The organism is Rhodococcus sp. PAMC28707, assembly GCF_004795915.1.
Taxonomy (GTDB): Bacteria; Actinomycetota; Actinomycetes; order Mycobacteriales; family Mycobacteriaceae; genus Rhodococcoides.
This window is the reverse complement of sequence record NZ_CP039253.1, coordinates 921,886-1,037,228: the sequence shown is the minus strand read 5'-3', so window position 1 is coordinate 1,037,228 and position 115,343 is coordinate 921,886. Positions and strand designations below refer to the sequence as shown.

General features: G+C 61.8%; 60 protein-coding genes (2 of these 60 only partly in view). 44 read left to right on the top strand and 16 right to left on the bottom strand.

From position 1 onward, the window contains the following. The 4 genes in view from E5720_RS04555 to E5720_RS04540 are tightly spaced (each overlapping or abutting the next) and all read left to right on the top strand, a layout consistent with a single transcriptional unit that may run on beyond the window. Nucleotides 1–963 carry the 3' portion of a biotin carboxylase N-terminal domain-containing protein gene (locus E5720_RS04555; protein ID WP_136169646.1) on the top strand. It extends 1,050 nt beyond the left edge of the window, so the window shows 963 of its 2,013 coding nt (coding positions 1,051–2,013); the start codon falls outside the window, past its left edge; its stop codon occupies nucleotides 961–963. Beyond that, nucleotides 960–2,126 carry an acyl-CoA dehydrogenase family protein gene (locus E5720_RS04550; RefSeq protein ID WP_136169645.1) on the top strand — a complete coding sequence of 389 codons (1,167 nt, stop codon included), beginning with the start codon at nucleotides 960–962 and terminating at the stop codon, nucleotides 2,124–2,126. Before E5720_RS04555 ends, E5720_RS04550 begins: the two co-directional genes overlap by 4 nt. Next, nucleotides 2,123–2,611, top strand: coding sequence for a MaoC family dehydratase (locus tag E5720_RS04545; RefSeq protein ID WP_088944926.1), 489 nt, complete (start codon nucleotides 2,123–2,125; stop codon nucleotides 2,609–2,611). The genes E5720_RS04550 and E5720_RS04545 overlap by 4 nt, the downstream gene beginning before the upstream one ends. Next, nucleotides 2,608–3,423: a CoA ester lyase gene (locus E5720_RS04540; protein ID WP_136169644.1), complete on the top strand. Its 816-nt coding sequence runs from the start codon at nucleotides 2,608–2,610 to the stop codon at nucleotides 3,421–3,423. The genes E5720_RS04545 and E5720_RS04540 overlap by 4 nt, the downstream gene beginning before the upstream one ends. Before the next feature lie 87 nt (nucleotides 3,424–3,510). Here E5720_RS04540 and E5720_RS21580 read toward each other — a convergent pair whose 3' ends face one another. From E5720_RS21580 to speB, 5 genes are all read right to left on the bottom strand, one after another. Continuing rightward, nucleotides 3,511–3,666 carry a DUF6131 family protein gene (locus tag E5720_RS21580; RefSeq protein ID WP_168708278.1) on the bottom strand — a complete coding sequence of 52 codons (156 nt, stop codon included), beginning with the start codon at nucleotides 3,664–3,666 and terminating at the stop codon, nucleotides 3,511–3,513. A 334-nt stretch (nucleotides 3,667–4,000) separates the two neighbouring features. Beyond that, nucleotides 4,001–4,549 (bottom strand): DNA starvation/stationary phase protection protein, encoded by a 549-nt coding sequence (locus E5720_RS04535; protein WP_136169643.1) that lies wholly within the window; start codon nucleotides 4,547–4,549, stop codon nucleotides 4,001–4,003. A 113-nt stretch (nucleotides 4,550–4,662) separates the two neighbouring features. Then, on the bottom strand, nucleotides 4,663–5,628 hold the full coding sequence (locus tag E5720_RS04530) for a TerC family protein (RefSeq protein ID WP_136169642.1): 966 nt from the start codon (nucleotides 5,626–5,628) through the stop codon (nucleotides 4,663–4,665). A gap of 193 nt (nucleotides 5,629–5,821) precedes the next feature. Next, on the bottom strand, nucleotides 5,822–7,018 hold the full coding sequence (locus E5720_RS04525) for a helix-turn-helix domain-containing protein (protein WP_136169641.1): 1,197 nt from the start codon (nucleotides 7,016–7,018) through the stop codon (nucleotides 5,822–5,824). 29 nt (nucleotides 7,019–7,047) lie between these two features. Then, nucleotides 7,048–7,998 carry an agmatinase gene (gene speB, locus E5720_RS04520; RefSeq protein WP_136169640.1) on the bottom strand — a complete coding sequence of 317 codons (951 nt, stop codon included), beginning with the start codon at nucleotides 7,996–7,998 and terminating at the stop codon, nucleotides 7,048–7,050. A gap of 156 nt (nucleotides 7,999–8,154) precedes the next feature. On the opposite strand from speB, the gene E5720_RS04515 reads away from it, so the two are divergent. Next, nucleotides 8,155–8,967, top strand: a complete 813-nt coding sequence (locus E5720_RS04515; protein ID WP_136169639.1) for a carbon-nitrogen hydrolase family protein — start codon at nucleotides 8,155–8,157, stop codon at nucleotides 8,965–8,967. Continuing rightward, entirely contained in the window at nucleotides 8,964–10,655 is a 1,692-nt protein-coding gene (locus E5720_RS04510; RefSeq protein ID WP_136169638.1) for an NAD(P)/FAD-dependent oxidoreductase, read from the top strand. Before E5720_RS04515 ends, E5720_RS04510 begins: the two co-directional genes overlap by 4 nt. Nucleotides 10,656–10,672: 17 nt before the next feature. Here the strand turns inward: E5720_RS04510 and E5720_RS04505 are convergent, their stop codons facing one another. Both E5720_RS04505 and E5720_RS04500 read right to left on the bottom strand, forming a co-directional pair. Continuing rightward, nucleotides 10,673–11,152, bottom strand: coding sequence for an Lrp/AsnC family transcriptional regulator (locus E5720_RS04505; protein ID WP_136169637.1), 480 nt, complete (start codon nucleotides 11,150–11,152; stop codon nucleotides 10,673–10,675). A 48-nt stretch (nucleotides 11,153–11,200) separates the two neighbouring features. Next, nucleotides 11,201–12,361 carry an FAD-binding oxidoreductase gene (locus E5720_RS04500; protein ID WP_136169636.1) on the bottom strand — a complete coding sequence of 387 codons (1,161 nt, stop codon included), beginning with the start codon at nucleotides 12,359–12,361 and terminating at the stop codon, nucleotides 11,201–11,203. A gap of 84 nt (nucleotides 12,362–12,445) precedes the next feature. On the opposite strand from E5720_RS04500, the gene E5720_RS04495 reads away from it, so the two are divergent. Next, on the top strand, nucleotides 12,446–13,225 hold the full coding sequence (locus E5720_RS04495; RefSeq protein WP_136169635.1) for a tyrosine-protein phosphatase: 780 nt from the start codon (nucleotides 12,446–12,448) through the stop codon (nucleotides 13,223–13,225). Nucleotides 13,226–13,306: 81 nt separating this feature from the next. Beyond that, nucleotides 13,307–13,852: a peroxiredoxin gene (locus E5720_RS04490; protein WP_136169634.1), complete on the top strand. Its 546-nt coding sequence runs from the start codon at nucleotides 13,307–13,309 to the stop codon at nucleotides 13,850–13,852. Here the strand turns inward: E5720_RS04490 and E5720_RS21575 are convergent. After that, nucleotides 13,835–13,972 carry a hypothetical protein gene (locus tag E5720_RS21575; RefSeq protein ID WP_168708277.1) on the bottom strand — a complete coding sequence of 46 codons (138 nt, stop codon included), beginning with the start codon at nucleotides 13,970–13,972 and terminating at the stop codon, nucleotides 13,835–13,837. The genes E5720_RS04490 and E5720_RS21575 overlap by 18 nt on opposite strands. A 116-nt stretch (nucleotides 13,973–14,088) precedes the next feature. Between E5720_RS21575 and E5720_RS04485 the strand changes: the two genes are divergently transcribed. Next, a complete protein-coding gene (locus E5720_RS04485) occupies nucleotides 14,089–15,213 on the top strand; it encodes a class I SAM-dependent methyltransferase (protein ID WP_136169633.1) in 1,125 nt (374 codons plus the stop codon). Between the two features lie 4 nt (nucleotides 15,214–15,217). Here the strand turns inward: E5720_RS04485 and E5720_RS04480 are convergent, their stop codons facing one another. Then, complete coding sequence (locus tag E5720_RS04480) at nucleotides 15,218–15,640, bottom strand: hypothetical protein (RefSeq protein WP_186628957.1); 423 nt, start codon at nucleotides 15,638–15,640, stop codon at nucleotides 15,218–15,220. Nucleotides 15,641–15,828: 188 nt separating this feature from the next. Here E5720_RS04480 and E5720_RS04475 point away from each other — a divergent pair, with 188 nt between their 5' ends. Further along, a complete protein-coding gene (locus tag E5720_RS04475) occupies nucleotides 15,829–16,677 on the top strand; it encodes a Bax inhibitor-1/YccA family protein (RefSeq protein ID WP_136169631.1) in 849 nt (282 codons plus the stop codon). Nucleotides 16,678–16,753: 76 nt separating this feature from the next. On the opposite strand, the gene E5720_RS04470 is transcribed toward E5720_RS04475, so the two are convergent. Further along, nucleotides 16,754–17,974 carry an acetyl-CoA C-acetyltransferase gene (locus E5720_RS04470; protein WP_136169630.1) on the bottom strand — a complete coding sequence of 407 codons (1,221 nt, stop codon included), beginning with the start codon at nucleotides 17,972–17,974 and terminating at the stop codon, nucleotides 16,754–16,756. 69 nt (nucleotides 17,975–18,043) lie between these two features. Beyond that, entirely contained in the window at nucleotides 18,044–19,006 is a 963-nt protein-coding gene (locus E5720_RS04465; RefSeq protein ID WP_136169629.1) for an SGNH/GDSL hydrolase family protein, read from the bottom strand. A gap of 108 nt (nucleotides 19,007–19,114) precedes the next feature. On the opposite strand from E5720_RS04465, the gene E5720_RS04460 reads away from it, so the two are divergent. After that, nucleotides 19,115–20,500: a cystathionine beta-synthase gene (locus tag E5720_RS04460; protein WP_136169628.1), complete on the top strand. Its 1,386-nt coding sequence runs from the start codon at nucleotides 19,115–19,117 to the stop codon at nucleotides 20,498–20,500. A 59-nt stretch (nucleotides 20,501–20,559) separates the two neighbouring features. Here the strand turns inward: E5720_RS04460 and E5720_RS04455 are convergent, their stop codons facing one another. Further along, a complete protein-coding gene (locus E5720_RS04455) occupies nucleotides 20,560–21,747 on the bottom strand; it encodes an acyl-CoA dehydrogenase family protein (protein ID WP_247596164.1) in 1,188 nt (395 codons plus the stop codon). A 122-nt stretch (nucleotides 21,748–21,869) separates the two neighbouring features. On the opposite strand from E5720_RS04455, the gene E5720_RS04450 reads away from it, so the two are divergent. The 3 genes from E5720_RS04450 (at nucleotide 21,870) to E5720_RS04440 (ending at nucleotide 24,535) form a co-directional block, all read left to right on the top strand. Then, nucleotides 21,870–23,075: a cystathionine gamma-synthase gene (locus tag E5720_RS04450; protein ID WP_136169626.1), complete on the top strand. Its 1,206-nt coding sequence runs from the start codon at nucleotides 21,870–21,872 to the stop codon at nucleotides 23,073–23,075. Between the two features lie 8 nt (nucleotides 23,076–23,083). Beyond that, nucleotides 23,084–23,854 (top strand): aspartate/glutamate racemase family protein, encoded by a 771-nt coding sequence (locus E5720_RS04445; RefSeq protein WP_136169625.1) that lies wholly within the window; start codon nucleotides 23,084–23,086, stop codon nucleotides 23,852–23,854. A 357-nt stretch (nucleotides 23,855–24,211) separates the two neighbouring features. Continuing rightward, the gene (locus E5720_RS04440; protein ID WP_136169624.1) at nucleotides 24,212–24,535 is read left to right on the top strand and encodes a PASTA domain-containing protein; all 324 of its coding nucleotides are present in this window, start codon (nucleotides 24,212–24,214) and stop codon (nucleotides 24,533–24,535) included. Here the strand turns inward: E5720_RS04440 and E5720_RS04435 are convergent. Continuing rightward, the gene (locus E5720_RS04435) at nucleotides 24,514–25,569 is read right to left on the bottom strand and encodes a ferredoxin--NADP reductase (RefSeq protein ID WP_136169623.1); all 1,056 of its coding nucleotides are present in this window, start codon (nucleotides 25,567–25,569) and stop codon (nucleotides 24,514–24,516) included. The genes E5720_RS04440 and E5720_RS04435 overlap by 22 nt on opposite strands. Nucleotides 25,570–25,822: 253 nt before the next feature. On the opposite strand from E5720_RS04435, the gene mdo reads away from it, so the two are divergent. From mdo to E5720_RS04405, 6 genes are all read left to right on the top strand, one after another. After that, nucleotides 25,823–27,094: an NDMA-dependent methanol dehydrogenase gene (gene mdo, locus E5720_RS04430; protein ID WP_084348011.1), complete on the top strand. Its 1,272-nt coding sequence runs from the start codon at nucleotides 25,823–25,825 to the stop codon at nucleotides 27,092–27,094. Between the two features lie 108 nt (nucleotides 27,095–27,202). Then, a complete protein-coding gene (locus tag E5720_RS04425; protein ID WP_136169622.1) occupies nucleotides 27,203–28,270 on the top strand; it encodes a MoxR family ATPase in 1,068 nt (355 codons plus the stop codon). Next, nucleotides 28,267–29,784, top strand: a complete 1,518-nt coding sequence (locus tag E5720_RS04420; RefSeq protein ID WP_136169621.1) for a VWA domain-containing protein — start codon at nucleotides 28,267–28,269, stop codon at nucleotides 29,782–29,784. The genes E5720_RS04425 and E5720_RS04420 overlap by 4 nt, the downstream gene beginning before the upstream one ends. A 148-nt stretch (nucleotides 29,785–29,932) precedes the next feature. Beyond that, nucleotides 29,933–31,150, top strand: coding sequence for an iron-containing alcohol dehydrogenase (locus tag E5720_RS04415; RefSeq protein WP_136169620.1), 1,218 nt, complete (start codon nucleotides 29,933–29,935; stop codon nucleotides 31,148–31,150). Continuing rightward, complete coding sequence (locus tag E5720_RS04410) at nucleotides 31,147–32,493, top strand: histidine kinase (protein ID WP_136169619.1); 1,347 nt, start codon at nucleotides 31,147–31,149, stop codon at nucleotides 32,491–32,493. The genes E5720_RS04415 and E5720_RS04410 overlap by 4 nt, the downstream gene beginning before the upstream one ends. After that, complete coding sequence (locus E5720_RS04405) at nucleotides 32,490–33,140, top strand: response regulator transcription factor (RefSeq protein WP_136169618.1); 651 nt, start codon at nucleotides 32,490–32,492, stop codon at nucleotides 33,138–33,140. Before E5720_RS04410 ends, E5720_RS04405 begins: the two co-directional genes overlap by 4 nt. A 22-nt stretch (nucleotides 33,141–33,162) precedes the next feature. Here the strand turns inward: E5720_RS04405 and mftM are convergent, their stop codons facing one another. Next, nucleotides 33,163–33,999: a mycofactocin oligosaccharide methyltransferase MftM gene (mftM, locus tag E5720_RS04400; protein ID WP_136169617.1), complete on the bottom strand. Its 837-nt coding sequence runs from the start codon at nucleotides 33,997–33,999 to the stop codon at nucleotides 33,163–33,165. Continuing rightward, the gene (mftR, locus tag E5720_RS04395) at nucleotides 33,996–34,634 is read right to left on the bottom strand and encodes a mycofactocin system transcriptional regulator (protein WP_136169616.1); all 639 of its coding nucleotides are present in this window, start codon (nucleotides 34,632–34,634) and stop codon (nucleotides 33,996–33,998) included. Before mftR ends, mftM begins: the two co-directional genes overlap by 4 nt. 111 nt (nucleotides 34,635–34,745) lie before the next feature. Here mftR and mftA point away from each other — a divergent pair, with 111 nt between their 5' ends. The 6 genes from mftA to E5720_RS04365 all read left to right on the top strand — a co-directional run bounded on the left by mftA (nucleotide 34,746) and on the right by E5720_RS04365 (nucleotide 41,518). Next, a complete protein-coding gene (mftA, locus tag E5720_RS04390; RefSeq protein ID WP_084348019.1) occupies nucleotides 34,746–34,859 on the top strand; it encodes a mycofactocin precursor MftA in 114 nt (37 codons plus the stop codon). 1 nt (nucleotide 34,860) lies between these two features. Then, a complete protein-coding gene (gene mftB / locus E5720_RS04385; protein ID WP_084348020.1) occupies nucleotides 34,861–35,163 on the top strand; it encodes a mycofactocin biosynthesis chaperone MftB in 303 nt (100 codons plus the stop codon). 100 nt (nucleotides 35,164–35,263) lie between these two features. Then, nucleotides 35,264–36,514: a mycofactocin radical SAM maturase gene (mftC, locus tag E5720_RS04380; RefSeq protein ID WP_136169615.1), complete on the top strand. Its 1,251-nt coding sequence runs from the start codon at nucleotides 35,264–35,266 to the stop codon at nucleotides 36,512–36,514. Nucleotides 36,515–36,526: 12 nt separating this feature from the next. Then, nucleotides 36,527–37,705 (top strand): pre-mycofactocin synthase MftD, encoded by a 1,179-nt coding sequence (gene mftD / locus E5720_RS04375; RefSeq protein WP_136169614.1) that lies wholly within the window; start codon nucleotides 36,527–36,529, stop codon nucleotides 37,703–37,705. 61 nt (nucleotides 37,706–37,766) lie between these two features. Continuing rightward, the gene (locus tag E5720_RS04370) at nucleotides 37,767–39,572 is read left to right on the top strand and encodes a mycofactocin system FadH/OYE family oxidoreductase 1 (protein ID WP_247596288.1); all 1,806 of its coding nucleotides are present in this window, start codon (nucleotides 37,767–37,769) and stop codon (nucleotides 39,570–39,572) included. Beyond that, the gene (locus tag E5720_RS04365) at nucleotides 39,569–41,518 is read left to right on the top strand and encodes a mycofactocin system FadH/OYE family oxidoreductase 2 (RefSeq protein ID WP_136169612.1); all 1,950 of its coding nucleotides are present in this window, start codon (nucleotides 39,569–39,571) and stop codon (nucleotides 41,516–41,518) included. Before E5720_RS04370 ends, E5720_RS04365 begins: the two co-directional genes overlap by 4 nt. 31 nt (nucleotides 41,519–41,549) lie before the next feature. On the opposite strand, the gene E5720_RS04360 is transcribed toward E5720_RS04365, so the two are convergent. Then, entirely contained in the window at nucleotides 41,550–41,720 is a 171-nt protein-coding gene (locus E5720_RS04360; protein WP_247596163.1) for a pyridoxamine 5'-phosphate oxidase family protein, read from the bottom strand. 3 nt (nucleotides 41,721–41,723) lie between these two features. Between E5720_RS04360 and mftE the strand changes: the two genes are divergently transcribed. The 18 genes from mftE to E5720_RS04270 all read left to right on the top strand — a co-directional run. Continuing rightward, the gene (gene mftE, locus E5720_RS04355; RefSeq protein ID WP_136169611.1) at nucleotides 41,724–42,428 is read left to right on the top strand and encodes a mycofactocin biosynthesis peptidyl-dipeptidase MftE; all 705 of its coding nucleotides are present in this window, start codon (nucleotides 41,724–41,726) and stop codon (nucleotides 42,426–42,428) included. 103 nt (nucleotides 42,429–42,531) lie between these two features. Then, entirely contained in the window at nucleotides 42,532–43,929 is a 1,398-nt protein-coding gene (mftF, locus tag E5720_RS04350; RefSeq protein WP_210730017.1) for a mycofactocin biosynthesis glycosyltransferase MftF, read from the top strand. After that, a complete protein-coding gene (gene mftG / locus E5720_RS04345) occupies nucleotides 43,926–45,395 on the top strand; it encodes a mycofactocin system GMC family oxidoreductase MftG (RefSeq protein ID WP_247596162.1) in 1,470 nt (489 codons plus the stop codon). Before mftF ends, mftG begins: the two co-directional genes overlap by 4 nt. A gap of 128 nt (nucleotides 45,396–45,523) precedes the next feature. Next, nucleotides 45,524–46,819 carry a helix-turn-helix domain-containing protein gene (locus E5720_RS04340; RefSeq protein WP_136169608.1) on the top strand — a complete coding sequence of 432 codons (1,296 nt, stop codon included), beginning with the start codon at nucleotides 45,524–45,526 and terminating at the stop codon, nucleotides 46,817–46,819. Between the two features lie 118 nt (nucleotides 46,820–46,937). Beyond that, nucleotides 46,938–48,461, top strand: coding sequence for an aldehyde dehydrogenase (adh, locus tag E5720_RS04335; protein ID WP_136169607.1), 1,524 nt, complete (start codon nucleotides 46,938–46,940; stop codon nucleotides 48,459–48,461). Further along, the gene (locus E5720_RS04330) at nucleotides 48,461–49,012 is read left to right on the top strand and encodes a DUF779 domain-containing protein (RefSeq protein ID WP_247596161.1); all 552 of its coding nucleotides are present in this window, start codon (nucleotides 48,461–48,463) and stop codon (nucleotides 49,010–49,012) included. Before adh ends, E5720_RS04330 begins: the two co-directional genes overlap by 1 nt. Before the next feature lie 38 nt (nucleotides 49,013–49,050). Further along, nucleotides 49,051–50,022 carry a cation diffusion facilitator family transporter gene (locus E5720_RS04325; protein ID WP_136169606.1) on the top strand — a complete coding sequence of 324 codons (972 nt, stop codon included), beginning with the start codon at nucleotides 49,051–49,053 and terminating at the stop codon, nucleotides 50,020–50,022. 115 nt (nucleotides 50,023–50,137) lie between these two features. Further along, the gene (eat, locus tag E5720_RS04320; protein WP_136169605.1) at nucleotides 50,138–51,577 is read left to right on the top strand and encodes an ethanolamine permease; all 1,440 of its coding nucleotides are present in this window, start codon (nucleotides 50,138–50,140) and stop codon (nucleotides 51,575–51,577) included. Further along, nucleotides 51,574–52,986 (top strand): ethanolamine ammonia-lyase subunit EutB, encoded by a 1,413-nt coding sequence (locus E5720_RS04315; protein ID WP_136169604.1) that lies wholly within the window; start codon nucleotides 51,574–51,576, stop codon nucleotides 52,984–52,986. The genes eat and E5720_RS04315 overlap by 4 nt, the downstream gene beginning before the upstream one ends. Further along, entirely contained in the window at nucleotides 52,983–53,750 is a 768-nt protein-coding gene (gene eutC, locus E5720_RS04310) for an ethanolamine ammonia-lyase subunit EutC (RefSeq protein ID WP_136169603.1), read from the top strand. Before E5720_RS04315 ends, eutC begins: the two co-directional genes overlap by 4 nt. 53 nt (nucleotides 53,751–53,803) lie before the next feature. Next, nucleotides 53,804–55,441 (top strand): AMP-binding protein, encoded by a 1,638-nt coding sequence (locus tag E5720_RS04305; RefSeq protein ID WP_136169602.1) that lies wholly within the window; start codon nucleotides 53,804–53,806, stop codon nucleotides 55,439–55,441. 41 nt (nucleotides 55,442–55,482) lie between these two features. After that, on the top strand, nucleotides 55,483–57,423 hold the full coding sequence (locus tag E5720_RS04300; RefSeq protein ID WP_136169601.1) for an acetoacetate--CoA ligase: 1,941 nt from the start codon (nucleotides 55,483–55,485) through the stop codon (nucleotides 57,421–57,423). 73 nt (nucleotides 57,424–57,496) lie between these two features. Then, nucleotides 57,497–58,954: an amidohydrolase family protein gene (locus E5720_RS04295; RefSeq protein WP_136169600.1), complete on the top strand. Its 1,458-nt coding sequence runs from the start codon at nucleotides 57,497–57,499 to the stop codon at nucleotides 58,952–58,954. Continuing rightward, entirely contained in the window at nucleotides 58,951–59,565 is a 615-nt protein-coding gene (locus E5720_RS04290; RefSeq protein WP_136169599.1) for a TetR/AcrR family transcriptional regulator, read from the top strand. Before E5720_RS04295 ends, E5720_RS04290 begins: the two co-directional genes overlap by 4 nt. A 380-nt stretch (nucleotides 59,566–59,945) precedes the next feature. Next, the gene (locus E5720_RS04285) at nucleotides 59,946–80,798 is read left to right on the top strand and encodes a non-ribosomal peptide synthase/polyketide synthase (protein WP_136169598.1); all 20,853 of its coding nucleotides are present in this window, start codon (nucleotides 59,946–59,948) and stop codon (nucleotides 80,796–80,798) included. Nucleotides 80,799–80,922: 124 nt separating this feature from the next. Then, nucleotides 80,923–102,822 carry a non-ribosomal peptide synthase/polyketide synthase gene (locus tag E5720_RS04280; RefSeq protein WP_136169597.1) on the top strand — a complete coding sequence of 7,300 codons (21,900 nt, stop codon included), beginning with the start codon at nucleotides 80,923–80,925 and terminating at the stop codon, nucleotides 102,820–102,822. A gap of 310 nt (nucleotides 102,823–103,132) precedes the next feature. Further along, the gene (locus E5720_RS04275; protein WP_136169596.1) at nucleotides 103,133–110,503 is read left to right on the top strand and encodes a non-ribosomal peptide synthetase; all 7,371 of its coding nucleotides are present in this window, start codon (nucleotides 103,133–103,135) and stop codon (nucleotides 110,501–110,503) included. A gap of 435 nt (nucleotides 110,504–110,938) precedes the next feature. Next, on the top strand, nucleotides 110,939–115,343 hold the 5' portion of the coding sequence (locus tag E5720_RS04270) for a non-ribosomal peptide synthetase (RefSeq protein WP_247596160.1). It continues 1,511 nt past the right edge of the window; the window shows 4,405 of its 5,916 coding nt (coding positions 1–4,405); the start codon lies at nucleotides 110,939–110,941; the stop codon falls past the right edge of the window.

Below are 115,343 nucleotides of genomic sequence, written 5' to 3'. Positions count from 1 at the left end.
CGAGGATTCCTGCCCACCGGAGGGACAGTCCTCTCGCTTCGGGAACCCTCACCCACTCCAGCAGTTCGCGTCGACTCGGGCCTGTCCGTCGGGTCCGTCGTCGGCAGTGACTACGACCCGATGTTGGCCAAGGTGATCGCGCACGGTCCTGATCGAGCTTCGGCGCTCGCTACCCTCGATCGCTCGCTTGCCGACACCGCCGCTTTGGGGATTGTCACCAATATCGCATTCCTTCGCTTCCTGTTGGCGGACAGCGATGTCGTCGAGGGAAGGCTCGATACCGGATTGCTCGATCGCAGGTTGGAGGACTACGAGGCAGAGCCTGCTCCGGACGAGATTCTCATGGTTGCGGGCGTCCATCTGTGGTCGTCACTGTGGACGTCGTCGAACCCTGCCCAACCATGGTCGGTCCCGAGCGGTTGGCGAATCGGTGGCCGAGCCCAGCCAGTAACCTATCGACTGTCATCGGGGACGCGGACCGTGCATGTGCATGTGAGCGGCACCTTGTCGGAGGCATGGGTCGCGGTCGACGACGGTGAATCGCAGCCGATGTCGTTCGCTCCTGCCGAGGACGGCGACGTGGCCATGCTGCGCGGCGGAGTGCGATCACGCTTTCGGCTTGCCGACGACGACGCGACTGTCTGGGTGTCATCACCGGCCGGTACGTGGGCCATCACATCCGTCGAAGAGACCAGTGTCCGTGGTGAAGACAGCCACTCCGGAGATGCCGACATGACCAGTCCGATGCCGGGAACCGTCATTGCCGTAGGTGTATCGAGCGGTGACACCGTGGAGGCAGGCTCGGTGATCGTCGTCGTCGAGGCAATGAAAATGGAACATGCAATGACAACACCGATCGGTGGAACGGTGGAACTTCTTGTCGTAGTTGGGGAGCAGGTTCGTGTCGATCAACTTCTCGCCCGCGTGACCCCGAGAACCGAAGTGGAAGAAGGAAAGTCATGACCGATCACCTTGCTACCGGAAACCTTCCCGACGAGTATCAGCAGCTGATCGCGAGTGTCGCCGACTTCGCCACGTCGGTGGTGGCGCCGGTATCGGCCAAACACGATGCCGAGCACTCGTTTCCGTACGAGGTCGTTGCCGGCATGGCCGAGATGGGCTTGTTCGGCCTGCCGTTCCCGGAGGAATACGGCGGAATGGGGGGCGACTACTTTGCGCTCTGTCTTGCCCTCGAAGAGCTGGGGAAGGTGGATCAAAGTGTTGCCATCACGCTCGAGGCTGGAGTCTCCCTCGGCGCGATGCCGGTCTACCGCTTCGGTAACGACGAGCAGAAGCAGGAGTGGTTGCCCAAATTGACGAGCGGAAGCTCGCTCGCGGCCTTCGGGTTGACCGAACCCGGGGCAGGCAGCGACGCAGGGGGGACACGTACCACCGCGAAACTCGTCGGCGGCGAATGGATCATCAACGGCAGCAAACAGTTCATCACCAACTCGGGCACCGACATCACCGAACTGGTCACCGTCACCGCAGTGACCGGGGCCGACGAGGTGACCGGACGGAAGCAGATCTCATCGATCCTGGTTCCGACGTCTACGCCAGGGTTCGTGGCCGAGAAGGCGTACGACAAAGTCGGCTGGAACGCATCCGACACACATCCGTTGTCCTTCAACGACGTCCGGGTTCCGTACGAAAATCTATTGGGCCAACAGGGCCGCGGATACGCCAACTTTCTGCACATTCTCGACGAGGGACGCATCGCCATCGCCGCCCTGTCGGTAGGCGTTGCGCAAGGGTGTGTGGACGAAAGTGTCAAGTACTCCAAGGAACGAGAAGCTTTCGGTGGACCGATCGGACGAAATCAGGCCATCGCCTTCAAGATTGCTCGGATGGAAGTGCGAGCACACACAGCCCGTACAGCGTATTACGACGCGGCGGCGCTGATGTTGTCGGGAAAGCCTTTCAAGAAGCAGGCCTCGATCGCGAAATTGATTGCCTCAGAAGCAGCAATGGACAATGCGCGCGACGCTACGCAGATTCACGGGGGATACGGGTTCATGAACGAATACACTGTTGCCCGGCACTATCGTGACAGTAAGATTCTCGAGATCGGTGAAGGGACCACCGAAGTGCAGCTGATGCTGATCGCACGGGGGCTCGGACTATGACTACGGACAAGCGCGTCCGTCAGCGCGGGCTGTGGTTCGAGGAGATGGAGCTCGGCACCGTCTACGAACACCGGCCCGGCCGAACGGTCACCGAGGCCGACAACACCTTCTTCACCGCGCAGACGATGAATACCCAGGCGTTGCATCTCGACGCCGCCTTCAGCGAGGGCACAGCGTTCGGCGCACGACTGGTCAACTCGATGTTCACTCTCTCGACAGTCGTCGGCCTGTCGGTAGCGCAGCTGACGCAGGGCACGATCGTGGCCAACCTCGGTTTTTCCGAGGTGACGTTCCCGAAGCCGATGTTTCACGGGGACACGCTGTATGCGGAGACGCTCATCGTCGACAAGCGCGAATCGAAATCTCGCCCCGGAGAGGGCATCGTCACCTTCGCTCACACCGGACGCAACCAACACGGCGACGTCGTGGCGACGGCGGTCCGCAAGACTCTAGTCCGGCTCCGGCCCGCGGAGGACGCGTCGTGACGTGGGTGCCGCCGGGGCCTGGATGGTTGTTCTGTCCGGCGGATCGACCGGAACGTTACGAAAAGGCTGCGCAGAGGGCCGACGTCGTAATTCTCGATCTGGAGGACGCTGTAGCTGCCGGCGACAAGCCGAAAGCCAGGCAATCGTTGCTGTCCACCCCTCTCGACCCGGGGTTCACCGTCGTCCGAGTCAACGCGCACGGCACTGCCGATTTCGACCTTGATATGGCAGCACTCGCCCAGACGTCGTATCGCAGGGTAATGCTGCCCAAATGTGAAAGTTCTGCTCAGATCGATGCGGCCGCGCCGTACGAGGTGATTGCACTCGTCGAATCACCGCTCGGTGCCGTCGCTGTGTTCCACAGCCTCGGCGCAGGTAATTCGATCGGGGTGATGTGGGGTGCCGAGGACCTGATCGCAGCACTGGGCGGTAGGTCGAGCCGATTCCCTGACGGTACGTACCGCGATGTGGCACAGCATGTTCGGTCGACGACATTGCTTGCAGCCAAAGCGCGTGGTGTGTTCGCCCTCGATTCGGTGGTGCTCGATATCGGTGACATCGCTACCTTGACGGCCGAGTCGGAGGATGCCGTGGCCGTCGGATTCGACGGGAAGGTTGCTATTCATCCGTCGCAGTTACCGATAATTCGAGAGGCCTTTGCGCCTACTCAGGCAGAGATCGATTGGGCTGACCGGGTGGTTGCGGTTGCTGCCGATGAGCGCGGAGTATTTCGCTTCGAAGGGCAGATGGTCGATGCGCCGGTGTTGCGCCAGGCCGAGCAGATACGTCGTAGTCGAGGGTTGGTTCGCTGACGCGGACTCGAAGAGCTTTGTGAAAACGAACGAGGCCCCGCGCTGGTGCACGGGGCCTCGTCTGAGTGCAAGGGCACTACCTGGCGATCAATACCAGGTTTTGCGGCCGCCGATAGCGCGCCCGGTTGCACCGAGAATGGTGAGGACGGCACCGACGACGATCAGGATGATGCCGATCGTGGTGAGGATGCTGATCGACGTGAAAAAGCCGATGAGCGCGAGGATGATTCCCAGGACGATCACTGTTGTTCCTTCTTTCGAATTGGATTCTGCGTGCGGCATCAGATGATTGCGTTGATCGCCAACCACCTGAGAACTTACCCTGATGTCTCTTGGATCTACAGTGGCGGTAGATCTTTCGAACTTCTCACAAAGTCGAATTCAAGCCGACACCGCTCGGGCCCACGACGACATAGCCTTCTGGGTGTCATTGTTATGACACATGAAAGATGCCCGCGCAAGCGGTTCGCCACTGGCTGGACGAAAGACACGACGCTCCTCAGTGGAGCGTCGGGCAACTGATGTTACCCCGGATTATTCCGTCTCAAACTCGATCGGTGATTCAAAATGAATTCACTCAGCCCGCGTCTGCGGCAGCTTGCTTCTCGCTCGATGCGCCGCTTGTGGAAAGCTGTCCACCGGAGTTCTCCAGGTGCGCGCGAACAAACCAGTGGAAGAGTTCGAGTTGACCGCTTTGCCCGATCAGCAGGTCCTCGGTGACTGGATCTACCTTGCCGATCTCTTCGATTGCCTTGCGCGTGTCGGTGATGACACCGGTGTACACGAGGTCGAGTGCGCCGAGGTGTTCGATGGCTGTGGCCCGCCCGATCGAGTAGTCGTCCCATGAGCGCTGCTCGACGATGGTGCCCGGGGTGCCCTTCGCCGAGGATCCCAGTGTCGCAATGCGCTCGGCGACGTCATCGGCGAATCCGCGTACGGTTTCCACCTGCGGATCGAGCATCTCGTGGACGGAGATGAAGTTGGGACCCACGACATTCCAGTGAATGTGCTTGAGGGTCAGGTGCAGGTCGTTGTACGCATTCAGTCGATCCTGAAGCAATGCCGCGACGCGCGCTCCCTCGTCGGTGCTCATGCCGGGAACTGTGTATGAGTTCGATGTGGTCATGACGAACAACTACCCAGGACGAACCGGAGTGAAACACAGCTCCGAGAAGGTGGATCCGAAAACAAGGGGGTATCCGACCGGACCGGTCGGATACCCCCTTTGCCTTGCCCGTGTTACTTCTCGCCGGAAGCCATGTCGGAAGGCTCCTCCTTTGCCGGGCGCACGAAGCTGAGGATGATCGAGCCTGCCAACACCGCGATGATGACGGCGAGGCTGACCAGCGATGGAATCTCGGGGATCGAGGTGCTGATGACCTTGTGGCTGGCCTGCAAGATCAACTTGACCCCGATGAAACCGAGGATGATCGCCAAGCCCTTGGACAGGTAGTGGAACTTGTCCAAAAGGCCGGAGAGCAGGAAGTACAACGCGCGCAGTCCGAGAATCGCGAACGCATTCGACGAGTAGATGATGAACGGATCGTCGCTGACGGCAAGAACTGCAGGGACGCTGTCTACGGCAAAAACGAGGTCGGCAGCTTCGATGGCAACCACGACGGCCAACAACGGAGTGGCAATGCGCTTTCCTGCCTCCTTGACGAAGAACTTCGTCCCTGAGTACTCGTCTTGAACCGGGATGACCTTGCGCAACAGGCGAACCGCAAGCGAAGTGCTCGGATCATACGAATCGTCCTCTTCCTTCATCAGCTTCCACGCGCTGTAGAGCAGGATGGCTGCGAAGACGAACAAAACGACGGTGAACTTGCTGACGATTGCTACACCTGCGGCGAGGAAGATGCCGCGGAATACCAATGCGCCGATCACGCCGAAGAACAGAACGCGGTGCTGGTATTCCTTCGGAACTTTGAAGTAGCCGAAGATCAATGCGAATACGAAGAGGTTGTCCACGGACAAGCTTTTCTCGAGGAGCCAGGCCGTTGTGTATTCCACGCCTGCCGTCGTACCGAGAGTGGCGAAGACGACTCCGCCGAAGACGAGTGCGACACCGACCCACAATGCACTCCACCATGCAGCTTCCTTGAAGCCGATGACGTGTGCACCGCGATGCGCAAGCAAATCGATTGCGAGCAGGGTGAGCACGACCGCGGCAAACGCCGCCCATGCCCAGAGGGGAACGTTCATCGGCGGTAGTCCTTACTGGTGAATTGAGATAGCTTCTGGGTCAGGGATGCCATGGAATGGGCTCCTTGTCGCTTCGATTTCCTCTGCGGCAACTCTGTTTACCGCGACTACTCAAGTGTGCCTGTCATGAAAGCGGCATGCACCGTGCGATCGCGGACATGTTTGTCCAGTTCTTATTGCCGCAATCCGGCAACTAAGACTGTGAGGCGGTGCTGGTCGGCCAATCCAATAACTTCGCTCCGAATACCGCTGTCTGCAGTGCGAATCTCTCGCTCGGGTGGTTCACATCGTGGCCGGTCAGCTCGGCAACACGAGCTAGTCGGTAAGTGACCGCACGAACCGAGAGGTGCATCGACCTCGCCGTCATCGCGGAGTTACCCCCGGATTCGAAGTAGGCGAACAACGTGCGCAGAAGTGGTACGGCGCCGCCGCGCGCAGCCAGCAGGGGTGTCAGTACCGTCTCGACGAGATCGGTGATCGCGGGTCGGTCATCGAGCAACACTCGATACACCAGCAGGTCTCGCGCATCCAACACCGGTGTGTCGAGCCCGAGTTTGCCCGCCAGGTCGAGCGCGTCGAGTGCCTCGCGGTAGGAGGACGCCACCCCGGCAGCGCTCTGACCAGGACGTCCCACTCCCAAACGTTGAGTCCACCCATCGGTGCCGTGAACTTGGCCGACCGTGCTTCGGACACGTTCGGTCACCAGTTTCACCGCATGATGGTCGGGCGCCGCGAACACGACGACGAGACGGCCTTCCTTGCTGGCGACCAAGGTCTCGGTGTCACCTTTGCTCCCGGCGATCGCGCGCTCGACGTCGGTGATCATCGAAGCATCGTCGGTGAACGGGGACATCGCCTCTACGACCACGACAGCGTGTGGTCCGGTCAAGTCCAGTCCGAACGACTCCGCGCGACCCAGCACTCCTGAGATATCGGCGCTGCCCGAGAGCAGATCGTCGACGAACTCGCGTCGAGCGGACACCTCGGCACGCACCAACGCTCTACGAGCGAGCTGATACGCCTCCGCAAGCTCTGCCACCGCATCGTCGACGGCATGCAACATCACTTCACCGGCGGTCACGACGGCGCTGGGGTTCCCGGCGGCGTCCACCACTGCGGGGAGCTCGCGCCACAGGCGCCAGGCCGAGGACAAGTACAGGTCGAGCAACGCCCGTAGTGCGACGCCTTCCTTGGCGGCAGTATCACCATGAACCCGCAATGTGCGCAGCTGTCGACGTGTCAATGGACGTCCAACAGCGACGGCGTCGGTGAGTACCTCGAGGAAATTTCCGAGAAGTTCGGTGGACAAGCCACCCGCGTCGGCTGCGGCGAGGTCGGCAACCTGCTGGTACTTGCCGTCCGGGTCAGGTGCGTCCGATCGGGTGGGCATCGGTCTCATCGTATGCGCCTGGGGTGGCACTATCGATTCAGTGCCAGAACGGACAACAGTTCGTAGGCGACGTGTGCTGCGGCTATACCGGTGATCTCGGCGTGGTCGTAGGCAGGGGCGACCTCCACGATGTCTGCACCCACCACGTTCAGTCCTACGAGTCCACGCAACGTGTTCAATAGTTCTCGCGAGGTCATGCCCCCGGCCTCCGGGGTACCAGTTCCCGGTGCATGAGCCGGATCGAGAACGTCGATGTCCACCGAGACGTACACCGGACCGCCGTCGAGTCGCTGCCGCATCCGCTCGACGATGCTCGCGACCCCGTCGACCTCGTAGTCATCCGACCGGATCACCTGGAATCCGAGAACACGGTCGTCTTCGAGGTCTTGCTCGGCGTAGAGCGGTCCGCGGATGCCGATGTGCTGGGAGCGTTCGAGGTCGATGAGCCCCTCCTCGCTCGCGCGGCGAAACGGAGTGCCGTGGGTGTACGGGGCGCCGAAGTAGGTGTCCCACGTATCGAGGTGAGCATCGAAATGGAGCACGGCAACCATTCCGTGGTCGCGCGCGAGCGAACGCAGGATCGGGAGAGCGATCGTGTGATCGCCGCCGAGAGTCAGCACCGAAGAGCCGTCGGCGCGTAGATCGGTCACCGCCGACTCCACCGAATTCAGTGCCTCGGTGATATCGAACGGGTTGATGCCGATATCCCCGAAATCGGCGACCTGTTGTTCGGCGAACGGTGAGACTTTCAAGGCTGGGTTGTACGGCCGAAGCAATTTCGAGGCAGCGCGAATGTGACCGGGCCCGAAGCGCGCCCCCGGTCGATAGCTGACGCCCGAATCGAACGGAACCCCGAGAATTGTGACGTCGGCTCGAGAGACTTCGTCGAGCCGCGGTAGTCGCGCGAAAGTCGTCGGCTCGGCGAACCGCGGGACCTCTCTCGCATCGACCGGTCCGATCGGTGGCGTTTCGCTGCTCATAGGAAGCGCTTTCTGATAGTTCTTCAGTTACGTCCAGCGTCGTTGGTCGAATATTTGTCGATAGCGCTATGTTGCCCGGCCGTGCCTCGTTGGCGCACGATTATCGAACAAGCGCGCCTGCCCGCCGGACGCGAAACCTGCGGAAAGGACCAGCCGATGACTACCGAGGTACGAGTGTCGCTGTTTCAAGGCCCCGAACTGGCAGGCGACGTAGAGGCCAACCTCGCTGCCATATCGCGCGCGGCGATTGCCGCTGCGGACGCAGGAGCGTCGATGCTCGTCACTCCCGAGATGTCGACGACTGGCTACGACGTCGGACGTCTCGTAGAAGAACGTGCAGAGGCGGCAGACGGGCCGATCTTCGACGCCGTCGTCGAGATTGCCCGAAGCTCCGGTCTCGTTGTGGTGTACGGGTTTCCGGAACGAAGCGAGGAAGGAATCTACGATTCGGTACAGGTAGTGGGTAGCGACGGGGCCATCGTGTCTCGATATCGCAAGACGCATCTGTTCGGTGAGCTCGATCGTGGGCACTTCGTTCCAGGCGACGAACTGGTCGTGCAGTTTCACTTCGGCGGGCTGACCTGCGGACTTCTGACCTGTTACGACGTGGAATTCCCCGAAGCCGTTCGTGCGCACGCCGATGCAGGAACCGAATGGTTGATCGTCCCTACTGGGCTGATGCACCCGTTCGACATGGTTGCCACACACGTCGTGCCTACTCGGGCCTATGAAAGTCAGCTGTTCGTCACTTACGTGAATCGGTGCGGAATCGAGGGCGATCTGCAGTACTGCGGTCTCACCTGTGCCATAGCGCCCGACGGATCCGAACTCGGCCGTGCCGGCCGCGGGGAGGCGCTTCTCACGGTCGATATCGATCCCGGTGTACGTGCCACGTCGAGGGAGATCAATACCCACCTGGGCGACCGAAGACACGATCTTTACCCCCAGGATGGGATGAGTGGCAGATGACCACCCCCGTCAGCCCGGACAGCACCGTCGAGGACGAACACGAGTTACCGCTGACCATGTTCGGTCCGGACTTTCCGTTTGCATACGACGATTATCTGGCTCACCCGAACGGACTCGGCTCGGTGCCTGAATCGGCATATGGAACCGAGGTAGCAGTGATCGGCGGCGGCCTCGCGGGCATGGTCACCGCGTACGAGCTGATGAGAATCGGCCTGAAACCGATTGTCTACGAGTCGGATCAGATCGGCGGTCGCATGCGGTCGGTGAAGTTCGACGACCACCATGGAGTGGTGGCCGAGATGGGCGCGATGCGATTTCCTCCTTCGTCGACTGCGCTGTTCCACTATCTGGATGCAATGGGTCTGCACACCGAGCCGTTCCCCAATCCGCTTGCCGAGGTCACCCCGAGCACCGTGATCGACCTCAAGGGTGTCAGCTACTACGCGCGCAGTCTCGAAGACCTGCCCTCGGTGTTCGGCGAGGTTGCCCGAGCCTGGCAGCGCACTCTGGAGCAGTATGCCGAACTGATTCCCCTCCAGCGGGCGATCCGAGCGCGGGACACACACGAGATCAAGCGGCTGTGGAACGAGATCGTAGTGCGGTTGGACGATCAGACATTCTATGGGTTTCTGGCCGAGTCCGAGCACTTCGGATCATTTCGTCTGCGAGAACTGTTCGGGCAGGTCGGTTTCGGCACCGGCGGATGGGACACCGACTACCCCAACTCCATCCTGGAAATCCTTCGGGTCGTGGTGACCGCAGCGGACGACCACCATCGCGGCATCATCGGTGGCGCTCAACAATTACCCCAACGACTGTGGACAAGCGCGGCGCCCGCACCACACTCGGCGCACTGGCCGGTGGGCACCACGGTCGCGTCGCTGAACGAAGGGACGCCGAGTCCGCGCGTCACCGAGCTACGACGCGTCGCCGGTGGAACGGTGGTGCACGACAGTGAAGGGGGAGCCCGCACCTTCCCAGCGACAGTGGTGACTGCCCAGTCGTGGATGTTGCTCAGTAACATCGAATGTGACGACGATCTGCTTCCCATCGACCATTGGACGGCTGTCGAGCGGACGCATTACATGGGCTCGACCAAGGTGTTCGTGCTCGTGGACCGCCCGTTCTGGAAGGACAAGGACCCGCTCACCGGCCGCGACATCGTCAGTATGACGCTGACGGATCGGATGAGTCGGGGGACGTATCTGCTCGATCAGGGGGAGGGTAATCCGGGACTGATCTGCCTCTCGTACACCTGGTCGGACGATTCCCTGAAGTTGCTGGCGCTGGACCCGGTCGAGCGGATGAACATCATGCTTCGTTCGCTGGAGGGCATCTATCCGGGCGTGGACTTCCGAGGTCACATCATCGGCGATCCCGTCACTTTGTCGTGGGAGACCGAGCGGGACTTCATGGGAGCCTTCAAAGCGAACCTGCCCGGCCACTATCGATATCAGGAGCGATTGTTCTCGCATTTCCTGCAAGACGATTTCGACGAGCGGCATCGTGGGATCTTCTTGGCCGGAGACGACATTTCGTGGACCGCGGGGTGGGCCGAAGGTGCGATCCAGACTGCACTCAATGCGATGTGGGGAGTGGTGCATCATCTCGGCGGTGGAACAGCGAAAACAAACCCTGGCCCGGGAGATGTGTTCGGTGATATTGGGCCACTTCGGTTGGGGGACTGAAGAATAGGAAGAAGTGGTCAGCTGCGCGGCGTGGCGGCGGCGCGATTCAGTAGAGGCCGGGTCCGATACGGAATCAGTTCGCTCATGGCGATGGACATGTTGGTGCGTTCCACTCCCGGAATCTTCAATATCAGTCCGGCGACTCGGTACAGATCATCGGCATCGACCGCGGCTATTCGAATGTGCATGTCCGACGCGCCCGACAGACCGAATACCTCGAGTACCTCCTCGATGGTGCGGAGATGATCAGTGACCTCGGCGAGTTTGTGCTGGTCGACGCGGGTGGTCACGAAAGCCTGCAGTGCGTACCCGAGACTTCTCGGACGCACCCGATGATCGATGGAGGTGAGGGCGTCCTTCTCGTCCCAGCGGGTCAACCGAGCTTGCACGGTGTTCCGCGAGATTCCTAGATCTCCCGCGAGTTCTACGCCTGTGGCCCGTGGGCGATCGCACAAAGCGAGCAACAAACGGGCATCCGTTCTGTCCAGATCGGTCATGCAGTCCACGATATGCGGAGTCCACGACGTGCGCGCCGAAAGGGGCGCTCAGGCATCTGGTATGGCAGCGAAGTCGCGACCAGGGGCGAGATCAGCGGCGGCCAGACCGCGATCGACGACGTCGGACGGCAGATCCGTTCCTCTGATCAGTGCAGCTCCGACACGAGAAAGTGCCGAAGACGTCTGGATGCCGTAACCGCCTTGACCCGCACACCAGAAGAAACCGTCGACCTGCGGGTCGAATCCGACTACCGGCGTCCGATCCGCGACGAAGCTGCGAAGACCAGCCCAGGACGATCGCACGTGGCGGGCGGTCAGAGTCGTGGTCTCGTGTATGGCGTCGAGGGCGCGGGCGATTTCGAGTTCGTCCGGCCGTGCATCGCCGGGTTCCACCGGTGTTTCGTCGGCGGGCGAGCAGAGCAGCTGAGCACCCTCGGGCTTGAGATAGAAGGATTCGTCGATGTCGCTGAGCGTGGGGAGCGCGTTCGTATCCATCTCCTCCGGGGCACCGATCATGAAGATCGTTCGACGTAGTGGCCGTAGTCCCGATGGCTGCGCTCCGGCAAGGGTGGCGACCGAATCTGCCCAGGCTCCAGCAGCATTCACGACGATCTCGGCCCGACGCACTGTCCCGTCGCGCGAAGTCACGTGCCAGATCCCTTCGCGGCGTTGCAGGTTCACGACGCCGCTGTCGGTCTCGACATGGCCACCGCGCTTGCGCAGGCCGCGGACGAAACCCTGGTGCAGGGCATGCACGTCGATCTCCATCGAACCAGGCTCGTGAAGTGCGAGATCGACGTGATCAGCCCGTAGCGGTGGGAACAGATCGTGGGCGTCACGAGAAGAAACGAGTTGCGCGTTCGGTGTCAGCGATCGGACTTGTTCGAACATGGACTCGAGGGCCGCACCGCGCCCGCGTGCAGCGAACTGCAGTAACGGACGAGGAGAAAGCAGTTCACTTTCGAAATGCATCGGCGGCTCGAGGAGGAAAGCTCTGCTCGCGCTCGTCAACGCTCGAATCGTCTTGTTGCCGTAGGTTTCGAGGAACAATGCGGCCGAACGTCCAGTGGTATGGAATGCGAGCGTCGACTCCTGTTCGAGTAGACACACCGTACGGTCCGACGCGAGTTCACAGCCGATCGATCCGCCGCCGATACCGCCCCCGATGATGATTACGTCGTAGGTCCGGACCTCGGAGTTCGATGCCATACCTGCTGACGCTACCGCCCGACCGAGTTCCACGCCCGGACTGACCGAATGTGACCGGTCCGAGGTATTGGTTAGGGTCGTGGAATGCGAGAAGCGAGTACGAACGATCAGTTTCAGCTGTCGGGCGCATGGAACTTTCGGGACGTCGGAGGGGCACGGACAGCAGATGGCCTCGAGGTGCGTCGCGGATTGCTCTACCGATCATCGGAACTGACTCGGCTCGACGCTCGTGGACACGAAGAGCTGACCCGGCTCGACGTGAAGCAGGTCTTCGACCTGCGGGGTGAGACGGAGATCGAGAGAAGCGGAACCGACCGCGTTCCAGACAGCGTTCGTGTCCACAACGTTCCCTACGACAACCACAAGGGCGAAAGAGCCCCACATGAGTCGAGAATCACTGCGAGCGAGGATGCCCAACTCGACTACATGATGCGTGCCTATACCTCCTATGCGTCGCTCGAGGGCGCGCGGATTGCCATACGGAGGGTGGTCACGGCGCTGGGAACCGGCGAAGGACCGGTGCTGGTGCATTGCGCCGCAGGCAAGGATCGGGCCGGTTGGACTATTGCGACGGTGCTGCGCGCTGCCGGTGTGGAAGACGCGCACATCCTCGCCGACTATCTACGCAGCAATGCCGCTGTCGATTCCTTACGTGCTCACATGCAGGCGAGAGTGGCAGCTCGCGAAGGCAGTGCACCGATCGAATTGTCCGATGCTCTTCTCGGGGTGACAGAGCGGTACTACAGGCACGGGCTGGAGGCCGTCGAGCAAGTACACGGATCGTTCGATGGATATCTCGACGCGATCGGAATCGACGGAGACGACCTCCTCAGACTCCGATCGACGTTGCTCGTCGGAGCTTGAAGTGCAGTTTCAACCACCCTCGAATTGAATTTCGTACTGCTTCTCGACCGGTCCGCCGGGAGGTCACGTAGCCTCGTTGACATGCGTACTGGCGATATCGCGCCGGATTTTCGACTCCCAGACCATCTGGGCAACGTCCGGAGCTTGAGTAAACTGCTGGTAGACGGCCCGGTGGTGCTTTTTTTCTACCCTGCTGCGACCAGTCCCGTATGTACCGCAGAAGCATGTCATTTCAGAGACCTCGGTGGTGCATTCGAGTCGTTCAGCGCTCAGCGAGTCGGAATCAGCACCGACACCACCGGTAAGCAGTCACACTTTGCGCTGCAACGCTCGTTCGACTATCCGATGCTCGCCGATACCGACGGCGCGGTGGCGGAGCAATTCGGGGTGCGTCGCGGAGGGCCACTCGCAAGGCTGAGACGAAGGAAGGACATCGGTCGGGGAAGGTCACACTCGGCGCGCTCTTCGATGAACTCAACGCGATTTTCGATGATCCGTCAGTTGCTGTCGGTCAAGCGGACAACATTTGTGATCGACACGAATCAGGTGGTCAGGCTGGTGGTCAGGAGCGAACGCTCACATGTCCACGCTGACAAGGCCTTGGACTATCTACGCTATTTGTCCTGACGGGGTCTCGCCGCTGAACAGCGTGGTGTAGACAGCAGGCTTCTTGTTTTCGGCAGGTGCATCATCCGACGCGTCTTCCACGTGGCTGAACAGCGCTTCGATCTTTTTCGGTTGTTCCATTCGACGAGCATGCTCCCGATCCGCCGAAAATGCCATTCGGGCGCGCTGATGACATGTCGAAATTATTGACGTTCAACGTGTTTGGATATGCATTCCGGGGGTGAAACACTGGTCGGATGCACGAATTGGAATCCGTCCTCGCCGGCCTACGGCGATTTCCCGACACCGAAGCACCCAACCTCTTTGCCGTAGATCCCACAGATCGCCTGTTGCTCGACTCGGTACCTGCTGCGCTGCAGGTGGGCCCCGGCGTGCAGATTGCGGTTGTCGGTGACCGCTACGGCGCTCTGACTCTCGGCGCCGCTGTGCAGTTCGGCGCCACCGGAATTCGAGTACATCAGGACTCCTCGACCAGCGAGGCAGCCTTGGCACGTAATGCCGCAGCGGTAGGACTGTCGGAGGTGTACGGCAACTTCTCGCTGGGTGGGGACCTCCTGCAGGCTGCTGATGTCGTCCTGTTGCAACTGCCCCGCAGTATCGCCGAGCTGACCGAGGTGATCGAAGTCATCGCTGCATACGCGCCGAACGACGTGCTGGTCCTTGCCGGTGGTCGCGACAAGCACATGTTCCCGGCGATGAACGACATCCTGCGCAAGAATTTCGAGACGTTCAGCGCGGGGCGGGGCAGGCAGAAGTCGCGGGTGTTGTCCGCGGCGACACCGATCCGTTCGGCGTTGCGTACGTACCCGGTCACGCAGACGTTGGAAGATATCGGCCTGACGGTGGTTGCCCACGGTGCTGTGTTCGCTGGGTCCACGCTCGACATCGGAACACGTTTCCTGCTCGAGCACGAGAGAAAAATGAAGCGTGATGCGCAAGTTGTCGTCGATCTCGGTTGTGGCACAGGAATTGTCGCGTGCATGCTCGCGCGTGAGCGCGAGGGAGTTCGCGTGCTGGCCACCGATCGCTCGACGGCGGCCGTCGATTCCGCCCGCGCGACGGCCGAGGCGAACGGTCTTGCCGTGGAGGTCCTTCGGGACGACGCCATGGCAACGCTGGAAGACGATTCGGTGGACCTCATCGTATGCAACCCGCCCTTTCACGAGGGCGCGGCGGTGCACACCGGTGGGGCCGAGAAGCTCTTCGCCGCAGCCGGTCGGGTTCTGCGGCCCGGCGGTGAGTTGTGGACCGTATACAACTGGCACTTGAACTATCGGGCTGCGCTCGCGAAGGCTGTCGGGCCGACCGAAGTGAGGGGTAAGAACAAGAAGTTCACTGTCACTCGGTCGACCGTCGCCTGACCGGCTAGGTGACGGGGCCGCCGTCTTCGGGGGTCCCGTCGATCTGACCGCGATTACGCCCGCGATCCTCGATCAAGGTTCCTTCGACGATCTCGGCCTGTCGCTGACCGTCCGCGTAGTCGATATCGGGATCCTCGTCGGATTCGAGGATCACATGGTCGACCAGTTCCTCGGTCAACTCTGCGTCGGGAGTCTCGGCAACCGAACGTGCCTCGGATTCCAGCGCGATGTCCGGTTCTTCTTCGCTCAGCTTCTCCTCCAAGCTCTCACCCTCGAGAGCTTCTTCGGCGGTGGTCCCGAACTTGTCTGCCTCACTCCAGTGGTCCGGTGCGTCCACGACCGTGTCGCCGTCGTCGTTGCGCAGTTCGTCCGAGTCCAAGCTTTCGCTCTGATCGAGGGTCTGTCCGGGTCCGTCTTCGATGCTCATGCACTCCATACTGCACGGCTGAATTTTCTGCTTGTGTGAGCGACCCACCGTGCGGGCCGGTAAAGTCCGAATTGTCCGAACGTATCGGGTCCGACTGGGAACTTTTGTCCGGATGTGGAACGTTCTTCATATAAGTGCCCGGGGACTTCCTCGCGGTCTGCTCGATACGACGAAGGGAAAGAGACACGGTGCGCACCTCCAGCAACCCGGTGTTCCGCAACCTGCCCAAGCAGGAGGGCGGCGGATACGCCACTTTCGGCACTGCGACGGCTGGTGCCTCGCAGGCCACACAGCAGTTCGGGCAGCAGGGTACGCAGCCTGAGCCGTATCGGACGGGTCCCACCACACGGGCGATGACGATCGACGATGTCGTCACCAAGACGGGCATCACGCTCGGTGTGCTGTCGATCACCGCGATCATCTCGTACCTGCTCGTCGACAGCAACACCGACCTGGCCGCACCGTTCGTCATCGGTGGCGGACTCGTCGGTCTCGGCCTCGTGTTGTTCGCGACGTTCGGCCGCAAAATGGACAACAAGGCCATCGTGCTGGCCTACGCGGTAGCCGAGGGTTTCTTCCTTGGTGCGTTGTCCTTCATGTTCACGAGTATCGAATTCGGGGGTGTGGGCGGTAGCACCCTCATCGCCCAGGCGGTCCTCGGGACGTTCGGCGTCTTCTTCGGCATGCTGGTGGTCTACAAGACCGGCGCTATCCGGGTCACCCCGCGATTGACGCGGATGATCGTCGGCGCTCTCATCGGCGTCGTAGTGCTGGCGTTGGGCAACCTGGTGGCAAGCTTCTTCACCGCAGGCGGACTGGGTCTGCGCGACGGTGGCACTGTTGCCATCATCTTCAGCCTCGTCTGCATCGGTATTGCGGCCTTCAGCTTCCTGCTCGATTTCGATCAGGCCGACCAGTTGATCCGCGCGCAGGCTCCTGAGAAGGCAGCCTGGGGCGTAGCTCTCGGACTGACCATCACCTTGGTCTGGCTCTACGTCGAAATCTTGCGTCTGCTGAGCTACTTCAACAGCGACTAGTACCGACGAGAACGGCCCCGCACTCCGATGGAGTGCGGGGCCGTTCTCATGTCAGGGGCAAGCAGAGACGTCCCGATCAGCTGAGGCGTTCCAGAACCATTGCCATGCCCATGCCGCCGCCGACACACATGGTCTCGACGCCGAATGTCTTGTCCTGGGTCTTCAGGTTGTTCAGCAGTGTTGTGGTGATACGAGCACCGGTCATCCCGAAGGGGTGTCCGATGGCGATAGCGCCACCGGAGATGTTGAGCTTGTCGTGATCGATGCCGAGATCACGAGCAGATCCGAGAACCTGGACCGCGAACGCCTCGTTGATCTCGAAGAGGTCGATGTCCGAGATCGACATTCCGGCGATCGAGAGCGCCTTGCGGGTGGCTTCGATCGGGCCGAGACCCATGATCTCGGGCGAGGTACCGGTGACACCCGTGGAGACGATGCGCGCGAGCGGCGTCAGACCGAGTGCCTTTGCCTTCGTATCACTCATGATCACCAGTGCGGCCGCACCATCATTGAGCGGGCAAGCATTGCCTGCGGTTATGGTTCCATTCGGACGGAAGACCGGCTTGAGCTGACTGATCTTCTCGTAGGTCGTCCCTGCACGCGGGCCGTCGTCCGTCGAGACGACGGTGCCGTCCGGCAGCGTGACCGGGGTGATTTCACGCTCGAAGAATCCGCTGGCAATGGCTTCTTCGGCACGATTCTGGCTTCGCACGCCCCAGTGATCCTGGTCCTCGCGGCTGATGCCGGTGACGAGGGCAACGTTCTCGGCGGTCTGCCCCATCGCGATGTACGCGTCGGGAAGGTTGCCGTTCTCGCGGGGATCGGTCCAGCTGTCTGCGCCCTCTTCCTGCGCCTTCTTGGTCCGTGCCTCGGCATCGGCGAAGAGCGGGTTGTGGCTCTGCGGAAGCGAATCGGAGTTGCCGTGAACGAAGCTCGAAACACTCTCGACGCCTGCAGAGATGAAGACATCTCCTTCGCCGGCCTTGATCGCGTGCATGGCCATGCGAGTGGTCTGCAGCGAAGAAGAACAATAGCGGGTGATGGTCGTACCGGGCAGCGAGTCGTAACCGAGAAGAACAGCGACGATCCGCGCGAGGTTGTTGCCCTGCATTCCGCCGGGAAGGCCACAGCCGAGGAGTAGGTCATCGATGTCGGTCGGGTCGAGCTCGGGAACCTTGGCGAGTGCTGCGGCCACCATCTGCACGGTCAAGTCATCGGAACGAATGTCCTTGAGCGATCCCTTCATCGCGCGGCCGATAGGTGAACGAGCGGTACTGACGATTACTGCCTCTGGCATGAAATCTCCTTTGTTGGCTGCTGACTGCGGGAATTGCGCAAGCAGGCATTGGATGCTTCGAACATATCGCTAGCCGTTCTGTGCCTCTATTTCGGCACCTCGACGGCGCAGAAACCTTTCGATCGACGCGGTTGCCCGAGGCCCGAACCTGCGAGACTCCACTGCCGCGGATACATCGGGCAGCTGGGGTAGTGGCCCGCCGCGCCATTCGCCGAGCGCGGCCGCCAGGACAGGAAGCAACTGACGTGCCGCAAGTTCGTAACCCGCCGCCGACGGATGGAACCGATCGGCCGAGAACATGGTCTCCGGCGCCGCAAGGAACTCTGGTGCGAGTAAATCCGCCAAGGCAACCGGGTGACCGCCGGCGGACAAGGTAGCCGCTGACTGTGCGCGTGCGAGTCGGAGGCCCCAGTTCCGCACGACGGTGCGCAGCGGTTGCGGAATGGCTGTGACCACTCCGAGGTCGGGGCACGTTCCGACCACCACCACAGTTCCCTGCGCAGTCAGGCGACCCACCGCGTCACCGAGTCGTGTGGCCGAGGCGCTGATCGAGAATTTCTTGGTGACATCGTTGGCGCCGATGAGAATGACAACGGCGTCGGGCGCAGGACCGGCAACGAACATCGCGTCGACCTGACCTTCGAGACCTTTCGATGTTGCACCCGCAAGTGCTTTGGTACTCAGCCTTATTCGCTTGTCCGTCTCCTCGGCCAGTCCGCGCGCCACGAGGACACCGGGAACCTCCTCCGCGACGACGCACCCGACGCCTGCAGCAGTGGAGTCACCGAAGACCATCAGGTGGATATCGGCCGAAATTCCGGGCCGCCAGCGCTGCGGGGTCGGTGATCCCGCGGTGTAGACGCCGTCGGCTTCGGGAGGTTTGGTCACGGTCCTCCCGATGACTCCTCGCGCGGAACTCGCCTGGGACATCAGGGCTTTGTACGCAGCCCAGGAGGCAGTGCCGGCGGAGGAGCCTGCCAATACGGTTGCGGCACCTGCTTTGGCGGCCGTTTGCCATCGATTCACCGGCACTCGAGGTCCTTTTCTTTCTGCGCCATGCCGTCCATCGTATGCAACGAACCACACGTGCCTCGGCGGTACCGAGAAGCCGCCCGCGGTGGCGTCTGGGAAGATGTAGGAATGCGCATTGCTCAGCACGTCACCGAACTCATCGGCAACACTCCGTTGGTCAAGCTGTCCTCCGTTGTCGGCGACAACGCAGGGACGGTCGCTGCCAAGATCGAATACCTCAACCCCGGTGGCTCGTCCAAGGACCGCATCGCGATCAAGATGATCGACGCCGCCGAAGCTGCAGGAGAGCTGAAGCCCGGTGGGACGATCGTCGAGCCCACCTCCGGTAACACCGGGGTCGGGTTGGCTCTGGTAGCTCAGCAGCGGGGTTACAAGTGTGTCTTCGTCTGCCCCGACAAGGTCGGGGAGGACAAGCGCAACGTGCTTCGTGCGTACGGCGCCGAGGTCGTGGTCTGCCCGACTGCCGTCGCACCGGAGGATCCGAACAGCTACTACAGCGTTTCCGACCGTCTCGTGCGGGAAATCGACGGAGCCTGGAAGCCGAATCAGTACGCCAACCCAGCAGGCCCTCAGAGCCATTACGAGACCACCGGCCCCGAGATCTGGGCCGATACAGACGGCAAGATCACCCACTTCGTTGCGGGAGTCGGTACCGGCGGCACCATCTCCGGAACAGGTAAGTACCTCAAGGAGATGTCCGGCGGCAAGGTCAAGGTCGTTGGCGTCGACCCTGAAGGGTCGGTCTACTCAGGCGGTACCGGCCGTCCGTACCTCGTCGAGGGCGTCGGCGAGGACTTCTGGCCGACCGCGTACGACCCGTCGATCCCCGACGAAATCATCGCGGTATCGGATGCGGACTCGTTCGACATGACACGACGTTTGGCCCGGGAAGAAGGACTGCTGGTCGGCGGATCCTGCGGCATGGCAGCGGTAGCTGCGATCAAGGTTGCCGAGCGTGAAGGCCCCGATGCGCTCGTCGTCGTGCTCTTACCCGACGGTGGCCGCGGTTACCTGGCGAAGATCTTCAACGACGACTGGATGTCCTCGTACGGATTTCTGCGCTCACGTCTCGACGGTAATACCGATGAACCGTCGGTCGGCGACGTCCTGCGGGGCAAATCCGGTGCGCTACCGGCGCTGGTGCACACGCATCCGTCCGAGACGGTCCGCGACGCCATCGAAATTCTCCGTGAATACGGCGTCTCGCAGATGCCCGTCGTCGGCGCCGAGCCGCCCGTCATGGCAGGAGAGGTTGCAGGAAGCGTCACCGAACGTGATCTGCTCAGTGCAGTCTTCGAAGGACGCGCGGCACTCGCCGATCCCGTGGCCAAGCATATGAGCGAGCCGTTCCCGCTCATCGGAGCAGGCGAGCACGTATCCGACGCGACGAAGGCGCTGGGGGAGACCGATGCCCTCATGGTCGTCGAAGAAGGCAAGCCGGTCGGCGTCATCACCCGCCACGATCTTCTCGGATTCCTCAGCAAGGGCGCATAGCCCCACGTGAGTGGAATTTCCCGCCTCGGGCGCAAATTCCACTCACGTGCCCCGAGCGCCTATCGGACCGCGCTCGACCCGGTCAGCGCTTGGCCCACCACCAACTGATGTACCTCGGACGTGCCCTCGTAGGTGAGGACGGACTCGAGGTTGTTGGCGTGCCGTAGCACCGGGTACTCCAGCGTGATTCCGTTGGCGCCCAGAATTGTTCGACATTCACGGGCGATCTTGATCGCCTCCCGCACATTGTTGAGTTTGCCGACCGATACTTGCTCACCGCGCAGTTCGCCCTTGTCCTTCAGGCGCCCGAGGTGGAGTGCGAGGAGTTGACCCTTGCCGAGCTCGAGGGCCATGTTCGCAAGCTTTGCCTGGGTCAGCTGGTAGGCGGCCAGGGGCTTGTCGAACACCTCTCGGGTCTGGGCATACTCGATCGCCGATTCCATGCAATCGCGGGCCGCTCCCATGGCACCGAAAATGATGCCGAAGCGTGCCTCGTTGAGGCACCCGAGCGGGCCGCTGAGCCCGCGGGCCTCGGGGAGCATCGCGTCGTGGGGAAGCCTGACGTCCTCGAGCACGAGTTCACCGGTGATGGACGCGCGAAGCGACAATTTGTTCTTCACGGTATTCGCGGTGAAGCCCGGAGTGTCCGTCGGTACGACGAAGCCGCGAATTTTGTCATCGGTCTGTGCCCAGACGACTGCGACATCGGCGATCGGGCCGTTGGTGATCCACATCTTGCTGCCGTTGAGGATCCAGTCGCTACCGTCCTTTTTCGCTCTGGTCCTCATGCCGCTGGGGTTCGAGCCGAAGTCCGCCTCGGTCAACCCGAAGCATCCGATGCTCGACCCCTCGGCCATCGACGGGAGCCACTGCTGCTTCTGCTCCTCGGAGCCGAACTTCCAGATCGCGAACATCGCCAGCGAACCTTGCACAGAGACGAGGCTGCGAATCCCGGAGTCCATTGCTTCGAGTTCCATACAGGCCAATCCGTATGCCGTCGCTGAGGTTCCAGCGCAGCCGTAACCCTCCAAGTGCATACCGAGCAGGCCGAGTGAGCCCAGTTCCTTCGCAAGCTCGCGAGCGGGGACAGTGCCCGCCTCGTACCATTGCGCCAAGTGCGGGCGGACGCGCTCGTTGCCCAACTTGCGGACCGTCTCGCGAATCTGACGTTCTTCGGAGTCCAAGAGAGAATCGAGCGCGAACAATTCTTCGACGCTCTGCGAGCTGTGGGGTGTCGAGTCGGCCACGGTGTGCCTCGTTTCTTCCGGCGGTGTTCTCCGCTGGCGTGGATGAGTGTTGCCGCCGAAAATTTCGTGCGGCTGAGTCTCCCGCAGGCTACCCATTTCCTGCACCTATTAGTCTGGAAGCCATGAGTGAGCAGCGCAGCAAGGCAGACAGCACGTCCGGGAGTGGAGCCAGCGGAACGACCCAGGGTGATAAGCAGGGGTTTTCCACCAAGGCGGTGCACGCGGGGTACGAGCCCGATCCGTTGACCGGTGCGGTCAACGTGCCGATCTATGCCAGCTCGACGTTCGCTCAGGACGGCGTCGGCGGCATGCGCAGTGGGTTCGAGTACGCCCGCACCGGAAACCCAACGCGTCGGCCGCTCGAAGCCAACCTTGCCGCGATCGAATCCGGCACCTACGGCCGAGCCTTCTCCTCGGGCATGGCGGCCACGGATTGCCTCCTTCGTGCGGCCCTGCGACCCGGCGACCACCTCGTCATTCCGAATGACGCTTACGGCGGCACCTTCCGCCTGATCGACAAGGTTTTCACCCAGTGGGGTATCGAGTACTCCGTCGCGGCAGTGTCCGATGTCGATGCCGTTCGTCAGGCGATTCGGCCGAATACCAAGCTGGTGTGGGTCGAGACACCTACCAACCCGCTGCTCAACATCGGCGACATCGAGGCACTCGCGGAGGTCGCTCACGGCTCGAACGCGAAGTTGGTCGTGGACAATACTTTCGCCTCGCCCTACTTGCAGCAGCCACTTTCACTCGGTGCAGACGTCGTGCTGCATTCGACGACGAAATACATCGGCGGACACTCCGACGTCGTCGGCGGGGCACTGATCACCGATGACGAAGAGCTCGACGCGGCCTTCGCGTTTCTGCAGAACGGGGCCGGTGGAGTTCCAGGACCGTTCGACGCATTTTTGACTCTGCGCGGCATCAAGACGCTCGCGTTGCGAATGGAGCGTCACAGCGACAATGCCGAAAAGCTCGTCGAGATGCTGAACAGTCATCCGGCGATCTCACAGGTCATCTACCCCGGATTGCCGGAACACCCTTCGCATCAGGTCGCGGCAAAGCAGATGCGACGCTTCGGCGGCATGATTTCGGTGCTGCTCGGCGGCGGTCAGCAGGCAGCGCTCGACTTCTGTGCTCGCACCGAGATCTTCACCCTCGCGGAGTCCCTCGGTGGTGTGGAATCACTCATCGAACACCCCGGAGCGATGACTCATGCGTCGACGGCAGGGTCGCTGCTCGAGGTTCCCGACAATCTCGTTCGCTTGTCGGTAGGTATCGAAGACGCCGCTGATCTGATCGGCGATCTCGAGCAGGCACTGGGCTGACACACCCAGTGATGGTCGGATTGATCGACTCGGGGCTCGGCTTGCTGCCGACGGCTGCACGCTTGAGAGAGCTGCGTCCCGATCTCGATCTGATTCTGCTGATGGATCCCGACGGGGCCCCATGGGGCCCGAAACCTGATGGGTGGGTGATCGATCGCGTGGTGAATGCTGCCGATCGCGCTGTGTCATCGGGAGCCGAGGTGATCGTGTTGCCGTGCAACACCGCGAGTGTGACGGCCTTGGCGCATGTCCGTCGCCACCTCGGTGACGCGATTCCGGTGATCGGCACTGTCCCAGCGATCAAGCCCGCTGCGGCAGCAAGTGATCGGATCGCGGTCTGGGCAACGGCTGCAACGACGGCCAGTGCGTATCAAGCGCGCTTGATCGAGGAGTTCGCGACGGGTCGGTCCGTCACTTCGGTCGCGTGCCACGGTCTCGCGGATTCCATCGACCGGGGCGACGCGGCGGCGATCTCGGCGGCGATCCGAATTGCGGTCGCTGCCACGCCGGCAGATGTCGATGCCGTCGTTCTCGGTTGTACTCACTATCCGTTGGTGTCGAACGAGATCACTTCTCTGTTGCCGGACAACGTGCGCCTGTTCGACAGCGCAGAGGCCGTTGCGCGGCAGACGCTTCGGCGGAGCGACTCTACGGGTCGCTTGTCAACCGGGTCGAGTCAGCTGACGGTCTTCCTCAGCGATCGGCGAGGAGAGCTGCCGGTCAGTGCGCTTGCGCACCGCGAAGGCCGACTGTTGAGCAACCAGTCGATCTGCAAGTGATCGCATGACAGATCGGTAGGACTCTGTACGCGCTTGCGGTAGCGGGTGTGGAGACAAGGCGCAATATCATTAGTTGAAGCAACGTATTACCGTCGAAAGGGAAGAATGGACCCACGTGGTCGACGTCGACCACGTGCATTGCCATTACCTCTCGCGGCCGGATGCCGCGTCCACTGCCGGTCGGTGTCGCATTCTGGTTAGTCGGACTGATCTACCTTGTCGCGATGGCGTCGTCGGCCGCAGTCCGATCGACGGGTCCTGACAACTCACCGCAACTTCCCAGCTTCGTCGAGGCAGATAGCCAGGATTCGAGATCAACCTTGTGGGGTAATCGCTTTCGCCTCACAAGGAGTCCAGATGCGTCACTCTATAAGGAAAGTCATTGCAGTCGTCGTAGCGGCAGGAGCCTTGTCGGTCGGGGGTGCATCGCTGGCGGCTGCGGCAACGACACCCGTGACAGTGCCCGACGTCACCGGGGACACCGCTCCCACCGCAGTCGAGGTGCTGGAGGCTGCCGGCTTCACCAACGTCATCGTCTCCGGTCCGTTCGCACACGACCCGGACACCACGGTCACGCGAACCTCGGTGTCTGCTTATTCGGCAGCGTCGGCGTCACAACCGATCACGGTGTTCGCTGAGCCCTGGAGATTGTCCGCTGGTCAGAACTCGATCTTCAGGTGATCGCTGACCGGGTGAGCTTGGCAGCCGAGGATCATGCCCTCGGCTATGTCTTCGTCGTCGAGGACTTCGCAGTTGTCCATCGTCACTTCGCCGGCGGAGAGGGTGCATGCGCAGGATCCGCATTCGCCCTCTCTGCAGGAGTACGGGACGTCTAGTCCGCCAGCCAACATCACGTCCACGAGTGTCTGTTTCCGCGGCCACGAGAGTGTGTGGGTTTCGCCATCGAGTTCGACCTCGACGGTGGCAGCCGAAGCAGTGTCGTCGTCGGTCAGTTCGATCTCGGGGGCATCGGTGAACGGGTCCCCGGCAAGGGACAGGAACACCTCGCTGTGCACGTTATCGCGAGGGAATCCGCCCGAGGAGAGTGCCTTGTGCACCGCATCCATGAAGGGCGCGGGTCCACACATAAACGCGCGGTACTCGCGGAACGGTGCGGCGAATGTTGCGAGTTGATCGACCGTCGGAAGGCCCTGCAGTGATTCGAGCCAGTGCAAGACGACGAGTCGGCGGGGATATTCGGTTGCGAGAGCACGAAGTTCTTCGGCAAAGATGACCGAGTCCCCATCACGATTAGCGTAGAAGAGAAATACCTTCCCGGTGCCCTCTCCCAGCGCGGACTTCAAAATCGAGATCACCGGCGTGATTCCCGATCCTGCGCCGAACAGCAGGAAGTTCTCGTCCAGATCTGCCGGGGTGAACCGTCCCGACGGCGGAAGCACCTCGATGGTATCGCCGGTCTTCACGTTGTCGCATACCCAGTTGGATCCGTAACCGTCGGACGTGCGCTTGATCGTCACCTTGGGACGGGCGTCGCGGTGGGGTGAGCTTGCCAAGGAGTAGCACCGAGCGACCGAGCCGGTCCGGTCGCTCGGAATACGCAGGGTGAGGAACTGCCCGGGCTTGTAGGTGAATTTGTCCTTGGCGTCTTCGGGGATATCGAAGACGATCGACCGCGCATCGGCTGATTCTTCGATTACATCCGCCACCGTGAGCAGTACGGATCTGGAGCCGTGGGGCACGTCGACTGTCGTCATTCGGTGGTGTCCTTTCGATCAATTGTAACGTGTTCTAGTTTAGCCATCTCGTCTCCTTTCTGTCGATTTTCCCCTCTCTCCTGATCGGCCGTGCAGCACCCCTACCTATCCGATCGGATAGTTCACCTTCGGCGAAGGCAGGGTTCGCGTCGGTAGCTGTTCACAGAGTGCCTCCGGGCCGACAGAGTTGCCATCAGTGAGACGTCGATCACAGCCGGCATCCACGCAATCCAAACACACCGAGGAGACACCGATGGCAATCGAGCTCAACCAGATCTGGGAGTTTCCGATCAAGGAGTTCCACCCTCTGCCCCGCGCCAAGCTAGGAGTCGGTGCCCACGACATGCTCGGTGTCGAGGCCAAAGAACTCGGATTCAAGCGCGCATTGCTCGTCACCACCGGGCTTCGCGGATCCGGCATCATCGAGGAACTGATCGGCAAGATCGAATACCAGGGCGTCGAGGTTGTTCTCTACGACAAGATCGAGAGCAACCCCAAGGACTACAACGTCATGGACGGTGCCGCTCTGTACCAGAAGGAAAAGTGCGACAGCGTCATCTCGGTAGGTGGCGGCTCGAGCCACGACGCAGCCAAAGGTATCCGCGTCGTCGTCGCTCATGACGGCCGAAACATCAACGAGTTCGAGGGATTCTCCAAGTCCACCAACAAGCAGAACCCGCCGCATATCGCCGTATCCACCACGGCCGGAACCGGTTCGGAGACTTCCTGGGCCTACGTGATCACCGATACCTCCAACATGGACAAGCCGCACAAGTGGCTTGCCTTCGACGAGGCATCGACTCCGACTCTGGCACTCGATGATCCGCTCCTGTACTACACCTGCCCGCAACAGTGGACGGCATTCTGCGGATTCGACGTCCTCGCCCACGGCGCCGAGCCGTACGTGTCGCGTCTGGACTTCGCGCCCTCACTGGGCAATGCCATCTACTCGATCGGCCTGGTGTCCAAGCATCTTCGCGAGGCCGTGTACGACCCGGGCAATCTGAAAGCTCGTGAGGGCATGATGAACGCCCAGTACATTGCGACTCAGGCGTTCAACTCCGGCGGCCTGGGCGTTATTCACTCCATCTCGCATGCCATCAGCGCCTTCTACGACAGTGCGCATGGACTGAACAACGCCATCGCCCTGCCGCGGGTGTGGGAGTACAACCTGCCCTCTCGCTACAAGCGCTACGCCGAGATTGCCGTAGCGATGGGCGTCGACACCAAGAACATGACCACCGTTCAGGCCGCCGATGCCGCTGTCGAGGCCGCGATTCGACTCGCCAAGGATGTCGGTATCCCTGACAACTTCGGCTCCATCCGATCGGCAACCTACGGCAAGAACCGGATGAACACCGGCAAATACGCAGGCAAGGGCGACGTGATCAAGGGCGACGAGAAGTCGGTACTCAAGATCTCCGAGCACGTCCAGGACGATTGGTGCACACCGGGCAATCCTCGGGAAGTCACCGTCGAGTCCATGCTCCCGGTCATCTCACACGCCATCAACGAGTCCTACTAGTCGGCAGTCACCGACGTGCTTTCGGCCTGGTCGGGTGCACCCTCGTGCACCCGACCACGCCGGCAGGAACGCGGTCGTTCGGGCCACACACCTACGAAAAGGACACCAATGACAAGGTTGTCGACAGTGCACAACGACGAGGGGCCCAACGACGAGGGGCACAACGACGAGGGGACCGTGCGATTCGTCGACGCGACGGACCTGCAACGAGCATTGGGCGAACAGAACTATATTGCCGATGACGATCTCGCCACCGTAGTTCATCTGGCGACCGCCTTGGATCGTCCATTGCTGCTGGAAGGCCCAGCGGGCGTGGGGAAGACAGAATTGGCGAAGTCGCTCGCGGCGGCCAGTGGGCGCAAGCTCGTACGGCTTCAGTGCTACGAGGGCCTCGATGACAACCGAGCCCTGTACGAATGGGATTATGCCAAGCAGCTCCTGCACGTGCAGATGCTGCGGGAGCATATCGGCGCGCTGACCGAACACATCGCCGACATCGACGAAGCATCTAAGTTGCTGGCAGCCAGAGACTTCGGTCTGTATTCCGAGGCCTTCCTCGCCGTTCGTCCGTTGCTCGAGTCCGTGCTGTCCGAGGAACCGGTGGTACTTCTTGTCGACGAGGTCGACCGCACCGAAGAATCCATGGAAGCGCTACTGCTCGAAGTTCTGGCCGAAAAACAGGTCACCATTCCCGAAGTAGGCACATTCACCGCCCGTAGTGACCCATGGGTCATATTGACCTCCAACGATACTCGCGAACTTTCCTCTGCACTCAAGCGTCGCTGCTTGCACTTTCATCTCGACTACCCGACGCCGCAGCGAGAGCGGGAGATCGTGACGGCCCGCGCTCCCGAAGTGCCGGTGAAGGTTGCCGCCGACGTCGTGGCATTGGCAGCCGAGCTGCGCGAACTCCCGTTGCGGAAGAGCCCCTCCATCTCCGAGGTGATCGACGCAGCTCGGATAGCAGCCGTTCTGGGTCATACCGAAGAAACCAAGAAGTACCTGCTTGCCGCTCTCGTCAAATATTCCTCCGATATGAAACTGGCGCTTGCAGGGGCTGTGCCGGACAAGCTCACGGTTGCCGAAAGCTCACTCGGAGCACCGATGAATACCACCGCCTCCGCATTCCGTGGCCATGGTGGCCGCGAAAAGGGCGGCATCGGGATACGAAAATGACTGGTGCACCGACATTTTCACCGTCGATCGTGTTGGATGTGCTGTCGGCGGTGTTCGGACGTACGTTGCGAGTCAACGGAGTCGCCTCCTCTCCGGCCGAAGTGATCGAAGTTCGACGCGTTCTCGGTCTGATCGGAGCCCGCGACCTCACGGTTCTTCGTGCGGCTCTTCGCGCTACGTGCGCAAAGTATGCGCACGAGCAGGATGGTTTCGATCGGGCGTTCGATTCTCTGTTCCTCGTTGCCGGAGAATCCGCGATGGAGTCTGTCCGGCAAGCGTTGGGTGCGCAGGTGGCCGGCGGCTTGCCGAGTGATCTCGACGTCGGCGCGGATCAGGAAGCGGCGAAGTACGCGGAGTACAACGAGCGAGCAGTGGAGATCGGTGATCTCCTCGATGCCCCGGAAGCGGACAAGGGGTTCAATCCGCACAAGGACGATGACGACATCAGCCTGTCCTCCGAGGATCACGACCTTTCCGTCGACACCGACGGTGACATGGGCAGAAGGGGTGTGACGTACACCGTCGACCTCGAACGCTCTGGATCGACTGCCGCGGGGGAGTTGGCGTCGAGTACCAGCGGTGCCGTGGCGGGGACGCTCAGCTGGGACGATCCGGCGAGCATTCTGGCGTGGTTCGATGCCTACGACCCGCGCAGTGTCTACGGCGACGGTACCGATTCGGGGCCGTTGTCGGCAGCGCAACTCGACCGAATCACCGATGCTGTCGAAGCATTCGTAGCTGCGCTCGCCGAGCTGACCGGAACCCTGTCCACACCGGACCCGTCGGACGCCGCTGATCGTGCCACCGAGCGTCACGCCGAGATCGATCGGGCAAGCCACGAGGTGCTGCGCCGGATGCGAGGCAAGCCACGTCCGAGGCCGCGGGAACATTCGCGTGGGCCCCTCGATATGCGCCGTACGGTTCGAGCGAGTCTGGGGACCGATGGCATCCCGTTTCACTTGGTGACCAGAACACCGGTAGCGGACAAGGTCCGGCTGTTGGTTTTGGCAGATGTGTCGCTATCGGTCCGGCCGATCACAGCGTTCACGCTGCGGCTCGCGCAAGCCATGCACAGGAGGGCCCACCGGTGCACAGTGATGGGCTTCGTCGATTCGCCGGTAGATGTGACAACCACACTGCTGGGTAGCACCGGCGATGGTGCATTGGCAGCAGTGTTGGCCGACGAGCGTCTCGATCTCGAAGCGAGCAGTGATTACGGGAAGACCTTCGCGAATCTACTCGACGCGTACGGCGATGTTCTGAACAAGCGCACCGCTGTCATCATTGTTGGAGACGGCCGGTGCAACGGCCGACCACCGGGGATCGACGAACTCGAGAAGATCCGTTCGAAGGTGCACCGGTTGGCGTGGATCACTCCGGAATCACGACGCTACTGGGATCAAGCCTCTTGCTCGATGGGAGAGTACGAGCGGATCTGCGATCACGTGGTCGTCGCCCGTGACGGTCAGCAGCTGACTGCTCAGGCTGCAGAGTTGGGACATGCGCTCTCCTGACCGACGAAACCCCGTCACCTACCCGATCGGGCAGGTCACGACCCCTCCTCGCGACCGTGGGGATGATGCTCTTCGACTCGTATGGTTGTAACGTGCATCACATACGATCCGAACACGGCTACGACAGGCATTGCAGAGGCGAGTACCGATGATCGAAGCGGCAGCGACAGGCCAGGCGCTGCACGATCTGCATTCACATCGCAGTTCGGTGGAAACACCCAGAGTCCTCAAGTTTCATGCGCCCGAGATCGTGTTCGGTCAGGATTCGTTGGGTGAAGTTGCACATTCGGCGCGGCGCTTGGGTGCAAGGCGACCGATGGTGGTCACCGACGCCGGGCTCATCGAGACAGGCTGGGTTTCCCAGCTGATCCAATTACTCGAAGACCAGGGCCTCGAACCGACTACCTGGAGCGCTCTGACGCCGAATCCCAAGGACGTCGAGATCGAAGCAGGACACGCCTCGTATCAGGAGTCCGAATGTGACGTCCTGGTGGCCATCGGGGGTGGTTCGGTCATGGATGCGGCCAAAGGAATTGCAGTTCTCGCGGGCAACGGTGGATCGATACTCGACTACGAGGGAGTGGATCGAGCTACCCGCCCGATCCCGCCGCTCGTGATGGTCCCCACGACGTCGGGTACCGGGGCCGACGTCTCGCAGTTCTGTATCGTCACCGATACCGCACGGTCGAGAAAGATCACCATCCTCGGCCGTGCATTGGTTCCGGACATCACCGTCATCGATCCTCGTCTGTTGACCACGATGCCTGAATGGCTCAACGCAGCAACAGGTTTGGATGCGTTGACGCACGGAATCGAGGCTTTCGTCTCGCTCGGTCACAATCAACTCACTGATCATCACGCGCTGCGGGCGGTCACCATGGTCACCTCGCATCTCGCTCGCACGATGGACGTTCCGTCGGACATCGTGGCCCGTACGTCGATGGCACAGGCGAGTCTCGAAGCGGGACTGGCGTTCACCAATGCCATCCTCGGAGCGACACATGCGATGAGTCACCAAGTCGGTGGGCTACTGGACCTCCCGCACGGGGTCATCAATGGAGTCCTTCTCCCACACGTCATCAGGTTCAACGCCGAGGCGGATCCCCTTCCATATGTGGCGATCGCAACAAGCCTCGGACTGGACGAGGCCCGCGGTCCTGCGGAGGAGGCCGCCTTGGCGGTAGCAGCGCGAGTCGAGCGATTGGCGCGGCAAGTCGGAGTTCCCAAAGGCCTCGGCGACATCGGGGTGAGCGAGCACGATATCGACGTGCTCGCAACCAACGCCCTACGCGATGCATGTATGTCGACCAACCCGCGCCCGGCCACCCATCATGAGATGGCTGAACTGTTCAGGGCAGCGCTGTGACGGCACCGCAGCCCGATCTCTCGCTACTGACGGGCCTGAGGTCAGGCAAGAACACGTTCTATCCGCAGTATCGTGGTGCGGCAGAGCGACTGGAGCGGGTGGTCCACGCACTGGAACTGATCTCTCGCGCGCTCGTGCGCACTGTCGACGGCCCGGAAACTCTCATCTGTGCCGTCGCCGAGGCCGCCAGGGCACATCTGAGCGCGCAATGGGTTGTCTTCGCACTCGCCGACGGAGCGTTGGGCGACGCCGGCCCGCGGCGACTCGTTCTCGGCCCTGACGCCACCCCGTTTCTCGTCGACAACGTGGCAGGCCCACCGCTGCCCGAGGACGTCGTAGAGTGCCTGGAGTCGATCAGGCTCGCGACGATCGGCGACGGGCGTGACCCCGTCATCGCGGCCCATCACGCATTCGTCCCCATCGCGCTCGACGGTGGCGTCGTCGGCGCTTTTGCCGCATGGACACCCGACAACCGCGTACTCGACGCGACCGACTCGGCCGTATTGAGCATTCTGGCGAGTCAAACTGCTGTTGCCCTGCAGAACTCGGCGCTGTACCAGAGCCGAAGAGTCCTCCTCGAGCGCGCCGAGAGTGCCTACGCCGAAGCGCACCGGACAGCAGCCGATCTGGCGATCCGCAACGCCGAACTCGAAGCGACGCAACGCGAACTGGGCGCAGCTCATCGCCATCAGGTTCTCGATGACGAGCGTCATCGTATTGCCCGAGAACTACATGACAGTGTGACGCAGGCAGTTCTGTCGGCCGGGATGCAAATCGAATTGTGCCGCAACGATATTCCAGCTGACGAGCGTAGAGAGCGACTCGATCTGGCGAAGGAGTTGACCCGACGTGCCGTCGAGCAACTGCGGTCGGCGATCTATGCGCTCAACCACGCGCAGGACGCCGATCGCACCTCGCTGCCGGAGATGCTCGAACAACTCTCGATCGTGCGCATGCCGGACGAACTGCGGGTCTCGTTGCGGATAGAAGGTACCCCCCTCGAACTCAGTAGCGAGTGCGAGCACGGACTACTGCGCATCGCGGGAGAGGCGTTGTTCAACACAGCCGTCCACGCTGGTGCGACGCGGGCGACGCTGCGTTTGGCCTACCATGAAGATCATGTGCAACTGTCCGTCGCAGATGACGGACACGGCGATCCCGCGCATCTGCGTCTGATGCTTCGGATGGCGGAGAACAACGACGTCGACGGCAGACACCGCGGCCTGGCAAACATGGCAGCGAGGGCGCGTGAGCACGGTGGAGCACTCGAAATCCGTAGGGCCCGAATCGGCGGTGTGCGCGTATCTGCGCGTATTCCGTACGAGAGAGTGAGCAACCCGTGACCGTACATACCGACGTCGTTCGTATCGTGCTGGTCGACGATCACGCGATTCTGCGCGACGGCCTCAGGTCCGTATTGGAACGTGAACCGGATCTGACCATCGTCGGGGAAGCGTCGTCGAGGAGTGAAGGTCTGGCGGTGGTGGATCAGGTCGATCCGGACATCGTGCTGATGGACCTCAAACTGTCGGCGAGTTCGGACTACGAGGGCCTCGCGCTGTGTGCGCAGCTGTCGGGCGCCCACCCCGGCATCGGTCTCCTGGTGTTGACCACCTTCCTCGACGACCGACTGGTCGTGGAGGCAGTGCACGCCGGCGCACGAGGATACGTTGTCAAAGATGTCGACACGACCGAGCTCGTTCGTGCCATCCGCGCGGTGTCACGAGGTGAGAGTGCGTTCGATTCCCGGAGTGCGTCTGCAGTCGTTCGATCTCTCAACGGGCAAGGCTCGAGCGTCGGGAGGCTGACCGATCGTGAACTCGAGGTTCTGCGTCTGCTGGCAACTGGACTGTCCAACAACAGTATCGGCACCAAGCTGTTCATCTCGGCGACGACGGTCAAATTTCACGTCAGCAACCTGATGCGCAAACTCGGTGTCAGCCGTCGAGCCGAGGCGGTCTATGCCGCGAGCAAGCAAGGGCTGATCTGAGGTTTCGGTGCGGTGCTTCGGCTCATACCGGAAGCAAAACGGGTGCTTTGTTCAGAACCAGCCACCCGCCGTGGAATTCGGCAACGTCGAAGTCGGTATCGGTAGATCGTCCCAGTTCGATCAAGGCTGCCGCGTCGAAGGTACGGACGTGGCCATGGCAGGCGGTGGCCTCGTCTTCGAAAGGTACAGCGATGACCACTCTCGTCCGTGCGATGCGTAAGGCCTCTTCGATGATCCGTGTGCCGGTATCTGCGTCCACGTGCTCGAGGAGGTGCAAGGCCGTCACCGTGTCGACGCTGTTGTCCGCGAGTGGGACATCGGCTGCGTCACTGATCAGTGTCTCGATGGTTACGCCGAGGTGCGGCGCGACTGTGTCGAGTAGGCGCATGGTGCCGGCCGACAGATCGGTCGCCGTCACGGTATGTCCGCTCAATGCAAGGCGGAGTGGAAAGAATCCGAAACACGAACCCAGATCCAGAACCGAACCGATCACCAAGGATTCTGCGCGCTCGTGAATGGATGCGAAATCCGCAACTCCCGACAGCAATTCGTCGAGCGAATTTCGATAATACGTGGTCCACGCTTCGACGGGATCGGCAACTGTCGATCGAACGAGGCCGACCATCACCAGCTCGAACTCCCGCTGAGACAGTTCGGCGTCGACTGCATGTGCGGTAATCTCCCGCACGAGCCTTTCGCCGATGTCCTTCGAGCTCAGACCGTGGCGGACATCCACTGCGTGGCCGTGGCGCGTCACACCGATGTGGCCGGGGGCTGCCTGCGGAGTGAACGCGACGGTCGTATTTTCGTGCGTCCACGAACCGGGAACACTGGGCGCGAGGGCGTCTAGTTCGGTCATGTCGATTCTTTCGCGTAAGTGCTCGAAGGCGTCGGAGTGCTGGGAATACCGGAATACAGCGTTCTGGTGCCGTCGGACAGAAGCTCGGCGAGGTCGAGTGATTCATCGGTGAGCCACTGCTCGTATGCAGACATTGCCACACCGAGAACCAGCCAGCCGACCGTTCGGGGAAAGTGATCGTTTGCGTCCGAATCCGTTCGTGCCGCCACGTATTCGGTGATGACGCCCCGCCAGCCCTCGTACATGAGCATCGAGTAACCCTGGAGTGCAGGATTTCGCAGAATCAACTCCATGCGTTGGCGATGGACCGCACGTTCGTCCTCGGGGAAAGTGTTGAAATGTAGAAGCGCAGAGCGGATCCCGTCGGCCAGCAAGATGTCGTGAGGAAGTGCCGCAAGAAGGCTGCGAAGTGCACCGAGTTGTTCGTCGAAGTCCCCCCACGGAACGGCGTTCTTGGATGGGAAATATCGAAAGAACGTGCGGCGCGCGATGCCGGCGGCTTCGGCGATCTCGTCCACGCTGGTCTCGTCGAATCCGTTCCGAGCGAAGAGCTCGATGCCGAGGTCGCTGATCTCACCCCTCGTTGTGGATGGGCGTCGACCTACCCGGCTGGACAGTTTCGTACGGCTTTCCACTTTTTCTCTCCGATTGGTGTCATTCTGCACTCGATGCCATTATTGTAGTGAGTCAAGTCATGTCCAGCACCGGATGTGGCGGATCAACATGTTCTCACCTGGAGGTACGCGATGTCCCAGAACTCGAAGACCGACGTTGTCAACGCTGCAGTGATCGAGACCGACCTCGTCGAAGAATCCCTCGTCGAAGAGGTTTCCATCGACGGTATGTGCGGCGTCTACTGACATGTCCGCACCCGTGAAGTCGTCCCAGGAAGCTGCACTGGACCTGGATGCTCGATGGGCTCTTCACCCGCAGGTGGCGCTGCGTCCCGAGTCGTTCGGGGCGCTGCTCTACCACTTCGGGACACGTAAACTCTCGTTTCTCAAGAACCGGACGATCGTGACGATCATCGAATCGCTACCCGATCATTCTGACCTGCGGTCCGCAATCACGGCTGCAGGAATCGCAGAGTCGGCGGTACCCCAGTACACGCGGGCCCTCGCGACACTGGTCGGTTCGCACATGATCGTCCGCATCGACGCCTGATCACACACCCTCGCCGGAGAACTCTCACCATCGAGCTCGGGCACCACGGAAGCAGCCCCTTCCATCGTCTCGCCACACCCATACCGAAGAGGACAACCCGATGACCTCCATGCTTGAAAGGCCTGCGCCACCGCCTGCGGTCGGCAAACTGGTCGATCAGTTCGAACTCGGACTCGACGCACCCATCTGTCTGACGTGGGAACTGACCTACGCCTGCAACCTGTCTTGCGTTCACTGCCTGTCCTCATCCGGCCGGCGTGACCCCAACGAGCTCTCGACCGAGCAGTGCAAGTCGATCATCGACGAGTTGCAGAAGATGCAGGTCTTCTACGTCAACATCGGTGGCGGTGAGCCGACGGTTCGAAGCGATTTCTGGGAACTCGTGGACTACGCGACGGCCCATCAGGTCGGCGTGAAGTTCTCCACCAACGGCGTCAAGATCGACAAGAAGGTCGCTGCCCGCCTGGCCGCATCCGACTACGTCGACGTGCAGATTTCCATCGACGGTGCCACTGCAGAGGTCAACGATGCAGTTCGCGGACCCGGATCCTTCGACATGGCGATCCGCGCCCTCGAGAACCTGCAGGAGGCGGGGTTCAAGGACGCGAAGATCTCTGTAGTCGTCACCCGCCATAACGTGTCGCAGCTCGACACCTTCAAGGCGCTGGCGGACAAATACGGTGCGACACTTCGCATCACGCGCCTACGCCCGTCGGGCCGTGGCGCCGATGTGTGGGACGACCTGCATCCCACGGCCGGCCAGCAGCGAGAGCTGTACGACTGGCTGGTCGCGAACGGCGAGGGCGTATTGACCGGAGACTCGTTCTTTCACCTCTCGGCTTTCGGTGACGCGCTACCAGGCTTGAACCTGTGCGGTGCTGGGCGAGTGGTGTGCTTGATCGATCCGATCGGCGACGTCTATGCCTGCCCGTTCGCTATCCACGAGAACTTCCTCGCCGGAAACATCGTCCGCGATGCGCGTCCCGCGACAGCGACATCTGCGGCTATGGGCGGTTTCCAAACTGTCTGGCAGACGTCCGAATTGTTCCAGGAACTGCGGTCCCCGCAAACCTCCGGCGCATGTACCAAGTGCGCACATTTCGATTCGTGCCGCGGTGGCTGCATGGCAGCAAAGTTCTTCACCGGCCTCCCCATGGACGGCCCTGACCCCGAATGCGTGATCGGCAACGGCGAGATGGCGTTGGCGGCGGCGGGGGAGATCCCCAAGTCCAGCGTCGACCACTCCCGTACCGGGCAGCGTAAGACACCGAGAGCGTCGGTTCCGCTCACATTGATGATGCGTCCACCGGCCAAGATCTGCGACGAGAATCCTCTCGCAGGAATGGAATAGGAACATATAGCTATGGCCAAGAGTGAGTGGTTCGAGACCGTTGCCGAGGCGCAGCGGCGGGCCAAGAAACGTCTTCCGAAATCCGTGTACGCCGCGCTGGTGGCGGGCTCGGAGCGGGGCATCACCGTCGACGACAACACGGCGGCATTCGGTGAGCTCGGCTTCGCGCCGCATGTTGCCGGATTGTCGGACAAACGTGATCTGTCGACAACGGTGATGGGACAACCACTCTCGTTTCCGGTCATGATCTCGCCGACGGGTGTGCAGGCCGTGCACCCGGAAGGCGAGGTCGCTGTGGCCCGTGCCGCAGCTGCTCGCGGAATCCCGGTCGGGTTGTCCTCTTTTGCGAGCAAATCGATCGAAGAGGTCGCGGCAGTGAATCCGCAGACGTTCTTCCAGATGTATTGGGTCGGCTCACGGGAGGTGCTGCTTCAGCGCATGGAGCGGGCACGTGCGGCCGGTGCGGTCGGACTGATCATGACACTGGACTGGTCTTTCTCGAACGGGCGCGACTGGGGCAGTCCGTCGATCCCGGAAAAGATGGACCTCAAGGCGATGTGGCAGTTCGCTCCCGAAGGCATCACGCGTCCGAAATGGTTGTGGGAGTTCGCGAAAACAGGAAAGATTCCCGACCTGTCGACGCCGAACCTGACCCCGCCCGGGGGTGCTGCGCCCACATTCTTCGGTGCATACGGCGAGTGGATGGGTACCCCGTTGCCGACCTGGGAGGACGTCGCTTGGCTGCGTGAGCAGTGGGGCGGGCCGTTCATGCTCAAGGGAGTCATGCGTGTCGATGACGCCAAGAAGGCAGTCGACGCCGGAGTCACCGCCATCTCGGTGTCCAACCATGGTGGCAACAATCTCGATGGCACTCCCGCGCCGATCCGCGCGCTGCCTGCGATCGCCGAGGCAGTGGGCGACCAGATCGAGATCACTCTCGACGGCGGCATCCGTCGCGGAAGTGACGTCGTCAAAGCATTGGCACTCGGTGCTCGTGCGGTCATGATCGGCCGGGCGTACCTGTGGGGTCTTTCAGCGAACGGTCAGGCCGGCGTGGAGAACGTTCTCGATATTTTGCGGGGAGGCGTCGACTCCGCTGTTCTCGGACTCGGACACTCCTCCGTCCACGACCTGACTGCGTCGGACGTCGTCATGCCGTTGGGATTCGACCGGAAGCTTGGTGCAGAGTAGAGAGGTGACTCTGCTGACGGAGCCGACCGTCCTCGGTGGACGGTCGGCTGCCAGTCGCGTGATGTTCGGCCCGCACGAAACCAATCTTGCTGACGGCCGGGCTTTCTCGCCGGCACTGGTGGAGTACTACCGCCGTAGGGCGGGTGCCGGGATCATCGTCACCGAGAATGCGTCGGTGCATCGGTCGGACTGGCCGTACGAGCGAGCGCCACTGGCATCGGAGTGCGGGCCCGGTTGGAGTGCTGTCGTCGATGCCTGCAGACCGAACGGAACGCTCGTTCTGGTAGGCCTGACGCACACTGGATCCCAAGGTTCGACCGCGTACTCGCGGGAGGCACTGTGGGGGCCCTCGCACGTCGCAGACGTGGCTTCCCGTGAGTTGCCGATGGCGATGGAACCGGAACACATCCGTGCCGCGGTGGACGGGTTCGCTGCCGCTACTCGCGTTGCCGCCGCTGCCGACGTCGACGGCGTCGAACTCGATGCAGGTCCATCGAGCCTGATACGGCAGTTCCTCTCCGGCCTGACCAATCTTCGAGAAGACGAATACGGCACCGACCGAATGCTGTTCTTACGGAACGTGGTTGCTGCAGTGCGGGCCGAGCTCGGGCCGGATCGCATCCTTGCGCTGCGGCTGAGCTGTGACGAGGGAGCGCCGTGGGCGGGGATCACTCCCGAGATCGGTGCCGACATCGCCCGCGAGATCGCGCCGGAACTCGATCTGCTTACCGTCGTTCGAGGCGGGGCGATGGACATGTCCTCCTATCGCCCGGACTTCCACACCGGGCCTGGGTTCAACCTGGACCTGTGCCGATCGGTATCGGACTCCGTCGACGGTATGGTTCCCGTTGTGCTGCAAGGCAGCATCGTCGACACGGCGATGGCTGATGCCGCACTCTCCGAAGGTGTTGCGGACATCATCGAGATGACACGAGCGTTGATTGCCGATCCCGATCTGGTATCGAAGTCGCGAGCCGGTGCGAGCCCGCGGCCGTGCATTCTGTGCAATCAGAGTTGTCTGGTTCGTGATCCGCGTAACCCGACCGTGGCGTGCATCGGACGAGCAGGCGATGACCCGGAGCCGGACGGTGCAGGCAAGGTCCTGGTGGTGGGTGGTGGCCCCGCTGGTCTCGAGGCAGCGCGGGTGTTGGCCTTGCGGGGTCGGACGGTCACCTTGTACGAGCGTAAACCCGTGCTGGGGGGCTTGTTTTCGCTCATGAGAATCGGGGAGGCGTTGACCGATTGGCTCGCGGCCGAGTGCGTCCATCTCGGGGTCGATATCGTGACCGGGGTCGATATCGGACCCAGCGATCTAGAGGCAGAAAAGGATGTCGTCCTCGCTACCGGCAGTGTGCCGAGTCCACGATCGTTCGAGGTGGCTTCAAGCGTGCACTACCTCGATTCCGGAGCTGTTCTGGGCGGTGCAGCGCTCGACGAGGGACCCGTTGTCGTGTGGGATCCGGTCGGTGGTCCCGTGGCTGTCGCACTGGCAGAGCGTTTTGCAAAGGCCGGTATAGACGTTTCCGTGGTGACCGTCGATCAGACCATCGGCCGACACCTTTCCTTGACAGGTGACCTCGCTCCGGCCAACGTTCGGTTGCAGCGCGCGGGCGTCCAGCGTCATCTACTGTCAAAAATTCTGCGGGTCGGCCATGACGGCGCCGAGATCGAAGACGTCCACACCGGGCAGCGACGACTGATCGAATGCGCAGTGGTAGTGGACTGCTCGCATCGCTCTGCTGAGGATTCCTTGCACGGTCCGAGGCGAATGAGGATAGGGGACTGCCTCGCGCCTCGTTCTGCTGCCGAGGCCATTCGAGACGGATACGACGCCGGAGTGCAGAAGTCCACGGTGTCTGTCCGATGAACTATCCGCGGCTGTTCGCCCCTCTCGACGTCGGTCCGGCGACGCTGCGGAACCGAGTTGTCTTTTCCGCGCATCTGACCAACTTCGCCGAGAACGGCCTCCCGACGGATCGCCACGCCGCCTATTACGCAGCTCGCGCCGCAGGCGGGGCTGGACTGATCATCGTCGAGGAACAGTCCACCCACCCGTCGGATCAGCCGTACGAGAAGATGATTCAAGGATATCGCCCGGCGGTGATACCTGGATATCGAGCGATCACCGACGCCGTACACGCGCACGGAGCCCTCGTTCTGGCGCAGGTCAACCACAATGGTGGACAGTCGTCAGGAATGTATTCGGGGCGCGCAGTCCTCGCACCCAGCGCTATCCCCGATCCGCTCTTTCGAGAGGTACCACATTCCCTCGACCGGGTCGAGATCGGCGAGTTGGTAGACGCATACGTGCGCGTCGCCGAGCATTGCAGGGACGGCGGATTCGACGGCGTGGAGCTGCAATGTTCACAGTCCTCGTTGATCCGAATGTTTTTGGCGCGTACTACGAACCACCGCACCGATGAATACGGAGGGAACCTCGAAGGGCGAGCGAGATTCCTGGTAGAGGTTCTCTCGGCAGTCCGCGCCGCTCTGGGGCCCGAGATGATCCTGGGCGTGAGGTTGAGCGGGCAGGAATACATCGAGGGGGGCATCCGTCTGGACGAAGCCGTGGACACCGCCGTTCTGCTCGAACGAACCGGTTCTATCGATTACATCAACACCGCAATCGGCGTAGCGACCTCGACGCTCCACCTGATCGAGGCATCGATGGCGACGCCCCATGGTTACGCGAACTTCGTGCCCAGCGCTATCCGAGAGCGGGTGTCGTTGCCGGTGATCGGGGTCGGACGATTCACCACGCCGGAGATGGCCGAGCAAGCTCTTGCCGACGGGGTGTGCGATCTGGTCGGCATCGTGCGCGGCAACATTGCGGACCCTGAGTTCGCGAACAAGGCCCGTGAAGGCCGTGCCCGAGAAATCCACACCTGCCTTTCCTGCAATCAGGACTGCATCGGACGCGTCGGGATGAACGCCGCACTGGGATGCGTCGTAAACCCTAGCGCCGGAAGAGAATTTCTAGCCGTGCCGCCGTTGCCCGCGTCAAGACGGCGAGTCCTGATCATCGGAGGTGGTCCGGCGGGACTGCAGGCGGCCTCGAGTGCTGCCCATGCAGGGCACGACGTCACGTTGTACGAACGCCAGCCACAGACCGGGGGACAGGTCCGGACTGCTGGACGGGCACCGCATCGCGTCGAATTCGCTGGAGTCGTCGATGTTCTCGAAGCGGAATGCCGTGCACGCGGCGTGAAAATCCGAACGGGCGTGGAGGTCGACAGAATGCTCGTCCTGACGCAGAATCCGAACGCGGTGGTGATCGCGACCGGGGCAAACCCGGTGCGTCCGGTGTGGGCAGGTACCCACGATCATGTCGTCGACGTCCGTGAGGTCCTCGACGGCACGGCGGCACTGTCAGGTCGCGTCCTGATCGTCGACGAACTGAGTTTCCACCAAGCGACGTCGACGGCCGAATTTCTGGCCGAGCGCGGCTGTCAGGTGACGGTATGCACGCCGGGGATGGTCGTTGGGCAGGATCTCGGGCTCACCCTGGACATGGAAGGGTGGCGGCGGCGCGCACACGAACAGTCGATCACCTGCCTGACCGATGTCGTCCCGGTCCAGCTACGCGCCGGCCTCGATATTTCGCTGCTCCATCACCCCACAGGCGTGACGGCGAACCATCGCTTCGATTGGATCGTGTGCTCGCTCCATCAGAAACCGGACGATTCACTGTGGAACGAGCTGAAGGACGAAGGGTTTTCGGTCGTACGTATCGGCGACGCCATCACACCTCGCCGATTGGATTCGGCGATACGTGAAGGTGAGCGGGCGGCGAATGGGATCGGAACGACGTGACCACACCGCTGACACCGAGCCCACAATTCCGTTACAGATCCACGGTGTCGTTGGTCCCCACATCGGGCTTGTCCCCGGTGATTCGAGATTTCGCGTAGGCGATCAGTGTCGAGACCTTGGAACCGGGAGCCGACCAATATTCGGCGCCTTCGGCTCGGTGGATGTCATGGAAGGTGCTTACCCGCGATCCGATAACATCCACGGAATGCTGCCGCCACCTGCCTCCGAGTCGTCGCGACTAGGCATCGGTGGGTGGCCGCGAGTGCAAGGCGCTCAGACCGTCGTTGTGCCCGTCGGATCGTTCGAGCAGCATGGACCGCACTTGCCGCTGGACACCGACACCCGCATCGCCGAGGCGCTCGCGATGCGGCTGCCCGGCACTGTTCTTGCTCCGGCTATCGCATATGGAGCAAGTGGGGAGCACGAGGGTTTTTCCGGGACCGTATCCATCGGTTCGGACGCATTGCACGCGGTTCTGGTCGAGTACGGACGCTCGGCGTGTCGTTGGGCCGCACGTGTCGTGTTCGTAAACGGTCACGGTGGAAACGTCTCGACACTGATCTCCGCCGTCGGATTGCTACGTTACGAGGGCCGCGATGTCGCGTGGCTGCCCTGTGCCGTTCCCGGCGCGGACGCGCACGCCGGCCGGACCGAAACTTCACTGCTGCTCTACCTTTCACCCGACGTCGTCGACATGTCTCGTGCGGAGGTAGGAAATACCGACGCTATCGATTCTTTGCTTCCGCGCCTGCGTGCGGGGGGTACGAAGGCGGTATCGCCCAACGGGATTCTCGGTGACCCGCGACTGTCGAGCGGGGATGAGGGCGAGGTGGTACTGCAGGACATGTGTGCACGGGGCAGCGCTGCGGTGAGTCGGTGGGCACCGTCCGATACTGGGATGTTGTCGTGATTCAGGTCCTCGATCCGTCCCGGCAAAACCGGCTTCGAGTATGTTCCTCGAAATTTGGGGCAGTGGATGACACATCGGCGCAATGTCCGCTTACGATCACCTGATGGGTCAAGGTCGGTTACCTGATGGATTCGGGGTGCGAGTCGATCCTCGTGTTCGTAAATACTCCGACGGCCGAGTGTTGATCGGTGGCTCACCCACCAGAATGTTGAAGCTTGCACCTACCGCTGCCGCCATGATCGGCGACGGTTTTCTCGAGGTCACCGACTCGCAGTCGGCGCTCGTTGCTCGTAAACTTCTGGACTCGGGAGTCGCCAACCCGCGGCCGATGTCCATTCCGTCTCCGCAGGACGTGACTGTCGTCGTTCCGATGAAGAACAATGCCTCCGGTCTCGGCAGGTTGCTTCCTGCGCTCCACGGCTTGAACGTCATCATCGTCGACGACGGATCCGACGAGCCGGTGACCGCGCCGCCGATGGCCTGGACCGTCGGTGGGGTGACGGTCCTACGGCACGAGACCTCGCGAGGGCCTGCGGCCGCGCGCAACACGGGACTTCGGAGTGCAACAACAGATTTCGTCGCCTTTCTCGACTCGGATGTCGTTCCCCGCAAGGGATGGCTCGAGGTAATGCTGGGGCACTTCTCGGATCCGGCGGTGGCGCTCGTCGCTCCTCGTATCGTCGCCCTCGAACCCGAGGGCAATGCCTTGGCCAGGTATGAGCATGCTCGCTCCTCTCTCGACCTCGGTCGCCGGGAAGCGGCTGTTCGGGCGGGTAGTTCGGTGTCCTACGTTCCCAGCGCAGCGATGTTGATACGCAGGCACGTAGCCGAGGAATGCAATGGATTCGACGAATCCATGCATGTTGCCGAGGACGTCGATCTGTGCTGGAGGTTGCAGGAAGCCGGGTGGCGATTGCGATACGAGCCCGTTGCGCACGTTGCTCACGATCATCGAGTGACGTTCGGACGGTGGTTCGGCCGCAAACTGTTCTACGGCACCGGCGCCAGCCCTCTTGCCGAGCGTCACCCCGGAATGGTCCCGCCGATTTCGATGTCACCCTGGACCCTGATCGCCACCTTGTTGGCTATCAGTTTCACCAAGCTCGGGCTGCTGGGCGCACTGGCGACTCTCGCAGTGACCATCGGTCGACTACGTAAGATGTTCGTCGGTCTCGATCAGCCCACGCGCATCGCCGCGATACTCGCCGCCGAAGGATTTATTGCAGGGATTTGGCAACTTGCATCGGCGATGTGTCGGCACTATTGGCCGATAACCCTGCTCGCAGTGTTGCTTTCGAGTCGAATCAGGAAGATTGCACTCGGACTTGCCGTTGCCGAAGCGCTGGCCGACTGGTACAACCACCGCGAACTCGGTGGCTTGGATCCGATACGGTATGCCTTCTTCAAGCGGGTCGACGACATCGCGTACGGCACAGGCCTATGGCGAGGTGCCGCCGAGTCCCGGAGCTTGAAGGCGTTGACTCCGCGCATGGACACGTGAGCACGCTCGAGACTTCGTACGCCGATGTGATCGTCGTAGGTGGCGGGTCTTGTGGCTCCGTTGTCGCATCGCGAGCGAGCGCGAATCCGGATTGTCGGGTAGTGCTTCTCGAAAGTGGGCCCGGGCTCTCGAGCGATGGGACGTATCCGCCGGAGATCCTGAACGCACATGTCCTACCGGTCGGGCCCTCGAGCCCCTGGACGTCGTCGTACCGTGCGGAACTGACGCCGGAGATCACCCGCTGGATCTCTCGGGGTCGAGTCCTCGGAGGCTCCGGAGCAGTCAACGGTGGGTACTTCGTGCGGGGTAGGCCGCAAGACTTCGATGCCTGGCCGGCTTCCTGGTCTTACGACGAGGTGTTGCCCTACTTCTTGAAGTCGGAAACCGATCTGGACTTCTCCGGCGAGTGGCATGGCCGAGGTGGTCCGATGCCGGTAGCGCGGACCCCCCGCGGGGCGCAGAACGAGATCACGAAACTGTTCCACGACGCGGCGATGGCGCTCGGTTATCCCGGGGATCCGGACATGAACGATCCGTCTTCTTTCGGTGGAATGGGAGCGGTGCCACTCAATGTCGTCGACGGGCGCAGAGTGAATGCTGCTGCAGCATATCTGCTTCCGGTCCTCGACCGATCCAATCTCGATGTCTTGACGGAATCCACTGTCGTTGCAGTGCTGTTCGATCGGACCCGCGCTACTGGTGTGGAAGTGATTCGTAAAGGGCATGTTTCGCGGTTCATGGCCCCATCGGTGGTCCTCTGTGCGGGGTCGGTCCGTACCCCACAATTGCTCATGCTTTCTGGTGTAGGCCCTGCGGATCATCTTGTGGAGAAAGGTGTTCCGGTTGTGTTGGATCACCCCTACGTGGGTCGGGATTTCAGTGACCACCCGGAAGTCGGCGTCTGCTATCGAACACCGATCCAATCCGAGCTTGCGTCACCACTGCAGGAAGTGCTGCATGTCGACGATCTGGAAATACGTCCTTACACAGCGGCATTCGATCGACTGATCCCTGGGTTGCCGATCGGCGACCCGATGATCGGTGTCGGCTTGATGAGATCGGACAGTCGCGGCGACATCCGGCTGGTGTCCACCGATCCTACGGTTTCCCCACTCGTGAAATATCGATATTTGGAGTCGGTGGGCGATCGACGCGCAGTCCAGGCGGGGCTCGATCGTGTTGCCGAACTGCTCGGACGGCTATCGAGGAGCTGTCCGATCGAGATACTCGATGACCTCGGTGATCCTCTGTCGAGTCGGCTGGGTACCTCGCTTCATCTTTCGGGGAGTTGCGCGATGGGCAACGACAACAGCGTTCTCGACGATAGGTTGCAGGTGCGGGGGCTCGAGGGTCTGATGGTGGCCGACACGTCTGCCTTTCCTGTTGTCCCCACGCGTGGACCGCATGCGACTGCAGTCATGCTTGCCGAGCGTGCGGCGGCCATGCTTTCTGCGTCCGCCACGTAAGTCCTTTTCCCGATGTACCTGCTCTCGACCACACACCTCGCAGGTCGGTGCGGTAAATGCACAGCTGTATCCTGAACCATGTGAGCTGCGTTACAGTGACGTGAACATGTGGGAAGGCGTGCATCGGAATGACAGCTAGATTTCCAGGGCAGGGCAACCCCTGGATTGCCGTTCGCCCAGGTGAGGACGTCGATGTTCTCGCCCGCGAGATGTCCACCGCGCACCGGCTCTTCGTCGACGACGAACCGCCATCGTCCGATTCCGTCCGATCGGTAGTACTGGACTCTTGGTTGCGCAGCCGAACCAAGGGTGTGAATCCGGACGGTGGAAACGATTCGCTCGCCCTGTCCGGCGCCGAACTCGAGCGATATCGCGACGGTCACCCGATGTCGATCATCAGGCCGGTCATCCGCAAGCTGCTCGTCGAGGACGCAGCCGACACCGGTCTGCTGGTTGCGATTTCCGATGCCGAGGGCAGATTGTTGTGGGTTGAGGGGGATGCGACCGCCAAGGATCGCGCTCTCACCATGAACTTCGCCGAGGGTGCCGATTGGAGTGAGGAGTCCAAGGGAACCAATGCACCCGGGACGGCGCTCGCCATCGATCATTGCGTCCAGATCTTTGCGGCTGAGCATTTTTCCCGTTCGGTGCACGAGTGGAGTTGTTCGGCGGCTCCCGTACATCATCCGACGAGTGGACATATTCTAGGCGCAATCGATATCACCGGTGGTCCGAGAGTTGCTGTGCCCGAGGTGCTCTCATTGATCCGTGCGACCGTGGCGGCTGCCGAGTCCGAGCTTCGGGTGCACCTGATGAATTCACCGAAGTCGCTGGGGGACACAGCCCCTCGTCTCGAAGTGCTCGGGAGCGGGCGGCCAGGGTTGGTGCGTGGCAGCGGTAGGTCGGCGCTGTCGCAACGGCATGCCGAAATACTGTTGCTGCTGGGTGATCACCCTGAAGGTTTGAGTTCGGATCATCTCGCTGTGCTACTCGATGAACACGAGCTCGACTCTGTGACGATCCGAGCCGAGATGTCGCGGCTACGGAAGACCTTCGGCGCGTCCGGGCTCGCATCCCGACCGTACCGGTTGGTCGGTGAACTGGCCTCGGATGTAGGTGATATTCGCCGTGCGCTCGACCGCGGTGACGTCGAGGCCGCGATGCGGATCTACTCGGGGCCCGTGCTTCCCGGTTCGTCGGCACCCGGCATCGACGAAATTCGCGAAGAACTGCGATCCAGGATGCAAGCAGCCCTGCTTCGTGTCGGGGACCCTGTCTTGCTCGCCCAGTGGACCTCCTCGATCCACGGTCGCACCGACGTAATCGCCTGGGAGGCGTATCGCGCCACCTTGAACGCAGATTCTGCGCTCTACGGCCAGGTCAACGCGCGTATCGATCTACTCGATCGTCAGTTGGGTGTCTGATTCGATCCATGTGCACTGCGGCAACGTAGTTGCGGCACTGCACAGCAACGTAGTTGCAACGTTGCAAACCCTAGTGTTCTGAATCACATCAGTTCGGTTGATCAGAAGGAGTCACTAGATGTCCGTCTATGCCCGTCCCGGTACGGCCGAAGCAGTCATGTCGTTCCAGCCACGCTACGAAAACTGGATCGGTGGAGAATGGGTGCCGCCGGTCAAGGGGCAGTACTTCGAGAACCCGACCCCCGTCACCGGTGAGAATTTTTGCGAGGTCGCTCGCTCGACCGCCGAGGACATCGAGCTGGCTCTCGATGCTGCGCATGCCGCTGCTCCCGCATGGGGTAAGACATCCGCTGCCGAGCGCGCCGTGATTCTCAACAAGATCGCTGACCGAATCGCCGAGAACCTCGAGTCCATTGCGCTCGCCGAGTCCTGGGACAACGGCAAGCCGATCCGCGAAACCCTGAACGCGGATATCCCCCTGGCAGTGGACCACTTTCGTTACTTCGCGGGTTGTATTCGTGCACAGGAAGGTTCGCTTTCCGAGATCGACAACGACACTGTCGCTTACCACTTTCACGAGCCACTCGGCGTGGTCGGGCAGATCATTCCCTGGAACTTCCCGATCCTCATGGCAGTCTGGAAGCTCGCGCCCGCACTCGCTGCCGGTAATGCCGTCGTGCTCAAGCCTGCCGAGCAGACGCCGGCCTCGATCCTCCATTTGATTTCGATCATCGGCGACCTCTTGCCGCCTGGAGTCCTCAACATCGTCAACGGTTTCGGCGTGGAAGCAGGAAAGCCACTCGCATCCAGCCCCCGGATCGCCAAGATCGCCTTCACCGGTGAGACCACCACTGGCCGCCTGATCATGCAGTACGCGTCGCAGAACCTGATTCCGGTCACACTCGAGCTCGGTGGCAAGAGCCCCAACGTCTTCTTCTCCGACGTCCTTGCCCACAACGACGACTACCAGGACAAGGCGCTCGAAGGCTTCACGATGTTCGCGCTCAATCAAGGTGAGGTATGCACCTGCCCGTCGCGTTCGCTCATCCAGGCCGACATCTTCGACGAGTTCCTGGCTCTCGCTGCGATCCGCACGAAGGCTGTGCGTCAGGGTGATCCGCTGGACACCGAGACGATGATAGGTGCACAGGCCAGTAACGATCAGCTCGAAAAAATCCTGTCCTACATCGAAATCGGCAAGGGTGAAGGTGCACAGATCGTCACCGGCGGCGAGCGCGCCCAACTCGGTGGAGATCTCAACGGCGGCTACTACATGCAACCGACGATCTTCACCGGCAAAAACAACATGCGGATCTTCCAGGAGGAGATCTTCGGGCCGGTCGTTTCGGTGACGTCGTTCAAGGATTACGACGAGGCCATCGACATCGCGAACGACACGCTCTACGGACTCGGGGCCGGCGTCTGGTCACGAGACGGAGGAGTGGCGTACCGCGCCGGCCGCGACATCAAGGCTGGTCGAGTGTGGACCAACACCTACCACCAGTACCCAGCACACTCCGCGTTCGGTGGGTACAAGCAGTCGGGCATCGGACGTGAGAATCACAAGATGATGCTCGATCACTACCAGCAGACGAAGAACCTTCTGGTGAGCTACGCCCAAAAGGCTCAGGGCTTCTTCTGATGGCCGGCAGGCCTGCGGCTCCGGCCCCGCCTGCGCGTCTACGAGCAACCGCCGGGGCGATGGAGCTTCTCTGTCGCCTCGGTGGTATCCACGGCGAACTGATGATGCATCAGTCCGGCGGGTGCTGTGACGGGTCGTCGCCGATGTGTTATCCCGCAGGGGAATTCATCGTCGGTGACCGGGATGTGTTGTTGGGTCTTCTGGACCTACGTCTCGGCGTGGGAGATATCCCGGACGACCTTCCCGAAGGCAGTTACGCCGTTCCGGTATGGATATCTGGCTCTCAGTTCCAAGCGTGGAAGCACACTCAACTCGTACTGGACGTCGTGCCGGGACGCGGTGGGGGCTTTTCCTTGGAATCACCCGAGGGCGTGCGCTTTCTCAGTCGAGGACGCGCATACACGGCAGTGGAGAACGACCTTCTCGAGCAGCATCCGCCGCTTATCGGCCTCGATTGGGAAGAGGGACGCAGGCCCGAAGTTCCGGGCGAGCACCTGGTGGTCGCCGAAGCTGCAGACGCGTGCCCGGTACCCGGGATGCTCCAGGGCTGACGCCCTGCCAGTCCGAACCGATGAAGAGTGTCGAACCGATGAAGAGTTCCGCGACCGCTCCAGTCACCGGCAGCGACAGCTTCCGCACCGTCGTCATCGCCTTCGTGGCGAATTTAGGCGTCGCTGTCGCGAAGACTGCAGCCGCAGTCACCACCGGTTCCGCTTCGCTGGTTGCCGAGGCCGCGCACTCGTGGGCAGACACCGGCAACGAGATATTTCTGCTCGTCGCCAATAAGCGGGGCTCGCGCGGCCCGGACGACGAACGTCCGCTCGGGCACGGACGAGAGACCTACTTCTGGTCGACGCTTGCGGCCGTCGGATTGTTCGTCGCAGGTGCGGCCGTGTCGATCTGGCACGGAATCACGTCATTGTTCGCAGGCGAGTCCAGCACCGAGAACTATGCGATGGCCTATGGCGTGCTGGTGATTGCCTTCGTTCTGGAAGGAGTGTCGTTTCTCCAGTCCGTTCGCCAAATTCGTCGTGAGGCAGCGGAGTACAAACGCGACTTTCTCGACCAGGCATTGCAGACTTCGGACCCGACGCTTCGCGCGGTCTTCGCCGAGGACACTGCTGCGTTGATCGGCCTGGTCATTGCAGGAGTCGGAATCGGGCTGCACCAGCTCACCGGCAACGCGGCGTGGGATGCGATGGGTTCCATTCTCGTCGGCATACTTCTGGCAATCGTCGCATTCGTTCTGATCGACCGGAACCGCCGTTTTCTCACCGGCGAACCCGGGTCGCGAGCACTATGGCAAGCAGTAGTCGACAGGATCGAAGAGCTACCAGGTGTTGCGTCGGTGAACTTCGTTCGTATCGAATTCGTTGGGCCCAAGCAGATCTATGTTGTGGCAAGTGTCGATCTCGTCGGTGACGCCGTCGAATCGTCGATCGCGCGCACGCTCCGGCGACTGGAGCGTGAGCTCGAGACCAACAAGGCTGTTGTGGACGCAGTGCTGACAGTCGCGGAACCGGACGAGGGCGACATCGGTGACGTCAACCAAGTGACGTAGGACGCCGTAATTCCCTCGTCATCGAAAGATGACATTTTGCTTACACAGCGGGCCTATCTTGAGCCGACTCGCGCAACCAACGCGCGAGAGCCTCCATTTGCACGAGAGGATTTTCATGTCTGTCAGCGATCCGACGGCATCCCATCACGGCGGTGTCGATTCACACGTCGAAGGCGGCGACTACCTCGCCAAACGAACGTTGAAGAAGGGCACGGCCGGTTGGGTCCTCCTCGCCGGACTCGGTGTCAGTTACGTTATCTCCGGGGACTATTCGGGGTGGAACTTCGGTCTCGAACAAGGTGGGTTCGGAGGGCTTCTCATCGCGGGCGTACTGATCGCTGGAATGTATTTGGCGATGGTGCTCGGGATGGCCGAAATGTCCTCGGCACTCCCAGCGGCGGGAGGCGGCTACACCTTCGCCAGGCGTGCACTCGGGCCTTGGGGTGGGTTCGCCACCGGTACGGCAATTCTCATCGAATACGCGATAGCTCCGGCAGCGATCGCCACCTTCATCGGGGCATACGTCGAATCTCTCGGCCTTTTCGGAATCACCGATGGGTGGTGGGTATATCTGGCGGTGTACGCGATTTTCATCGGCATTCACCTCACCGGCGCCGGTGAAGCGCTGAAGATCATGTTCGTCATCACCGCCATCGCGTTGGTCGGATTGGTGATCTTCGTCCTCGCCGCACTGGGCAAGTTCGACGCGAGCAACCTCACCGACATCGCCCCGACGGATGCAGCAGGCGCGTCGAGCTTCCTGCCGTTCGGATACCTCGGAATCTGGTCAGCGGTCCCGTTCGCCATCTGGTTCTTCCTCGCAGTGGAGGGAGTGCCGCTCGCCGCGGAGGAGGCCAAGGACCCGACCAAGAACGTACCGCGCGGAATCATCGCTGCGATGGGCATCCTGCTGGTCACCGGTGCGTCGGTACTCTTCCTCGTCACGGGCGCAGGCGGAGCCGAGGCGATGCAGTCATCGGGCAATCCACTGGTGGAGGCGCTCGGCGACAGCGGAGCCGCCAAGGTGGTGAACTACATCGGACTTGCCGGCCTCGTTGCCAGCTTCTTCTCGATCATGTACGCCTACTCGAGGCAGTTGTTTGCGCTCTCTCGTGCCGGATACCTACCGAAGACGCTCTCTGTCACCAACTCTCGTAAAGCTCCCGTCCTTGCACTCATCGTGCCCGGCATCATCGGCTTTCTGCTCTCGCTCACGGGGCAGGGTGCGATGTTGCTCAACATGGCAGTCTTCGGCGCCGCGCTGAGTTACGTTCTGATGATGATCAGCCACATCGTGCTGCGTCGCAAGGAACCGGAGATGGAACGCCCGTACCGCACTCCCGGTGGAGTCGTCACTACCGGCTTCGCCCTGGTAGTCGCCGCGCTGGCCGTGGTCGCAACGTTCCTGGTCGACAGTACTGCCGCGCTCTGGTGCCTGGGCGTATTCGCTGCGTTCATGCTGTATTTCGGTATCTACAGCCGTCATCACCTGGTCGCGAACTCGCCCGACGAAGAGTTCGCCGCGCTGGCGAAGGCGGAAGCTGAGCTCGAATGACCATCTACACGCAGCAGATATCGGGCACCACCTACCAGTTCGACTCTCTCGTGGAACTGATGGCCAAAGCGACGCCATTGCGCTCGGGCGACGAATTAGCCGGGTGCGCAGCACAATCCGACGCAGAGCGTGCCGCAGCACAGTGGGCACTGTCGGAAGTCTCCCTCGCAGTATTCCTGCAGGACCTTCTGGTTCCCTACGAAACCGACGAAGTCACCAGACTCATCATCGACTCGCACGACCGAGTCGCGTTCGGCGCCGTCTCCCACCTCACGGTGGGTGGACTCCGTGACTGGCTTCTGGACACAGCCGCCTCGACCTCTGCTGCGGCGACGCTACGTGCAGTTGCGCCCGGCCTCACCCCGGAGATGGTGGCGGCAGTCAGCAAGATCATGCGGAACCAGGATCTGATCGCGGTGGCACGCGCTGCCGAGGTCACCGCAGCGTTCCGTACGACGATAGGCCTGCCGGGAACCCTCGCCACGAGGCTGCAACCCAATCATCCGACCGACGATCCGCGCGGTATCGCGGCGGCGACGCTGGACGGGTTGCTGTTGGGGTCTGGGGACGCAGTCATCGGAATCAACCCGGCGACCGATTCACCTCATGCGACGTCGGATCTACTACATCTCCTCGATGACATCCGTCAGCGCTTCGAGATCCCGACCCAGTCCTGCGTCCTCTCGCACGTCACGACGACGATGGAGCTGATCGAAAAAGGTGTTCCCGTCGACCTGGTCTTTCAATCCGTCGCGGGGACCGAGGGCGCCAATTCTGGTTTCGGCGTGAATGTTTCGCTCCTCCGTGAAGCCAACGAAGCAGGTCGATCGCTGCACAGGGGAACCGTCGGCAACAACGTCATGTATCTCGAGACCGGCCAGGGCTCAGCGCTGAGCGCCGGCGCGCACCTTGGAATGGGAGGAAAACCAGTCGACCAGCAAACCCTGGAGACGCGGGCGTATGCGGTATGCCGCGACCTCGAACCGTTGCTGGTCAACACCGTCGTCGGATTCATCGGACCCGAGTACCTCTACGACGGTAAGCAGATCATCAGAGCCGGGCTCGAGGACCACTTCTGTGGAAAGTTGCTCGGCCTACCGATGGGTGTCGACGTCTGTTATACCAACCACGCCGAGGCCGATCAGGACGATATGGACACGCTGTTGACGCTGCTCGGCGCCGCCGGAGTGGCCTTCGTCATCGCTGTTCCCGGTGCGGACGACGTCATGCTCGGCTATCAGAGTTCGAGTTTCCACGACGTCTTGTACGTGCGCCAGGTATTGGGGTTGAAGCCTGCTCCCGAATTCGCAGCCTGGCTCGATCGCCTGGGCATGGTGGACTCCCATGGCCGGATACTCGACGTCGACGCAACGGGTTCTCCGTTACGAGCGCTGACGGGCACGCGATGACCGAGATCGAACCCACCGACTTCTGGGCGGACCTGAGGCGCAGTACACAGGCTCGAATTGGGCTGGGCCGCACTGGCGATTCACTGCCGACGCGGCGTGTTCTAGAGCTCAGGTCCGCACATGCCGCGGCTCGTGACGCCGTGCACACGCCGCTGGAGGTGGACTCGTTCACAGTCGCCGTCGAGCGGGTAGGGATCGGTACTCCTGCCGTCGTGACATCGAAGGCGACATCACGCGCGGAGTATCTCCGCAGACCGGACCTGGGCCGACAGCCCCAGGATCTGTCCTCGATCACGCCGGGGGAGTTCGATATCGGATTCGTGCTGAGCGACGGACTCTCGCCGCGCGCACTGACCGATCATGGAACCTCGATGTTGAAAGCGCTTGTCGAGGAATTGGCAGACCTGTACACGATGGCGCCGCCGGTCATCGCGACCGAGGCGCGGGTGGCACTGGGCGATCACATCGCAGAGGTGATGGGGGTGCGCACTGTCGTCGTGCTGATCGGTGAACGCCCCGGGCTGTCGGTGGCGGACAGCCTGGGCATCTATCTGACGCATCTGCCTGCGCCGGGCAGGTCGGACGCCGACCGAAACTGCATCTCGAACATTCACCCACCGGAAGGATTGGGCTATCGGCAATCCGCCAAGATCGTTGCCGGACTCGTGCGGGGGGCGCGCAGCCTGGGGCGGTCGGGTGTGGCGCTGAAGGACACTTCTCGAGCCGACGTTCTCGAGGCCTCGGAGACCATGACGCTCGAGTGAGCACCCCTGTCCGGGGGTGGTCCTCAGTGATCCAGCTCACTATCGTGGGAGTCATGGAGACACTCAGCTATGCGTCGGGAGCGTCGTCTCAGCCGCTGCTCGCAGACACTATCGGAGCAAACCTGGATCGCACTGCATCGCTGTACGGTGGGCGTGATGCGTTGATAGATGTCGTGACCGACCGACGGTGGACCTATTCGGAGTTTCTCGCGGACGTGGAACTGTTGGCCGCAGGTCTTCTGGTGCAGGGCGTCATGAAGGGCGATCGCGTCGGTGTGTGGGCGCCGAACTGCCCGGAGTGGGTACTGGCGCAGTACGCGTGCGCCAAAATCGGAGCCATTCTGGTCAATATCAACCCGGCCTACCGCACCCACGAGTTGCGGTTCGTACTGAAGCAATCAGGCGTGTCGGTCCTGTTGTCGGCGCAGGAGTTCAAGGGAGCGGATTACGCGGCCATGATCGAGGAAGCCCGTCCTGAAGCTCCTGATCTGAGGGAAGTCGTGTACATCGGCAGCTTCGGGTGGGAATTGATGACCGACCACGGGCACCGCGCGCTGGCCGATCGACCACGAATGGTCGCCGACGTGCAGGACCAACTGAGGGTCGATGATGCGATCAATATTCAATACACCTCGGGTACAACAGGATTCCCCAAGGGTGCCACGCTGAGTCATAGCAACATTTTGAACAACGGATTCTTCGTCGGCGAGCTGTGCCACTACACGGCCGAGGACCGAGTATGTATCCCGGTGCCGTTCTATCACTGCTTCGGCATGGTCATGGGCAACCTTGCCTGTACAAGCCACGGCAGCGCCATGGTGATCCCGGGACGTGCATTCGAACCTGCTGCCACGCTCGCCGCCGTCGAGAAGGAGAGGTGCACATCGCTGTACGGCGTTCCGACGATGTTCATCGCCGAACTTGCTCTGCCTGAGTTCGATTCGTTCGACCTGTCGAGTCTGCGGACCGGCATCATGGCGGGTTCGCCCTGCCCTGCGGAGATCATGAAGCAGGTGATCGACAGAATGGGAATGAGTGAGGTGTCCATTTGCTATGGCATGACCGAGACTTCGCCCGTCTCGCTGCAAACTCGTAGCGAGGACACTATCGACCAACGAGTCTCGACGGTGGGTGCAGTAGGTCCGCATCTAGAGGTGAAGATCGTCGACCCGACGACCGGGGAGACCGCACCGCGCGGTGAGCCGGGGGAGCTGTGCACACGAGGCTATTCCGTCATGGCCGGGTATTGGCAGAACCCGGAAAAGACCGCCGAGGCCATCGATGCCGAGGCGTGGATGCACACCGGTGACATCGGAGTCATGGACGCCGACGGTTACGTCGCCGTCACAGGGCGGATCAAGGACATGGTCATCCGAGGGGGAGAAAACATCTACCCCCGAGAGATCGAGGAGTTTCTGTACTCCCACCCCGACATACTCGACGCTCAGGTAATCGGAGTTCCCGACGCGAAGTACGGCGAAGAACTGATGGTGTGGATAAGGATGAGGGACAATTCGGTACCGCTCGACGCCGCTGCGGTTCGTGCATTCAGCGAGGGAAAACTGGCAGGCTACAAGATCCCGCGATACGTTCACGTGGTCGATGAATTCCCGACAACGGTCACTGGAAAGGTGCGGAAAGTCGAGATGCGTGAGAAGTCCATCGGAATGCTGGACATGGAGTCGCAGTGACCTATGACGAGGATCGGGCGCCGTCGGGAATACTGAATCATATGACCGATACGCAGTGGACGCCGTCGACCGAGGACATCGAGAATGCTCGCATCACGGACTTTCAGCGCTACGTCCAACGGCGGCACGCTCTCGACCTGACCGATTATCGATCGCTGTGGACATGGTCCACCGAGAACCTCCCCGATTTCTGGCGCGCGGTGTGGGATTACTTCGACATCATCGCTGCCGATCGACCCACCTCAATTCTCGAATCGACCGATATGCCGGGGGCACAGTGGTTTACCGGCGCCGCGCTGAACTACGTCGACCAGGTCGAGCGGAATATCCGAACCGATCGGCCTGCGATCCTGCACGCACACGAGGACGGAACGATCACCCGACTGTCCTGGCACGAGTTGACCAGACAGGCAGCGTCGCTGGCCGAGACATTGAAGACGCGCGGTGTAGCGAAAGGAGACCGCGTCGTCGGCTACCTTCCCAACATTCCCGAGACGGTGATCGCGTTTCTTGCGGTGGCAAGCATCGGCGCGGTGTGGTCAGCGTGTGGACAGGACTACTCCGCATCTGCCGCATCGGATCGCTTGGGGCAACTGGATCCCAAGGTGCTGATCAGTGCCGATGGGTACTCCTACGGCGGCAAATACCACGACAAGACTGCGGACGTGAGCGCGTTGCGTGAGAACTTGCCGACGGTCGATCTCGTCGTCCAGGTCGGCGCGCATGTCACTGCAGGATCGATCACGTGGGACGAGGCCACTGCCGGCGAGTGCGTGTGGACCAGTGTTCCTGTTCCTTTCGACCACCCGCTGTGGATAGTGTTCTCCTCGGGTACCACGGGTTTGCCCAAGGGGATCGTGCACAGTCATGGTGGAGTTCTGCTCGAACATCTCAAGTCCGTTGGACTGCAATCGGATATCGGACCGAACGACACGTTCTTCTGGTACACGAGCCCAAGTTGGATGATGTGGAATTTTCAGGTGGCAGGTCTCCTCGTCGGCGCCACCATCGTGACTTCGTCCGGTAGCCCGGGCTTCCCGACGGCCGATGCGCTGTGGAAAATTGCTGCTGCACAGAAGGTCACCTTCTTGGGAACGAGCCCGGGGTACGTGCTGTCCTGCATCAAGGCGGGTTCACACCCAGGTGAGGATCACGACCTCGGTGCGCTACGGGCAATCGGGATCACCGGGTCTTCGCTACCGGCCACATCGTCGACCTGGTTGGCAGACAACATCAGCCGCGACGTCCCGGTATTCTCGATCTCGGGTGGGACCGATGTGGTCTCGGCGTTCGCGGGCGGGGTGCGCACGGTGCCGGTATGGCCGGGCGAACTGTCGGCCCCGTACCTCGGCGTCGCGCTGGCCGCGTACGACGACCAGGGTCGGTCGGTGACCGGCGAGGTAGGAGAACTCGTGGTTACCAAGCCGATGCCGTCGATGCCTACCCGGTTCTGGAACGACGAGGACGGATCGCGATATCACGACGCGTACTTCGATACCTTCGAAGGGGTCTGGCGCCACGGAGACTGGATTACCGTCACCGATCATGGCAGCGTCATTGTTCATGGACGTTCCGATTCGACATTGAACCGCAACGGTATTCGAATGGGTAGTGCCGACATCTACCAGGCCGTCGAATCTTTACCCGAGGTGGTCGAATCCCTCGTCCTCGGTATCGAATCCGGCGATGGTAGCTATTGGATGCCGCTGTTCGTGGTGCTGGCCGAGGGTGCCGAACTCGATGAGCCGCTACGAGGACGGATCAAGGCGGTCATCCGGGAGCACGCATCACCTCGGCATGTACCCGACGAGATCATCGCCGCACCCGGAATCCCACACACCAGGACGGGGAAGAAGCTCGAGGTTCCGCTCAAACGGATCTTTCAGGGCGATGACGCCGCTCGCATTCTCGACCGATCGGCCGTCGATACACCGGATCTCGTGGATTGGTTCGTCGAACGTGGACGAGACCACAGCCGCTGATGCTTCACCTTCGTCCGAGGTTCCCACTCGGCCGGCCCACGCTTTCACGGCGAGAGTGTTCTAGAGTCCGGAGGTGCTGATCAGAAACGTGGTTCTCGCCGCGGGCGGCCCGACCTACGAAGTGCAGACGGTCGGTGGTCGGATCGCCGAGGTGACCCCGTCCGGAAGTTTTTCGCGCGCTGTCGAGGGTGAGATCCTCGACGGTCGGGGAGGGGCGCTGTTGCCCAGTTTCGTGGACAATCACGTGCATCTGACGCAGTGGGCCGCATCGTTGACGCGGATCGACGTTTCGGAATCGGATTCTGCCGCTGCCGTCGTGGACATCCTTGTGCACTCCGAGGAGCGGTACGGGAAAAGGACACTGCGCGCCCAAGGTTTTCGCGACGCACTGTGGCCCGACGTGCCACACAAGGATGTGCTGCAGAGGGCCCTACCGGACCGCCTCGTGGCTATCACGAGCATGGATCTGCACACGCTGTGGCTCAGTCCGGCACTTCTGGCCGAACTGTCCATCGATCATCCGACGGGGATATTGCGCGATCGCGACTGCATGGAAGGTCTCGGTGCTCTCGACCGGCTGGCCGATACCGAGCACGGCGATCTCAGTGTTCTCGACGCCACCGCCGAATTGGCTCGACGAGGCATCACCGCCGTGACCGATTTCGAGTACGCGGACAACAGAGCTGTCTGGTTACGTCGCGCCGGCGTCGGACAGTCATCCGTCGACGTGTCCATCGCAGTGTGGCCGCAATGGCTCGAACACGAGTTGTACCTCGGCGCGAAGACCGGTGATCGCATCGGTGACGAGCGGCATCTTTCACTCGGCCCGCTGAAAGTGATGTTCGACGGTTCACTGAACACCCGAACCGCATGCTGTCACGACGCGTATCCCGATGGTTCCGGAACCGGCCTACTTCTCGAGACACCCGCAGACCTTCGCGCACTGATGCGACAGGCATCCGAAGGCGGGATACAGCCGGCTGTCCACGCCATCGGTGACCGCGCGAACTCACTCGCACTGGACGCGTTCGAGACCATCGGAATCGGCGGGCGGATCGAGCATGCTCAACAGGTCCTTCCTGCCGACGTGCAGCGGTTCGTCGCGGCAGGCGTCGCAGCATCCATCCAGCCTCAGCATGCGATGAGCGACCGTGACGTCGCCGACGAACTGTGGTGTGGTCGAGCCTCGATCGCCTACCCGTATGCCTCGCTGCATCGCGCGGGCGTAAAGCTGCTGTTCGGCTCCGACGCCCCGGTCAGCGCGCCGTCGCCGCTCGATGCCGTAGCCGATGCCGTGTGGCGTACCGACGACGATCGAAGGCCGTGGCAGGTCGAGGAGGCGCTACCGCTGGACGTCGCCTTGGCCGCGGCGTGCGGGGGCCGCCGATCGGTCGACGTCGGGGATGCGGCAGATCTGGTGATACTGGCCGAACACCCCGCGAATCTGAGCAACCGCGAGTTGCGCGCGGATCCGATTCTGGCCACCGTCCGCGCAGGACAGGTCACCTTCGAGCAGGCTGGACCACTATGAGTGGAGATGCCGAGCGAGGTAGTTGGCGCATCTACGAGGGCTCGGTGCTCTCCGCGCCGCTTGCTGCGGCCCTCGCCGCTTTCGTCGAGCAGGGCTACCACGGGGCTTCGGTGCGTGAGATCGCAGCACGCGCTGGACTCTCCGTACCAGGGCTGTATCACCATTTTCCGTCGAAACAGGCCCTTCTGGTGGGGCTGATGAAGGCAGCCATGGCCGACTTGCTCCAACGGTCGAGGGTCGCAGAAACAGAAGCTGGGACCTCGCCCAGCGCACGTTTCGATGCCGTCGTCACTTCGTTGCTCCTGTTCCATATGTATCGCCGGGATCAGGCGTTCATCGGATCGACCGAGATCCGCAGCCTCGAAGCCGACAACCGCAGTGAGTACATCGGTCAACGTGACGAGCAGCAGCGCATGCTCGACACGATCGTCCACGACGGCGTCGAGTCGGGCGATTTCGACACCGAGTATCCCGAGGATGCCTCTCGGGCGGTGACGACACTGTGCGTCGGAATCGCAGGATGGTATCGGCCCGACGGTCCACTTTCGGCGCCAGAACTTGCAGCGGTGTATCTGACGATCGCACGGAAAATTGTCGGTGGTAGCCGATAGTCTCGCGGGATGGCAACACTGGCGGATGCCTGCGCAGGCCTCGCCGAGTTGGAGTCGGTCGTCGGCAGCACTGTAGATTGGACCGGTGCCGAATTCAGGAACGAAGAACGGTGGCGTGATCTCAGATCGCCGGCTCGTGCATACTGCCGAGCGTTCGGCCGACCGTATCGATGTCGCTGGCGGGGGCCCAGCGGATCAGTAAGCAGATGTAACGATCGCAACCGGATTCGGAGATGTACTGCAAGGTAACTTGACTCTGATCGGTGTGCGTTCTTTTCGACTGCGCAGCGAAGAATGAGACTGTTGTATTCGGTGCCTGATCGACCTCTGCATTCAGAAGTCGATCAGGGGCGTGTGATTGTGGGAAAGAGAGGCTTCGATTGGACCCGCTAGGTTCGGCAGGATCAGATCAGGATGCGCAGGGGGGCCGCGAGTCGTCGTTTCCGCTCTCTCCTGCTCAGCTCGGAATGTGGTTCGCGCAACACGTCGATCCGTCCGTTCCCGCAAACATCGCTCAGTACGTCGAACTACGTGGTGCTCTCGATATCGACCTTCTGCAGCGAGTGTCCTCCGAAGCCGCGCTCGAGATGCAGTCCGGGTTCGTTCGGATCGTCGAAGTCGATGCTGAACCGCGCCAATACGTAGATCCCACCCTCGACGACGAACTCGGATACCTCGACTTACGCGGTGAGGACGACCCGCGCGCAGTAGCGCACGCGTGGATGCGAGCCGACTACAGCGCTCCGATAGACATGCTCACCGACCGGTTGATCGCCGCGACGGTGCTGCACCTCGAAGACGACCTCTTTTTCTGGTACGAGCGCGTCCATCACGTGGTGCTCGACGGATTCGGTGCGGTCACGTTCATGAATCGCGTTGCGGAGCTCTACACCGCCGCCGTGAACGGCACCGAGCCGAAGAAGAATCTGTCCTCGGACCTGACCAAGGTCTACGACCTCGACGTTGCATATCGAGACTCGACTCGCTTCGAGACCGACCGCGAGTACTGGGCGGATCGAGTGGCGGGGATCGACTCTGTGACTAGCCTGGCTGGGCGCAGTGCGGCTCCCGCACCCGTCAGTCAGATCGACACCACGGCGTTGTCGCCGCTCCAAGGCGCGCGGATCGAAGAGATGACAACTGCGACGGGTGCAACGCTGGCAAGTGTCGTGATCAGCGCGTTCGCGGCCTACCTGGCACAGATGACCGGACGCGAGGACGTCGTCCTGAGCCTCCCTGTCACCGCTCGCACCACGGCAGTACTTCGCCGCTCCGGTGGGATGGTCTCCAATGTCGTCCCGCTGCGTCTCGACGTGTCGAGAGACACCACGGTCGAAGAGCTTCTGGCACGCATCGGTACCGAAGTGACCGGTGCGCTTCGGCATCAGCGCTACCGCCACGAAGACATCCGCCGTGACGCCGGCGGTGCCGGCGGACAGGCGTCGTTCTTCGGACCGTGGGTCAACATCATGCTTTTCTTCAGCGAGTTGCGTTTCGGTTCGATGGTCGGCGGAATCAACATCCTGTCCACCGGTCTTATCGAGGATTTCGGGCTCAACCTCTATCAGAGCGTTGCAGGCAGCACGACTCACGTCGATTTCGAGTCGAACCCGAACCTGTACGACTCCGAAGAATCGGCACGCAATCACGCACGCTTCACCGACTTCCTCGACCGGTTCATCGCGGCAGGGCCGAGCGCCCGCGTATGGGACCTGGAGCTGGCCACTGCAGACGAAAGATCCTCTGTACTGCAGATCTGGAACGAGACAGAACACGAGCTCGGCCAACGGACACTTCTGTCGGACTTCCATGCCCGCGTCGACCTCGATCCAGAGAGCACGGCGCTCGTCTACGAAGGCTTGTCGCTCAACTACGGCGAACTCGGTTCGCGCGTGAGCGGTCTTGCCAGGATGCTGATCGCCAAGGGTGTAGGGCCGGAGACACTCGTCGGATTGTCCATTCGTCGATCACTCGACCTGATCGTTGCGATGTATGCGATCGTCGAAGCCGGAGGCGCATGGGTACCGCTCGATCCGGATCATCCCGCCGATCGCACCGCATACATTCTCGACTCTGCGCAACCACTCTGCGTTCTCGTCGTCTCGCGCGACGGCGTGGAACTGCCGGTCGGCACCGACACGGTCGAGGTCGACCTACTCGACTACGCAGCGCTGAATTCGGCACGTGTTCAAGAGCGTGATCTTCTCTCCCCGCTGCGACTCGACAACACCGCGTACGTCATCTACACCTCGGGTTCCACCGGCCGACCCAAGGGCGTCGCGGTCACCCACGCGGCGATCGACAACCAACTCCAATGGATGCGATCGGAGTACGAACTCGGCGCCACCGACGTCTACCTGCAAAAGACGGCGACGACGTTCGACGTCTCACTGTGGGGCTTTTTCCTTCCCCTCCAGGTCGGTGCCAGCATGGTACTGGCCACTCCCGACGGACATCGGGATTCGGTCTACGTCGCGGACAAGATCGCCGAACACAGTGTGACCGTCACCGACTTCGTGCCGTCGATGCTCACGGTGTTCGTCGCGAACGCACCGATCGGAACATGCGGGTCGTTGCGGCATGTGTTCGTCATCGGTGAAGCGTTGCCGGTGGAAACAGCAGCAGCATTTCGTGAGCTGACCGATGCCGGTCTACACAACTTGTACGGCCCCACCGAGGCTGCGGTCTCGGTAACTTACTACGAAAGTGGTGTACAAGACGAAAGAACTGTTCCCATCGGAGTTCCCGAATGGAACACCAGGGCTTTGGTACTCGACGGCCTACTCCGGCCCAGCCCGATCGGAGAAAGCGGCGAACTCTATCTGGCGGGCGTGCAGTTGGCTCGCGGATACGTGGGCCGACCAGATTTGAGCTCGGACCGTTTCGTCGCCAACCCTTTCGGGGGCGCGGGGGAGCGGATGTACCGCACCGGCGATCTCGTGCGTTGGCGCGCGGACGGCACCATCGACTACATCGGGCGTACCGACTTCCAGGTCAAATTTCGTGGGCAGCGCATCGAACTCGGTGAAATCGAGACGGTTCTTCTTGCCCACCAATCCATCTCGCAGGCCGTGGCCCTCGTCGTTCCCACTGCGACCGGCGAGCAACTCGTCGCCTACGTGGTACCCGGTCCAGGCGCTGCGCTCGACGCGGCCGAGGGCACCGAGTTCGCGTCCCGATCGCTTCCGTCGTACATGGTGCCTTCCGCGATCGTCGTTCTCGACGCTCTACCGTTGAACACGAGCGGCAAGCTCGATCGAAAAGCGTTGCCGGAGCCGGTGTTCAGCAGCGCCAAGAAATATCGAGCACCGCAGACACGTGTGGAGTACGTGGTCGCAGGTGTCTTCGAAGACGTCCTCGGCGCATCGCACGTCGGTCTCGACGAGGACTTCTTCGAACTGGGCGGTAACTCGCTGATCGCAACGCAACTCGTCACCCGGGTGGGAACTGCCCTCGGAATCCGTCTCGGTGTCCGAGAGTTGTTCGAAGCGCCGACGGTCGGTGCGCTCGCATCGCGCGCCGAGACTGCGATCGAACAAGGTTCCGCGGGCCCACCACTGACTGCCGGTCCTCGGCCGGATGTTCTGCCCCTGTCCCTTGCCCAGCAACGTATGTGGTTCCTCAACCGGTTCGACCCGGATACCGCTGCCTACAATCTCCCGTTCATGGTGCGACTGACCGGCGACGTGAACGAAGTGGCGTTGTCCCAGGCATTTGCGGACGTGGTCGCTCGTCACGAAACGCTGAGGACGGTCTACCCGCAGGTCGACGATGCCCCACAACAATTGATCCTGCGGACCGAGGACGTCTTGTCGGATCTCTCGGCCGCAACCGTCGACGAGAATTCGTTGGCCACGGAATTGGTGGAGTTCGCTCGCGGCGGATTCGACGTGGCAGACGCCGCACCGATCCGGATCGCACTGTTCAAAATCTCCGATACCGAGTACGTGCTCGCCATGGTGCTGCATCACATCGCGGCGGACGGGTCTTCCTTCGGTCCACTCGCACGCGACATGATGGCTGCATACGAGGCCCGGTCGAACGGACGAGCGCCCGCGTGGGCGCCGCTGCCGATCCAGTACGCGGACTACGCGTTGTGGCAACGTCGACTCCTCGGACTCGAGAGCGATAGCGCATCGCTGTCCGCTCAACAGATCGAATTCTGGATCCAAGAATTGGACGAGCTTCCCGATCAGCTCGATCTGCCATCGGATCGCCCCCGTCCGTCGGTGGCGACCAACGGCGGAGCAAAGCGCCGCTTCACCATCGATGCTCGCATCCATCACGGTCTCACCACTGTGGCGCGCGCACACCAAGCTTCGCTCTTCATGGTCGTCCAGGCCGCGTATGCGGTGTTGCTGTCGAGGTTGAGCGGTACCACCGACATTTCGATCGGTGCGCCGATTGCAGGCAGAGCCCACGAACAACTCGACGACATCATCGGTATGTTCGTCAATACGCTGGTTCTTCGTGCCCGGGTCGAGCCCCACGATTCGTTCGACGAACTACTCGATCAGGTACGCAACACCAACCTGTCGGCGTTCGCGCACGCAGACATCCCCTTCGAGCGACTCGTCGAGGTCCTCAATCCAGCTCGATCGACTGCCCGGCACCCGCTGTTCCAGGTTGCGCTCTCCCTGGAGAAGGCACGCGTGAGCGAGCTCAGCTTCGCCGGTCTGCAGGTGACCGCACAGGAACTCGATGTTCCGATCGCGAAATTCGACCTTCAGCTCTGGCTCACCGAGCATCAGGACGATTCCGGGGAGCCTGGACGAATCGAAGCCACCTTCGAGTACGCCACAGATCTATTCGACGCGTCGACGATCGAGGGATTCGCAGACAGGTTCCTTCGCATTCTCGAGGCCATCGTTGCAGATGCGTCGGTTCCGTTGGGCGCCATCGATATTCTGGCGCCGGACGAGTCCGAGACGTTGACGACCATCCACGGTGGCCGCGTCGAATCGCGGCGACTTCTGCCAGAGTTCTTGGCGGCCGGTGTGGCTGTCAACCCGGACGGCATCGCGGTGCATACGTCTGTGGAGACGGTGACGTACCGAGAACTCGACGAGCTCACCGATCGATATGCTCGGTACCTGATCGATCGAGGCGTGGGCCCGGAGTCCGTTGTCGCACTGGCATTTCCGCGTTCGCTGGAGATGGTCATCTCGATGTGGGCAGTGGCGAAAACTGGTGCCGCGTGGGTTCCCGTCGATCCCGAATACCCCACCGACCGGGTACAGCACATGCTGTCGGACTCAGGGGCCCTCGTAGGGATCACCTCGTCGACTCGCGTCGACGAACTACCCGGCACGTGCGAGTGGTGGGCAATCGACAACGCCGAGTTCGAGGAGGCTGTCGCCGGCTATCCGGCTGTCGGTGTGTCCGACGAGGATCGGACCGCGCCACTGCGACTGGATCACCCCGCGTACATCATCTACACCTCTGGCTCCACCGGCCTGCCCAAGGGTGTCAGTGTCACCCATCGAGGCCTGTCCGGTCTGATCGACCAGTCGGTAGACCTCTATCGGGTGACGCCTGCGTCGCGGTTCTTGCACGTGATCTCCCCGAGCTTCGACCCATCTGTTCTCGAATGGGCACTCACTGCCTCGGCCGGGGCAACTCTGGTCGTGGCTCCGCCGTCGATCATCGGTGGCCCCGAGCTTCATCGACTCCTTGCCGATGTTGCTGTCACACATGCGATCATCACGCCGGCAGTGCTCGGCTCCGTCGATCCGGTCGGACTCGACGACCTGGAATTGTTGTCCGTCGGTGGTGAGGCATCCGCGGCCGATCTGATCGCGCGGTGGGCTCCGGGCCGCCGCTTCTTCAACGCATACGGACCGACCGAAACAACGATCGTATCGACGCGCGGTGAACTGTTCGTCGGTGAGCCGATCACGGTAGGTAGGCCTGTACCTGGTGTCGGCGCCCTGATTCTGGACTCCCGCCTGCAGCCGGTCCCTGCCGGTGTCGCAGGTGAGCTCTATCTGTCGGGCGACGCCGTCGCACGTGGCTATTACAAGCGTGCAGGATTGACTTCGGATCGGTTCGTCGCCGACCCGTACAACAACACGGGGACGCGGATGTACCGCACCGGAGACATCGTTCGATGGACGAAAGACTTTGCCATCGAGTACGTGGGGCGCTCGGACTTTCAGGTGAAGGTTCGCGGCTTCCGTATCGAACTCGGGGAGATCGACGCAGCGCTCGAGACGTTCCCAGCGGTCACCTTCGCAGCGACACTCGGACGCGAAATGCAGTCGGGTCAAACGGCTCTCGTGTCGTATGTGCACGGTTCGGTGGGTATCGACAAGGACGAACTGTCGAAGCACGTCGGGCGCCTGCTGCCGAACTACATGGTGCCTTCGGTGATCGTCGTTCTCGACGAGGTTCCGTTGACACCGATCGGCAAACTGGATCGCCGGGCGCTTCCGGAACCGGAACTCGGCATCAGCTTTCGTCAGTTCCGTGCCCCGACGACTCCGATCGAGGAAACTGTTGCGACAGTGTTCAGCGATGTCCTCGGCGTCCCCGTCGTCGGCCTCGACGACGACTTCTTCGAACTCGGTGGCAACTCGCTCCTGGCAACTCAGGTGGTCTCTCGGCTGGGCGTCGCTCTGGATGCAAGTGTTCCCGTACGCATGGTTTTCGAGGCATCTTCGGTAGCGCTTCTCGCAGTACGGGTGGAGCAGGCAGCGGGCGAAGGCGGTCGCATCCCATTGGTCGCCTCGACCCGTCCCGACCACGTACCACTGTCGTTGGCACAGCAACGGATGTGGTTTCTCAATCGATTCGACACCGATTCCACTGCTTACAATATTCCGTTCGCACTGAGACTGACCGGCGAGCTGGACGTGGCGGCACTCCAAGTTGCCATCATGGATGTCATCGATCGACACGAGTCTTTACGGACCGTCTACCCGGACACCGCCGACGGCCCGCGGCAGTGCATCCTCGACGCGGCTCAGACGGTCCCGAATCTCATGCCGATCCAGACATCGGCAGCGGACATCCAGCGCCAGGTCTTCGCGCTGGCTTCCACCACGTTCGACGTGACGGTGAACGTCCCCATCCAAGCCCGACTGTTCGAGATCGGGCCGCGCGAACATGTGGTCGCGATGGTGGTGCACCATATATCGGCTGACGGTTGGTCGATGGGGCCACTCGCTCGCGACATCATGATCGCCTACGCCGCTCGGACGGCATGGGAGCATCCAGCATGGCTGCCGCTGGCCGTTCAGTATGCCGATTACAGTTTGTGGCAGCGGTCGGTTCTCGGTTCGGAGAAGGATTCGACGTCGCTTATCTCCAGCCAGGTCCACTACTGGGCGGACATGCTTGCAGGGCTACCGGATCAGCTCGATCTGCCGACCGACCATCCGCGGCCTAGTCGCCAGTCCTACAAGGGTTCCTCGGTTCGTTTCGAAATCCCGGCTCATATGCATCGTGAACTGTCGCTTCTGGCGCTTGCCCACAATGCGTCCCTGTTCATGGTCGTGCACGGCGCCCTTGCCGTTTTGCTCTCGAGATTGTCCGGGACGAGCGATATTGCCATCGGTACGCCCGTTGCCGGCCGCGGTGACGCCGCGCTCGACGATTTGGTCGGGATGTTCGTCAACACCCTGGTTCTCCGCACCGACGTCGACGCTTCGACATCGTTCTCGGAGCAGATCGGTCGCGCGCGGGAAGTCGCGCTGGGCGCATTCGGTCACGCCGACCTGCCCTTCGAGCGACTCGTAGAGGTGCTCAATCCTGCACGTTCACAGGCGCGGCATCCGCTTTTTCAGGTAATGCTGTCCTTCGAGAACCTCACTCGAACCCACGTCGAACTGCCCGGTCTTTCCGTGGACAGTGTTGCTCTCGATGCGGAGGTCGCCAAGTTCGATCTACAGCTCAACGTCGTCGAGTCGATCGGGGACGACGGTCGTGGGCAGGGCATGTCCGCCGAATTCACCTACGCGATAGATCTTTTCGATGCGGAAACTGTGCGCAGCTTCGCATCTCGATTCGTTCGCGTTCTCGAGGCGGTCGTGGCGGATTCATCGGTCGCGGTAGGTGACATCGATCTGCTGGATATCGGTGAACGCAAGCGAGTCGTATCGACGTGGAACAGGACTCGGCACGAAGTCGATCCCGGTCTGACTCTGGTGGATCTGTTCGATCGCCAGGTCGAGGCCACACCTGAGGCATCGGCACTGGTGTACGAGGACGAGACGCTCACCTACTCGGAATTCGATTCACGAGTCAATCGTCTTGCGCGGCATCTGATCTCGATCGGTGTAGGCCCGGACATGTTGGTGGGGCTTGCGATCGGCCGCAGTGTGGAGCTGCTGGTCGGCATGTACGCCATCGTCAAAGCAGGGGCCGGATACGTACCGATCGATCCGACGCAGCCGACCGAGCGCAACGAGTACATCATTGCCACCGCGTCCCCTGTCTGTGTGTTGTCCACGACGCGGGATCACCTGGATCTCGAGGTCATCGACGTCATCGACATCGATGACCTGAACGTCGACGGGTATTCGAACGCGCCCGTGTCGGACGATGACCGGGTCTGCCCGCTGCGGGAATCGAACACGGCATACGCGATCTTCACCTCCGGTTCGACAGGTCGGCCCAAGGGTGTCGCAGTGGCACATTCGGCCATCGTGAATCGTTTGCTGTGGATGCAGAACGAATATCCCATCGACGCCGCCGATGTAGTACTTCAGAAGACTCCATCTACGTTCGACGTCTCGGTGTGGGAGTTCTTCTGGGCTCTGCAGAACGGTGCGTCGGTGGTCGTTGCCGCGCCCGACGGCCATCGAGATGCCGCCTATCTCCTCGAACTCGTTCAGCGCGAACGGGTGTCCGTCGCACACTTCGTGCCGTCGATGCTGGCGGTGTTCGTGCCGGAGGTCGAGGTCCGCAGGGCCGCGGGTGGCTCGTTGCGTCTGGTGTTCGCCTCTGGTGAAGCGCTCGCTCCGACAACCGCACAGTCGTTGCGTCGAGCGTTGCCCCGTGTCGCCTTGCACAATCTGTACGGTCCCACCGAGGCCGCGGTCGACGTTACTTACCACCCGGTAAGCGACGTCGACACAGTAGTGATGCCGATCGGTATGCCCGTATGGAACACCTCGGTGTTTGTACTCGACGCACGCCTGTCGCCCGTACCGGTGGGTGTCGCGGGTGAGCTCTATCTCGCGGGTGCCCAGTTGGCCCGCGGATACGTCGGCCGCCCAGACCTCACGGCAGACCGCTTCGTCGCAGATCCGTTCGCGCAGTTCGGAAGTCGGATGTACCGGACCGGTGACGTCGTGCGGTGGAATCGCGGCGGTGAACTGGAGTACATCGGTCGTAGCGATTCGCAGGTCAAGCTCAGAGGTCTGCGCATCGAGCTCGGTGAGATCGAAACTGTGCTACTCGAGAACACCTCGATCCAGCAGGCAGCGGTCTCGGTGCGAGGTGAGCAATTGGTTGCCTATGTGGTCACTGCTCCCGACACCGACCTCCGTCCGGTACGAGAGATGTTGGCGTCACGACTGGCCGAGTACATGGTCCCGTCCGTTTTCGTGCCGTTGACAGAGTTCCCACTGGGTGCGACGGGCAAGCTCGACCGTCGAGCACTTCCGGATCCAGTACACGTGCAGCGCGAGTACCGCGAACCAGTCTCGCCGACTGAGCAGGCAGTCGCGAGCGTTTTCGCAGAGGTACTCGACGCGACCGAGGTCGGACTCGACGACGATTTCTTCGAACTGGGCGGCAACTCTTTGATCGCGACGCGTGTCGTGACTCGACTCGGCGCCGCCCTCGATGCCGAGATCGGCGTCCGTACGTTGTTCGAGAATCCGTCTGTCGCCGCTTTGGCTCGCGCACTCGCCGAGCGGGCAGGTGCCGGACGCCGTAAGCCTTTGGTGCCGCAGGTCCGCCCCGAACTCGTTCCCCTCTCGCTCGCCCAGCAGCGGATGTGGTTCCTCAACAGGTTCGACACTGCATCGGGTGTCAACAATATTCCTGTCGCAGTGCGCTTGTCCGGTCTGCTCGACCGACAGGCCCTCAATGTGGCAGTTGCGGACGTGTTGGATCGGCACGAGTCCCTCCGTACCATTTTTCCCGAGGTCGACGGGTCCGGCCACCAGTTGGTATTGCCTACCAGCCAGGTGATTCCGGATCTCGCGCCGATCGAGATCTCCGGAGACGACGTTTTCGCGGCCCTGGAAGAGGTGGCGACGACCGGCTTCGACGTCACGATCGAACTTCCGTTACGTGCGCGTCTGTTCGAAATCAGCCCGACCGAACATCTTCTGGTGCTGGTCGTTCATCACATCTCCACCGATGGCTTTTCGATGGGCCCACTGACCCGGGACATCATGACTGCCTATATCGCCCGATCCGAGGGCGTGCAACCGAATTGGTTGCCGCTACCGGTTCAGTATGCGGATTACAGCTTGTGGCAACGGGACATGCTCGGACACGAGAGTGACCCGGAATCGCTGCTGGCGAGGCAACAGAACTACTGGCAGTCCGCGCTCACAGGGATACCTGCCCAGTTGGATCTGCCGGTCGATCATCCGAGGCCCGCGGTCGCATCGAACCAGGGTGCGGGCGTGAGCTTCCTCGTCGGGCAGGGCACCGTGGACGTCCTGACCGATCTTGCACATCACCACGCCTCGTCGCTGTTCATGGTCATGCATTCGGCTTTTGCCGTTCTGCTCGCCCGCCTCTCGGGGAGCGAGGACATCGTGGTCGGAACTCCGGTGGCTGGACGAGGTGAGTCCGCCCTCGACGATCTGATCGGCATGTTCGTCAACACGTTGGTTCTCCGCACGCCGGTGGACAGGCGTGCACGCTTCGATGAGGTACTCGCCGCTACGCGTGCGACGGACTTGCAGGCTTTCGCCAACGCGGATGTCCCGTTCGAACGACTCGTCGAGGTGCTCAACCCTGCTCGATCACAAGCGCGACACCCGCTGTTCCAGGTGATGCTCTCGTTCCAGAACATGGAACTGACCGACCTCGAGCTTCCAGGACTGTCGGTTTCGATGGTCGACTTCGAAACCAAGGGTTCGAAGTTCGATCTCCAGCTGACCATCAGTCAGAAGACCGACGAGCACGGAACCGACGCCGGCTTGTCCTGCCTCTTCACCTACGCAACCGACCTCTTCGACGAGGCCACCGTCGAGGCGATGGCCGCTCGCTTCCAGCGAATCTTGCGAGCGATCGAAGTCGATCCGGCAATTGTCGTGGGCGACATCGACTTTCAGGAACCGGAGGAGTACAGCCGGCTCGTTCGCACGGTCAACGATACCGAGCATGCTGTCGACGACACCCAGACTCTCGCTTCTTTGTTCGACGCGCAGGTCGGGCGTACCCCGAATGCGCCTGCGCTGGTGCTCGCGTCGGAGACCGATGCCCCGTCGCCGGTCCTTACCTACGCGGAGTTCGATGCGCGAGCGAACTCCCTCGCTCGGTATCTGGTGGGCCGAGGTGTGGGCCCCGAATCCACTGTGGCATTGGTTGCGCGGCGTTCGTTCGAGCTGCTGATCGGCATGTACGCGATCATCAAATCCGGCGCAGCGTACGTCCCGCTCGATCCTGATCAGCCCGCCTCGCGTAACGAGCACATTCTGGCGAGTGCCCGGCCAGTTCTCGTCCTCGCCACCGAGGACACCGCGAACTCGATCACGGCGGATGCTCCGGTCTGTGTGTTCGACAAGCTCGATCTCAGTGATGTTTCGACGTCTGCGATCACTGACGCGGACCGGACGCGTCCACTCCGACCGGACAATCCGGCCTACCTCATCTTCACTTCGGGATCTACAGGTTTGCCGAAGGGCGTCTCGATCAGTCACCGCGCGATCGTGAATCAGATGCTGTGGCGCCAGGAGATCTACCGGCTGACTGCTGCCGACGTGTTGATCCAGAAGACGCCGGCAACGTTCGACGTGTCCGTATGGGAGTTCTTCTGGGGACTGGAGAACGGCGCGTCACTGGTGATCGCTCCACATGATGCGCATCGTGACCCGGGCCGGATCACCCGCATCATCGAGCGTGAACAGGTGACACTCGCGCACTTCGTACCGTCTGTACTGTCGGTGTACGTCACCGATGTCGATACCGACGCGTGCCGGTCCCTCCGACTGCTGTTCGTCGGCGGCGAGGCTTTCACGCCTTCGGCCGTAGCTCGGGTTCGACGGGTCTTTCCCGGCGCCGAGTTGCACGACCTGTACGGACCTGCAGAGACTGCAGTCGACGTCACCTTCCACGCTGTCACCGACGTCGATATCGAGACCGTTCCCATCGGGGTGCCACTGTGGAACACGCGTGCATACGTGCTGGATCAACGGTTGCACTCGGTGCCCGTCGGAGTACTGGGGGAGCTGTACATCGGCGGCGTGCAGCTCGCGCGCGGATACGCGAGTCGGGCCGATCTGACAGCTGAGCGTTTCGTGGCAGATCCGTTCGGCGAGAACGGTGCTCGACTCTACCGGACCGGTGATGTCGTACGTTGGAATTCAGACGGTGAACTGGAGTATGTGGGTCGGAGCGATTTCCAGGTCAAGCTTCGAGGCCAACGTGTAGAACTCGGCGAGATCGAGTCGAGCGTTCGCGCGGGCGCCGAGAACGTCGACGACGCGGTCGTAGTCGTTCATTCCGATGCTCGCGCAGGCGATCGACTCATCGCCTACGTCGTGCCCCGGCCAGGTCACGTCGTCGATACCGAGGCGCTTCGTGCGGCAGTGAAGATGTCACTGCCGTCTTACATGGTGCCGTCGGCATTCGTAACGTTGGATGCATTCCCGCTCAACGCGAGCGGCAAGTTGGACAGACATGCCCTACCGGTGCCCAGTGCCGAGGTTGCGCAGTTCCGCGCACCGGTCACACCGATCGAGGAGATCGTCGCTCAGGTATTCACCAACGTCCTGGGCACGGCAAGGGTTGGTCTCGACGACGATTTCTTCGAGCTCGGTGGGAACTCACTGGTTGCCATGCAATTGGTTTCGAGGTTGGGGACCGCGCTCGACTCGAGTGTCGGAGTACGAGAGCTGTTCGAGAATTCGACGGTCGGTGCGCTGGCTGCCAGCGTCGAGCGCAAGGCCGGGACCGGTGGCCGCAAGGCGCTCGGTCCACAGAATCGTCCGGCGTTGATCCCCTTGTCCCTTGCACAGCAAAGGATGTGGTTCCTCAACCGATTCGATCCGGAGTCGGCTGTCAACAACATTCCGGCGGCAATCAGGCTGACCGGAGCTTTGGATGTCGCGGCGCTAGCTGCGGCGGTAGGCGATCTGACGAGCCGTCACGAGTCGTTGCGTACCGTCTATCCAGACCACGATGGATCGGGCTACCAGAAGATCCTGTCCGTGGACGAGGTCACCCTCGACCTGACACCGGTGGACATTTCGGCCGACGACCTGCCGACGCGGATGTACGAGTTGGCTGCGACTGGATTCGATGTCACCCTGCATGTTCCGTTTCGAACGCAGCTCTTCCGGATCGGTGCCCATGAGCATGTGCTGATGTTCGTAGCCCACCACATAGCGGCCGATGGATTTTCGATGTCTCCGCTGGCCCGCGATGTCATGACGGCGTATGTGGCCCGATCGGAGGGGCACGAGCCAGGCTGGCCGGTGCTCGAGGTCCACTACGCCGACTTCGCCATCTGGCAGCGCGAGGTGTTGGGGTCCGAATCCGATCCAGGTTCCCTGCTTGCTCAGCAGGAGACATTCTGGCGCGACGCGCTCGCCGGGCTACCTGACGAGGTGACGTTGCCGACCGACCGTCCGCGTGGCGAGACTGCTTCGGGGCACGGGGCCGTGGTGTCTTTCGACGTCACCGCCGATGTACATCGCCGACTCGCAGCGCTCGCGAGGGACAACAACGCGTCGTTGTTCATGGTCGTCCACAGCGCGGTTGCCGTGATGCTGGCACGTATGTCGGCGACGGACGATATCGCGATCGGCACACCGATCGCGGGTCGCGGAGAGGCTGCTCTCGACGATGTGATCGGAATGTTCGTCAACACCCTGGTCCTGCGCACCGACGTGGACGCAGCGAGTACTTTCCGCGAGCTCCTCGCGACAGCGCGTGAGGTGGACCTGGCTGCATTCGCGCATTCCGATATTCCGTTCGAGCGTCTGGTGGAGGTGCTCAATCCCGAGCGCTCGCAAGCCCGTCACCCGCTCGTTCAGGTATTGCTCGCGTTCCAAAACATCCGACGGACTGGATTCGACCTGCCCGGGCTGACCGTCGCGCCGGTGGATGTCGACGCGGCGACCGCGCGTGCGGACCTGCAATTGACGGTCACCGAGTCCGCGGCTGTCGACGGCACCCCGGACGGTCTGCGAGTTTTCTGGACCTACGCAACAGATCTCTACGACCGAGCCACGGTGGAAGAGTTCGGCGCTCGGTTGCTGAGAGTGCTCGACGCGGTTGTCGAGGACGAGCACATCGTGATCGGCGAGATCGATCTTCTCGGGGCCGAGGAACGAGTGCTTGTTACCTCGATTTGGGCGGGGGTCGACGGGATCGATCCGGCGGTACCGACATTGGCCGAGATGTTCGACCAACAGGTCCAGCGGACGCCACAGTCGTGTGCGGTGGTGTTCGGCGAGGAGCGATTGAGCTATCGGGAGCTCGATGATCGCTCGAATCGCCTTGCACGTCACCTGATGTCGACCGGGGTGGGCCCGGAGTCGTTGGTCGCGGTGGCATTGCCACGATCGGTGGATCTCGTCGTCACGCTGTTGGCTGTGATCAAAGCCGGCGGTGGGTACGTACCGGTTGATCCGACCAATCCGGCAGACCGGATCGCCTACGTCTTGGCCGATGCTGCACCGACTGCATTGGTGACCTGGTCGGGACGCGAATTTTCAGTGCCTGCAGGGTTGGGCTGCGTGGAGATCGACGCCGTGGACTTGTCGGCTTTCGGTTCCGCCGCGGTGGACGATGTCGAGCGGGCTCGTCCGCTTCGTACCACGGATGTTGCATACGTCATCTACACCTCGGGATCGACGGGTCGTCCCAAGGGCGTAGTAGTCCCACATGTCGCGGTTGCGCGTTTGATGGCCAACACAGATGGGTTGTTCGAGTTCGACAGCAGTGATGTGTGGACGCTGTTCCACTCGTCCGCATTCGACTTCTCGGTGTGGGAACTGTGGGGGCCCTTGCTCCACGGCGGCACGCTCGTGGTGGTGGACTACTTCACCTCACGGTCGCCGGAGGCGTTCCGTGAACTGTTGATTCGTGAAAACGTGACCGTCCTGAACCAGACCCCGTCGGCGTTCTATCAGCTGGCAGAGGTGGACCGAGTCGGCGCTGCCGGTGAGGGGAGCTTGCAGCTCAGATACGTGATCTTCGGTGGTGAGGCGCTCGAACTGCGTCGACTCTCGGATTGGTTCGATCGCCACGGCGAAAACGGTCCCGAGTTGGTGAACATGTACGGGATCACCGAGACCACCGTGCATGTGTCGCATCGTCGGATCGACCGCGAGTTGGTGTCGAGTGCTACGGGATCGGTAGTGGGTGCAGCCATCCCAGGGCTACGGGTCTATGTTCTCGATTCGCGGCTCGCGCCGGTTCCGGTGGGTGTTGCGGGCGAAATGTATGTTGCGGGTGGGACGTTGGCTCGTGGGTACCTCGGTCGAACGAATCTGACGGCAACACGTTTCCTCGCCAACCCGTTCTCCGGTACTGCGGCGCACGCTGCTGGTTCGTTGATGTACCGCACCGGTGATGTGGCGAGGTGGACCATCGATGGTGATCTCGAGTTCGTCGGTCGTGCTGATGATCAGGTCAAGATTCGTGGCTTCCGTATCGAGCTCGGTGAAATCGAATCCGCGCTGTCGAGTCAAGATTCGGTAGGCCAGGTAGCCGTCGTGGTTCGAACCGATCGGCACGACGCACATCAGTTGGTTGCGTACCTCGTACCGGTCGTGGGTTCGAGCATCGACGTTCGGAAACTCCGTACCGAAGTGGCTGCTGTGCTGCCTGAATACATGATTCCGTCGGCCTTCGTCGTGGTGTCCGAGATTCCGTTGACCGCTAACGGAAAGCTGGACCGTCGCGCGTTGCCGGAGCCGGTGTTCGAGGTTCGAGAGTTCCGGGCGCCGACTACGCCGATCGAGGAGATCGTCGCGGAGGTCTTTGCCGACTTGCTCGGTGTCGACCGGGTCGGTGTCGATGACGACTTCTTCGAACTCGGCGGTAACTCGCTGATTGCGACGCGAGTGGTGTCGCGGATCGGCGCAGCGGTCGATTCGGTTGTTCCGGTGCGTGCATTGTTCGAGTCACGAACAGTGGAGAGGCTCGCGCTCGAGGTCGAACGGTCCGGAAAGTCCGGGAGAGTAGCGCTGGTCGCGCGCATGCGTCCGAACGAGATCCCACTGTCGTTGTCTCAGCGTCGTATGTGGTTCTTGAACAGGTTCGACCCCACCTCGACGGCGTACCTCGTTCCGTTTGCGCTCCGCTTGTCCGGAGACCTGGATGTAGCAGCTCTCGGGGCGGCCGTTGCCGATCTCATCTCTCGTCATGAGTCGCTTCGAACCGTGTACCCGGAGTCGGAGAACGGTCCGGTGCAGAAGATTCTGCACCCGTCCCGGTCGATTCCGGACCTGCCGGTATCAGATGTCGCTCCCGACGCCGTGTCCGAGCACATCGCTTCGCTCGCGTCGACACAGTTCGATGTGACGGCTGAGGTACCGATGCGGATAGAGCTCTACCGAACCGGTGCCACCGAGCACGTGCTGGCGATGGTTGCGCATCACATCAGTGTCGACGGGGTATCGGTCGGTCCGCTGGCTCGCGACCTGATGACCGCATACGCGGCGAGGGCGACCGGCACCGAACCGGGTTGGACTCCGTTGCCGGTGCAGTATGCCGATTTCAGCCTGTGGCAGAGCGATGTGCTCGGCTCCGAAGAGGACGCGAACTCGACTGCGGCTCAGCAGATCAGCTACTGGACCGACGCACTCGCGGACCTCCCTGACGAGCTGACCCTTCCAGCGGATCGCGCGCGGCCGGCAACGCAGTCTTTTGCCGGTGGCAGCGTCGAGTTCGAGATCGATGCAGAGCTACACGAGCGTCTGCGAGATCTGGCACGCAAGCAGGGCGGCACCCTGTTCATGGCGGTACACGCGGCCTTCGCCGGATTACTCTCGAGGCTCTCCGGCACAGGTGACATCGCTGTCGGTACACCGATCGCCGGTCGCGGTGATCGCGCGCTCGACGACCTGATCGGCATGTTCGTCAATACGCTGGTGCTTCGCACACACGTGGACGGCGCACTGCCGTTCAACGAACTCATCGACCGCGCCCGTGACGCAGACCTCGGCGCCTTTGCCAACGCGGACGTGCCATTCGAACGGCTGGTGGAAGTTCTCAATCCTGTCCGTTCGACTGCACGGCACCCGCTGTTCCAGGTCGGGTTCTCCTTCCAGAACCAGGGGGTCACCGAGGTGGTGCTTCCGGGCCTCGATATCGCAGCATTGAATATCGAGTCCGGCGTGGCGCAGTTCGATCTGCATCTGATCGTGGTGGACCGCTATTCCGAGAGCGGAGTGCCTGCAGGGATGTCGGCAGAGTTCACCTACGCGAAGGATCTCTTCGACCACGCGACGGTGAGCACGATCGCGACACGTTTCGTCCGGCTTCTCGAATCTGTGGTCGATCGACCTGACGCGCGAATCGGGGACATCGACTTGCTCGGTATCGCCGAACGCGAACTCGTCCTCGAATCATGGAATTCGACCGACCACCCCGTTGACGGTGAAGCCACGCTGGTCTCGTTGTTCGACGAGCAGGTCGCGATCCGTCCCGACTCGCTTGCGGTGGTCGAGGGTGATCAGCGTTGGACCTTCCTCGAATTCGATTCGAGGGTCAACAGATTGGCCCGGTACCTGATCGCACGCGGTGTCGGACCGGAGACGTTGACGGCGTTGGCGATTCGTCGTAGTGCCGATCTGGTCGTCGCGATGTTCGCCGTCGCGAAAACGGGCGGTGCGTATGTGCCACTCGATCCCGATCAGCCGCTCGAACGGATCGAGTACATCCTCGATACTGCTGGGCCGATACTGTTGTTGTCCAAGTCCGGTGACGGTTCGGCACTCTCGGATCACTCGGTCCTGGACTTTCCGATGTCTGATATCGCAGGCCTCGATCTGTCCGTGCATTCGGATGCGCCGATCACCGATGCGGAGCGGGTGGCACCATTGCGTGCAGGCAACTCCGCGTATGTCATCTTCACTTCGGGATCGACCGGACGCCCCAAGGGCGTCGCCGTTTCCCACGCTGCAATCGCCAATCAGCTGATGTGGAAGCGAACGGAATTCGATCTCGGTTCGCAGGATTCGATTCTGTTGAAGACCTCGGCAACGTTCGATTTGTCGGTGTGGGAGTTCTGGTCGGCCCCGACGTCAGGGGCCACCCTCGTCATCGCCGGACCGGACGAGCACCGCGATCCCGCGCGAGTCAACGACATCATTCGGAAAGAGTCGATCACCACGCTCCATGTCGTGCCGTCGATGCTGACCGCACTGATGGTCGACGGAGCTGGCGTCCTTCCTCCTTCCTTGAAGCGCGTGCTCGCGATCGGTGAGGCACTGCCAGGAGACACCGCTCGGCGTTTCGTCGAACACAACGACGGTGCCTTGTTCAACCTGTACGGCCCCACCGAGGCTGCGGTGTCGGTGACCTCGCATCGCGTACGACCTGATGAGAGTGCGCGCGTCCCGATCGGTCGGCCGGAGTGGAATACACAGGCGTACGTGCTGGATATTCGACTAAACCCCGTACCGGCAGGAACCATCGGTGAGTTGTATCTGGCGGGCGAGCAGCTGGCGCGCGGATATCTCGGCCGCCCCGATCTGACCGCTGAGCGCTTCGTCGCCAATCCTTTCGACCCCAGTGGCAGACGGTTGTATCGCTCGGGCGACCTGGCAGTCTGGGATTCACACGGCGAACTCGTCTTCGCGGGCCGCTCCGATTTCCAGGTCAAGATCAGAGGCTTCCGGATCGAACTCGGCGAGATCGAGGCGGCAATGCGTGCGCTGGATACGCTTGCCGATTCGGCGGTGATCTTGCACTCCGACGCCCTCACCGGGGATCGACTCGTAGGGTATCTGGTGCCTTCCGAATCCCGAACGATCGACATCGACGAGGTACGGACAGCGTTGGGTACGTCCTTGCCGTCGTACATGGTGCCGTCACACTTCGTCGTGCTGACGTCGTTACCGCTCAACGCCAACGGCAAGCTCGACAGGGCGGCCTTGCCTGCTCCGGTCTTCGAATCGACCGAGTTCCGCGCTCCGACCGATCCGGTCGAACAGATCGTGGCGCGGGTCTACTCCGAGCTTCTAGGGGTTGCTCGAGTGGGACTCGATGACGACTTTTTCGCTCTCGGTGGCAATTCGCTGGTCGCAACTCAGCTCGTGGCTCGTCTCGGGGCCGCACTGAATGCGTCGATCTCGGTGCGCTCGGTATTCGAGGCGCCGACGGTCGGTGCGTTGGCAGCGCGGGTGGAGTCGCACGTCGGGCAGGGAGCGCGTGTGCCTCTGATCGCACGCCCTCGTCCGGAGTCCGTTTCGCTGTCGTTGGCCCAGCAGCGCATGTGGACCCTCAATCAAGTTGATCGAACGTCCGATGCCTACAACATTCCAGTAGCCATCAGACTCACCGGCGCGTTGGATGTCGCGGCCTTGCGAGCTGCAGTGGGCGACCTGTTCCGTCGGCACGAGATACTGCGTACGCGGTATCCGGATACCGATCACGGCCCTGTCCAATCCGTGGTTCCGATGTCCGAAGTGCTACCAGGTCTCGAGGTTCGTGAAATCTCGGCCGCCGAGGTACCGGTGGTCGTCGGAGACGTCGTCACCGCCGGTTTCGATGTTGCGGCGCAAGTGCCCGTTCGAGCCGAGCTGTTTTCGATCAGCGAGACGAACGGGACGGAGTTCGTCCTGGTCTTCGTTGCCCATCACATCAGCGCCGACGGCTTCTCAATGCGCCCGTTGATCAGGGACGTCATGACTGCCTACGTCGCTCGGACGGCAGGCGATGCCCCGATGTGGACGGAACTGCCTGTGCAGTACGCGGATTACGCGTTGTGGCAGCGGGAGGTCCTCGGATCCGAGGACGATCCGGACAGTGTGTTGTCCAAGCAGATCGGCTACTGGGCCGAGGCTCTGGTCGGCGCACCCGAGCAAATTGCGTTGCCGACCGACTTTCCGCGCCCTGCTCGAGCATCCTTGCGTGGTGGACGCTCCGAGTTCACGGTCCCGTCCGACGTAGCAGCGCGTGTACAGAAAACTGCTCGCGAGCACAATGCGACGGTCTTCATGGTTGTGCACGGCGCTTTGGCGGTGCTGCTGTCGAAGCTGAGCGGTGATCAAGACATCACCGTGGGAACCCCAGTGGCGGGACGTGGTGATGCCGCGTTGGACGACCTCGTCGGGATGTTCGTCAACACGCTGGTGCTCCGGACGAAAGTCTCACCGAGCACGACCTTTGCCGATCTGTTGACCGAAGTACGAGAAACCGATCTGTCCGCCTTCGGTAACGCCGATGTCCCTTTCGAGCGTGTTGTCGAGGTGGCGGGTCACAAGCGCTCGGCCGCCTACAGTCCTCTGTTCCAGGTCATGTTGACCTTCCAGAACCTTGCCACCGGCACTTTCGCCTTGCCTGGCCTGGAAGTGTCGGCGTTGGAGAGCGGCCTGGAGCAGGCCAAGGTCGACCTGCAACTGACGGCGGTCGAACGTTTCGACGAGTCGGGAGATCTGATCGGGATCGACGCCGTGTTCAACTACGCCACGTCGTTGTTCGAGTCGAAGACGATCGAATTGTTCGCGCAGCGTTTCACCCGCGTGCTCGACCTCCTGACATCGGACCCCAGCAGTGTCATTCGGGCAGTGGACATGCGGTCCGATGCCGAGCGTGCAGAGCCTGCACCCAAGCCGAAGACGATCGACGACCTACCCGAATTGGTCGCGGCCGCCGCTGCAGTTGCCGCATCGTCCATTGCGGTGTCCCACGCCGGAACGAGCGTCACCTTCGGGCAACTCGACGAGAAACTGTCGGCCGTCGCGAAGTCGACCGGGGGAGCACTGAAAACCGAGGCGGTTCTGTCGGTGGCGCTGACGGGCCTTCTACCAGGAATATTGCCTGCGTTGGGTGCTGATGGCTTCGCAGCGACGGTTGCGTCACTGATCAGTGACGCCCAGTCCTTCATCGCCGATCCGGGAGGACCCGGTGTCTCCATGCAGTGACCTACGTGGGCCTGATCGTGAACTTGGAGTCGAAGCCGGTTTGTGTCGCAACGTTTCGTAGGGTGTCTCGTGTACGCGATGCATCTCGGCGCGTCCCGCGGCGGTTAGTAGGAGGAACACTCAGATGTCGAATGGTCGGCCGAACACTCGAGACCAGGGCGCTGCCGGCAGCGTAACCGTGGACGAGCTTCCCGGAGTGATCTCTGCAGTTGTCGATGCTGCGCCCGATCGCATCGCGTTGACCCACGGCGGGACAACCGTGACCTATACGACGTTGCATGCTGAGCTGACCGCGCTCGAGGCCGCCATGGGTGGTGCACTGGGGACCGAGGCACTCGTGACCGTAGTGCTGTCCAACCTTCTTCCCGGCGCACTCGAGTCCGGTGGCCTCGCCGGCATTGTCGAGTCGATCGTTGTCGACGCCTCCGAGGTGTTGGGGGATCTGACGCCTGCAGGCCCTCCGACGCTCGTATCCCGCTTCGAGGAACAGGTCGCCCGTACCCCGGATGCAATCGCCGTCGAGTTCGAGGGTGCAAGCTTGACCTACGCGGAATTCGATTCTCGCGCGAATCGACTCGCCCGCCATCTCGTGTCGCTGGGAATCGGCCCGGAGTGCCTCGTCGGACTGGGAATCAGACGGTCGCTGGAGTTGCTCGTCGGCATGTACGCGATCGTGAAATCGGGAGCAGCGTACGTTCCGCTCGATCCTGATCACCCGGCGGAGCGGCTGGCCTACGTGCTCGACGTCGCGCAGCCGGCAGCAGTACTCGGCCTGTCCACAGAACCTCTCGACCTGCCGGCAGAGGTAGGTGTCATCGAGATCGACCTGTTGGAATTGGACGGATTCGACGCGACCGCCCTCACCGACGATGACCGGATTCTGACGTTGTCGGACGACGCGTTGGCCTACGTGATCTTCACATCGGGATCCACCGGACGCCCCAAGGGTGTGGCAGTTTCACATCGCGCGATCGTCAGCAATGTGCAATGGCGTCAAGATCAGTACGTTCTGACACCGAACGATGTGGTGCTGCAAAAGACACCATTCACTTTCGATGTGTCGGTGTGGGAATTCTTCTGGCCCTTGCAGATCGGTGCCCGTCTCGTCGTCGCGACACACGAAGGACACCGTGATCCCGCGTATCTTGCTCGTGTGATGACCGACCGCGGTGTCACTGTGGCGCACTTCGTGCCGTCGATGCTCGCGGTGTTCGTCGCAGAACCCTCGGTCCGCGAGATCGAGACGCTGCGATATGTCTTTGCGTCCGGGGAGGCGCTTCCGGCCCAGACCACGACGCGATTTCATACCGTCAGCTCGGCAGAACTGCACAACTTGTACGGACCGACAGAGGCCGCGGTGGATGTCACGTACTACGAGACTGCCGATGTGGAATCGGGATCCGTCCCCATCGGCCGGGCCGTGCACGACACCTCGCTCTACGTGTTGGACGACGGGCTCCGACCGGTCTCGACCGGTGTCGAAGGTGAGCTCTATCTGGCGGGCGTCCAACTTGCACGTGGCTACGTAGCGCGACCGGACCTGACAGCCGATCGGTTCGTGGCTGATCCGTTCGACGATGGACGCCAGATGTACCGGACCGGCGACCTGGTCCGGTGGGCACCTCGCGATGGGGTCGACATGCTGGAATACGTGGGACGCACCGACTTTCAGGTGAAGCTCCGTGGTCTTCGTATCGAGCTCGGTGAGATCGAAACTGCCGTTCTCGAGCATCCTTCGGTCGCGCAAGCAGTCGCACTCGTCCACACCGACGACACGCTGGGCGATGTCCTTCTCGCGTATGTGGTGCCCGCGCAGGGCGAACTCATCGATCAGGAGACGCTGGCGCAGGCTGTCGCGTCCCGAATGCCGGAATACATGGTCCCCGCGTTGTTCGTCGCAGTCGCGGAGTTCCCACTCGGTTCCAGTGGCAAACTCGACCGACGAGCTCTCCCCGCTCCCGACTTCTCCTCGTTGGCAAGCGAATATCGGGAGCCGTCCACCGATACCGAGCTGGCGCTTGCGGCGGTCTTCGCTGAGGTACTCGGTTCCGAGACCATCGGTGCCGACGACGATTTCTTTGCGATCGGCGGTAACTCGTTGATCGCCACCCGGGTGATCTCGCGCATCAACGCGCGATTCGACATCCGGATCGACGTTCGCGACTTCTTCGACGCGCCGACGGTCGCGGGACTCGCAGTACTCGTCGACGCCGCAGTTGCGCTGGGCGGCGGGGGAAGAGCACCTCTCGTGCCGCAGGAGCGGCCGGATGTTGTTCCGTTGTCGTTGGCGCAGCAGCGGATGTGGTTCCTGAACCGGTTCGATACTGCTTCTGCGGTGAACAACATTCCGGTGGCGATCAGGCTGACCGGTGAGCTCGACGTCGCCGCGCTGGAGTCCGCTGTCCGCGACGTCCTGTCGCGTCATGAATCCGTACGCACGATCTACCCCGAAATCGATGGTGTCGGATCACAGCTGGTGCTCGAGGTCGATGCTGTGGCTCCCACCTTGACGGCTGAGCCGGTGGTAGAGGTGGACGTGCTCGACCGTGTGGTCGAGTTCGTCTCTGTTGGGTTCGATGTGACGGCGGAGGTGCCGTTTCGTGCTCGTTTGTTCGAGGTTGTGGGTTCGGGTGGTGTTGGTTCGGAGTTCGTTGTGGTGTTTGTGGTGCATCATATTGCGGCTGATGGTTTTTCGATGGGGCCGTTGACGCGGGATGTGATGGGTGCGTATGTGGCGCGGGCTGGGGGTGAGGAGCCGGGGTGGGCTCCTTTGGCGGTGCAGTATGCCGATTATGCGTTGTGGCAGCGTGCGGTGTTGGGGTCGGAGTTGGAACCGGATTCGTTGTTGTCGCAGCAGGTTTCGTTTTGGCGGTTGGCGTTGGAGGGTTTGCCGGATCAGTTGGATTTGCCTTCTGATCGGGTTCGTCCTGTTGTGGCGTCCAATCGTGGTGCGAATGTTGTGTTTTCGGTGGATGCGGGGGTGCATCGTGGGTTGAGTGTGGTGGCGCGGGAGTTGAATGCGTCGTTGTTCATGGTGGTGCATTCGGCGTTGGCGGTGTTGTTGTCGCGGTTGTCGGGGTCTGATGATGTGGCGGTGGGTACGCCGGTGGCGGGGCGTGGTGAGGCTGCTCTCGACGATGTGATCGGGATGTTTGTCAATACGTTGGTGTTGCGGACGGTGTTCGGTTCGGATTGGTCGTTTGCTGATGTGGTTCGGGATGTGCGTGAGCGGGATTTGGGGGCGTTCGGGCATGCGGATGTGCCGTTCGAGCGGTTGGTGGAGGTGCTCAATCCGGCTCGGTCGCAGGGGCGTCATCCGTTGTTTCAGGTGATGTTGTCGTTCCAGAATTTGGAGCGGTCCTCGCTGGAGTTGCCGGGGTTGTCGGTGTCGGCGGTTGATTTCGATGTTGCGGTTGCGAAGTTCGATGTGCAGGTGACGGTGACGGAGTTGTTCGATGTCGATGGTGGTGCTGCGGGGTTGTCGGCGACGTTGACGTATGCGACGGATTTGTTCGATGAGTCGACGATGGTGTTGTTTGCGGAGCGGTTTGTTCGGGTGCTGGAGGCTGTGGTGGCGGATTCGTCTGTGGTGGTGGGTGATATTGGTGTGTTGGGTGTTGCGGAGCGTGATGTTGTGGTGTCGGGGTGGAATGGGACTTCTCGTGTGTTGGAGGGTGTTTCGGGTTCCGGCGGGGTGTCGTTGGCGTCGTTGTTCGTTGATCGGGTGGTGGAGGTTCCGGGTGCGGTGGCGGTGGTGTTCGGGGGTGAGCGGTTGTCGTATGGGGAGTTCGGGGAGCGGGTGTTTCGTTTGGCTCGGTGGTTGATCGGTGAGGGTGTGGGTCCTGAGGTGTTGGTGGGGTTGGGTATGCGGCGTGGGGTGGATTTGTTGGTGGGGATGTATGCGGTGGTGGTTGCTGGTGGTGCGTATGTGCCTTTGGATCCGGATCTGCCGGCGGAGCGTAATGGGTTCATTGTGGGGGTGGCGTCTCCGGTGTTGGTGTTGGTTTCCGGTGGTGGGGATGTGGGTGTGTTTGCTGGTATGGGTGTTGGTGTGTCGGTGGTGGATGTGGGTTCGTTGGATGTGTCGGGGTTTTCGGGTGAGGTTGTCGGTGAGGGTGAGCGGTTGTCGGTGTTGCGGGGGTCGAATGCGGCGTATGTGATTTTCACGTCGGGGTCGACGGGTCGGCCGAAGGGTGTGGCGGTTTCGCATGAGGCGATCGTCAACCAGATCTCCTGGCTTACCGAGCGGTTCGGGTTGGGTGCGGCGGATGTGGTGTTGCAGAAGACTCCGGTGACGTTCGATGTGTCGTTGTGGGAGTTGTTCGGTACGTTGCTTTCCGGTGGGCGTTTGGTATTGGCGGCACCGGACGGGCATCGTGACACCCGGTACCTGGCGCAGGTGATCGCTGATGAGGCGGTCACTATGACCTCGTTCGTCCCGTCGATGCTGTCGGTGTTCATCGCGGAGACGGCTGGTTTCGAATCGGATTCGTTCGGTTCGCTGCGGGTGGTTCTCGCGGCCGGTGAGGCGTTGCCGATGTCGGTGGTGCGGTCCTTCGAGCGCGCTTTGCCGGGTGTGGCTCTGCACAACTTGTACGGTCCGACCGAGTTCACGGTGCATGCGACCGAGGGCGCAGTGAATTCCGCGCTCGGAACTGTCACCATCGGTAAGCCGGTATGGAATACGCGTGCGTTGGTTCTCGACGAGCGTCTGCATCCGGTGCCTGTCGGAGTAGCGGGCGAACTCTATCTCTCTGGTCCTCAGGTTGCCCGGGGGTACGTAGCTCGGCCGGACTTGACTGCTGGTGCTTTTGTGGCGGATCCGTTTGCAAACTCTGAAACGCAGGGTTCGCGTCTGTATCGGACCGGGGACTTGGTTCGGTGGACGCGGGACGGCGAGATCGAGTATGTGGGGCGTACCGATTTCCAGGTGAAGTTGCGTGGTTTGCGTATCGAGTTGGGTGAGATCGAGGCTGTACTGACCGACGTGTCCTCGGTGTGCCGCGCCGTCGTGCTGGTTCGGAATGATCAATTGGTCGGGTATTTGCTCGGTGAACCCGAAAAGACCATCGACATCGACGACGTCACCGCCGCAGCAGCTTTGCGGTTGCCTGCCTATATGGTGCCGTCCAACTTCGTCGTTCTGGAAGAGTTTCCGTTGGGATCGAGTGGGAAGCTCGATCGTAAGGCGTTGCCGGATCCGGTCTTGGAGGCCAAAGAGTTTCGGGCGCCTACTTCGCCGGTGGAAGAGATCGTGGCCGAGACTTTTGCGGGGGTGCTGGGTCTGGGGCGTGTGGGTCTCGATGATGATTTTTTCGAGCTTGGTGGTAACTCGCTGATTGCGACGCAGTTGGTGTCTCGTTTGGGTGCGGCACTTGACACACGACTTCCGGTGCGGATTCTGTTCGATGCGCCGAAGGTGGGTGCGTTGGCGTCGTTGGTGGAGTCTCAGGTCGGAGCAGGTGCACGTGTTGCGCTGGTGGCGCAGGAGCGGCCGGATGTTGTTCCGTTGTCGTTGGCGCAGCAGCGGATGTGGTTCCTGAACCGGTTCGATACTGCTTCTGCAGTGAACAACATTCCGGTGGCGATCAGGCTGACCGGTGAGCTCGACGTCGCTGCGCTCGGACGTGCAGTCGACGACGTGCTTACCCGCCATGAGTCACTACGCACCGTCTACCCGGACATCGACGGCGCAGGCACTCAGGAGATTTTGCCGACCGCCATCGTCAGTCCCGATATGACTCCACAACGCGTCACAGCGGCTGAGCTCGCCGATCGACTGCGCGAGTTCGTCTCTGTTGGGTTCGATGTGACGGCGGAGGTGCCGTTTCGTGCTCGTTTGTTCGAGGTTGTGGGTTCGGGTGGTGTGGGTTCGGAGTTCGTTGTGGTGTTTGTGGTGCATCATATTGCGGCTGATGGTTTTTCGATGGGGCCGTTGACGCGGGATGTGATGGGTGCGTATGTGGCGCGGGCTGGGGGTGAGGAGCCGGGGTGGGCTCCTCTTGCGGTGCAGTATGCCGATTATGCGTTGTGGCAGCGTGCGGTGTTGGGGTCGGAGTTGGAACCGGATTCGTTGTTGTCGCAGCAGGTTTCGTTTTGGCGGTTGGCGTTGGAGGGTTTGCCGGATCAGTTGGATTTGCCTTCTGATCGGGTTCGTCCTGTTGTGGCGTCCAATCGTGGTGCGAATGTTGTGTTTTCGGTGGATGCGGGGGTGCATCGTGGGTTGAGTGTGGTGGCGCGGGAGTTGAATGCGTCGTTGTTCATGGTGGTGCATTCGGCGTTGGCGGTGTTGTTGTCGCGGTTGTCGGGGTCTGATGATGTGGCGGTGGGTACGCCGGTGGCGGGGCGTGGTGAGGCTGCTCTCGATGATGTGATCGGGATGTTTGTCAATACGTTGGTGTTGCGGACGGTGTTCGGTTCGGATTGGTCGTTTGCTGATGTGGTTCGGGATGTGCGTGAGCGGGATTTGGGGGCGTTCGGGCATGCGGATGTGCCGTTCGAGCGGTTGGTGGAGGTGCTCAATCCGGCTCGGTCGCAGGGGCGTCATCCGTTGTTTCAGGTGATGTTGTCGTTCCAGAATTTGGAGCGGTCTTCGCTGGAGTTGCCGGGGTTGTCGGTGTCGGCGGTTGATTTCGATGTTGCGGTTGCGAAGTTCGATGTGCAGGTGACGGTGACGGAGTTGTTCGATGTCGATGGTGGTGCTGCGGGGTTGTCGGCGACGTTGACGTATGCGACGGATTTGTTCGATGAGTCGACGATGGTGTTGTTTGCGGAGCGGTTTGTTCGGGTGTTGGAGGCTGTGGTGGCGGATTCGTCTGTGGTGGTGGGTGATATTGGTGTGTTGGGTGTTGCGGAGCGTGATGTTGTGGTGTCGGGGTGGAATGGGACTTCTCGTGTGTTGGAGGGTGTTTCGGGTTCGACGTTGGCGTCGTTGTTCGTTGATCGGGTGGTGGAGGTTCCGGGTGCGGTGGCGGTGGTGTTCGGGGGTGAGCGGTTGTCGTATGGGGAGTTCGGGGAGCGGGTGTTTCGTTTGGCTCGGTGGTTGATCGGTGAGGGTGTGGGTCCTGAGGTGTTGGTGGGGTTGGGTATGCGGCGTGGGGTGGATTTGTTGGTGGGGATGTATGCGGTGGTGGTGGCGGGTGGTGCGTATGTGCCTTTGGATCCGGATCTGCCGGCGGAGCGTAATGGGTTCATTGTGGAGGTGGCGTCGCCGGTGTTGGTGTTGGTTTCCGGTGGTGGGGATGTGGGTGTGTTTGCTGGTGGTGGTGTGTCGGTGGTGGATGTGGGTTCGTTGGATGTGTCTGGTTTTTCGGGTGAGGTTGTGGGGGATGGTGAGCGGTTGTCGGTGTTGAGGGGGTCGAATGCGGCGTATGTGATTTTCACGTCGGGGTCGACGGGTCGGCCGAAGGGTGTGGCGGTTTCGCATGAGGCGATCGTCAACCGGCTTCTGTGGATGCAGGACACCTACTGCTTGACCGCGAGCGACGTTGTGTTGCAGAAAACTCCGTTCACCTTCGATGTATCGGTCTGGGAGTTCTTCTGGGCGCTTCAGGTGGGTGCTTCGATCGTCGTCGCGATTCCCGACGGTCACCGTGATCCGAACTATCTCGCCCGGCTGATTGCCGACGAATCCGTGACCACCATGCACTTCGTGCCGTCGATGCTGGCGGTGTTCGTCTCCGAACTCGAGGGGCGCGGCACTCGATTGCCAAGTCTGCGGATGATATTCGCCTCCGGCGAAGCTCTTCCGGCGGCCACGGCCCAGCGAGTGTTCTCGACCCTGCCGCACATTTCGCTACACAACCTGTACGGCCCGACGGAAGCCGCGGTCGATGTCACCTTCCATGAGGTGCGGCGGGGCGAGACGGTCATTCCTATCGGCGCGCCGGTGTGGAACACCCGTGTTTTCGTGTTGGACCGTCGGCTCTCCCCGGTCCCCGTCGGCGTCGAGGGCGAGCTCTATCTCGCCGGCGTGCAGTTGGCACGGGGTTACGTCGGCCGTCCCGATTTGACGGCGGACCGATTCGTCGCGCATCCGATACCGGAGGCCCGCGTTCGCGGTGAGCGGCTCTACCGAACGGGCGATGTCGTTCGTTGGAATGCCGGCGGTGAGCTCGACTACGTGGGTCGCAGTGACTTCCAGGTCAAGCTCCGCGGTTTGCGCATCGAGCTCGGCGAGATCGAGACCATTCTGCTGGAACAGAATTCGATTTCTCAGGCCGCAGTACTGGTCCGAGACGAGCAACTGGTGGCATACGTCGTAACGGACTCCGCGGACTTCGACAGCGCGGCGGTTCGGACCGCCCTCGGCTCCAAGTTGGCCGAGTACATGGTGCCGTCCGTTTTCGTCGAACTCGAGGATTTCCCGCTCGGGTCGAGCGGGAAGCTCGACCGTAAGGCTTTGCCGGCCCCGATCATGGAGATCAAAGAGTTCCGCGTACCCACCACACCGGTGGAGGAGATCGTGGCCGAGACTTTCGCCGGAGTTCTCGGTCTCGATCGAGTAGGACTCGACGACGACTTCTTCGAACTCGGTGGCAATTCACTGATCGCCACACAGCTCGTCTCCAGGTTGGGGCAGGTTCTCAACACCAAGATCGGCGTGCGCGAACTGTTCGAGGCGTCCAGCGTCGCCGACCTCGCCGCGCGCATCGCCAGCCAGGTCGGTAGTGGCGGGCAACGGGCACTCGTCGCTGTCGACCGCCCGGCGCAGATACCGCTGTCCTTGGCGCAGCAGCGTTATTGGTTCCTCAACCAGTACGACACCACGTCGGCCGTCGACAACATCCCGTTCGCAGTTCGGTTGAGCGGTGAACTCAACGTCCCCGCTCTCGCAGCCGCTGTGGCCGATCTGATCGCACGCCACGAATCTCTCCGCACGGTATACCCGGACTCGATGGAGGGCCCGCACCAGAAGATTCTGCCCGTCGGTGAGGCGAACGCGAGTTTGGTGATCGCCGACGTCCAGGAAGACGATGTACGTCACCGTGTCATCGATCTGATGATGACGGCCTTCGACGTCACGACCGAGATTCCGCGGGCCGCGAAGCTGTTCGAGTTGGCGCACGACGAGTACGTCCTTGCGTTCGTTATCCATCACGTGTCCGCGGACGGTGCCTCCATGGCGCCACTCGTGCGTGACGTGATGGTGGCGTATGCGGCCCGCTCTGCCGGTGAGGCCCCGGGTTGGGCTCCGTTGCCGGTGCAGTACGCCGATTACGCGCTGTGGCAGCGCGAGACCCTCGGCAGCGAAGACGATCCGGATTCGATTGCCTCGCAGCAGGTGTCGTACTGGAAGACCGCACTGGCCGGGCTTCCGGATCAGCTGGACATGCCGTCGGATCGACGTCGACCAGCGCATCAGAGCTTCCGTGGCGATTCCGTTCGGTTCACCGTGGATGCAGAGCTCCACCGTGCGCTTCTGGAACTGTCACGTAGGCACCACACGACATTGTTCATGACGATGCACGCTGCATTCGCAGTATTGCTCGCCAGGTTGTCGAACGTATCCGACATTGCCGTGGGCACTCCGGTCGCAGGTCGAGGCGACAAAGCGTTGGACGACATGATCGGGATGTTCGTCAATACGTTGGTCTTCCGTAGTCGGGTGGATTCTTCGATGACGTTCGAGGAGTTGTTGGCGCAGACCCGGGAAACCGATCTGCAGGCGTTCGCGCATGCGGACGTGCCGTTCGAGCGGCTCGTGGAGGTGCTCAACCCGGTTCGGTCGACGGCCAGAAACCCGTTGTTCCAGGTCGGTCTGTCGTTCCAGAACATGACCCGAGCCAGCCTCGAACTCCCGGGGTTGACGCTTGCTCCGGTCGACGTCAATTCGCCGCTGGCCAAGACCGATCTCCAATTGACCATCTTCGACGGCACGACCGCGGACGGGCGCCCGGCAGAGATCAACGCGGAGTTCACGTTTGCGACGGATTTGTTCGATCGGTCGACGGTGGATGGTTTTGCGGAGCGTTTGGTGAGTGTGTTGCGTGCTGTGGTGGGTGATTCGTCTGTGGTGGTGGGTGATGTGGAGTTGGTGGGTGCGCAGGAGCGGGCGAGTTTGTTGGGGTTCAGTGATACCGAGCGGAGTGTGGGTTCGGGTTCGACGTTGGCGTCGTTGTTCGTTGATCGGGTGGTGGAGGTTCCGGGTGCGGTGGCGGTGGTGTTCGGGGGTGAGCGGTTGTCGTATGGGGAGTTCGGGGAGCGGGTGTTTCGTTTGGCTCGGTGGTTGATCGGTGAGGGTGTGGGTCCTGAGGTGTTGGTGGGGTTGGGTATGCGGCGTGGGGTGGATTTGTTGGTGGGGATGTATGCGGTGGTGGTTGCTGGTGGTGCGTATGTGCCTTTGGATCCGGATCTGCCGGCGGAGCGTAATGGGTTCATTGTGGAGGTGGCGTCTCCGGTGTTGGTGTTGGTTTCCGGTGGTGGGGATGTGGGTGTGTTTGCTGGTATGGGTGTTGGTGTGTCGGTGGTGGATGTGGGTTCGTTGGATGTGTCGGGGTTTTCGGGTGAGGTTGTCGGTGAGGGTGAGCGGTTGTCGGTGTTGAGGGGGTCGAATGCGGCGTATGTGATTTTCACGTCGGGGTCGACGGGTCGGCCGAAGGGTGTGGCGGTTGCGCATGAGGCTGTGGTGAATCAGTTGGTGTGGAAGAGGTCCGAGTTCGGGTTGGGTGTCGGTGATGTGGTGTTGCTCAAGACTGCGGCGACGTTCGATTTGTCGGTGTGGGAGTTCTGGTCGGCGTTGGTGTCGGGTGCGTCGGTGGTGGTGGCGTCGGTGGAGGGGCATCGGGATGCGGCGTATCTGCATGAGTTGATGGTGGCGGAGTCGGTGACGACGTTGCATGTGGTGCCGTCGACGTTGTCGGCGTTGTTGGCGGTGTCGGGTGGTGTGTTGTCGAGTTCGTTGGTGCGGGTGTTGGCGATCGGTGAGGCGTTGCCGGGTGCGACTGCGCAGTGGTTCCGTCGGGGTAATGCGGGTGCGTTGTTCAATTTGTATGGTCCGACGGAGGCTGCGGTGTCGGTGACGGTGCATGAGGTGGGGGCGGGTGATGTTGCGGGTGTGCCTATTGGTGTGCCGGAGTGGAATACGGGTGTGTTGGTGCTCGATGAGCGGTTGCATCCGGTGCCGGTGGGTGTGTCGGGTGAGTTGTATTTGGCGGGTGTGCAGTTGGCGCGTGGGTATGTGGGTCGGGTGGATTTGACGGCGGAGCGGTTTGTGGCGAATCCGTTTGTCGGTGTTGCGGGTGTGGGTGTGGGTTCTCGGTTGTATCGGACGGGTGATGTGGTGCGGTGGGGTGGTTCTGGTGAGTTGGAGTATGTGGGGCGTAGTGATTTTCAGGTGAAGGTGCGTGGTTTCCGGATCGAGTTGGGGGAGATCGAGTCGGCGTTGCGTGGTGTGGATGGGGTGGTCGATGTGGCGGTGGTTGCTCGGGTGGATGAGTTTGCGGGAGATCAGTTGGTGGCGTATGTGGTTGGTGGTGTGGGTGTGTCTTTGGATGTGGCTGAGGTGAAGGTGGCGTTGGGTGCGGTGGTGCCGTCGTACATGGTGCCGTCGGCGTTTGTGGTGTTGGATGCGTTGCCGTTGACGGTGAATGGGAAGTTGGATCGGGGGGCGTTGCCGGCTCCGGTGTTCGAGGCTGTGGTGTTTCGGGCTCCGTCGACTCCGGTGGAGGAGGCGGTGGCGCGGGTGTTTTCGGAGGTGTTGGGTGTTGATCGTGTGGGTGTCGATGATGATTTCTTTGCGTTGGGTGGTAATTCGTTGATTGCGACGCAGGTGGTGTCGCGGTTGGGTGTGGCGTTGGATGCGGTGGTGCCGGTGCGGTTGGTGTTCGAGGCGCCGTCGGTGGGTGGTTTGGCGGTTCGGGTGGAGCAGTCGGTGGGGTCGGGGGATCGGGTTGCGTTGGTGGCGCGGGAGCGTCCGGGTGTGGTGCCGTTGTCGTTGGCGCAGCAGCGGATGTGGTTCCTGAACCGATTCGATGTCGGTTCGGCGGCGTACAACGTGCCGGTCGCCATCAGGTTGTCGGGTGAATTGGATGTCGCTGCCGTAGAGGCTGCGGTGCGAGATGTCATTGCACGGCACGAGTCTCTCCGCACGATGTACCCCGAGACCGAGGACGGCCCGATCCAGTTCGTCGTCCCGGCGGAACGGGTCAAGCCCGACATCCTGGTCGTCGAGATCGATGCTTCGGACGTCGAGAGCCGGGTGCGTGCGCTGGCATCGACGACGTTCGATGTGACGACGGAGATACCGCTGCGGGTCCGGTTGTTCACCATCTCTTCGACGGAACACGTGCTTGCCCTCGTGGTGCACCATATCTCCGCTGATGGTTCCTCGATGGGTCCGTTGACGCGTGATGTGATGGTGGCGTATGCGGCCCGCTCTGCCGGTGAGGCCCCGGGTTGGGCTCCGTTGCGGGTGCAGTATGCCGATTACGCGTTGTGGCAGCGTGAGGTCCTCGGCAGCGAGGACGATCCGGATTCGATTGCCTCGCAGCAGGTGTCGTACTGGAAGACCGCACTGGCGGACCTTCCGGATCAGCTCGATCTGCCGATCGATCGTCCGCGTCCGGCGGTGCAGTCGTATGCAGGAGATCGAGCCGACTTCGCGGTCGATGCGGACCTGCATGCTCAACTCGTGCAGCTTGCGCGTCGGACCAACAGCACACTGTTCATGGTGGTGCATTCGGCGATGGCCGTGTTGTTCGCTCGATTGTCGGGTACCGATGACATTGCGATCGGCACTCCGTTCGCCGGGCGTAGCGACAAAGCGTTGGACGACATCATCGGAATGTTCGTCAATACGTTGGTCTTCCGTAGTCGGGTGGATTCTTCGATGACGTTCGAGGAGTTGTTGGCGCAGACTCGGGCGAGTGATCTGCAGGCGTTCGCGCATGCGGATATTCCGTTCGAGCGGCTCGTGGAAGTGCTCAACCCGGTTCGGTCGACCGCGCGGCATCCGTTGTTCCAGGTGGGCTTGTCTTTTCAGAATCTTGCGCAGAGTTCGCTGGAGTTGTCCGGGTTGTCGGTCAGCGGTCTGGACGCCGATACGGGGATTTCGCAGTTCGATCTGCATTTGATCGTGACGGATCGTTACGACGAGGGTGGTCGTCCTCTGGGTGTGGGTGGGTATTTCACGTTTGCGACGGATTTGTTCGATCGGTCGACGGTGGATGGTTTTGCGGAGCGTTTGGTGAGTGTGTTGCGTGCTGTGGTGGGTGATTCGTCTGTGGTGGTGGGTGATGTGGAGTTGGTGGGTGCGCAGGAGCGGGCGAGTTTGTTGGGGTTCAGTGATACCGAGCGGAGTGTGGGTTCGGGTTCGACGTTGGCGTCGTTGTTCGTTGATCGGGTGGTGGAGGTTCCGGGTGCGGTGGCGGTGGTGTTCGGGGGTGAGCGGTTGTCGTATGGGGAGTTCGGGGAGCGGGTGTTTCGTTTGGCTCGGTGGTTGATCGGTGAGGGTGTGGGTCCTGAGGTGTTGGTGGGGTTGGGTATGCGGCGTGGGGTGGATTTGTTGGTGGGGATGTATGCGGTGGTGGTTGCTGGTGGTGCGTATGTGCCTTTGGATCCGGATCTGCCGGCGGAGCGTAATGGGTTCATTGTGGAGGTGGCGTCTCCGGTGTTGGTGTTGGTTTCCGGTGGTGGGGATGTGGGTGTGTTTGCTGGTATGGGTGTTGGTGTGTCGGTGGTGGATGTGGGTTCGTTGGATGTGTCGGGGTTTTCGGGTGAGGTTGTCGGTGAGGGTGAGCGGTTGTCGGTGTTGAGGGGGTCGAATGCGGCGTATGTGATTTTCACGTCGGGGTCGACGGGTCGGCCGAAGGGTGTGGCGGTTGCGCATGAGGCTGTGGTGAATCAGTTGGTGTGGAAGAGGTCCGAGTTCGGGTTGGGTGTCGGTGATGTGGTGTTGCTCAAGACTGCGGCGACGTTCGATTTGTCGGTGTGGGAGTTCTGGTCGGCGTTGGTGTCGGGTGCGTCGGTGGTGGTGGCGTCGGTGGAGGGGCATCGGGATGCGGCGTATCTGCATGAGTTGATGGTGGCGGAGTCGGTGACGACGTTGCATGTGGTGCCGTCGACGTTGTCGGCGTTGTTGGCGGTGTCGGGTGGTGTGTTGTCGAGTTCGTTGGTGCGGGTGTTGGCGATCGGTGAGGCGTTGCCGGGTGCGACTGCGCAGTGGTTCCGTCGGGGTAATGCGGGTGCGTTGTTCAATTTGTATGGTCCGACGGAGGCTGCGGTGTCGGTGACGGTGCATGAGGTGGGGGCGGGTGATGTTGCGGGTGTGCCTATTGGTGTGCCGGAGTGGAATACGGGTGTGTTGGTGCTCGATGAGCGGTTGCATCCGGTGCCGGTGGGTGTGTCGGGTGAGTTGTATTTGGCGGGTGTGCAGTTGGCGCGTGGGTATGTGGGTCGGGTGGATTTGACGGCGGAGCGGTTTGTGGCGAATCCGTTTGTCGGTGTTGCGGGTGTGGGTGTGGGTTCTCGGTTGTATCGGACGGGTGATGTGGTGCGGTGGGGTGGTTCTGGTGAGTTGGAGTATGTGGGGCGTAGTGATTTTCAGGTGAAGGTGCGTGGTTTCCGGATCGAGTTGGGGGAGATCGAGTCGGCGTTGCGTGGTGTGGATGGGGTGGTCGATGTGGCGGTGGTTGCTCGGGTGGATGAGTTTGCGGGAGATCAGTTGGTGGCGTATGTGGTTGGTGGTGTGGGTGTGTCTTTGGATGTGGCTGAGGTGAAGGTGGCGTTGGGTGCGGTGGTGCCGTCGTACATGGTGCCGTCGGCGTTTGTGGTGTTGGATGCGTTGCCGTTGACGGTGAATGGGAAGTTGGATCGGGCGGCGTTGCCGGCTCCGGTGTTCGAGGCTGTGGTGTTTCGGGCTCCGTCGACTCCGGTGGAGGAGGCGGTGGCGCGGGTGTTTTCGGAGGTGCTGGGTGTTGATCGTGTGGGTGTCGATGATGATTTCTTTGCGTTGGGTGGTAATTCGTTGATTGCGACGCAGGTGGTGTCGCGGTTGGGTGTGGCGTTGGATGCGGTGGTGCCGGTGCGGTTGGTGTTCGAGGCGCCGTCGGTGGGTGGTTTGGCGGTTCGGGTGGAGCAGTCGGTGGGGTCGGGGGATCGGGTTGCGTTGGTGGCGCGGGAGCGTCCGGGTGTGGTGCCGTTGTCGTTGGCGCAGCAGCGGATGTGGTTCCTGAACCGATTCGATGCCGGTTCGGCGGTCAACAACATCCCGGTAGCAGTGCGGTTGTCAGGGGCACTCGACATCGGCGCCCTCAATGCGGCGGTGCGAGATGTTCTCGCTCGCCACGAGTCGTTGCGTACCGTGTATCCGGAAACCGATGGTATTGCGGCGCAAGTGATTCTCACTGTCTCGGCAGCGGCACCGACATTGGTACCGCAGCAGGTGGATCCGGCCGACATTTCTCGTCGTGTGGAGCAGGTCATTTCCGCTGGATTCGATGTCACCACCGAGTTGCCGATGCGAGGCGAGCTGTTTCAGGTCGGCCCGGATGAATATGTGCTCGTGCTGGTGGCACACCATATTTCGGCCGATGGCTGGTCGATGGGTCCGTTGACGCGTGATGTGATGGTGGCGTATTCGGCACGTTCTGCCGGTGAGGCCCCGGGTTGGGCTCCGTTGCCGGTGCAGTATGCCGATTACGCGCTGTGGCAGCGCGAGACCCTCGGCAGCGAGGACGATCCGGATTCGATTGCTGCCCAGCAGGTGTCGTACTGGAAAGGGGCATTGGCCGGATTGCCGGACGAGCTGAACCTGCCTACCGACCGATCGCGCCCATCGATTCGCACCTACGAGGGCGGGAAAGTCCCGTTCCGAATCGATGCCGAGCTACATCGTGCATTGCTCGACGTGGCTCGAACGACGGGCAGCACACTGTTCATGGTCGTGCACACCGCGATGGCGGTGTTCCTCGCCCGCATGTCCGGTACCGATGACATCGCCATCGGCGCGCCTATCGCAGGCCGTGGCCAGTCCGAACTGGACGACATGGTGGGTATGTTCGTCAACACCCTGGTGTTGCGTACGCATGTCGAGTCGGAGCGCTCGTTCGCTGAGATTCTCGCCCGAGCAAAAGAGGCGGATCTGCAGGCATTCGCGCATGCGGATATTCCGTTCGAGCGGCTCGTGGAAGTGCTCAACCCGGAACGGTCGACCACCCGTCATCCGTTGTTCCAAGTAGCGCTCTCGTTCGAAAATCTGCCCTCGACCGATCTTCAGTTGCCGAACCTGCATGTCAGTGGCGTCCCGTTCGAGGCAAACATCGCGAAGTTCGATCTGTCACTCACACTTCGCGAGCACGTCCTCGCTGGTGGCGACCTCGATGGCATCTCAGCCGAGTTCTCCTACGCCGCAGACATGTTCGACGAATCGACTGTGTCCGACTTCGCGGTCAGATTTGTCAGGTTGCTCGACGACGCGGTGGCGGATCTGTCGAAGCAGGTCGGTGATCTAGCGCTCCTGGGTGCAGGTGAGGCCGACGCTCTGACACATGCGCATGGCGGAGCCGTGGCCTCGCTATCGACTCTGCAGGAGATATTGACGGGGGGAGTCGCTCTCGACCCCGAGGCCGTGGCGGTCCGTATTTCGGGTCGGTCGGTGACCTATCGCGAACTGGACGAGACTTCCTCGCAGTTGGCGCGTGTGTTGATCGGTCGCGGAGTCGGACCGGATACCGTAGCTGCTCTTGCATTTTCGCGATCGTACGAAATGCTCCTGTGCGTCTGGGCGGTTGCCAAGGCCGGTGGCGCTCACCTGCCCGTCGACCCGAACTACCCGTCGGAGCGAATCGAACACATGCTGTCCGATTCGGCGGCGGTTGTACGCATCACAGCGTCGGCGCACGTCGATGCGTTGCCAGGTGAGAGCTGGATGTTGCTCGACGGCGACGAACTCCGAGAGGAGATAGCTGCGCACTCCGCCGATCCGATCACCGATAGGGACCGCATCGCGTCGCTGACGACCGATCACCCTGCCTACGTGATCTACACGTCGGGTTCGACAGGGCTGCCGAAGGGCGTCGTGGTCACTCATGCGAGTTTGCGTGGGGTGCTGGATTCGGCGATCGAGTTGTACGGTGTGAGCCCGGAGAGTCGATTCCTGCACATCTGTTCACCCAGCTTCGATCCTTCTGTCCTGGAATGGATGGTCACGTTCGCTGCTGGTGCGCGGTTGGTGATCGTCCCTGCGGACGTCATCGGTGGTCCCGATCTTGCCGAGATTTTGGTCTCGGAGAAGGTGACTCACTCGATCATCACGCCCGCGGTATTGGGCACGATGGATCCCGAGGGCATGGACAGTCTTCGGGTTCTCTCCGTCGGTGGCGACGTGACCACCTCCGAACTGCTCGCACGCTGGGCGCCGGGTCGGCGGTACTTCAACGGCTACGGTCCGACGGAGACCACGATCATTTCCTCGTTCGCCGAACTCGAACCGGGGCGTCCGGTCACCATCGGCGCACCGGTTCGGGGTACGTCGGCGCTGGTCCTGGACAGGCGACTGCGACCAGTCCCGGTCGGTGTCGCCGGCGAGCTCTATCTTGCGGGCGAAGGACTCGCTCGGGGGTACCACCAGCGGGGTTCCCTGACTGCAACCAGATTCGTCGCGGACCCATATTCGAATACGGGTGCGCGGATGTACCGCACCGGCGACCTCGTGAGATGGACCGGACCGGAGGTTCGGAAACTCGAGTTCGTCGGACGCTCGGACTTCCAGGTCAAGATTCGTGGTTTCCGCGTAGAACTGGGCGAGGTAGATGCGGCGCTCGCCGCTCACCCGTCGGTGGCGTTCTCTGCCACCCTCGGAAAGGATCTGCCCTCTGGTGCAACGGTTCTGGTGTCCTACGTGATGCCTGCCGTCGGTGCCTCGGTGGATCCGGTTGCAGTGACCGAGTTCGTGCGGCGGACGTTGCCTTCGCACATGGTGCCGTCGTCGATCGTCATTCTGGACGAGGTTCCGTTGACCCCGGTCGGCAAGCTCGACCGCCGCGCTCTTCCTGAACCGGTGTTCGAGGAGCAGGTGTACCGGGCTGCCGAAACCGATATCGAGGAGATCATCGCCGAGGTCTTCGCCGATGTGTTGCGTATGCCGAGGGTAGGAGTCGACGAGTCTTTCTTCGCGCTCGGTGGCGACAGCATCGTCTCGATTCAGCTCGTCTCGCGGGCCAAGGCTCGAGGTATCTCCTTCACTCCGCGTGATGTGTTCGAACGTAAGTCGGTTGCAGGTCTCGCCGAAGTGGCGGTCCGACTCGATGATTCGGATCGTGCCACGGTTCTGTCCGAACTGCCGGGTGGTGGCATCGGTCCGATGCCACTGACTCCGATCATGCGCAAGGTGACGGAAGCGGGCGGGCACTTGGACCGGTTCTCCCAGTCGGTGTCGGTCGGTCTGCCTGCAGAAATCGATCTGGCTCTTCTGACGGCCACCTTGACTGCGATCATCGATCACCACGACATGTTCAGGGCGGTATATGCGAACGGTGAAATGACCGTTCGGGAACATGGCAGCGTGGATGTGGGCGCGGCCATCGACATGGTTCGCGTGGACGCATCGATATCGGGTCCTGATCTCGAGGTTCTGGCCTCCGACAGACTGTCCGCCGCGATGGGGCGTCTGAATCCGGCCACGGGTGCGATGATCCAGTTCGTCTGGTTCGATTTCGACACCGGAACATCCACTGCAGGCAACACCGAAGCCGTCGAGGAAAGTCGGCGCGGTGTGCTGCTCATCGTGGCCCATCACTTCGTGGTGGACGGTGTCACGTGGCGCATCCTGCTCCCCGATCTCGCGGTCGCGTGGTCGCAACTCGCTGCAGGGCAGCAGGTGTCGCTGCCGGCCGTGGGCACCTCGATGCGACGGTGGTCGCATGGGCTGATCCAGGCAGCTGCAGCTCCGGCGCGACGTGAGGAGCTGCCGATCTGGAAGTCGTTGGCGAACTTCGACGACCCGCTGGTGGGTCGTCGGCCGTTCGACCCGACTCTCGATGTCGTACGGACCGTCGAGCGTGTCGAGGTAGAGATTTCCGCTGACACGACCGATGCGTTACTGACTCGCGTGCCGCGCCTCTACCGAGGTGGAGTCAATGACGGGTTGCTGGCAACCCTGGCATTGGCAGTGGCACGGTGGCGTCGAAATCGTGGGATCTACAGCACGAGTGCGCTGTTCGCACTCGAAGGCCATGGCCGCGAGGAAGCGGTCGTTCCAGGGGCCGACCTGTCGCGGACCATCGGGTGGTTCACCAGTGCTTACCCATTGGTGCTCGATCTGGACGGAATAGACATCGACGACGCGTTTGCCGGTGGTGCCACAGCCGGTGCGACTGTCAAGACGGTCAAGGAGCAAATTCACCGTGTGCCCGATCGCGGTATGGGGTATGGACTGCTGAAGTATCTCGACGCCGAGACTTCCGCAGAACTGGAATCGGTCCCGTCCGGTCAGATCAGCTTCAATTATCTGGGTCGGATTTCTTCGTCCGAGATTCCGGCCGAGCTGGCCGACTTCGGATGGGCTCCGACGGGCGCCCTCGGATCTTTGACCGCCTCGATGGACGAAGACATGCCCGCCAACTCGACCATCGATATCAACGCCATCGTCACCGACGGCCCGGATGGTCCGAGATTGGGTGCTACGTTCGCGTTCCCGAACGGGCTTGTGGACCGTGCGGATGTTTCCGAGTTGGCTGATCTGTGGACCGAGGCGATGGAAGCCCTGTCCGATCACAGCCGCACCGCGGAAGCAGGTGGGCTGACGCCATCGGACCTGACGTTGATCGAATCCACTCAGGACGAGATCGATTCGTGGGAGTCTGCCTACCGAAGCGTCGAAGACGTGTGGCCTCTGACTCCGCTTCAGTCCGGGCTGTTGTTCCACGCGATGATGACCGAAGCGACGGTGGACGTCTACACGATGCAGGCTGTACTGGACCTGTCCGGTGTCGTCGATACCGATCGTTTACGGGGTTCCGGGCAGGCGTTGCTCGATCGCCACAGCAATCTCCGAGCCGCGTTCGTCTCCGACAGTGACGGCCGACCGGTCCAGGTGGTTCTCGGCGATCTGGAACTGCCGTTCCACGAGATCGATCTGATGGATGTCGCCGAGGACTCTCGACGCGCGGAGGCCAAGCGGATCCTTGTTGCCGCTCAGGCCGAGCGCTTCGATATGTCCGCGCCACCGCTCATCAGGTTCACGCTCATCAAGGTCGCTGCGGATGCATGGCACCTGGGCATCACCAGTCACCACATCCTGCTCGACGGTTGGTCCATGCCGTTGCTCATGCAGGATCTGTTGATGCTGTACGCAGTCCGTGCCGACACGTCGGTGCTGCCTCGAGTGCGACCGTTCCGGAACTTCCTGTCTTGGCTCGACGGCCGTGACCGAGAAGATTCGCTCGATCGATGGGCGGCCGCTTTCCACGGGGTGTCGGAACCGACGCTGCTCACCGAAAGCGCACGCCCCTCGGGGGCGACACCGGGGATCGAGAAGATCGAGGTCTCGCTGTCCGAGGATCGCACTGCCGTGCTGTCCTCGATGGCCTCGAAGCTGGGTGTGACGGTCAACACTGTCGTGCAAGCGGCGTGGGGGATCCTTCTGGGGCGTCTCACCGGACGCGCAGATGTGGTCTTCGGAGCTACCGTGTCGGGCCGGCCTGCCGACCTTGCAGGCGTCGAGTCGATGGTCGGACTCTTCATCAATACGTTGCCGGTTCGTGTGGATGTCGGAGACGGGCACTCGCGGGCAGAGACTCTGGTGCGGTTGCAAGGACAGCAGGCGGATCTGCTCGATCACCACTACGTGGGTCTGACCGAGATTCAGCAGCGCATCGGTGTGGACAGATTGTTCGACACGCTCCTCGTGTTCGAGTCCTACCCCATCGACCGCGACGCGATCGCTGCGGCAAGTTCGGTCGATGGCCTTCAGATCACCGGTGTAGGTGTCGACGACGCCACGCATTACCCGTTGACGGTTCTGACGGTCGTCGAGGCAAGACTCGAGCTGACGTTCAAGTACCTGGACACGGTTCTCGACGCTCGGTACGTCACCGATCTGAGTCGGTGGTTCCTTCGAATTCTGGACGCGTTGATCGACGACCCCACTGCACCAGTTGGGACGATCGACCTTTTGGATGCGAACGAACGAGAGCAGGTCGTCATGGCCTCGACCGACCTGGATTCCGGCGCACAGGGTGCGCGTCGATCCGTCGGTTCGGATATGCAGGTGCTTCCGCAGGTCCTCGCGGAGATCGTCGAGGACGACCCGGAGGCACCCGCGATGGTCTCCGGTGAGGATGAGATCAGCTACCGAGCACTCGATGTCGCCTCGTCCACACTTGCTCGATCGTTGATCGATCGAGGCGTCGGACCCGGAATGTCGGTTGTCGTGCATCTTCCTCGTTCGACGACGGCGATCGAGGCATTGTGGGCAGTGGCAAAGACCGGTGCTGCGGTGATTCCTTCGCAGCCCGGATCGCACAGTTCGCTCCCCGAAGGCACCTTCGGTGTCACAGTCGAGCAGTACCGCGACACGGCACCGGCGGGTCCGACCTGGCTCATCGTCGATGATGCAGAATTCGCCCGAGAAACAGCGTCCCGACCGCGGCATCCGGTCTCGTACTCGGACCGATTGCAGTCTCTGTCCGGAGATCACACAGCTATCACGCTGTCCTCGGGTTCGCTCACTCAGTCGGAATTGATGCTTCGCATCGCCGATTACGCCGATCGATTCGAGCTCGGATACGACACCCGTAGCTTCCACTACGGATCGTTCGATTCCGACGCGTCCATCTTCGAGGCCTTTGCAGTGACCTCGAGAGGTGGTGCTCTCATCGTGGGTGAGCCCAACATCGACGTCGCCTCGGTGGCCGACCTGTTGTTCGACTCGTGGGCGACACACGCGTTCGTGCCGATCGAGGTACTCGAACAGTCGGGTCCGGAGGATCTCGACGACCTGGTAGTCGTGATCGTCACAGATGGGCCGGCGACGGGTGATGCAGTCGAGATATGGACGGACGGGCGGATCGTGACCCACATGTGACCCTCGACCTGCGCTGTGGGGCTCGCGAGGTAACGGAATGCGCCTGAAACGGGATAGATGTCCGAGGCGTGCGAACCCGGTCACGATCGGCTCGGATCGATCGTGTGGTGGTGAGCCGAGCTGGGCTGGCTAAACTTGCTCTGCGCGTTCCACCCTGGGACGGCCGTTCGACACTGGGCTGTCTGTTCAGCCACGCCTTGTCGGCGACCCGGGAGAGTCCGAGCCGAGACCATCGAATTTTTCGACAACGAAGGTGATCCGCATACATGACGTTCCGTACCCGGCCAGATCGAACACAGGGCTCGACGACATGAGTGCGAGTGAATCCCGCAGTCGGGTCGACGGTGCTACCAGTGGAAGCGGTCGCCGGTCACGAGGAGAACGTCCGAACCGTCGCCACGGTGTTCGAACCGAGCTACTTCCGCAGCTGCTGACGACCGCCGTCGAAACAGCAGGCGATTCGATTGCGCTGATGTCCTCGGGAACCTCGGTCAGCTACCGCGAGCTCGACGAACGGTCGTCGCAAGTGGCCAGAGCGCTCGTCGAACGAGGGGTCGGTCCCGGCGACCGAGTCGCGCTCGCCCTGCCGCGGTCCGTCGAATCGGTCCTCGCGGTGTGGGCAGTCGCCAAGACCGGAGCAGCATTCGTGCCGGTGGATCCGAATTATCCTTCCGATCGGACACAGCACATGGTCTCCGATTCGGGAGCCGTACTCGGTCTCACTCTCGAATCGTTCGCAGCAGGACTTCCCAGCGGTGTCGACTGGCTCGCGCTGGACGAGCCGAGCGTTGCGGCGGCCGTCGAGAGTTACCCAGCGCACCCGATCTCTTATGCGGATCGGGTGCGACCACTGCTCGAGTCGCATGCGGCCTACATCATCTACACGTCGGGATCGACAGGGCTGCCCAAGGGCGTCGTGGTGACCCATTGCGGTCTCGGACCGCTTGTGGCGGCGGAGCGAGCGCACTATGGTCTCTCGTCCGACTCTCGGATGCTGCACGTCTGTTCGCCCAGTTTCGACGTGTCGGTCCTGGAATTGCTGCTCGCGTTCACCTCCGGCGCCACGCTCGTGGTGGCTCCTCCGTCGATCGGTGGCGGCGAGGAATTGGCCGATCTGCTCCGTGAGACGCAGGTCACTCACGTACTCATCACCCCGGGAGCGCTGGGTTCGGTCGATCCGAACGGCCTTCCCGACCTCGAAGCGGTCGTCGTGGCCGGCGACACCTTCACCAGTGAACTGGTGACGAGATGGGTCGGCGCCGAACGAGGCGCGGGATTGCCACCGCGTCTGTTCTTCAACGGTTATGGACCTACCGAGGCGACCATCCTGGCGACAAGTACGGCGCCTCTTGTGGTGGGCGAAGCACCGGTCATCGGCACACCGATCCCAGGTGTCGGTGCATTCGTGCTCGACAACCGGCTCCGTCCCGTTCCGGCAGGCGTCAGTGGCGAGCTCTACCTAGCGGGTGCGCAGCTCGCCGAGGGATACAACAAGCGATCAGCATTGACTTCGGAACGATTCGTCGCCAATCCGTTCCCCGAAGCGACGGCAACCGGGCAGAATGCCTCGGGAACCGGCACCCGGCTGTATCGCACCGGAGATGTCGTCCGACGTGACCCCGACGGCATCATCCACTATCTTGGCCGTAGCGACTTTCAGGTCAAGATTCGTGGCTTCCGGATCGAGTTGGGTGAAGTCGACAGCACGCTCGCCACTCATCCTCATGTGCAGTTCGCTGTTACTGTCGGCCGCGAACTTCCTTCCGGTGAAACGGCATTGGTGTCGTATGTACAACCCACTGCTGGTGTGGACTTCGACACCGACGAGCTTGTCGAACACCTCGGCCGCACGTTGCCCGCACACATGATTCCGGCCCAGATCATCGAGCTGGATTCGGTTCCGCTCACTCCGGTCGGCAAGCTCGACCGGGCAGCATTGCCGGAGCCGGTCTTTGCCGGCAAGGAATTCGTGGCGCCGGTCACCGAGTTGGAGAAAACTGTCGCAGAGATCTTCGCCGAGGTGCTCGGAGTCGAGCGCGTCGGCAGAACCGACTCCTTCCTCGATCTGGGCGGAAACTCCCTCGTTGCAACCCGGTTGGTTGCGCGTCTCGGCGCGGCCCTGGACGTCAAAGTGCCGGTTCCGCTGCTGTTCGGAAATCCAGCTGTCGGTGACCTCGCTCGTGAGATCGAGTCGCGATCACTCGGTGATGCACATGCTGCTCTGGCTCCGCGCGACCGGACCGACCGTATTCCGCTCTCACTCGCCCAGCAGCGGATGTGGTTCCTGAACAGATTCGATACCGCATCCGCGGTGAACAACATCCCGGTTGCGATTCGGTTGTCCGGCCGGCTCGATACGAGTGCGTTGTTCCATTCCATCCGCGACCTGATCGAACGACACGAATCTCTTCGAACGTCGTACCCGGACCACGACGGCGTCGGTTTTCAGAGCATCGGTTCCGTGGACGACGTTCTTGCAGCGCTCACTCCGGTCATCGTCGATCCGGATGATGTCACCGCCGTTGTGATGGATACGGTGTCGAGCGGATTCGATGTCACAATCCAAGTGCCTCTTCGGGTGCGGCTGCTCCAGGTCTCGGCCGAAGAGCACATTCTGGTGTTCGTGGTGCATCACATCTCCGGCGACGGAGTTTCGATGGGGCCCCTTACTCGCGATGTGATGACGGCATATCACGCCCGAACTCAGAACACGGTGCCCGACTTCGCGCCGTTACCCGTTCAGTACGCGGACTACACCCTGTGGCAGCGCGACATCCTCGGATCCGAACTCGAGTCGGATTCGGTCATCTCCGATCAGATCGAGTACTGGACGAAGGCGTTGGCGGATCTTCCGACCGAGCTATCGCTGCCGTTCGATCGCCCCCGGCCTGCGGCCGCATCGAATCTCGGTGCCACACATACGTTCACAATCGATGCCGATACGCATCGGCAGATGCGGACTTTGGCGACGGCATCGGGCGCCAGCGTGTTCATGGTTGTTCACGCGGCACTCGCCGTGCTGCTGTCACGGCTTTCGGACTCCACCGACATCGTCGTGGGCACCCCGGTAGCGGGTCGCGGTGACGAGGCCCTCGACAACCTCATCGGCATGTTCGTCAATACGCTCGTGCTTCGTACCGATACCTCGCCGGACCTCAGTTTCCGTGAACTGCTGGACACCGCGCGTGGGGTGGATCTCGAAGCGTTCGCTCATGCCGATCTGCCGTTCGAGCGGCTGGTGGAGATTCTGGATCCAGAACGAAGTGCCGCACGCCACCCGATCTTTCAGGTCATGTTGACCTACCAGAACTTTGAACCGTCTCGGTTCTCTTTGCCGGACCTGACTGTGACGGGCGTGGACCTCGACGTCGCGATAGCCAAGTTCGATCTGCAATTGGCTATCACCGAAATGGCGTCGGGCGCTGGTGGTGAAGGCCCGCTGGCCGTCGAATTGACCTATGCGCGTGAGGTGTTCGACGAAGTAACGGCTGTCAGTTTTGCTCGCCGGTTGACCGCGATAGTCAGCGCTGTAGTCGCGGATGCCGATGTGGTGATCGGCGATATCGAGATCATGGACGAGGCCGAGCGTGCGGCGCTGAGCGCTGGGGGCACCGAACTCGTCGATGTCGGTGATGCAACGCTCGTGGCGCGCTTCGATGCTGCCGTACGCGCGAACCCGGGGGCGCCCGCCGTCACCAGTGGCGATGTCACCCTTACCTATGCGGAGCTGGACGGCAAAGCGAATCGGATTGCACGGGCATTGTCGGCGACCGGTGTGAAACCGGAAAGCCTGGTAGCTGTGGCGCTGCCGCGGTCGGCAGATCTGATCGCGGCGATTCTCGGGGTTCTGAAAGCCGGTGCGGGGTACCTCCCGATCGACACGAGCAACCCGCTCGATCGCATCTCGTACATTCTCGGGGATGCAGCCCCCGGTGCCGTGATCACGTCACAGGCGGAACTCGACTCGATCGGCGCGTTCGACTGTCCCATGGTCGACGTCGATTCCGCGTTGGTCACCGAACTCGACGGATCCGCACTTTCCGGTTCCGAGCTGCCGAGAAGTGCTTCCGCCGACAACGTCGCGTATGTCATCTACACATCCGGCTCGACTGGACTCCCGAAGGGTGTTGCAGTCACCCACCGAAACGTCACAACGCTGTTCGCGGCCGCGGCGCAGCGGTTCGAGTTCAGTAGCGAAGACGTATGGACCATGTTCCATTCCTACGCATTCGACTTCTCCGTCTGGGAAATCTGGGGACCGTTGCTGTCCGGTGGTCGGCTGGTGACAGTGGACTACTACACCTCTCGCTCGCCCGAGAAGTTCCTCGAACTGCTCGCACGCGAAAGCGTCACCGTACTGAATCAGACACCATCGGCATTCGCTCAGCTGGCCGAGGCAGAACGTTCGGTGGGGGACCGTGCACCGGCACTTTCCCTGCGTTACATAGTGTTCGGTGGTGAGGCGCTCGATTTGAGCTCGTTGGAGCGTTGGTATGCCCGTCATCCGAACGGTCCACAACTGGTCAACATGTACGGCATCACCGAGACCACCGTGCACGTGTCCTTCCTCGCTCTCTCGCGGGAGGCAGCGCACCGGGCAAGAGCAAGCGTGATCGGCGACGCGTTGCCAGGGTTGACCGTTCGCGTTCTCGATTCGCGGCTGGGCCTCGCGCCCGTCGGCGTGGCAGGCGAGCTGTACGTGAGTGGCGGACAACTTGCCCGCGGTTACCTCGGCAAGTCGGCACTCACCTCGACTCGGTTCGTGGCCGACCCGCTCGGACCGAGTGGAACGGTGATGTACCGGACCGGCGACCGAGGCCGCTGGAATACTGGTGGACAGCTCGAATATGCCGGGCGCAGTGATTCTCAGGTTCAGCTGCGCGGGTTCCGCATCGAACTCGGTGAAGTCGAATCGGCGTTGCTCCGAGATTCCGACGTCGCCCAGGCGGTGGCGATGGTTCGACGAGACCTGCGTCAGGGCGCCGACACCGAAGACCGTGCGGGTGAGTCTCTCGTCGCGTACGTCGTGCCCTCGGCTGGAGCGTCCATCGACATCAACCGATTGCGTTCTGTCGCAGCCCAATTCTTGACCGCTTACATGGTGCCGGATCTGATCGAAATGCTGGACGAATTGCCGTTGACGATCAATGGCAAGCTGGACCATCGGGCACTGCCGGTGCCGGTGTACGAATCGGGGTCACCCTTTCGTGCGCCGAGCACACCTGCCGAAAAGGCAGTCGCCGAAGTATTCGCAACAGTTCTTTCCCAGGAAGTGGTCGGGGTCGATGACTCCTTCTTCGAGCTCGGCGGCAATTCGCTCGACGCAACCCGCGTCATAGCCAGGCTGAATGCGGCACTCGACAGTGATGTGTCCGTTCGAGAGCTGTTCGAAGCTCCGACTGTGGCAGCTCTGGCGTCGTGCGCCAGTCGTCATCTCGGCGTAGGTGGCCGAAGGTCGCTGGTCGCTGCCGAACGTCCCGAGCGCATTCCGCTGTCGCTTGCCCAACAGCGGATGTGGTTCCTCAACCGCCTCGATCCAGGCTCGTCGGTGTACAACATTCCACTGGCGATTCGACTGTCGGGTGAACTCGATCTCGAGGCACTCGACAGTGCCATCCGCGATGTGATCGACAGGCATGAGAGCCTGCGAACGAGTTATCCGACCGATGCGGGCGGCCCGTTCCAGCAGATACGCGAAGTCGCCGATGTCGGACTCGACCTCGCACCGATTGCGTGTGCGAGCGAAACCGAACTGATCGATAAGGTTCGCGGCACCATCTCGCGTGGCTTCGACGTGTCCACCGACATACCGGTCAGGGCCGAACTGTTCGCGCTGACCGAAACCGATCATGTGCTTGCAGTATCGGTTCATCACATCTCGGCAGACGGGGTGTCCATGGCACCTCTCGCACGAGATGTGATGACGGCCTACGTCGCACGGATCTCCGGTTCGGCCCCTGCCTGGGCTCCGCTGACCGTGCAGTACGCGGACTATGCGCTGTGGCAGCACGACGTACTGGGTGACGCAGAACAGGCCGACTCGATCGCAGCCGGTCAACTCCGTTTCTGGACGGAACAGCTGCTCGGTGTCCCGGACGAACTGGATCTGTCCACGGACCGGCCGCGTCCGCCCCAACAGTCGATGCGCGGACGATCCTGGGCTACGTCGCTGACTCCGGAGTTGACCGATTCGCTGAACCGGGTCGCGCGCGCCAACAATGCATCGTTGTTCATGGTCGTGCACAGCGCGCTTGCAGTCCTGCTGGCTCGGATGAGCGGTGGACGCGACATCGTGATCGGCACTGCCGTCGCCGGCCGCGGTGACGCCGCGCTCGATGGGCTGGTCGGAATGTTCGTCAACACGCTCGCCCTGCGGGTGGACGTCGATCCCGCGGATCGATTCGATGACCTTCTCGACCGAGTCCGGAGCGTCGACCTCGGGGCTTTCGCCAATGCGGACGTCCCCTTCGAGCGGGTAGTCGACGCAGTGTCCCCGACCCGCTCGGTCGCCCGACACCCGATCTTCCAGGTGGTTCTGTCGCTACAGAATCAGGAGCAAGCCACACTCGAACTTCCAGGTTTGTCCATTTCGGTTCTCGACGGCGCCGAACTGGCGGCCAAGTTCGATCTTCAGGTCACGGTCGAGCGCGTCGGCGATCGGTTGCGGGTCGTGTTCACCTATGCGACGGATCTGTTCGACGAGGACTCGATTTCGCGCTTTGGAGAGCGTTTCACCCTGGTGCTCGACGCGATCGCCGGCAGCACCGAGGTGATCGTCGGGGACATAGATATCCAATCCGATACAGAGGCCGACCAAGGGCACGTGCTGACCGCCGCACCGTCGGTCGGCATCGCAGCAACCGTCGGTGTGGAAGGAACAACCCTCGCCCAGGTGTTGCGCACTGTGGTCGACGAAGACCCCGACGCGCCTGCCATCTCGATCGGCGATGTCGATATCACCTTCGGCGAGGTGGACGAGCGGTCGTCGCGGCTGGCACGTGAGCTGATCTCGCGGGGTGTCGGACCTGGGGATGCGGTCGTAGTCGCCATCCCGCGGTCGGTCGAGCAGGTTGTCACGCTCTGGGCTGTTGTCAAAAGCGGTGGTGCAGTCGCCGGCCCCGCATCGAGCAGCGCGGTCCTGGGCATCGCGGCGACGGTAGAGGCGGTCGAGGATTCGGTCGGCGAGTGGATCGTCCTGAGCGATGACTCGGTGATCAAGACCGTTGCCGAGCATTCTTCGCGGCCGGTGGCGTATTCGGAACGAGTGCGGCTTCTTCGCCCAGAGGATCCGTTTGCCTTCTTCGAAGGAGTCGACCCACCTCTGTCCCACGGCGATGTCGTCACGATCGCAGAGTCGCTTCGAGGCCTCCTCGGGGTGACCTTCGAATCGCGTACCTACGGAACCGCGCGGTTCGGCACCAGCTGGTCTCTGCTGGAATGGGCACTCGCGGCGTCAGCAGGCTCCGCAATGGTCGTGTCTGCGCCTGGTGAGTCCGAGGGTCCCGAGTCGGTGATCGTCGAACAGTGGGTGACCCACGCGTTCGTCTCTCGTGCTCAGGGTGCGGCCTTGGAAGCGAGCATCGAGGCGGAAGACCTCGTGTCCGTCGTGCTCACCGAGAACCCGGTCCACACGAAGCTTCCGGCGACCGACTCCGCTGCGGGTTGGACGATCTTCGGCTGACGGTCCAGTCGTTGTGCACGAGTGGACCGTCGCTGTGTGTGAAGTCTCGGTGAAAACCTGCACTTGACTTGCTTGTCGCACGTTTTTCGCGTGTTCATCTCTATCTCGGTTCTATTTCGGCCGAGAAAGTAGTGCAATACGGTAATAAAAGGCATCGGCATAGTCAGTGGCTTTGATAACCAAAATGATACGGGCTTCGGTGCCTGCTCGGAGCGCATCTCGAGGCCCGTTGGAATCCGGTGTCCCTGTTCGCGCTTGGCGTGAGTGATTGCAGATCGGTCGGCGCTTGGTAGCCTTCGGAGTAGATTCTGGACGTGCAAAACCGACTTTTCATTTTGATTGGTGCGTAATTTTCCGTTATAACAGCGCAATCACGAAACAATCTCGATACTGAGTCAGTCCATATCCCGACCGATTGCGAGGTACTGCCCACCGATGAATGCGACAAACCCGAACTCGGGCGACATCAAATCCGACGTCACCCCTGATCTGTCGGCCGCTGGGCCGGCGAGATCTGGTCGATCCAGCGGGCGTGACAAGGGCAGGCGTAATCCTCGCACTCGTCGGGCGCGCGTTGCTCTGCTGCCGGATTTGTTGGCGGCGGCGGTGGAGCGGAGTCCTGATTCGTCTGCGTTGGTGTGTGGGTCTGCTGATGTGTCGTATCGGGTGTTGGATTCGTTGTCTTCGCGGTTGGCTCGGGTGTTGGTGGGTTCGGGTGTGGTGGTGGATGGGTTTGTGGGGGTGGCGTTGCCGCGGTCGGTGGATTCGGTGGTGTCGGTGTGGGGTGTGGCGAAGTCCGGTGGTGCTGTGGTGCCGTTCGATCCGGGGTATCCGGTGGAGCGGTTGGAGCGGATGGTGGTGGATTCGGGTGTGCGGGTGGGTGTGACGGTGCGGGAGTTCGTGGGGTTGTTGCCGTCGAGTGTGGAGTGGATCGTGTTGGATGATCCGGCGGTGGAGGCGGTGTTGGCGTCGGTGTCGGATGAGCCGGTGTCGGCGGTGGATCGGGTGGGTCGTTTGCGGGCGGAGTCGGCGGCGTATGTGGTGTATACGTCGGGGTCTACGGGTGTGCCGAAGGGTGTGGTGGTGACGCAGGCGGGGTTGGCGAATTTTGCGGTGGAGCAGCGTGATCGGTATGGGTTGACGGGGGAGTCTCGGACGTTGCATTTTGCGTCGCCGAGTTTCGATGCGTCGATGTTGGAGTTGTTGTTGGCGGTGGGTGCGTCGTCGACGATGGTGGTGGCGGGGGCGTCGGTGTTCGGTGGGGTGGAGTTGTGGGAGTTGTTGGTTTCGGAGCGGGTGTCGCATGCGTTTGTGACTCCGGCTGCGTTGGCGTCGGTGGATCCGGTGGGGTTGGTCGATCTTCGGGTTGTGGTGGTCGGTGGTGAGGCGTGGTCGTCTGAGTTGTTGGGTCGGTGGGCGGTCGAGCGTGGTGTCGGTGGTGGTGTTCGTGAGTTTTTCAATGGGTATGGTCCGACGGAGACGACGATCATGTCCAATATTTCGGGTGCGTTGGTGGCGGGGGATGTGGTGTCGATCGGTGCTCCGATCCGAGGGATGTCTGCCGCTGTACTCGATGATCGGCTACGTCCCGTGCTCGGCGGCGCGAAGGGTGAGTTGTACCTCTGGGGCCCCGGTGTGGCTCGGGGCTACCACAATCGCACGGGGCTCACGGCAGGACGATTCGTCGCCAATCCTCTGGTCGAGGACGGCACGCGGATGTATCGCACGGGCGATGTCGTTCGACGCCTGCCCGACTCGCACGACATCGAGTATGTGGGGCGCAGTGATTTTCAGGTGAAGGTGCGTGGTTTCCGGATCGAGTTGGGTGAGATCGATGCTGTGGTGACCTCGTATCCGGGGGTCGAGTTCGCGGTGACGGTTGCGCGTTCGGGGGAGCAGGGTGTGGCGGGTGCGACGGTGTTGGTGTCGTATGTGTTGCCTGCTGCGGGTTCTGATCTGGATGTGTTGGAGATTCGGGGGTGGGTGAAGGAGCGGTTGCCGCGTCACATGGTGCCCTCGCAGGTGGTTGTTCTCGATGAGTTGCCGTTGACTCCGGTGGGTAAGTTGGATCGTGCTGCTTTGCCGGAGCCTGCGGTTGTGGTGCGTCGGTTCCGGGGGCCGGTGTCGGAGTCGGAGCGGGTGGTGGCGGGTGTGTTCGAGGATGTGCTCGAGGTGGATCGGGTGGGGCTCGATGACGATTTCTTCGAGTTGGGTGGCAACTCACTCATCGCAACGCAGGTTGCGTCGCGATTGAGTTCGGCGCTCGGGCGCGCGGTGTCGGTCCGAACTCTGTTCGAGAGTTCGACCGTGGGATCACTCGCTGTATCGGTGGAAGATGCTTCGGAGATCGTCCAGCGGCAACCGCTGACGATGTCCGAACGCCCTGCTCGAATTCCGTTGTCCCTCGCCCAGCAACGGTATTGGTTCCTCAATCAGTTCGATACCTCGTCGGTCGTGGACAACATCCCGATCGCGGTACGGTTGTCGGGAGCTCTCGATGTCGCGGCACTTCAGGCTGCCGTCGCAGACGTCGTCGACCGGCACGAGGCGCTTCGGACCTTCTACCCGAACGAATCGTTCGGTCCTTCGCAGTCGGTACTGCCCGCGGCGAGCGCCGTTCCCGACCTGACGCCGGTCCCGGTGAGATCCGAGGACGTCCCTTCTCGTGTGCGCGAGGCAGTGACGAGGCAATTCGACGTCACCGAGGCGCCACCGGTATTTGTCAGGCTGTATGCCGTCGACCAGGCGAGCGGGGAGTGCAACGGCGAGTACGTGCTGGTGATCGTCGTACATCACATCAGTGCCGACGGATCCTCTCTCCCCGTGCTCGTGCGAGACGTCATGCTGGCATATTCGGCCCGCACCGCCGGCCTTGCTCCGCCGTGGTCCCCGTTGCCGGTGCACTACGCCGACTTCGCGCTGTGGCAGCGCGAAGTGCTCGGCGACGAGTCCGACCCCGACTCGATGCTCAGTACACAGATCGCATACTGGCAGGAGCATTTACGCGGAGTGGCTCCCGTGATGGACCTGCCTACCGATCGGCGCCGACCCGAACAGCAGTCGTTTGCCGGCGCGGCAGTGCGTACGACCCTCACCGACGAGGTGCACCGAACGCTCGTGAGTGTCGCGCATGCGCACGACGCTTCACTGTTCATGGTCGTCCACACGGCTTTGGCAGCATTCCTGAGTCGGATGAGCAACTCCGGCGACGTCGTCGTGGGTACTCCCATTGCAGGTCGTGTCGATCAAGCGCTGGACGGACTCATCGGGATGTTCGTCAACACCCTCGTGCTCCGGACTCAGGTCGACTCGAGTGCCAGTTTCGTGGAGGCGCTCGCCGACGTACGGGAAGTGGATCTCGCGGCATTCGCGCATTCGGATGTGCCCTTCGAGCGCGTCGTCGAAGCCATCAATCCACCACGATCCTCCGAATACAGCCCACTCTTTCAGGTCGGCTTCTCGTTTCAGAACATCGCACAGGAGTCGCTCGAGCTTCCGGATCTGGCCGTTCGGCCGGTCGAATTCGAATCGAACGTTGCCAAGTCCGATCTGCACTTCACTGTCACCGAAAATCCGGCACGCAGTGGCGATTCTGTGTTCGGTATCGAACTGGCATATGCCACAGATCTTTTCGACGAGAGTACGGCGCAATCGATGCTCGATCGATTCGTACGCGTCCTCGACGCCGTGGCCGCAAATCCCCTGGTGCTGATCGGCGACATCGCACTGATGACCGAGCCCGAACGTCGATCGATGGTGTTCTCCGCTGATCGGACGGCGTATCTGGTGGGTGAGTCGACGTTGATGTCGATGTTCGAGGAGAGAGTAGCCGAAACCCCGGACGCCGAAGCTGTTGTTGCCGAAGGGCAACGATTGACGTTCCGGCAGTTCGACTCGCGGGTCAACGCGACAGCGCGATACCTGATCGAACTAGGGATCGGACCGGAGTCCGTTGTGGCACTGTCTATTCCGCGAGGTGTCGAGCTGTTGGTAGCGATGTATGCGGTAGTCAAGACCGGTGCCGCCTACGTTCCTCTCGATAGTGAGCATCCGGCCGATCGCAATGCCTACATTGTCGATACCGTCACGCCTGCGCTTCTCGTCACCGGTCCGGGTGACAGCGGGGACTGGCAGAGTACGGCGCCGACGGTGTCGGTGGACGAGATCGACTCCTCCGAGTACTCCGGCGGCCCCGTCGGTGACTCCGAGCGGACCGGGCCGGTGCGACCGGACAACACGGCTTACGTTATTTTCACCTCGGGGTCGACCGGAAAGCCCAAGGGAGTGGCGGTCTCCCACCGAGCGATCGTCAATCAGTTGCAATGGCTGCGTGCCAGCTTCCATACCGGTCCCGACGATGTGGTGCTGATACACACGGCGGTGACGTTCGATCTGTCCGTGTGGGAATACTGGGGTGCGCTCGCTGCAGGAAGCGCGGTGGTCATCGCTGCGCCTCGATCACATCCGGATCCTGCTTATCTCCTCGGCTTGATGCGTTCGGAGAATGTGACGACCCTCGGCGTGGTGCCGGCGATGCTGAACACACTTCTGATGCAGGCCGAAGGTGTACTGCCCCACTCCATCGAGCGCGTTTACGCCATCGGGGAGGAACTCGCCGCAGGGCTCGCCCAATGGTTCCGCCGAGGCAACGAGGGGAAGCTCGTCAATCTCTACGGACCGACCGAAGCCGCGGTGTCGGTGACCTGTCACGAGGTGGTGCCGGAAGATGTCGGCGGCGTGCCGATCGGCCGTCCGGTGTGGAACACCGGCACTCTCGTCCTGGATTCCCGAATGAACCTCGTTCCGGCCGGGGTCGGCGGAGATCTGTACCTCACCGGGG

Coding starts and splice junctions, on each gene's coding strand:
- E5720_RS04550 (WP_136169645.1), top strand. CDS start 960: ATGACCGATCACCTTGCTACCGGAAACCTTCCCGACGAGTATCAGCAG.
- E5720_RS04545 (WP_088944926.1), top strand. CDS start 2,123: ATGACTACGGACAAGCGCGTCCGTCAGCGCGGGCTGTGGTTCGAGGAG.
- E5720_RS04535 (WP_136169643.1), bottom strand. CDS start 4,549: ATGACCACATCGAACTCATACACAGTTCCCGGCATGAGCACCGACGAG.
- E5720_RS04530 (WP_136169642.1), bottom strand. CDS start 5,628: ATGAACGTTCCCCTCTGGGCATGGGCGGCGTTTGCCGCGGTCGTGCTC.
- E5720_RS04525 (WP_136169641.1), bottom strand. CDS start 7,018: ATGCCCACCCGATCGGACGCACCTGACCCGGACGGCAAGTACCAGCAG.
- speB (WP_136169640.1), bottom strand. CDS start 7,998: ATGAGCAGCGAAACGCCACCGATCGGACCGGTCGATGCGAGAGAGGTC.
- E5720_RS04515 (WP_136169639.1), top strand. CDS start 8,155: ATGACTACCGAGGTACGAGTGTCGCTGTTTCAAGGCCCCGAACTGGCA.
- E5720_RS04510 (WP_136169638.1), top strand. CDS start 8,964: ATGACCACCCCCGTCAGCCCGGACAGCACCGTCGAGGACGAACACGAG.
- E5720_RS04505 (WP_136169637.1), bottom strand. CDS start 11,152: ATGACCGATCTGGACAGAACGGATGCCCGTTTGTTGCTCGCTTTGTGC.
- E5720_RS04500 (WP_136169636.1), bottom strand. CDS start 12,361: ATGGCATCGAACTCCGAGGTCCGGACCTACGACGTAATCATCATCGGG.
- E5720_RS04495 (WP_136169635.1), top strand. CDS start 12,446: ATGCGAGAAGCGAGTACGAACGATCAGTTTCAGCTGTCGGGCGCATGG.
- E5720_RS04490 (WP_136169634.1), top strand. CDS start 13,307: ATGCGTACTGGCGATATCGCGCCGGATTTTCGACTCCCAGACCATCTG.
- E5720_RS21575 (WP_168708277.1), bottom strand. CDS start 13,972: ATGGAACAACCGAAAAAGATCGAAGCGCTGTTCAGCCACGTGGAAGAC.
- E5720_RS04485 (WP_136169633.1), top strand. CDS start 14,089: ATGCACGAATTGGAATCCGTCCTCGCCGGCCTACGGCGATTTCCCGAC.
- E5720_RS04480 (WP_186628957.1), bottom strand. CDS start 15,640: ATGAGCATCGAAGACGGACCCGGACAGACCCTCGATCAGAGCGAAAGC.
- E5720_RS04470 (WP_136169630.1), bottom strand. CDS start 17,974: ATGCCAGAGGCAGTAATCGTCAGTACCGCTCGTTCACCTATCGGCCGC.
- E5720_RS04460 (WP_136169628.1), top strand. CDS start 19,115: ATGCGCATTGCTCAGCACGTCACCGAACTCATCGGCAACACTCCGTTG.
- E5720_RS04450 (WP_136169626.1), top strand. CDS start 21,870: ATGAGTGAGCAGCGCAGCAAGGCAGACAGCACGTCCGGGAGTGGAGCC.
- E5720_RS04440 (WP_136169624.1), top strand. CDS start 24,212: ATGCGTCACTCTATAAGGAAAGTCATTGCAGTCGTCGTAGCGGCAGGA.
- E5720_RS04435 (WP_136169623.1), bottom strand. CDS start 25,569: ATGACGACAGTCGACGTGCCCCACGGCTCCAGATCCGTACTGCTCACG.
- mdo (WP_084348011.1), top strand. CDS start 25,823: ATGGCAATCGAGCTCAACCAGATCTGGGAGTTTCCGATCAAGGAGTTC.
- E5720_RS04425 (WP_136169622.1), top strand. CDS start 27,203: ATGACAAGGTTGTCGACAGTGCACAACGACGAGGGGCCCAACGACGAG.
- E5720_RS04420 (WP_136169621.1), top strand. CDS start 28,267: ATGACTGGTGCACCGACATTTTCACCGTCGATCGTGTTGGATGTGCTG.
- E5720_RS04415 (WP_136169620.1), top strand. CDS start 29,933: ATGATCGAAGCGGCAGCGACAGGCCAGGCGCTGCACGATCTGCATTCA.
- mftM (WP_136169617.1), bottom strand. CDS start 33,999: ATGACCGAACTAGACGCCCTCGCGCCCAGTGTTCCCGGTTCGTGGACG.
- mftA (WP_084348019.1), top strand. CDS start 34,746: ATGTCCCAGAACTCGAAGACCGACGTTGTCAACGCTGCAGTGATCGAG.
- mftB (WP_084348020.1), top strand. CDS start 34,861: ATGTCCGCACCCGTGAAGTCGTCCCAGGAAGCTGCACTGGACCTGGAT.
- mftC (WP_136169615.1), top strand. CDS start 35,264: ATGACCTCCATGCTTGAAAGGCCTGCGCCACCGCCTGCGGTCGGCAAA.
- mftD (WP_136169614.1), top strand. CDS start 36,527: ATGGCCAAGAGTGAGTGGTTCGAGACCGTTGCCGAGGCGCAGCGGCGG.
- E5720_RS04370 (WP_247596288.1), top strand. CDS start 37,767: ATGTTCGGCCCGCACGAAACCAATCTTGCTGACGGCCGGGCTTTCTCG.
- E5720_RS04365 (WP_136169612.1), top strand. CDS start 39,569: ATGAACTATCCGCGGCTGTTCGCCCCTCTCGACGTCGGTCCGGCGACG.
- mftE (WP_136169611.1), top strand. CDS start 41,724: ATGCTGCCGCCACCTGCCTCCGAGTCGTCGCGACTAGGCATCGGTGGG.
- mftF (WP_210730017.1), top strand. CDS start 42,532: ATGGGTCAAGGTCGGTTACCTGATGGATTCGGGGTGCGAGTCGATCCT.
- E5720_RS04340 (WP_136169608.1), top strand. CDS start 45,524: ATGACAGCTAGATTTCCAGGGCAGGGCAACCCCTGGATTGCCGTTCGC.
- adh (WP_136169607.1), top strand. CDS start 46,938: ATGTCCGTCTATGCCCGTCCCGGTACGGCCGAAGCAGTCATGTCGTTC.
- E5720_RS04330 (WP_247596161.1), top strand. CDS start 48,461: ATGGCCGGCAGGCCTGCGGCTCCGGCCCCGCCTGCGCGTCTACGAGCA.
- E5720_RS04325 (WP_136169606.1), top strand. CDS start 49,051: ATGAAGAGTTCCGCGACCGCTCCAGTCACCGGCAGCGACAGCTTCCGC.
- eat (WP_136169605.1), top strand. CDS start 50,138: ATGTCTGTCAGCGATCCGACGGCATCCCATCACGGCGGTGTCGATTCA.
- E5720_RS04315 (WP_136169604.1), top strand. CDS start 51,574: ATGACCATCTACACGCAGCAGATATCGGGCACCACCTACCAGTTCGAC.
- eutC (WP_136169603.1), top strand. CDS start 52,983: ATGACCGAGATCGAACCCACCGACTTCTGGGCGGACCTGAGGCGCAGT.
- E5720_RS04305 (WP_136169602.1), top strand. CDS start 53,804: ATGGAGACACTCAGCTATGCGTCGGGAGCGTCGTCTCAGCCGCTGCTC.
- E5720_RS04300 (WP_136169601.1), top strand. CDS start 55,483: ATGACCGATACGCAGTGGACGCCGTCGACCGAGGACATCGAGAATGCT.
- E5720_RS04290 (WP_136169599.1), top strand. CDS start 58,951: ATGAGTGGAGATGCCGAGCGAGGTAGTTGGCGCATCTACGAGGGCTCG.
- E5720_RS04280 (WP_136169597.1), top strand. CDS start 80,923: ATGTCGAATGGTCGGCCGAACACTCGAGACCAGGGCGCTGCCGGCAGC.
- E5720_RS04275 (WP_136169596.1), top strand. CDS start 103,133: ATGAGTGCGAGTGAATCCCGCAGTCGGGTCGACGGTGCTACCAGTGGA.